The organism is Sphaerisporangium sp. NPDC051011, from assembly GCF_040653595.1.
Lineage (GTDB): Bacteria > Actinomycetota > Actinomycetes > Streptosporangiales > Streptosporangiaceae > Sphaerisporangium.
This window is the reverse complement of the sequence record NZ_JBFAGG010000021.1, coordinates 1-109,783: the sequence shown is the minus strand read 5'-3', so window position 1 is coordinate 109,783 and position 109,783 is coordinate 1. Positions and strand designations below refer to the sequence as shown.

The 109,783-nt window shown below is 69.8% G+C and carries 112 protein-coding genes, 1 tRNA gene and 4 pseudogenes (1 of these 117 cut by a window edge); 77 read left to right on the top strand and 40 right to left on the bottom strand.

Annotated features, from left to right (window positions below; all coding sequences use genetic code 11):
- From AB0H21_RS35785 to AB0H21_RS35770, 4 genes are all read left to right on the top strand, one after another.
- Window positions 1-464, top strand: partial view of a hypothetical protein gene (locus AB0H21_RS35785; protein ID WP_358525767.1) — the final stretch only. 1,471 nt of this gene lie to the left of the window's left edge; only the last 464 of its 1,935 coding nucleotides appear in the window; its start codon lies off the left edge, out of view; the stop codon is at window positions 462-464.
- A 62-nt stretch (window positions 465-526) separates the two neighbouring features.
- Window positions 527-3,613: an ATP-binding protein gene (locus tag AB0H21_RS35780; protein WP_358525766.1), complete on the top strand. Its 3,087-nt coding sequence runs from the start codon at window positions 527-529 to the stop codon at window positions 3,611-3,613.
- Window positions 3,614-3,754: 141 nt separating this feature from the next.
- On the top strand, window positions 3,755-4,984 hold the full coding sequence (locus tag AB0H21_RS35775; RefSeq protein ID WP_358525765.1) for a MurT ligase domain-containing protein: 1,230 nt from the start codon (window positions 3,755-3,757) through the stop codon (window positions 4,982-4,984).
- A complete protein-coding gene (locus AB0H21_RS35770; RefSeq protein WP_358525763.1) occupies window positions 4,974-5,687 on the top strand; it encodes a glutamine amidotransferase in 714 nt (237 codons plus the stop codon). Before AB0H21_RS35775 ends, AB0H21_RS35770 begins: the two co-directional genes overlap by 11 nt.
- Before the next feature lie 135 nt (window positions 5,688-5,822).
- On the opposite strand, the gene AB0H21_RS35765 is transcribed toward AB0H21_RS35770, so the two are convergent.
- Window positions 5,823-6,185: a DsrE family protein gene (locus AB0H21_RS35765; protein WP_358525761.1), complete on the bottom strand. Its 363-nt coding sequence runs from the start codon at window positions 6,183-6,185 to the stop codon at window positions 5,823-5,825.
- A 99-nt stretch (window positions 6,186-6,284) separates the two neighbouring features.
- On the opposite strand from AB0H21_RS35765, the gene AB0H21_RS35760 reads away from it, so the two are divergent.
- The 4 genes from AB0H21_RS35760 to AB0H21_RS35745 all read left to right on the top strand — a co-directional run bounded on the left by AB0H21_RS35760 (window position 6,285) and on the right by AB0H21_RS35745 (window position 9,024).
- Complete coding sequence (locus AB0H21_RS35760; protein ID WP_358525759.1) at window positions 6,285-6,785, top strand: FABP family protein; 501 nt, start codon at window positions 6,285-6,287, stop codon at window positions 6,783-6,785.
- A gap of 409 nt (window positions 6,786-7,194) precedes the next feature.
- Window positions 7,195-7,686, top strand: a complete 492-nt coding sequence (locus AB0H21_RS35755; RefSeq protein WP_358525757.1) for a Fur family transcriptional regulator — start codon at window positions 7,195-7,197, stop codon at window positions 7,684-7,686.
- Between the two features lie 51 nt (window positions 7,687-7,737).
- Entirely contained in the window at window positions 7,738-7,884 is a 147-nt protein-coding gene (locus tag AB0H21_RS35750) for a hypothetical protein (protein WP_358525755.1), read from the top strand.
- Between the two features lie 78 nt (window positions 7,885-7,962).
- Window positions 7,963-9,024: a folate-binding protein gene (locus tag AB0H21_RS35745; protein ID WP_358525754.1), complete on the top strand. Its 1,062-nt coding sequence runs from the start codon at window positions 7,963-7,965 to the stop codon at window positions 9,022-9,024.
- Window positions 9,025-9,127: 103 nt separating this feature from the next.
- On the opposite strand, the gene dtd is transcribed toward AB0H21_RS35745, so the two are convergent.
- On the bottom strand, window positions 9,128-9,553 hold the full coding sequence (dtd, locus tag AB0H21_RS35740; protein ID WP_358525752.1) for a D-aminoacyl-tRNA deacylase: 426 nt from the start codon (window positions 9,551-9,553) through the stop codon (window positions 9,128-9,130).
- A gap of 80 nt (window positions 9,554-9,633) precedes the next feature.
- Between dtd and AB0H21_RS35735 the strand changes: the two genes are divergently transcribed.
- Window positions 9,634-10,608, top strand: coding sequence for an asparaginase (locus AB0H21_RS35735; protein ID WP_358525750.1), 975 nt, complete (start codon window positions 9,634-9,636; stop codon window positions 10,606-10,608).
- Between the two features lie 33 nt (window positions 10,609-10,641).
- Here AB0H21_RS35735 and AB0H21_RS35730 read toward each other — a convergent pair whose 3' ends face one another.
- The 9 genes from AB0H21_RS35730 to AB0H21_RS35690 all read right to left on the bottom strand — a co-directional run bounded on the left by AB0H21_RS35730 (window position 10,642) and on the right by AB0H21_RS35690 (window position 17,855).
- On the bottom strand, window positions 10,642-12,282 hold the full coding sequence (locus AB0H21_RS35730) for a DUF2207 domain-containing protein (RefSeq protein WP_358525748.1): 1,641 nt from the start codon (window positions 12,280-12,282) through the stop codon (window positions 10,642-10,644).
- A 92-nt stretch (window positions 12,283-12,374) separates the two neighbouring features.
- Entirely contained in the window at window positions 12,375-12,701 is a 327-nt protein-coding gene (locus AB0H21_RS35725) for a DUF2516 family protein (RefSeq protein WP_358525746.1), read from the bottom strand.
- Between the two features lie 211 nt (window positions 12,702-12,912).
- A complete protein-coding gene (locus AB0H21_RS35720) occupies window positions 12,913-13,353 on the bottom strand; it encodes a hypothetical protein (protein WP_358525745.1) in 441 nt (146 codons plus the stop codon).
- Window positions 13,354-13,356: 3 nt separating this feature from the next.
- On the bottom strand, window positions 13,357-13,839 hold the full coding sequence (locus AB0H21_RS35715) for a helix-turn-helix transcriptional regulator (protein ID WP_358525743.1): 483 nt from the start codon (window positions 13,837-13,839) through the stop codon (window positions 13,357-13,359).
- 93 nt (window positions 13,840-13,932) lie between these two features.
- Window positions 13,933-14,859, bottom strand: a complete 927-nt coding sequence (locus AB0H21_RS35710; RefSeq protein ID WP_358525741.1) for a M56 family metallopeptidase — start codon at window positions 14,857-14,859, stop codon at window positions 13,933-13,935.
- A complete protein-coding gene (locus AB0H21_RS35705) occupies window positions 14,856-15,212 on the bottom strand; it encodes a BlaI/MecI/CopY family transcriptional regulator (RefSeq protein ID WP_358525740.1) in 357 nt (118 codons plus the stop codon). The genes AB0H21_RS35710 and AB0H21_RS35705 overlap by 4 nt, the downstream gene beginning before the upstream one ends.
- A 25-nt stretch (window positions 15,213-15,237) precedes the next feature.
- Complete coding sequence (locus AB0H21_RS35700; RefSeq protein ID WP_358525738.1) at window positions 15,238-16,086, bottom strand: class II fructose-bisphosphate aldolase; 849 nt, start codon at window positions 16,084-16,086, stop codon at window positions 15,238-15,240.
- The gene (locus AB0H21_RS35695) at window positions 16,074-16,955 is read right to left on the bottom strand and encodes a PfkB family carbohydrate kinase (RefSeq protein WP_358525736.1); all 882 of its coding nucleotides are present in this window, start codon (window positions 16,953-16,955) and stop codon (window positions 16,074-16,076) included. The genes AB0H21_RS35700 and AB0H21_RS35695 overlap by 13 nt, the downstream gene beginning before the upstream one ends.
- A gap of 15 nt (window positions 16,956-16,970) precedes the next feature.
- Window positions 16,971-17,855, bottom strand: a complete 885-nt coding sequence (locus AB0H21_RS35690; RefSeq protein ID WP_358525734.1) for a sugar isomerase — start codon at window positions 17,853-17,855, stop codon at window positions 16,971-16,973.
- Window positions 17,856-18,268: 413 nt separating this feature from the next.
- Here AB0H21_RS35690 and AB0H21_RS35685 point away from each other — a divergent pair, with 413 nt between their 5' ends.
- From AB0H21_RS35685 to AB0H21_RS35655, 7 genes are all read left to right on the top strand, one after another.
- Window positions 18,269-19,084, top strand: a complete 816-nt coding sequence (locus tag AB0H21_RS35685; protein WP_358525732.1) for an endo alpha-1,4 polygalactosaminidase — start codon at window positions 18,269-18,271, stop codon at window positions 19,082-19,084.
- 142 nt (window positions 19,085-19,226) lie between these two features.
- Entirely contained in the window at window positions 19,227-20,549 is a 1,323-nt protein-coding gene (locus AB0H21_RS35680; protein ID WP_358525731.1) for an ABC transporter substrate-binding protein, read from the top strand.
- Window positions 20,550-20,567: 18 nt separating this feature from the next.
- Window positions 20,568-21,539, top strand: coding sequence for a sugar ABC transporter permease (locus AB0H21_RS35675; protein WP_358525729.1), 972 nt, complete (start codon window positions 20,568-20,570; stop codon window positions 21,537-21,539).
- On the top strand, window positions 21,536-22,429 hold the full coding sequence (locus tag AB0H21_RS35670; protein ID WP_358525727.1) for a carbohydrate ABC transporter permease: 894 nt from the start codon (window positions 21,536-21,538) through the stop codon (window positions 22,427-22,429). Before AB0H21_RS35675 ends, AB0H21_RS35670 begins: the two co-directional genes overlap by 4 nt.
- Window positions 22,430-22,470: 41 nt before the next feature.
- The gene (locus AB0H21_RS35665) at window positions 22,471-23,457 is read left to right on the top strand and encodes a carbohydrate kinase family protein (protein ID WP_358525726.1); all 987 of its coding nucleotides are present in this window, start codon (window positions 22,471-22,473) and stop codon (window positions 23,455-23,457) included.
- Window positions 23,454-24,764 carry an alpha-glucosidase/alpha-galactosidase gene (locus tag AB0H21_RS35660; protein WP_358525724.1) on the top strand — a complete coding sequence of 437 codons (1,311 nt, stop codon included), beginning with the start codon at window positions 23,454-23,456 and terminating at the stop codon, window positions 24,762-24,764. The genes AB0H21_RS35665 and AB0H21_RS35660 overlap by 4 nt, the downstream gene beginning before the upstream one ends.
- A 102-nt stretch (window positions 24,765-24,866) precedes the next feature.
- On the top strand, window positions 24,867-24,998 hold the full coding sequence (locus AB0H21_RS35655) for a hypothetical protein (protein WP_358525722.1): 132 nt from the start codon (window positions 24,867-24,869) through the stop codon (window positions 24,996-24,998).
- Here AB0H21_RS35655 and AB0H21_RS35650 read toward each other — a convergent pair.
- Together AB0H21_RS35650 and AB0H21_RS35645 are read right to left on the bottom strand one after the other, a co-directional pair.
- The gene (locus AB0H21_RS35650) at window positions 24,995-25,816 is read right to left on the bottom strand and encodes a class I SAM-dependent methyltransferase (RefSeq protein WP_358525721.1); all 822 of its coding nucleotides are present in this window, start codon (window positions 25,814-25,816) and stop codon (window positions 24,995-24,997) included. The genes AB0H21_RS35655 and AB0H21_RS35650 overlap by 4 nt on opposite strands.
- 10 nt (window positions 25,817-25,826) lie before the next feature.
- The gene (locus AB0H21_RS35645) at window positions 25,827-26,567 is read right to left on the bottom strand and encodes an SDR family NAD(P)-dependent oxidoreductase (protein ID WP_358525719.1); all 741 of its coding nucleotides are present in this window, start codon (window positions 26,565-26,567) and stop codon (window positions 25,827-25,829) included.
- A 280-nt stretch (window positions 26,568-26,847) separates the two neighbouring features.
- Between AB0H21_RS35645 and mshA the strand changes: the two genes are divergently transcribed.
- The 3 genes from mshA (at window position 26,848) to AB0H21_RS35630 (ending at window position 29,580) form a co-directional block, all read left to right on the top strand.
- On the top strand, window positions 26,848-28,143 hold the full coding sequence (gene mshA / locus AB0H21_RS35640; protein ID WP_358525717.1) for a D-inositol-3-phosphate glycosyltransferase: 1,296 nt from the start codon (window positions 26,848-26,850) through the stop codon (window positions 28,141-28,143).
- A gap of 90 nt (window positions 28,144-28,233) precedes the next feature.
- Entirely contained in the window at window positions 28,234-28,764 is a 531-nt protein-coding gene (locus tag AB0H21_RS35635) for a YbjN domain-containing protein (protein ID WP_358525716.1), read from the top strand.
- Between the two features lie 72 nt (window positions 28,765-28,836).
- Window positions 28,837-29,580, top strand: coding sequence for a phosphoglyceromutase (locus AB0H21_RS35630; RefSeq protein WP_358525714.1), 744 nt, complete (start codon window positions 28,837-28,839; stop codon window positions 29,578-29,580).
- Window positions 29,581-29,667: 87 nt separating this feature from the next.
- Here the strand turns inward: AB0H21_RS35630 and phoU are convergent, their stop codons facing one another.
- Complete coding sequence (gene phoU / locus AB0H21_RS35625) at window positions 29,668-30,327, bottom strand: phosphate signaling complex protein PhoU (protein ID WP_358525712.1); 660 nt, start codon at window positions 30,325-30,327, stop codon at window positions 29,668-29,670.
- A 175-nt stretch (window positions 30,328-30,502) separates the two neighbouring features.
- Here phoU and AB0H21_RS35620 point away from each other — a divergent pair, with 175 nt between their 5' ends.
- Window positions 30,503-31,618 (top strand): ATP-binding protein, encoded by a 1,116-nt coding sequence (locus AB0H21_RS35620; RefSeq protein WP_358525834.1) that lies wholly within the window; start codon window positions 30,503-30,505, stop codon window positions 31,616-31,618.
- On the top strand, window positions 31,615-32,304 hold the full coding sequence (locus AB0H21_RS35615) for a response regulator transcription factor (protein ID WP_358525710.1): 690 nt from the start codon (window positions 31,615-31,617) through the stop codon (window positions 32,302-32,304). The genes AB0H21_RS35620 and AB0H21_RS35615 overlap by 4 nt, the downstream gene beginning before the upstream one ends.
- Before the next feature lie 105 nt (window positions 32,305-32,409).
- On the opposite strand, the gene AB0H21_RS35610 is transcribed toward AB0H21_RS35615, so the two are convergent.
- Window positions 32,410-33,051 carry a copper chaperone PCu(A)C gene (locus AB0H21_RS35610; RefSeq protein WP_358525708.1) on the bottom strand — a complete coding sequence of 214 codons (642 nt, stop codon included), beginning with the start codon at window positions 33,049-33,051 and terminating at the stop codon, window positions 32,410-32,412.
- Between the two features lie 263 nt (window positions 33,052-33,314).
- Between AB0H21_RS35610 and AB0H21_RS35605 the strand changes: the two genes are divergently transcribed.
- The 3 genes from AB0H21_RS35605 (at window position 33,315) to AB0H21_RS35595 (ending at window position 34,776) form a co-directional block, all read left to right on the top strand.
- A complete protein-coding gene (locus tag AB0H21_RS35605; protein WP_114028347.1) occupies window positions 33,315-33,797 on the top strand; it encodes a CarD family transcriptional regulator in 483 nt (160 codons plus the stop codon).
- Window positions 33,798-33,814: 17 nt separating this feature from the next.
- Window positions 33,815-34,315: a 2-C-methyl-D-erythritol 2,4-cyclodiphosphate synthase gene (ispF, locus tag AB0H21_RS35600; protein WP_358525706.1), complete on the top strand. Its 501-nt coding sequence runs from the start codon at window positions 33,815-33,817 to the stop codon at window positions 34,313-34,315.
- A 191-nt stretch (window positions 34,316-34,506) separates the two neighbouring features.
- Window positions 34,507-34,776: a GlsB/YeaQ/YmgE family stress response membrane protein gene (locus AB0H21_RS35595; protein WP_358525704.1), complete on the top strand. Its 270-nt coding sequence runs from the start codon at window positions 34,507-34,509 to the stop codon at window positions 34,774-34,776.
- Window positions 34,777-35,111: 335 nt separating this feature from the next.
- On the opposite strand, the gene AB0H21_RS35590 is transcribed toward AB0H21_RS35595, so the two are convergent.
- Complete coding sequence (locus tag AB0H21_RS35590) at window positions 35,112-36,476, bottom strand: DUF2637 domain-containing protein (protein WP_358525702.1); 1,365 nt, start codon at window positions 36,474-36,476, stop codon at window positions 35,112-35,114.
- A 427-nt stretch (window positions 36,477-36,903) separates the two neighbouring features.
- On the opposite strand from AB0H21_RS35590, the gene cysS reads away from it, so the two are divergent.
- From cysS to AB0H21_RS35575, 3 genes are all read left to right on the top strand, one after another.
- Window positions 36,904-38,298, top strand: coding sequence for a cysteine--tRNA ligase (gene cysS, locus AB0H21_RS35585; RefSeq protein WP_358525701.1), 1,395 nt, complete (start codon window positions 36,904-36,906; stop codon window positions 38,296-38,298).
- Between the two features lie 22 nt (window positions 38,299-38,320).
- A complete protein-coding gene (rlmB, locus tag AB0H21_RS35580) occupies window positions 38,321-39,280 on the top strand; it encodes a 23S rRNA (guanosine(2251)-2'-O)-methyltransferase RlmB (protein ID WP_358525699.1) in 960 nt (319 codons plus the stop codon).
- A gap of 174 nt (window positions 39,281-39,454) precedes the next feature.
- Window positions 39,455-39,527 (top strand) — tRNA-Thr (locus AB0H21_RS35575).
- A gap of 6 nt (window positions 39,528-39,533) precedes the next feature.
- Here the strand turns inward: AB0H21_RS35575 and AB0H21_RS35570 are convergent.
- Window positions 39,534-39,812, bottom strand: coding sequence for a hypothetical protein (locus AB0H21_RS35570; RefSeq protein WP_358525697.1), 279 nt, complete (start codon window positions 39,810-39,812; stop codon window positions 39,534-39,536).
- A 319-nt stretch (window positions 39,813-40,131) separates the two neighbouring features.
- Between AB0H21_RS35570 and AB0H21_RS35565 the strand changes: the two genes are divergently transcribed.
- On the top strand, window positions 40,132-40,839 hold the full coding sequence (locus tag AB0H21_RS35565) for a hypothetical protein (protein WP_358525695.1): 708 nt from the start codon (window positions 40,132-40,134) through the stop codon (window positions 40,837-40,839).
- Between the two features lie 192 nt (window positions 40,840-41,031).
- Here the strand turns inward: AB0H21_RS35565 and AB0H21_RS35560 are convergent, their stop codons facing one another.
- Window positions 41,032-41,433 carry a hypothetical protein gene (locus AB0H21_RS35560; protein WP_358525693.1) on the bottom strand — a complete coding sequence of 134 codons (402 nt, stop codon included), beginning with the start codon at window positions 41,431-41,433 and terminating at the stop codon, window positions 41,032-41,034.
- Window positions 41,434-41,767: 334 nt separating this feature from the next.
- Here AB0H21_RS35560 and AB0H21_RS35555 point away from each other — a divergent pair.
- The 7 genes and pseudogenes from AB0H21_RS35555 to AB0H21_RS35525 form a co-directional block, all read left to right on the top strand.
- Window positions 41,768-42,352, top strand: a pseudogene (locus AB0H21_RS35555) (ISKra4 family transposase); the annotation flags it as partial.
- Window positions 42,353-42,437: 85 nt separating this feature from the next.
- The gene (locus tag AB0H21_RS35550) at window positions 42,438-42,797 is read left to right on the top strand and encodes a DUF1801 domain-containing protein (RefSeq protein WP_358525691.1); all 360 of its coding nucleotides are present in this window, start codon (window positions 42,438-42,440) and stop codon (window positions 42,795-42,797) included.
- 394 nt (window positions 42,798-43,191) lie between these two features.
- A pseudogene (locus AB0H21_RS35545) lies at window positions 43,192-43,491 on the top strand (transposase); the annotation flags it as partial.
- 58 nt (window positions 43,492-43,549) lie between these two features.
- Entirely contained in the window at window positions 43,550-44,347 is a 798-nt protein-coding gene (locus tag AB0H21_RS35540; RefSeq protein WP_358525689.1) for a phosphatase PAP2 family protein, read from the top strand.
- Between the two features lie 135 nt (window positions 44,348-44,482).
- Entirely contained in the window at window positions 44,483-44,671 is a 189-nt protein-coding gene (locus AB0H21_RS35535) for a hypothetical protein (RefSeq protein WP_358525688.1), read from the top strand.
- Entirely contained in the window at window positions 44,658-45,266 is a 609-nt protein-coding gene (locus AB0H21_RS35530; protein WP_358525686.1) for a DUF6461 domain-containing protein, read from the top strand. Before AB0H21_RS35535 ends, AB0H21_RS35530 begins: the two co-directional genes overlap by 14 nt.
- A gap of 306 nt (window positions 45,267-45,572) precedes the next feature.
- Entirely contained in the window at window positions 45,573-46,133 is a 561-nt protein-coding gene (locus AB0H21_RS35525; RefSeq protein ID WP_358525684.1) for a DinB family protein, read from the top strand.
- Between the two features lie 171 nt (window positions 46,134-46,304).
- Here AB0H21_RS35525 and AB0H21_RS35520 read toward each other — a convergent pair whose 3' ends face one another.
- A complete protein-coding gene (locus tag AB0H21_RS35520; protein WP_358525682.1) occupies window positions 46,305-47,039 on the bottom strand; it encodes a class I SAM-dependent methyltransferase in 735 nt (244 codons plus the stop codon).
- 159 nt (window positions 47,040-47,198) lie between these two features.
- Entirely contained in the window at window positions 47,199-48,914 is a 1,716-nt protein-coding gene (locus tag AB0H21_RS35515) for an ABC-F family ATP-binding cassette domain-containing protein (protein WP_358525681.1), read from the bottom strand.
- 582 nt (window positions 48,915-49,496) lie between these two features.
- On the opposite strand from AB0H21_RS35515, the pseudogene AB0H21_RS35510 reads away from it, so the two are divergent.
- From AB0H21_RS35510 to AB0H21_RS35500, 3 genes and pseudogenes are all read left to right on the top strand, one after another.
- Window positions 49,497-50,033: pseudogene (locus AB0H21_RS35510) on the top strand (LLM class flavin-dependent oxidoreductase); the annotation flags it as partial.
- A gap of 85 nt (window positions 50,034-50,118) precedes the next feature.
- Complete coding sequence (locus AB0H21_RS35505; protein ID WP_358525843.1) at window positions 50,119-50,340, top strand: hypothetical protein; 222 nt, start codon at window positions 50,119-50,121, stop codon at window positions 50,338-50,340.
- A gap of 131 nt (window positions 50,341-50,471) precedes the next feature.
- On the top strand, window positions 50,472-51,584 hold the full coding sequence (locus AB0H21_RS35500; protein WP_358525679.1) for a winged helix DNA-binding domain-containing protein: 1,113 nt from the start codon (window positions 50,472-50,474) through the stop codon (window positions 51,582-51,584).
- Between the two features lie 135 nt (window positions 51,585-51,719).
- Here AB0H21_RS35500 and AB0H21_RS35495 read toward each other — a convergent pair whose 3' ends face one another.
- From AB0H21_RS35495 to AB0H21_RS35480, 4 genes are all read right to left on the bottom strand, one after another.
- Window positions 51,720-52,577 carry a hypothetical protein gene (locus tag AB0H21_RS35495; RefSeq protein ID WP_358525677.1) on the bottom strand — a complete coding sequence of 286 codons (858 nt, stop codon included), beginning with the start codon at window positions 52,575-52,577 and terminating at the stop codon, window positions 51,720-51,722.
- A gap of 858 nt (window positions 52,578-53,435) precedes the next feature.
- Entirely contained in the window at window positions 53,436-54,119 is a 684-nt protein-coding gene (locus AB0H21_RS35490; protein WP_358525675.1) for a M15 family metallopeptidase, read from the bottom strand.
- A 241-nt stretch (window positions 54,120-54,360) separates the two neighbouring features.
- Entirely contained in the window at window positions 54,361-56,628 is a 2,268-nt protein-coding gene (locus AB0H21_RS35485; RefSeq protein WP_358525673.1) for a glycoside hydrolase domain-containing protein, read from the bottom strand.
- A 70-nt stretch (window positions 56,629-56,698) separates the two neighbouring features.
- Window positions 56,699-57,214: a DUF2690 domain-containing protein gene (locus AB0H21_RS35480; protein WP_358525672.1), complete on the bottom strand. Its 516-nt coding sequence runs from the start codon at window positions 57,212-57,214 to the stop codon at window positions 56,699-56,701.
- Between the two features lie 878 nt (window positions 57,215-58,092).
- On the opposite strand from AB0H21_RS35480, the gene AB0H21_RS35475 reads away from it, so the two are divergent.
- The 3 genes from AB0H21_RS35475 to AB0H21_RS35465 all read left to right on the top strand — a co-directional run bounded on the left by AB0H21_RS35475 (window position 58,093) and on the right by AB0H21_RS35465 (window position 60,919).
- On the top strand, window positions 58,093-59,211 hold the full coding sequence (locus AB0H21_RS35475; RefSeq protein WP_358525832.1) for a helix-turn-helix domain-containing protein: 1,119 nt from the start codon (window positions 58,093-58,095) through the stop codon (window positions 59,209-59,211).
- A gap of 40 nt (window positions 59,212-59,251) precedes the next feature.
- Entirely contained in the window at window positions 59,252-59,530 is a 279-nt protein-coding gene (locus tag AB0H21_RS35470) for a hypothetical protein (RefSeq protein ID WP_358525670.1), read from the top strand.
- Between the two features lie 243 nt (window positions 59,531-59,773).
- Window positions 59,774-60,919 carry a Fic family protein gene (locus tag AB0H21_RS35465; RefSeq protein ID WP_358525668.1) on the top strand — a complete coding sequence of 382 codons (1,146 nt, stop codon included), beginning with the start codon at window positions 59,774-59,776 and terminating at the stop codon, window positions 60,917-60,919.
- Window positions 60,920-61,086: 167 nt separating this feature from the next.
- On the opposite strand, the gene AB0H21_RS35460 is transcribed toward AB0H21_RS35465, so the two are convergent.
- From AB0H21_RS35460 to AB0H21_RS35445, 4 genes are all read right to left on the bottom strand, one after another.
- Window positions 61,087-61,884 carry an alpha/beta hydrolase gene (locus AB0H21_RS35460; protein WP_358525666.1) on the bottom strand — a complete coding sequence of 266 codons (798 nt, stop codon included), beginning with the start codon at window positions 61,882-61,884 and terminating at the stop codon, window positions 61,087-61,089.
- A 127-nt stretch (window positions 61,885-62,011) separates the two neighbouring features.
- Entirely contained in the window at window positions 62,012-63,253 is a 1,242-nt protein-coding gene (locus AB0H21_RS35455; protein ID WP_358525664.1) for a monooxygenase, read from the bottom strand.
- A gap of 221 nt (window positions 63,254-63,474) precedes the next feature.
- A complete protein-coding gene (locus AB0H21_RS35450) occupies window positions 63,475-65,802 on the bottom strand; it encodes an ATP-binding domain-containing protein (protein ID WP_358525662.1) in 2,328 nt (775 codons plus the stop codon).
- A 240-nt stretch (window positions 65,803-66,042) separates the two neighbouring features.
- Window positions 66,043-66,252, bottom strand: a complete 210-nt coding sequence (locus AB0H21_RS35445) for a hypothetical protein (RefSeq protein ID WP_358525660.1) — start codon at window positions 66,250-66,252, stop codon at window positions 66,043-66,045.
- 197 nt (window positions 66,253-66,449) lie between these two features.
- On the opposite strand from AB0H21_RS35445, the gene AB0H21_RS35440 reads away from it, so the two are divergent.
- The 9 genes from AB0H21_RS35440 to AB0H21_RS35400 all read left to right on the top strand — a co-directional run bounded on the left by AB0H21_RS35440 (window position 66,450) and on the right by AB0H21_RS35400 (window position 74,417).
- On the top strand, window positions 66,450-68,282 hold the full coding sequence (locus AB0H21_RS35440; RefSeq protein ID WP_358525659.1) for a glycosyltransferase: 1,833 nt from the start codon (window positions 66,450-66,452) through the stop codon (window positions 68,280-68,282).
- Window positions 68,283-68,385: 103 nt separating this feature from the next.
- Window positions 68,386-69,417 carry an energy-coupling factor ABC transporter permease gene (locus tag AB0H21_RS35435; protein ID WP_358525657.1) on the top strand — a complete coding sequence of 344 codons (1,032 nt, stop codon included), beginning with the start codon at window positions 68,386-68,388 and terminating at the stop codon, window positions 69,415-69,417.
- Between the two features lie 22 nt (window positions 69,418-69,439).
- Window positions 69,440-70,204, top strand: coding sequence for a cobalt ECF transporter T component CbiQ (gene cbiQ / locus AB0H21_RS35430; RefSeq protein WP_358525655.1), 765 nt, complete (start codon window positions 69,440-69,442; stop codon window positions 70,202-70,204).
- Window positions 70,201-70,950 (top strand): ABC transporter ATP-binding protein, encoded by a 750-nt coding sequence (locus tag AB0H21_RS35425; RefSeq protein ID WP_358525654.1) that lies wholly within the window; start codon window positions 70,201-70,203, stop codon window positions 70,948-70,950. The genes cbiQ and AB0H21_RS35425 overlap by 4 nt, the downstream gene beginning before the upstream one ends.
- Window positions 70,951-71,103: 153 nt before the next feature.
- The gene (locus tag AB0H21_RS35420) at window positions 71,104-71,445 is read left to right on the top strand and encodes an STAS domain-containing protein (RefSeq protein ID WP_358525653.1); all 342 of its coding nucleotides are present in this window, start codon (window positions 71,104-71,106) and stop codon (window positions 71,443-71,445) included.
- A gap of 48 nt (window positions 71,446-71,493) precedes the next feature.
- Window positions 71,494-72,267 carry an SDR family NAD(P)-dependent oxidoreductase gene (locus tag AB0H21_RS35415; protein WP_358525651.1) on the top strand — a complete coding sequence of 258 codons (774 nt, stop codon included), beginning with the start codon at window positions 71,494-71,496 and terminating at the stop codon, window positions 72,265-72,267.
- An 18-nt stretch (window positions 72,268-72,285) separates the two neighbouring features.
- Window positions 72,286-73,050, top strand: coding sequence for a crotonase/enoyl-CoA hydratase family protein (locus AB0H21_RS35410; protein WP_358525649.1), 765 nt, complete (start codon window positions 72,286-72,288; stop codon window positions 73,048-73,050).
- 181 nt (window positions 73,051-73,231) lie between these two features.
- Entirely contained in the window at window positions 73,232-73,867 is a 636-nt protein-coding gene (locus tag AB0H21_RS35405) for a rhomboid family intramembrane serine protease (RefSeq protein WP_358525647.1), read from the top strand.
- Window positions 73,868-74,006: 139 nt separating this feature from the next.
- The gene (locus AB0H21_RS35400) at window positions 74,007-74,417 is read left to right on the top strand and encodes a BlaI/MecI/CopY family transcriptional regulator (RefSeq protein WP_358525645.1); all 411 of its coding nucleotides are present in this window, start codon (window positions 74,007-74,009) and stop codon (window positions 74,415-74,417) included.
- Between the two features lie 37 nt (window positions 74,418-74,454).
- Here AB0H21_RS35400 and serC read toward each other — a convergent pair whose 3' ends face one another.
- A complete protein-coding gene (gene serC, locus AB0H21_RS35395) occupies window positions 74,455-75,567 on the bottom strand; it encodes a phosphoserine transaminase (RefSeq protein WP_358525644.1) in 1,113 nt (370 codons plus the stop codon).
- 369 nt (window positions 75,568-75,936) lie between these two features.
- Window positions 75,937-77,043 (bottom strand): citrate synthase 2, encoded by a 1,107-nt coding sequence (locus AB0H21_RS35390; RefSeq protein ID WP_358525643.1) that lies wholly within the window; start codon window positions 77,041-77,043, stop codon window positions 75,937-75,939.
- A 168-nt stretch (window positions 77,044-77,211) separates the two neighbouring features.
- Between AB0H21_RS35390 and pdxH the strand changes: the two genes are divergently transcribed.
- The 4 genes from pdxH to AB0H21_RS35370 all read left to right on the top strand — a co-directional run bounded on the left by pdxH (window position 77,212) and on the right by AB0H21_RS35370 (window position 82,521).
- Entirely contained in the window at window positions 77,212-77,865 is a 654-nt protein-coding gene (gene pdxH, locus AB0H21_RS35385; RefSeq protein ID WP_358525641.1) for a pyridoxamine 5'-phosphate oxidase, read from the top strand.
- A 70-nt stretch (window positions 77,866-77,935) separates the two neighbouring features.
- Window positions 77,936-79,225 (top strand): MFS transporter, encoded by a 1,290-nt coding sequence (locus tag AB0H21_RS35380; RefSeq protein ID WP_358525640.1) that lies wholly within the window; start codon window positions 77,936-77,938, stop codon window positions 79,223-79,225.
- 200 nt (window positions 79,226-79,425) lie between these two features.
- On the top strand, window positions 79,426-80,130 hold the full coding sequence (locus AB0H21_RS35375; RefSeq protein WP_358525638.1) for a metal-dependent transcriptional regulator: 705 nt from the start codon (window positions 79,426-79,428) through the stop codon (window positions 80,128-80,130).
- A 168-nt stretch (window positions 80,131-80,298) separates the two neighbouring features.
- Complete coding sequence (locus AB0H21_RS35370) at window positions 80,299-82,521, top strand: SpoIIE family protein phosphatase (protein WP_358525636.1); 2,223 nt, start codon at window positions 80,299-80,301, stop codon at window positions 82,519-82,521.
- Window positions 82,522-82,687: 166 nt separating this feature from the next.
- On the opposite strand, the gene AB0H21_RS35365 is transcribed toward AB0H21_RS35370, so the two are convergent.
- Complete coding sequence (locus AB0H21_RS35365; RefSeq protein WP_358525635.1) at window positions 82,688-82,852, bottom strand: hypothetical protein; 165 nt, start codon at window positions 82,850-82,852, stop codon at window positions 82,688-82,690.
- 353 nt (window positions 82,853-83,205) lie between these two features.
- On the opposite strand from AB0H21_RS35365, the gene AB0H21_RS35360 reads away from it, so the two are divergent.
- A complete protein-coding gene (locus tag AB0H21_RS35360) occupies window positions 83,206-83,364 on the top strand; it encodes a hypothetical protein (RefSeq protein WP_358525633.1) in 159 nt (52 codons plus the stop codon).
- Between the two features lie 78 nt (window positions 83,365-83,442).
- Here AB0H21_RS35360 and AB0H21_RS35355 read toward each other — a convergent pair whose 3' ends face one another.
- Window positions 83,443-84,048, bottom strand: a complete 606-nt coding sequence (locus tag AB0H21_RS35355; RefSeq protein WP_358525631.1) for a hypothetical protein — start codon at window positions 84,046-84,048, stop codon at window positions 83,443-83,445.
- A 493-nt stretch (window positions 84,049-84,541) separates the two neighbouring features.
- On the opposite strand from AB0H21_RS35355, the gene AB0H21_RS35350 reads away from it, so the two are divergent.
- From AB0H21_RS35350 to AB0H21_RS35330, 5 genes are all read left to right on the top strand, one after another.
- A complete protein-coding gene (locus AB0H21_RS35350) occupies window positions 84,542-84,706 on the top strand; it encodes a hypothetical protein (RefSeq protein WP_181871120.1) in 165 nt (54 codons plus the stop codon).
- Window positions 84,707-84,787: 81 nt separating this feature from the next.
- The gene (locus AB0H21_RS35345; protein WP_358525629.1) at window positions 84,788-85,009 is read left to right on the top strand and encodes a hypothetical protein; all 222 of its coding nucleotides are present in this window, start codon (window positions 84,788-84,790) and stop codon (window positions 85,007-85,009) included.
- On the top strand, window positions 84,984-85,709 hold the full coding sequence (locus AB0H21_RS35340) for an ATP-binding cassette domain-containing protein (RefSeq protein WP_358525628.1): 726 nt from the start codon (window positions 84,984-84,986) through the stop codon (window positions 85,707-85,709). Before AB0H21_RS35345 ends, AB0H21_RS35340 begins: the two co-directional genes overlap by 26 nt.
- Window positions 85,709-86,965: a hypothetical protein gene (locus tag AB0H21_RS35335; RefSeq protein WP_358525626.1), complete on the top strand. Its 1,257-nt coding sequence runs from the start codon at window positions 85,709-85,711 to the stop codon at window positions 86,963-86,965. Before AB0H21_RS35340 ends, AB0H21_RS35335 begins: the two co-directional genes overlap by 1 nt.
- Entirely contained in the window at window positions 86,962-87,567 is a 606-nt protein-coding gene (locus AB0H21_RS35330; RefSeq protein WP_358525625.1) for a hypothetical protein, read from the top strand. Before AB0H21_RS35335 ends, AB0H21_RS35330 begins: the two co-directional genes overlap by 4 nt.
- 143 nt (window positions 87,568-87,710) lie before the next feature.
- Here AB0H21_RS35330 and AB0H21_RS35325 read toward each other — a convergent pair whose 3' ends face one another.
- The gene (locus AB0H21_RS35325; RefSeq protein WP_358525623.1) at window positions 87,711-88,856 is read right to left on the bottom strand and encodes an acyl-CoA dehydrogenase family protein; all 1,146 of its coding nucleotides are present in this window, start codon (window positions 88,854-88,856) and stop codon (window positions 87,711-87,713) included.
- A gap of 107 nt (window positions 88,857-88,963) precedes the next feature.
- On the opposite strand from AB0H21_RS35325, the gene AB0H21_RS35320 reads away from it, so the two are divergent.
- On the top strand, window positions 88,964-89,110 hold the full coding sequence (locus AB0H21_RS35320) for a hypothetical protein (protein WP_358525622.1): 147 nt from the start codon (window positions 88,964-88,966) through the stop codon (window positions 89,108-89,110).
- 316 nt (window positions 89,111-89,426) lie between these two features.
- Here AB0H21_RS35320 and AB0H21_RS35315 read toward each other — a convergent pair whose 3' ends face one another.
- Both AB0H21_RS35315 and AB0H21_RS35310 read right to left on the bottom strand, forming a co-directional pair.
- The gene (locus AB0H21_RS35315) at window positions 89,427-90,113 is read right to left on the bottom strand and encodes a class I SAM-dependent methyltransferase (protein ID WP_358525620.1); all 687 of its coding nucleotides are present in this window, start codon (window positions 90,111-90,113) and stop codon (window positions 89,427-89,429) included.
- A gap of 128 nt (window positions 90,114-90,241) precedes the next feature.
- Complete coding sequence (locus tag AB0H21_RS35310; protein ID WP_358525618.1) at window positions 90,242-90,718, bottom strand: ATP-binding protein; 477 nt, start codon at window positions 90,716-90,718, stop codon at window positions 90,242-90,244.
- Window positions 90,719-90,872: 154 nt separating this feature from the next.
- On the opposite strand from AB0H21_RS35310, the gene AB0H21_RS35305 reads away from it, so the two are divergent.
- The 5 genes from AB0H21_RS35305 to AB0H21_RS35285 all read left to right on the top strand — a co-directional run bounded on the left by AB0H21_RS35305 (window position 90,873) and on the right by AB0H21_RS35285 (window position 96,030).
- The gene (locus tag AB0H21_RS35305) at window positions 90,873-91,655 is read left to right on the top strand and encodes a helix-turn-helix transcriptional regulator (protein ID WP_358525617.1); all 783 of its coding nucleotides are present in this window, start codon (window positions 90,873-90,875) and stop codon (window positions 91,653-91,655) included.
- Window positions 91,646-91,963 carry a DUF397 domain-containing protein gene (locus AB0H21_RS35300; protein ID WP_358525615.1) on the top strand — a complete coding sequence of 106 codons (318 nt, stop codon included), beginning with the start codon at window positions 91,646-91,648 and terminating at the stop codon, window positions 91,961-91,963. Before AB0H21_RS35305 ends, AB0H21_RS35300 begins: the two co-directional genes overlap by 10 nt.
- Before the next feature lie 745 nt (window positions 91,964-92,708).
- Window positions 92,709-93,620, top strand: a complete 912-nt coding sequence (locus AB0H21_RS35295) for a hypothetical protein (RefSeq protein WP_358525613.1) — start codon at window positions 92,709-92,711, stop codon at window positions 93,618-93,620.
- A gap of 12 nt (window positions 93,621-93,632) precedes the next feature.
- Window positions 93,633-94,616 carry a class F sortase gene (locus tag AB0H21_RS35290; RefSeq protein WP_358525611.1) on the top strand — a complete coding sequence of 328 codons (984 nt, stop codon included), beginning with the start codon at window positions 93,633-93,635 and terminating at the stop codon, window positions 94,614-94,616.
- Between the two features lie 268 nt (window positions 94,617-94,884).
- Window positions 94,885-96,030: an acetyl-CoA C-acetyltransferase gene (locus AB0H21_RS35285; RefSeq protein WP_358525609.1), complete on the top strand. Its 1,146-nt coding sequence runs from the start codon at window positions 94,885-94,887 to the stop codon at window positions 96,028-96,030.
- 82 nt (window positions 96,031-96,112) lie between these two features.
- Here the strand turns inward: AB0H21_RS35285 and AB0H21_RS35280 are convergent, their stop codons facing one another.
- Complete coding sequence (locus AB0H21_RS35280) at window positions 96,113-96,979, bottom strand: LLM class flavin-dependent oxidoreductase (RefSeq protein WP_358525607.1); 867 nt, start codon at window positions 96,977-96,979, stop codon at window positions 96,113-96,115.
- Between the two features lie 106 nt (window positions 96,980-97,085).
- Between AB0H21_RS35280 and AB0H21_RS35275 the strand changes: the two genes are divergently transcribed.
- The 7 genes from AB0H21_RS35275 (at window position 97,086) to AB0H21_RS35245 (ending at window position 101,522) form a co-directional block, all read left to right on the top strand.
- Window positions 97,086-97,586, top strand: coding sequence for a MarR family transcriptional regulator (locus AB0H21_RS35275; RefSeq protein WP_358525605.1), 501 nt, complete (start codon window positions 97,086-97,088; stop codon window positions 97,584-97,586).
- A gap of 553 nt (window positions 97,587-98,139) precedes the next feature.
- Window positions 98,140-99,372 carry a methyltransferase, FxLD system gene (fxlM, locus tag AB0H21_RS35270; protein ID WP_358525604.1) on the top strand — a complete coding sequence of 411 codons (1,233 nt, stop codon included), beginning with the start codon at window positions 98,140-98,142 and terminating at the stop codon, window positions 99,370-99,372.
- Window positions 99,369-99,728 carry a lanthionine synthetase LanC family protein gene (locus tag AB0H21_RS35265; RefSeq protein WP_358525601.1) on the top strand — a complete coding sequence of 120 codons (360 nt, stop codon included), beginning with the start codon at window positions 99,369-99,371 and terminating at the stop codon, window positions 99,726-99,728. The genes fxlM and AB0H21_RS35265 overlap by 4 nt, the downstream gene beginning before the upstream one ends.
- On the top strand, window positions 99,725-99,856 hold the full coding sequence (locus AB0H21_RS35260; protein WP_358525600.1) for a hypothetical protein: 132 nt from the start codon (window positions 99,725-99,727) through the stop codon (window positions 99,854-99,856). The genes AB0H21_RS35265 and AB0H21_RS35260 overlap by 4 nt, the downstream gene beginning before the upstream one ends.
- Before the next feature lie 42 nt (window positions 99,857-99,898).
- Window positions 99,899-100,327 (top strand): hypothetical protein, encoded by a 429-nt coding sequence (locus AB0H21_RS35255; protein ID WP_358525598.1) that lies wholly within the window; start codon window positions 99,899-99,901, stop codon window positions 100,325-100,327.
- On the top strand, window positions 100,321-100,554 hold the full coding sequence (locus tag AB0H21_RS35250) for a helix-turn-helix transcriptional regulator (protein ID WP_358525596.1): 234 nt from the start codon (window positions 100,321-100,323) through the stop codon (window positions 100,552-100,554). Before AB0H21_RS35255 ends, AB0H21_RS35250 begins: the two co-directional genes overlap by 7 nt.
- On the top strand, window positions 100,551-101,522 hold the full coding sequence (locus AB0H21_RS35245) for an NAD(P)-dependent alcohol dehydrogenase (RefSeq protein ID WP_358525595.1): 972 nt from the start codon (window positions 100,551-100,553) through the stop codon (window positions 101,520-101,522). Before AB0H21_RS35250 ends, AB0H21_RS35245 begins: the two co-directional genes overlap by 4 nt.
- Before the next feature lie 12 nt (window positions 101,523-101,534).
- Here the strand turns inward: AB0H21_RS35245 and AB0H21_RS35240 are convergent, their stop codons facing one another.
- The 3 genes from AB0H21_RS35240 to AB0H21_RS35230 form a co-directional block, all read right to left on the bottom strand.
- A complete protein-coding gene (locus AB0H21_RS35240; protein ID WP_358525831.1) occupies window positions 101,535-102,890 on the bottom strand; it encodes a HAMP domain-containing sensor histidine kinase in 1,356 nt (451 codons plus the stop codon).
- Window positions 102,891-102,958: 68 nt separating this feature from the next.
- Entirely contained in the window at window positions 102,959-103,678 is a 720-nt protein-coding gene (locus tag AB0H21_RS35235) for a response regulator transcription factor (protein ID WP_358525593.1), read from the bottom strand.
- 207 nt (window positions 103,679-103,885) lie between these two features.
- Window positions 103,886-104,617, bottom strand: a complete 732-nt coding sequence (locus AB0H21_RS35230) for a class I SAM-dependent methyltransferase (protein ID WP_358525591.1) — start codon at window positions 104,615-104,617, stop codon at window positions 103,886-103,888.
- A 272-nt stretch (window positions 104,618-104,889) separates the two neighbouring features.
- Between AB0H21_RS35230 and AB0H21_RS35225 the strand changes: the two genes are divergently transcribed.
- Together AB0H21_RS35225 and AB0H21_RS35220 are read left to right on the top strand one after the other, a co-directional pair.
- The gene (locus AB0H21_RS35225) at window positions 104,890-105,372 is read left to right on the top strand and encodes an RNA polymerase sigma factor (protein ID WP_358525589.1); all 483 of its coding nucleotides are present in this window, start codon (window positions 104,890-104,892) and stop codon (window positions 105,370-105,372) included.
- Entirely contained in the window at window positions 105,359-106,183 is an 825-nt protein-coding gene (locus AB0H21_RS35220; RefSeq protein ID WP_358525587.1) for a hypothetical protein, read from the top strand. The genes AB0H21_RS35225 and AB0H21_RS35220 overlap by 14 nt, the downstream gene beginning before the upstream one ends.
- 28 nt (window positions 106,184-106,211) lie before the next feature.
- Here AB0H21_RS35220 and AB0H21_RS35215 read toward each other — a convergent pair whose 3' ends face one another.
- Window positions 106,212-106,952, bottom strand: a complete 741-nt coding sequence (locus AB0H21_RS35215) for a hypothetical protein (RefSeq protein WP_358525585.1) — start codon at window positions 106,950-106,952, stop codon at window positions 106,212-106,214.
- Window positions 106,953-107,107: 155 nt separating this feature from the next.
- Here AB0H21_RS35215 and AB0H21_RS35210 point away from each other — a divergent pair, with 155 nt between their 5' ends.
- Window positions 107,108-108,859: a sigma-70 family RNA polymerase sigma factor gene (locus tag AB0H21_RS35210; protein WP_358525583.1), complete on the top strand. Its 1,752-nt coding sequence runs from the start codon at window positions 107,108-107,110 to the stop codon at window positions 108,857-108,859.
- Between the two features lie 20 nt (window positions 108,860-108,879).
- A pseudogene (locus AB0H21_RS35205) lies at window positions 108,880-109,783 on the top strand (hypothetical protein); the annotation flags it as partial.

Below are 109,783 nucleotides of genomic sequence, written 5' to 3'. Positions count from 1 at the left end.
CCGAGACCATCAGCCCGGCCGTGGACGGTCTCAACGGCTCCTACACCTCCACCGTCGGCGACGGCGCGGGCCGAGGCGGCGCCGAGGACCACGAGAAGGCCGAGGGCGATCTCAAGGAGAGCATCACCGAGTCCACCGAGTGGGGGCGCAGCGCCAGGAAGGCCCTCGGCGAGGAGCGCGTGATGCACCGCAGCCGCGAGTTCCTGGTCGAGCCGCACCAACTGCAGCAGCTCCCCACCACATCGGTGATCGTCACCCACGCCACGGCCGAGGGACGCCAGGTACGGCTCGCCGACGCCAACCCTGCCATCCTCACCTTCCCCAAGACCACATTGGGGGAGTTCGAGGAGGTACGCCGGGTCCTGATGCCGCCCGAGCGGCCCGAGCCGGACTCCGAGGAGGACCTGTTCGCCCCCAATCTGGGCCCGCCGCCCGAGCGCCTGGACTGGAGGAGAACGCATTGAACAGGTAATCCCCTGGCAAACGTCGGTGGCATAAGGGATTTGGGCTTGATATGCAGGCAAGCGTGTCCTCCGCAGCGCCCAGCGCGCCGTTCCCGCTGAGCGGTCCGTGGTACCGCATCCAAGCGATCACCGCGCCCTCGCGCAGTTCGTCCGCCGAGTGGGACTTCGTCACCGTCCTGCCCGCCGTGCTCTCCGCCGCCCAGCGCAACCGGCCCTTCGTCATCGGCTGGTTGTCCCGGGGATCCGGCGCGCCGCTCGAGCTGATCACCAACGCCGGTCCGCTCACGCCGCCGCGCCCGCCTCGCCGCGCCTCCACCGCCACCGTCGAGGGGCCGCCGCAGGGGCCGCAGCCGTTGCTGTTCCCCGGCGGCGCGCGCGGCGTCGAGATCGGCGACGACTGGCTGGCCGACCTCGCCGACCTGACCTGGACGCCCTGCCCCGGCCGTCAGGCGCCGCCGCTCAGCGGGCGCAGGGAGCCCGGCCCCGACGACCTGCTGCGGCCCACCCTGTTCGAGTCGACGCTGGTCACGCTGATGTCCCGCCCGTTCGCCTGGCTGGTCGTGGCCGAGCCCACCGACCTGCTCGACGCCGAGGTCGCCCACCTGCGCACCCAGCTCAACGTGCTGCGCCAGTACGGCGACGCCTCCGAGCGCAGCCGGTACGACGCCGAGCGGGCCGAGCGGCGCATGCAGGAGCTCGACGCCTTCCGCGAGGCGGGGCTGTGGAACGTCCGCGTCCTGGCCGGCGCGGCGGGCCCCGACGAGCTGCGGCAGATCGCGCCCGTGCTGGTCGGCTCGGTCGAGATGAGCCATCACCCCTACCGGCTGCGCAGCGCCCTGTCGCTGCCGATCCTCGCCGGGTTCGGGCGCTCCACCACCGTCGAGCCGGTGTACGGCTTCGCCGAGGTGCTCGGCGTCACCCTGCAGGACCCCTCCGACGGCGCCGCCGCTCCCTTCGCCGCGACCGCGGGAGCGCTCGCCGCCCTCGCCGGGCTGCCCCGCCGCGAGGTACCGGGCGTCCGCGTCCTCGACGCCGGGTTCTTCGACGTGACCAGCGAGGCCGACGTCCGCAGCACCGGCGAGCCCGTCCTCGACCTCGGCGCGATCATCGACGGGCAGGACCGCGCGGTCGGCTCGTTCCGCGTGCCGCTGGCCACGCTCAACCGGCACGCCTTCGTCACCGGCGCCACCGGCTCGGGCAAGTCGCAGACCGTCCGCCACCTGCTGGAACAGCTCACCGAGGCCGGCATCCCGTGGCTCGCGATCGAGCCCGCCAAGTCGGAGTACGCCGCGATGGCCGGGCGCGTCGGCCACCTCGCGCCGCTGACGGTGATCAACCCGTCCGCGCCGGACAACGTGCCGTTCAGCGTCAACCCCCTGGCCCCCGAGCCCGGCTACCCGGTGCAGGCGCACATCGACATGGTCAGGGCCCTGTTCATGGCGGCCTTCGACGCCGAGGAACCGTTCCCGCAGATCATGTCGCTGGCGCTCCAGCGGGTGTACGAGGCCAACGGGTGGGACGTCGTCACCGGCGGCGGCATCCCCGGCGCGGCCGTCCAGCCGGCCGTGCCCACGCTGGCCCAGTTACAGACCCACGCCCTGGAGGTGATCCAGGAGATCGGGTACGGCAACGAGGTGCAGGCCGACGTCGAGGGCTTCATCAGCCTGCGGCTGCGAAGCCTGCGGGTCGGCTCGGCGGGGCGGTTCTTCGAGGGCGGCCACCCCGCCGACATCGGGGGCCTGTTACAACGCAACGTCGTCTTCGCCATCGAGGACGTCGCCAACGACGAGGACAAGGCGTTCCTCATGGGCACGCTGATCATCCGCATCGTCGAGCACCTGCGGATGCGCGCCCGCCAAGAGAAGGCCAAGGGACTCCAGCATGTCATCGTGATCGAGGAGGCCCACCGGCTGCTGCGCGACCGCGGCTCCCAGCGGGCCGCCACCCACGCCGTCGAGCTGCTCGCCGGGATGCTCGCCGAGATCCGCGCCTACGGCGAGGGCATCGTCGTCGCCGAGCAGATCCCCACCAAGCTCATCGCCGACGTCGTGAAGAACACCGCGCTCAAGGTCGTCCACCGCCTGCCCGCCGAGGACGACCGCAGGCTCGTCGGAGCCGCCATCAACCTGAGCGAGGAACAGTCCCGCCAGGTCGTCTCCCTGCAGCCCGGCATCGCCGCCGTCTTCGCCGACGGCATGGACCGCCCGCTGCGCATCCAGGTGCCCCTCGGCGAGGACCGCGAGCACACCCTGCTCAGCCCCACCCCGCCGATCCGCGGACGCCGCTCGGCCGCGTGCGGGCACGAGTGCGTCGAGGGCAAGGCGTGCACGCTGTTCGAGCTGCGCGAGGCCGACCTGCTCGCCGACGCCCCCGAGTGGGCGTGGCTGCGCATCTGGACCGACACCGTGGTGCTCGCCTTCTGCGCCAACCGGTCCCTGCCCGGCGTGCCGCGCGTGCTCGCCGACACCTGGGCCGAGCTGCCGCCGCGCCGCCGCGAATGCCTGCTCGCCACGCTCGTCGAACGCGCCGTGGCCGCCCGGGCGTGGTCGCTGCGCACCTTCTACGACCCCGCGCTGCTCACGGTGAAGGCCGCCGAGGTCGCCGCGGCGCTGCTCACCCCCTCGCCGGGCACGCGGCCGCCCACAGGGGAGCGCATGGGCGCCGCGTGGGTGATCCCGCAGGTCCGCTGGCTGCACGAGGTCGACCGGCTGTTCCCGTACGGGCACCAGGCGCCGAACCCGGGCAGCCCGGCCCCGGCCATGGAGTACGCCCTGTTCGGCGCCGACCCCGCCGGTCGTCCGTCCCCGCGTCCCGCCGGAAACGGCCAGACCTCCCCGGACGGCGCCCCGGCCCGCACCGAGCTGCTCGGCCACCGCGCCAAGGCACTGCGCCACCACCCGCTGTCGATGGAGATCGAACGCAACCGCACGCTCGCCTGGCGGGTGCTGCTCGGCGACGACGAGCACGAGGGCATCGAGAAGGACTACGGCACCGTCGCCCTCGGTGTCGAGCCCCGCGACCGGATGCGCCACATCGCCCAGACGATGGGCGCGGCCTGGCTGGAGACCGTCCTGTCCTGGCCCGACCGGTTCGTCATGACGTTCGAGGAAGGCGCGGACAAGGACGCGAAGCTCTCCTTCACCGACTGACCCGAACCCACCGAGCGGAGCGAGGCCATAGGCTCGTTCGGGGCCGCCTAAAGCGCGCCCCGAACCGCCGTGCCGGAGGCGCGGCCATGAACACGGCTTGGGTTGAGTGTTCATCGGGCGGGCCGCACTAGGATCTCGGGCATGACCCAGCTACCGCTGCGGGCTCAGCTCGCGACCGCCCTCGGGCGTACGGCTGCCACCCTGTCCCGGGTGACCGGGCGTGGCGACGGATCGGTGATCGGTGGGCGCGTCGGGCTGATGCTTGAGCCGGACCTGCTGCGCAAGCTGGCCGCCGACCGTAAGCTCGTGCTGGTCAGCGCCACCAACGGCAAGACGACGACCACCCGGTTGATCACCTCGGCCCTGCAGGAGATCGGGGAGGTCGCCACCAACGCGTTCGGCGCCAACATGCCCGCCGGCCACGTCTCCGCGCTCTCCCAGGCCAAGCAGGCGCCGCTGGCGGTCCTGGAGGTCGACGAGAAGTACCTCCCCGAGGTCCTCGACACGACCGGCGCCTCCGTCGTCTGCCTGATGAACCTCAGCCGCGACCAGATGGACCGCGCGGCCGAGATCTGGCTGCTGGCCCAGAAATGGCAGCGCGCGCTCACCGGCACCGACACGCACGTCATCGCCAACTGCGACGACCCGCTGGTCGCCTGGGGCGCCTCGACCGCCGCCCGGGTGACGTGGGTGTCGTGCGGGCAGCCCTGGAAGGAAGACTCCTGGTGCTGCCCCCGCTGCGGCGGCCCGCTCGACCGCAAGGGCGACGACTGGGCGTGCCGCGAGTGCTCCTTCCGCCGCCCCGAGCCCGCGTGGGTGCTGGACGAGGACGCGGTGATCGACCCCCGGCGGCAGCGCTGGGTGCTCGACCTGCAACTGCCCGGCCGGGCCAACCGCGCCAACGCCGCCATCGCCCTGGCCACCGCCGAGGCCTTCGGCCTGCCCGTCGAGCGGGCGCTGCCCCGGTTGCGCGAGGTCCGTTCGGTGGCCGGCCGCTACACCACCGTCGAGCGGGACGGGCGGTCGCTGCGGCTGCTGCTCGCCAAGAACCCCGCCGGGTGGCTGGAGGCGTTCGAGGTCTCCGATCCCGGGCTGCCCATCATCCTGTCGGTGAACGCCCAGGGGCCCGACGGCCGTGACACCTCGTGGCTGTGGGACGTCGACTACCGCATCCTGCGCGGCCGCCCGGTGTACGTCACCGGCGAGCGGCGGCTCGACCTGGCGCTGCGGCTGCACGTCGCCGAGGTGCCCTTCCAGCTCTGCGAGACGTTCGACGACGCCGTGGTCCGCCAGGCGCCCGGCAACATCGACGTGATCGCCAACTACACAGCGTTCCAGCAGATTCGAGCGGAGTTCGGCCGTGCCGTCTGACAGCGCCCTGCGCCTCGTGTGGATCTACCCCGACCTGCTCAGCACGTACGGCGACCAGGGTAACGTCCTGATCCTCGAACAGCGTGCCCGCAAGCGGGGCATCCCGGTCGAGACGATCTACGTCCGCTCGGCCGACCCGGTGCCCGACTCGGGGGACATCTACCTCATCGGCGGCGGTGAGGACCGCCCGCAGATCCTCGCCGCCGAGCGCCTGCGCCGCGACGGCGGGCTCGCCCGGGCCATCGACCGCGGGGCGTCCCTGCTGGCCGTCTGCGCGGGCTACCAGATCATGGGCTCGGTGTTCGGCGGGGAGGAAGGCCAGCCGGTGGCGGGCATCGGCCTGCTCGACATCCAGAGCTCCCGTGGCCCCGCCCGCGCCGTGGGCGAGCTGGCCGCCGAGGTCGACACCGGCCTCGGCGGGCACATGCTCACCGGCTTCGAGAATCACATGGGCGTGACGCGGCTCGGGCCCGGCGTGCGTCCCCTGTCACGCACCGTGGTCGGCACGGGCAATGGCGACGGCACCGAGGGCTGCCACGCCGGCAAGATCGTCGGCACCTACCTGCACGGGCCGGCGCTGGCCCGTAACCCCTGGCTCGCCGACGTGTTCCTGGGCTGGACGGTGGGGCGTCTCGCGCCGATCGAGGACGCCTGGTACGACCGGCTCCGTGACGAGCGCCTGAAGGCCGTCCTGCCCCACTGACGTCCGTCCGGGCCGCCTAGGCCGTCCGGGCCGCCGGGCCGCCGGGCCGTCCGTGTCGCCGTGTCGCGGGGATGGCCCGGGTTCGGGCGGCGTTCACGGCCCGGCTCGGCCGGTCGTCTGGGTGGAGCCGGCCGGTCAGTAGACCAGGGCCTGGACGCCCTCGCCGAGCGCCTCCTCCACGAACGTCGGGGCGCCGGCGATGCGCACGCCCTCGATCAGGTCCTCCTGTTTGATGCCGCGTCGGGCCGCGCACTGCGTGCACACCGTCACCGTGCCCCCGGCGAGCACCGCGTCCAGCAGGTCGGTCAGGGGGACGGCCTCCGGAAGGGTGAACTCCTTCGCCCGCCCGGGGAGGCCGTACCACGCCGACTCGCCGGTGAGCCACAGGGAGACGGGCACGCCGCTCGCGAGCGCGGCGGCGGCCACCGTGAAAGCCTGGTTGCAACGCTCGGGGGCATCAGAACCGGCCGTCACTTTTATCACCATTGATCGTGCCATGATCTGAGCCTATGCGGCGCGGACGGCGATCCACCAGGCTCAATGCCGTGCCGGTGTCGGCGGCACGGGTTTCGTCCCAGGCATTTAGGCTCATGTGCCATGGAGTCCCAGTCACTGCAACCCGACCTGCATCCGGACCTTGAGCCGATCGCCTTCCTCCTCGGCAGGTGGGAGGGCGCCGGCGTCGGCGGCTACCCGACGATCGAAAGCTTCCGGTTCGGGCAGGAGATCACGTTCGAGCACAACGGCAAGCCGTTCCTGAGCTACGTCAGCAAGACGTGGCTGCTCGACGACGAGGGCACGATGGTGCGCCCGCTCGCCACCGAGTCGGGGTTCTGGCGGGCGCGGCCGGAACGCCAGCTCGAAGTGCTGCTGTCCCACCCGACCGGCATCGTCGAGATCTACATCGGCGAGGTCGTGTTCCACAAGATCGAGCTGCGTACGGACGTCGTCGCCCGCGTCGAGAGCGCCAAGGAGTACACGGCGGGCCACCGGCTCTACGGCCTGGTCAGCGGCAACCTGATGTACGCCTACGACATGGCCGCCGAAGGCCACCCGCTGACGTCACACCTGTCCGCGGAACTCAAAAAGGTCGGCTGACCTGGAAGCCGACCCGGAAACAGAAAGAACCCCGGGCGTGCTCCGTCTCATGGAGAGACGGGCCGGCTGGACCAAGGGGGAAGGGGAAATCCTCTGCCCCCGCCGGCTGCCCGGGGTTCCGGTGTCTGCGTTGAATTCGCCGGACGCCGCCAGTGCCCCGAGGGGGGCACGACGTCTGGACGGAAGGTCCGGACTCGGCGATGTCCTAGCGGACAGCCACCTCGCTAGCCCAATAATGATCAACCATTGTTTGGACCACCTCCCTTCTGCGTGCTTGGAAGGCTATGCGAGCCCTCTCGCGCAGGCAAGCGATTAATCCCGCCCCCACCTACACTCCCGCCACTCCGTCCCACCCCTGAGATCTCGCGAGGGATCTCGCCGCGAGGCCGATGCTCGTAGACTCGGACCCATGACCGGGAGCCGGCAGCCATCACGAACCTCGACGTCATCGACGCCCTCCGCGCCGGAGGCGGCGTCGACGTCGCCAGGGCCGTCCACGTGGCACGAGGAGCTCCGCGCCCGCGGTTACCGGGTCACCCCGCAGCGGCAGCTCGTGCTGGAGGCGGTGACCAAGCTCGGCCACGCCACCCCTGAGGACATCTGCGCCGAGGTCCAGGAGACCGCCAGGGGCGTCAACATCTCGACCGTCTACCGCACGCTCGAACTGCTCGAACAGCTCGGCATGGTCACCCACACCCACCTCGGCCACGGCGCCCCCACCTACCACCTCGCCAGCGAGGCCGACCACGTCCACCTGGTCTGCCGCGGCTGCGGCGAGATCACCGAGGTCAGCCCCGACCTGGTAGGCGGCCTGGTCTCGACCCTGGACGAAGAACTCGGCTTCGAAACCGACGTCCAACACCTGACCATCTTCGGCCGCTGCCAAAACTGCCGCCCCTGACCGCCTCGTCTGTACGCGTGCCGGGATGCATTGGAAGGGACCCTCTGGCTGATGGAGGCCGATGAAAGCCTGGATCAACCGGATACTGAGGGAAGCGGCCGGCGGTTGTCGTTCATCGGCACCCTGAACTCCGGGGCCGGCGATCTGGCGGAACGCCATGAAGAAATCCTTCGCGAGGGGTTGAATCGTCCAGTGTGACGCTCCTCCTTGATATGGGCCCCTTGGTTGGGCCCCTCTGGGGAGTGGGAACCGGGGTGGGGGCAATAGCCTTGAGGCATGCGAAGTCCTCTGCTGGACAGGTCGGGTGCGGTGGCCGCCGAGGCGCCCGACGAGACCGTGGCCGCGCACTACGGGGAGCCGTACGCCGAGCAGCGTGCGCTGGCGGCCGGGCGGGCCGTGGTCGATCGGAGCGACCGTGAGGTCATCAGGATCACGGGGGCCGATCGGCTGAAATGGCTGAACGACCTCAGCTCGCAGAAGCTCGACACGCTCGCGCCCGGGGTTCCCGCGCAGACGTTGTTCCTGGACGCGCAGGGCCGGGTTGAGCATCATCTGACGCTCGTGGACGATGGCACGTCCGTGTGGGGGCATGTCGAGCCGGGGGCGTCCGCCGCGCTGATCGCCTACCTGGAGAAGATGCGCTTCATGCTGCGCGTCGAGGTCGGTGACGAGACCTCCGCGTACGCCGTGGTGACCGTCGCGCCCCCGCGCCCCGCCGGCTCCGCGGACGAGCCCGCGACGGTCCCGGTTCCGGAGGGGGCCATCGCGATCGGCGGAGATCTGCTGGTGCCGCGGGAGCGGCTGGCGGGCCTTCCCGAGGAACTCGGGCTGCGGCCGGCCGGGTTGTGGGCGTACGAGGCGCTGCGGGTGGAGGCTCACCTGCCGCGGGCCGGGTTCGAGACCGATCACAAGGCCATCCCGCACGAGGTCGGCTGGATCGGCGCGGCCGTCCACCTCACCAAGGGCTGCTACCGGGGGCAGGAGACGGTCGCCCGGGTGCACAATCTCGGTCACCCGCCGCGTCGCCTGGTGTTCCTGCACCTGGACGGCAGCGTCGACATCCTGCCGCCGCACGGCGCGCCCGTCACGCTCGGCGCGGGGACGACGGCGGAGGGGGACGTGGAGGACGGCGCGCGGCCGGGACAGATCGGCTTCGTCGGCACCTCGGCCCGCCACCACGAGCTCGGCCCGATCGCCCTCGCCGTGGTGAAGCGGACCGTCCCGGTGGACGCCGTGCTGCTGGCGGGCGGGGTCACGGCGTCGCAGGAGGTCATCGTGCCGCCGGACGCCGGCCGTAACGTGACGATCGACCCGGCCCTGCGCCGTCGAATCCGCTGACCCACCGCCCGGCGACACTCGGCGAACACCCGTCCGGCCGTCCGCGCCTGGTCGGCCGATCGATGACCGGGGGCGGAAGGCCGTCGGAGGCCGCCGGGCACTGTCAGATGTCGATGACCAAGGTGATCGGGCCGTCGTTGACGAGGTGGACCTTCATGTCCGCGCCGAAGACGCCGGTCTCGACGCGCGCGCCGAGCTTCCGCAACTCGTCGATCACGGCGTCGACCAGCGGCTCGGCCACGGGGCCCGGCGCCGCCGCCTGCCAGGTGGGGCGCCGGCCCTTCCTGGCGTCGCCGTAGAGCGTGAACTGGCTGACGACCAGCAGCGGCGCGCCGATGTCCGAGCACGACTTCTCGCCGGACAGGATGCGCAGCCCCCACAGCTTGGCGGCCAGGCGCGCGGCCTCGCCGGGGCCGTCGTCGTGGGTCACGCCCACCAGGACGAGCAGACCGGGCTCGTCGATCGCCCCCACCGTCCGCCCGTCGACCACCACCGACGCGGACGTCACCCGCTGAACCACCGCACGCATGGTCCTTGATTCTCCCATCCCTGGAGAGTCCCGGCGGCCCGGCGGGCGTCCGTAAACTCGGGGGCGAAAGGAGAGAAAACTTGTCCTTCGAGCCTTTGGTCGTTGAAGTCGTCCGTTCTGGATTTGTGGAGTCCGTCCACCATGCGTGGGTGTTCGCGGTGGACGCCGAGGGATCGCCGGTCGCCGTTCACGGCGACGTCGCCGCGGCCGCCTCGCCCCGGTCCTCGATGAAGCCCCTGCAGGTGCTCGGCATGCTCCGCGCGGGCCTCGGTCTCGAGGACGAGCTGCTGGCCCTGGCCTGCGCCAGCCACTCGGGCGAGGACTTCCACGTCGCGGGGGTCTCCAAGATCCTCCTGGGCGCCGGGCTCGACAAGAGCGCGCTGCTGTGCCCCGAAGACCTTCCTGGCGACACCGTGACCGCGCACCGGGTGCTCCGCGCGGGCGGCGGACCCGCCCGCGTCACCATGAACTGCTCCGGCAAGCACGCCGCCATGCTCGCCACGTGCGTGATCAACGAGTGGCCGACCGGCGACTACCTCCACCCCGCCCATCCCCTCCAGCGGAGGATCCGCGCCACCGTCGAGGAGCTGACCGGCGAGCGCGTCGCCGCGACCGGCGTGGACGGTTGCGGCGCGCCGCTGTTCTTCGCGTCCATGGCCGGGGTCGCCCGCGCGTTCCGCGCGTTCACCCTCGCCGCGCCCGGCACCCACGAGCGGCGCGTCGCGGACGCCATGCGCGCCCACCCGGTGTGGACGTCCGGGACGTCCCGGCCCGAGGCCGCGCTGATGCGGGCGGTCCCCGGGCTGATGCTCAAGGCGGGCGCCGAGGCGTTCGACGCCTTCGCCTACGAGGACGGCCGCGCGGCCACCGTCAAGATCGTGGACGGTGGCCAGCGGGCGCGCGTCCCGGTGACGGTCGCCGCGCTGCGGGCGCTCGGCCTCGGGGTGGACTCCGCCGAGCTGGACGCCCTCGCCAGCCCGCCGCAGTACGGCGGCGGCCGCCCGGTCGGCGAGGTCCGCGTCCGCGGGGAGGTCCGCCTGCGCGGCGAAGTCTGAGGCCGCGGGACGTCCGGCGTGAGCGGCCGGTGATCAGATCGAGCGGCGGAACGGGCGGGAGGCCGAGATCGCGCCCGAGGTGGTCAGGGTGAAGGTGCGCATCGAGTCGGCGAACTTGGACAGGTCCCACTCGGCGGGGCCCTGGTACCAGTACAGGTGGTCGACGCGCCGCCCGTCGCCGTCGATCGAGGAGACCACACGCGCCCACCGGTCCACGTTGTCGAAGACCACGGCGTAGGGCAGGTAGCGCGAGAACAGCTCGATCCGCTGCGCGGGGGGAACGTCGCCGATCTCGCCCGCCGCGAGGTAGTCGCGGAAGCCGAGCGTGTGGGCCAGGGCCGTGGAGCCGCGTACGGTCTTGGCCGGCATGTACTGCCCGCCCACCGACAGCGCCGCACCGGCGATGATCACGGCCAGCCCGAGCAGGCCGTACGTCGTGAACCAGGCGAGCAGGACGGTGGCCAGCACCCCCACGCCGACGACGATCACTCCGAGCGTGGTCCAGCGGGTGCGGACGGAGTCGGGGCGCCGCGCGAACCAGCCCTGGGCGACGACGTCGCGGTACAGCGCGTCGCGCACCTTGCCGAGCCCCGAGGCGAACGAGCCGTGCAGGTGCGACAGCAGGATGGCGTCGCGCCCGTCGAAGATCGCCTGGTGCAGCGCCCGCTCGTAGTCGAGCAGCTCGCCCAGGGGGGCCTCCGGCACCTTGACCAGCAGCCAGTCGGGGGCGTCGTACGCGCCGCGCGGTTGCTCGTCGATGCGGATGTACCCGCGCACGGCCAGGTCGACGATGCTGGCGGTCACGTCCACCACGTCGGCCTGCTCGTCGATCAGCGTGCCGATCTGCCCCGGGCGGACGCCGTCGGGCGGGGCGAACCGGCCGTCGCGCAGCGGGGTGACCACGCCGCCGGACTCGCTGTCGATGATGCGCGCGTCCCTGCCCCGCGTGCGGTACAGCAGCGCGAGGCCGCCGAGCAGCAGCACCAGCAGCCCGGCGAGGGCGCCGCCGGTGACGGGGCTGAGCGTGAACGCCCCGGCGAGCTCGAAGCGCCGTTCCAGGATGGGCGCGCCGCGGCTCGTCCCCTTGGGGAAGCCGGCGACGATGGTGAAGGCCTGTCCGGCGCCGAGGTTCTGCTGCTGGAACTCGGCGCTGCCGCCGGTCTCGTCGAGCATGGCGGCCGAGGTGCAGCCGGTGGCCGAGGTGATGTCCCCGGCGAAGCAGGAGAGGTTCGTCATGGGGGCCGGGCCGGACAGCGTGACGACGGCGTCCTTGACGGGGGCCGACCAGCCGTTGACGACGTACCAGCGCAGTTCCTCGGTGCCGTCGCTGAGCGGGGTGACGGCGCCCGCCACGTCGTACTCGATCGTGGCCTTGCCGGAGCCCTTCAATGTGATGGTGTCGCCGGACAGGGCGCCGTCGCCCGTGAAGCCGGTGACGCGGTAGATCCGGTCGTTGGCGTCGTCGTGGCGGGTGCGGGTGAGCAGCGTGCGCCGGACCTGTCCCGTATAGGAGATCTGCTCCTTGACGTGCAGCGCGCCGTCGGGGCGCAGCTCCACGGTGACGTCCGTTCTGTTCACGCTGTCCGCCTCGGCGTGGGCCGGGGCGGCGGCGAGGACGCTCAGCGCGATCAGGATCGCGGGCGCGAGCGTCAGCCGACGGGCGAGATCAACCATGGCGTGTGAGCCTAGCGGTCCCCGCCGTCCCAGGAGGGGCGCATCACCGGTCGAATGCCCACGAACGGGACAGTCCGGACGGGGTCAGCGGCTCACCAAGGCCCGTACGGGCCGCTGTTGCCGCCCTTGCCGATGTCCTTGACGGCGGGCTTCACGTCGGCCAGGTAGATGCCCGAGCCGATGACCGAGGCGATCGTGAAGATGCTCAGCACCGAGAGGTACTGCACGGCCGCGGCGAACGAGAACAGGGTGGCGAAGCCGAGGATCAGCAGCCAGAGCTGCTTGCTGAGCTTGCCCGCGACCGCGAACGCGCGGGCGGGCGTCCTGATCGCGTGCACCATGGCCCAAACGCACATGACGAACGCCGCGATGGCGAGCAGCCAGAATATGAGATTCAGGACGCCGTGTACTCCGAACATCGCCTCTCCCAGGTGTCATGCGTTCGGCCAGGTTCAGCCTAGCCCCGGACAGGAAGGCGCTCGAACGGGCCTCGACGATCATCGTGACCTCATCTGAACGCGGCGGCGCGGGGGTTCGACGCCGAGCCGTCCCCTGGGACAACGCACGCGGCCCGCCCCGGGTTCCGGGACGGGCCGCGCCCGCATCGTCACGACCGCTCCCGCGACGGTGTCAGCGCTTGGCGGCGGTGGCGCGGGCGCCGGTCTTGCGGGCCTGCGGACGGCCGGCGGCCGTGGGCTGGGCGCTGGAGGCGACCTCTTCGAGCTCCAGCGCGGCCTCGCCGGTCACCCGGCTGACGACCTTACGGCCGCGGTTGGCGAACTCGTCGTACAGCTCGGCGGCCTTGGCGCCGAGGGTGTCGGCGTACTCGCGGGCCTTGCCGGGGAGGTCGCGGGCCACGGCCTCGGCCTTGACCTGGACGTTCCCGGCGTACCTGCGCGCCATGGTCGGCAGATCGCGAGCGACCTCGCCGACCTCGGCCCGGCGGGACTGCAGGCGCTGGAACTGCCCGGGCAGCTCGCGCAGCTTCTCCATCGCGAAGTCGCCCGCGCCGGCGACGGCGTAGAACGGCTTGGACTCGGCGAGCTTCTTGACCTCGTCGTTAATAGGCATGGGTTAACCTTCCTTGGGTTCCGGTTGAATGCGGCCGTTCGGCGAGGAGGTCGCACCCTCCTGCGTGGGAACCGCGTCGACCACATGAGGCTCCGACCCTGCCCGAGTGTCTTCGTCGGGCTGCTCGGCCTGGGTCGGGGCCTCGGCGCGGTTCTCCTTGCGGAACGACTCGTAGATGTCGATCAGCACCTGACGTTGCCGTTCGGTGAGGCCGCGGTCGGCCCGGATCGCGGCGAGCACGTCGCTGTCGGGCTCGCGGTCTTCGATGAGCCCCGCCTGCACGTACAGCGCCTGCGACGAGATGCGCAGGCCCTTGGCGATCTGGTTGAGGATCTCCGCGCTCGGCTTGCGCAGCCCCCGCTCGATCTGGCTCAGGTACGGGTTCGAGACCCCCGCCTGAGTGGCGAGCTGGCGCAGGGAGATCTTCGCCTGCTTCCGCTGATCGCGGATGTACTCGCCGATCGAGCCGACCTTCGGTAGTTCCATGACTTCAGTCTGCATCATGCTGCTTGCAGTTGCAAACTCATCGGCTAACACCAGCAAGCGCCGTGTCGGCGGGCCGAACGGAAGGCGGGCGGGTCAGCCCGGGTAGATCCAGAGGAGCGGGGCGGAGGCCGACAGCAGGACCGAGAACGCGATCAGGCTGTACCGGAAGCGCCTCGGCAGCTCGGCACCCGGCTTGATCAGGCGGTTCACCCGGGCCATCACCTGCTCGCCCCCCGCCCCGAGCGCGCCGTCCGGCGCGGGGACGGACCCCGCCGTGCCGAACCGCAGCAGCGCGGTCGCCAGGCGGCGCGGCGAGCAGTAGCGGCGGGCGCGGTCGTCGGCGGCCATCTCGACCAGCAGGGCGACCGCGGAGTGCGCGTCGCGCACGACGCGCAGCCAGGGGAGCATCGAGTTGAGCGCGGTGAACGGCAGCAGCACCAGGTCGTGCCGCTCGCGCGCGTGGGCCACCTCGTGGGCCAGCACGGCGGTCAGCTCGTCCGGGTGCAGCAGCGACAGCGTGCCCACGCTCACCACGACCTCCGAGCGCAGGCCGGGCAGGCAGTACGCCGCCGCGCGCGGGTGGTCGACCACGCGCACGCCGGGCACGCCCGGGTCGTCACGGGCGATCAGGGACAGCAGCACGCGGTGGCGCCTGCGGGCGCGCAGCGTCAGCGCCCCGGCCGTGAGCAGCACCGAGATCAGCACCGCCAGCAGCGTCAGGCCGGCCACGAGGGCGGCGACGCGGGGAAGGTCGTACGGCTGGAGCAGGCCGAACCCCATGCCGAACGAGATCGCCGAGTCGGCGAAGGCGTGCAGGCCGTACACGACGCCGGCGCCGTACGGCTCCAGCGCGTACGCGAGCATCGCGCCGACGGTGGCCAGGCCCCAGGTGACGCCGAGGGACTGCCACAGCAGGATGGCGGCGCGCGGAGCCCGCCACGGCCACCGCGCCGACGTGAGTCGCCACGCACCGACAACGCACGCGATGGCGAGCGCGGTCAGGACAGCGGCTGTGATCACTCTTCTTCCAGCTCCGTGAGTGCTTTACGCAGGATTTCGGCCTCGGAGCCAGAGACCGTCTGGGCGAAGCGCGTGAGCGCGGCCGAGCGGTCCCCGGTCATGTCGAGAGCTTCCAGCATAAGCTCCGCGACGTACGCGTCACGGCTTGCGGCCGGTTCGTAACGCCAGGCGCGGCCGTCACGGGTGCGGGTCAGGAAGTTTTTCCGGGTCAATCGGTCGAGAACGGTCATCACCGTGGTCGGGGCGAGATCCCGATCGGCGATGAGACGGCCGACCTCTCTGGCGGTCAGAGGGCCTTCGTGGGCCCAGAGGATGTCCATGATGCTGCGTTCAAGCTCGCCGAGACCCTTCACGCAGTTCAGCCTACCTTGAGTAGTACTACGTCGCGTAGAGGCTACGTGTGTCGTCCGTACCGGCCGCGATGACCTTGAGCAGGTGGGCCACCACGGCGGACATCGCGTCGCGGGCCGGGGCGAGGTACTTGCGCGGGTCCACGTGGGCCTGGAGGGATTCGCGGACGGCGCCGGTGAAGGCGACGTTGAGCGCCGTGCCGATGTTGATCTTCACCATGCCGCTGAGGACGGCCTGGCGGAGCTCGTCGTCGGGGACGCCGGAGGAGCCGTGCAGGACCAGAGGGACGGGAAGGGCGGCGCGCAGTTCCCAGATGAGCGCGTGGTCGAGGGTGGCGGTCCTGTCGGTCATGGCGTGGGAACTGCCGACGGCGACGGCCAGGGCGTCCACGCCGGTGGCGGCCACGAAGGCCGTGGCCTCACCGGGGTCGGTCCGCGCGCCGTGGGCGTGAGCGCCGTCCTTGCCGCCGACCTCGCCGAGCTCGGCCTCCAGCCAGAGGCCGTGCGCGTGCGCCCAGGCGGCGGCCTCGGCGGTGCGGGCCACGTTCTCCGCGTAGTCGTGGTGGGAGCCGTCGTACATGACCGAGCCGAAGCCGTGGTCGGCCGCCTGGTGGAGCAGGCCGACGTCGGTGACGTGGTCCAGGTGGAGGCCGACCGGGGCGGAGGAGTTCTCGGCGAGCGCGGCGGTGGCGGCGGCGATGGGACCGAGGCGGCCATGGTGGAACTTGACCGCGTTCTCGCTGATCTGGCAGATGACCGCGGTGTCGGCTGCTTCCGCGCCCGCGATGATGGCCTCGGCGTGTTCCAGGGTGATCACGTTGAAGGCGGCGACGCCGCGGCCGAAGGTCACGAGGTCGGCGGTTCTCACCAGGGGCATGGGACTTCCTTCACGATCACGTGCTGCTTGAGTCGGTGGTAGGTGGCCAGGTCGACCTCGCCGGCGACGGGCGTGACGACCGCCGAGGCCGAAAGGGCCACGGCGTCGGCCAGGGCGGCGGGCCATGGGACGTCGTCGCGGAGCGCCACGGCCAGGGCGGCCGCCGCCGCGTCGCCGGCGCCGGTCGGGTTGCCGCGCAGGACCTCCGGCGGCGCGGCCTCCCAGCACCCCGCGGGGGTGCGGGCGAGCATGCCCGCAGGCCCGCGTGAGACGACCAGGGTCACGGCGCGGGGGTCGAGCGCCGCCTCCGCGAGCTCGCCGGCGTTCGGTTTGACGAGGTCGGGACGGGCCGCCGAGCCCAAGCGCAGAGCCGGTCCGCTGCTGTCCAGGAGCACCTTCGCCCCTGCCTCGCGGGCCAGCCGGGTGAGTACGGCGTAGGCATCGTCCGGCAGCCCTCGGGGAAGGCTGCCCGACAGGACGACGACCCTGGCCCGGGATGCGTGGGCGGCGAAACGCGCCTGGAAGTCGTGCCACTCGCCGGGGGTCACGGCCGGCCCGGGCTCGGAGAAGACCGTGGCGTCGGTGTCGGTGACCGTCACCACCCGGCGGGTGTCGCCGTCGATCGGGACGAAGTCGTGGGGCACGGCGGCGCCCGCCAGCTCCCGCGAGACCATCGCGCCGGTCGGCCCCCCGCACAACCCGGTGGCGAGCGCCCGCCGGCCGAGCGTCGTGAGGACGCGGGCCACGTTGACGCCCTTGCCGCCGCCCCGGGAGCGCACGGCCCGGATCCGGTGAGTTGTGTGGCGGGTGAGGGCCGGGACCTCGTAGGTGACGTCGAGGGCGAGGTTGAGCGTGACGGTGAGGATCATCCCGGCCGGTGCCGATCAGGCCAGGATGACCGAGCGGGTCAGGTTGCGAGGCTCGTCCGGATTGAGCCCCTTGCGCTCGGCCAGCGCGACCGCCAGCCGCTGCGCCCGGATCAGGTCCGCGACGGGGTCGAGGGCCGATACGGAGACGACTGCTCCGGTCCGCTCCACGTCGGCGGCCAGCCCGGCGGGCGGCTCTCCGAAGAACCAGGTGACGCTGTTCTCGTCCGTCACGCTGATCGGCCCGTGCCGGTACTCCATCGCCGGGTACGACTCGGTCCACGATCCGGACGCCTCGCGCACCTTCAGCGCCGCCTCGTTCGCGAGCCCGTTGGTCCACCCCGCGCCGAGGAACGTGAACTGCGCGCGCTCGGCGGCGCCGGACGGCAGCGGCGCGTCCAGGGCCGCGGCGGCCTGGGCGACCAGATCGGCGGGCAGCAGCGACGGCTCGTCGAGCGCCAGATGGGCGCGCAGCAGGGTCAGGGCGGTGGTCGCGAACCGCGTCTGCACGACCGACACCTCGTCGGCGAACTCCAGGCCGACGAGCACGTCCGTCACCTGCGAGATCGGCGTGGACGGATCGCCGGTCAGTGCGACGGTCGGCGCCGAGCAAGCCTTCAGCAGCGACAGGACCTCGGTCGTGGTGCCGGAGCGGCAGATCGCCACCACCCGGTCGTACGCGCGCCGGTGCGGAAACTCGGAGGCCGCGAACGCGTCGGTCTCGCCCAGCCCGGCGGACTCGCGCAACCCCGCGTAGGCCTGGGCGATGAACAGGGACGTCCCGCAGCCGACGACCGCGACCCGCTCTCCCGCCGAGGGCAGCCCCGAGACGTCACCCGCCAGCTCGATCGCCCGCTCCCAGCAGGACGGCTGGCTGGCGATCTCGTCCGATACGAACGTCATCTCACGCTCCTTGTGCACAAACATGCTCGATCTGTGCCCTGAACGTACAAGAATGCTCAGTCGTCGGCAAGGATCGCGCACGTGATCCTTCTGGTCGGAGGTCGGCGCTGGTCAGCGCCCTCCACCCCCGCGTCGCCCGCACGATCAGGCGGCGCGCGGGTCTCACCTCGGGCTGCCGCCGATGATTTTTTCAGCCCGCAAAGCCGTGAATACGAGCGTTAATGTGCAATCTCGGGCTCTTGACATGACCACTTCTGCTCGATTTACTCCGGGGAACGCCGACTACGAGCTTCGGTGTCAGAGGTACGCCTAGCCGGTAAGTGGCCCCGCCATCAGCCCGGCCTGAGTCGCCAGGACCGCACGTCAGCGCGCTCCGAGGCGGGGACGTACCCATTACCGTCTGGAGCGCGAGAATGATCGCCAGTCGTATCCGCATCCGCACATGTCTCAACGCGGCCGCCGTCCTCGCGGCGGCGCTCCTCGCCCCCCTGCTCGCGACCCCCGCCGCCTCGGCGGCCACCGTCACCCTGCCCCCGGCGCACGCCGGGTTCGACTACCAGATCGGCGGCGCCTACACCCCGCCCGCCGGAGTCACGGTCGTCAGCCGCGACCGCACGGCCAGTCCCGCCGCCGGGCTGTACAACATCTGCTACGTCAACGCCTTCCAGGTTCAGCCGGGCGAGCAGGGGACGTGGGACTCCGACCTGCTCCTGCGCGACGCCAACGGCAACGTCGTCATCGACCCGGGATGGGGGGAGGCGCTGCTGGACCTGCGTACCGACGCCAAGCGGCAGCGGATCGCCGCCAAGGTGAACGGCTGGATCGACGGCTGCAAGAGCAAGGGGTTCCAGGCGGTGGAGCCCGACAACTACGACAGCTACAGCCGTTCCAAGAATCTGCTGACGACGGCGAACGCCCAGGCGTACATCAAACTGCTCTCCGCGCACGCACATGGCCAGGGCCTGGCGATAGCCCAGAAGAACACCGTGGAACTGGCCGGCTCACGCGTGGCGAACGGCCTCGACTTCGCGGTCGCCGAGGAGTGCGGCTACTACAAGGAGTGCGGTGACTACACCTCGGCGTTCGGCAACAACGTCATCGTGATCGAGTACAACGCGACGGGCCTGTCGAGGGCCTGCTCCGGGTGGGGCTCCACGCTGAGCATCGTCCGCCGCGACTTGGACGTCTCTCCCATCGGCAGTGGCGGTTACGTCCGCCGTACCTGCTGAGCACCTGCCGGTCAGGGCCGCCCTCCGGACGGCCCTGACCGCGCCGGCGATGGCGGGTGGCGTGCCACACTCACCGGCCACGGCATCGCCACCCGCCGAGCCGGAACCGGCTCTCCGTGTCTTATCTGTTCTTGGAGTAAAGATGGGTGCAGTCCATCCCAACGCCTCACTTCCTTCGCGGCGCGGCGTCCTGCGCGGCGGAGCACTCGCGCTCGCCGCGCTCGCCGGCGCGTCGCTGTCCGGGTGCGCCTCCGACGCCGGCGTCGACGCGGGCGGACCGGTCACGATCGAGCTCTGGCACGGGCAGGCCGATACCGGCCGCAAGGCCATCGAACGGCTGGTGAAGGACTTCGAGCGCACCCATCCCGGCATCCGGATCGACACGAGCGGGGGAGTGATCGCCGACGCGATGCTGCAGAAGGTCACGGCCGCGCTCGCCGCCGGCTCCTACCCCGACATCGCCTACATCTTCGGGTCGGACCTCGCCAATGTGGCACGCAGTCCCCAGGTGGTGGACCTGACCGACCTGGTGAACTCCGGTCCCACGCCATGGACGGACTACTGGGCGCCCGCGCGGGAGGCCGTCACCGTCAAGGGCCGGGTCAAGGCGGTTCCCGCCCTGCTCGACTCGCTCGCCGTGGTATGCAACAAGAAGCTGTTCCGCGCGGCCGGAGTCCCGCTGCCCAAGGCGGGCTGGACGTGGCAGGAGTTCACGGACACGGCCAAGCGGCTGACTAACGCGGGCGGCGGCATCTTCGGCACCGGCTGGCCGGGGGCGGGCGACGAGGACACGGTGTGGCGGCTGTGGCCGCTGATCTGGGACCTCGGCGGCGACGTGGTCACCGCGGACGGACGCGAGGTCGGGTTCGCGGCCACGGGTGAGCGGGCACTGGGAGTGGTGCAGACGCTCGCCCACGACAAGAGCGTCTACATCGACCCCAAGCCGGCCGGCGAGCAGATGTACCAGGTGTTCCTCTCCGGCCGGATGGCGATGGTCGTCACCGGTCCCTGGGAGCTCCCGGACATCGCCGACGCCAAGATCGACTATCACGTGGTGCCGCTGCCGAGCTTCAGCGGTCGGCCGATCACGATCTCGGGGCCCGACACCTGGACGGTGTTCGACAACGGCGAGGCGCGGGTACGCGCGGCCGGCACCTTCCTGACCTGGCTGACGCAGCCCGAGCAGGACGTGCGGTGGGACGTGGACGCGGGCAGCCTGCCGCTGAGCAAGCGGACCGAGAACCTGCCCGCCTGGCGCGAGAAGACCGCAGGCACCGAAGGGCTGGCGGTGTTCACCAAGACACTGGAGACGGCGCGCGTGCGGCCCAACCACCCCGGCTACCCGCAGATCTCCAGCGCGCTCGCCCAGGCCATCGTCGCCGTGCTCCTCGGCAAGAGCACCCCCGCGGAGGCTCTGCGTGACTGCGTGGGCAAGGCCAACACCGCCCTGCGCATCCCGCGCTGAGCATGCCGAGGAGCCCCCATGCCTAGTCTGCCCACGCCGATCACCATCGCCGACGGTGCCAAGGAACGGTCCATCCCGCGCCGGTCGACCGGGCCCTGGTACACCCGGCGCCGCCAGGAGGCCACGACCGCCTGGGCGTTCATCTCTCCCGCCGTCCTGATCATCATCGGGCTCAGCGTCGTGCCCGTGGTGTGGTCGCTGCTGCTGTCCTTCCAGGCCGACGACCTGGTCACGCCGAGCGTCTGGGTCGGGCTGGACAACTACCGGGCCCTGGCCGAGGATCCGAACTTCGGCCAGGCCGTGCGCAACACCCTGCTGTACACCGCGATGTACGTCCCGCTCAGCATGGGCCTCGGGCTGGCGCTCGCCCTCGTGCTGAACCGGCCTGTCAAGCTGGTCGGGTTGTACCGGACATTGATCTTCGTGCCGTTCGTCATCTCGCCGACGGCTCAGGGCACGTTGTTCTCGTTCATCCTCGACCCGGAGTTCGGCGCGGCCAACTCGGTGCTGCACGCCCTCGGCGTCTCCCCCCAGGGGTTTCTCACCGACCCAGCCCAGGCCCTGCTCGTCCTGGTGGGAATCACTTTGTGGAGCGGCACGGGTTTCTGCGTGGTCGTGTACCTCGCGGCCCTGCAGGACGTGTCGCCGTCCCTGATCGAGGCGGCGCGGCTCGACGGGGCCGGCCGGGTGCGCCTGCTGCGCCACATCACCCTGCCCACACTCGCGCCGGTCAGCGTGTTCCTGGTGCTGTGGCAGACCATCAACGCCCTGCAGGTCTTCGATCTGGTGTACGTGACGACCAAGGGAGGGCCGCTCGGCGCCACCACCGTGATCGTCTACTTCATCTGGGAGCAGGCGTTCAAGAACTTCTCCGCCGGATACGGTGCCGCGGCGGCCTACGTGCTGGCGCTGGCCCTGCTCGTGATCGGCGTCGGCCTGCGGGTGGTCCGCGGCCGTGAGCGCCGCCGCATCGAAGGAGCGACATCTTGATCACGACGGCAGGCGTGTCCGAGCGCCGCACTCACCGCCGGACGGCGCCGGCCCCCGGGCCCCGGCGGGGCGGCGTCAGGCTGCCGTTCAGCGCCTGGCACCTCCTTCTCGCCCCGCTCGCGCTGGCATTCGCGATTCCGCTGATCTGGTTGCTGCTCAGCTCCGTCATGAGCGACGCGGAGATCAACCGTTTCCCTCCCGCGCTCTGGCCTTCCGGCATCGACCTCGGCGGATACCAGTACGTGCTGAGCAACGCGGGGTTCCCCCGATGGTTCGCCAACTCGCTGATCGTCTCGGTCACCGCCGTCGTGGCCAACCTGGTGTTCGGCGCGCTCGGAGGCTACGCGTTCGCCCGTATGCGGTTCGCTGGCTCTCGTGTGCTCCTGGTGCTGATCCTGGCCACGATGGTGATCCCCTTCCAGCTCACCATGATTCCGACGTTCCTGGTCATGAAGCGCCTCGGGCTGATCGACACGCTGGGCGCGCTGATCATCCCCTCGCTGGTCACGCCGTTCGCCGTCTTCCTGTTGCGGCAGTTCTTCCTCTCCCTGCCGAGGGAGCTGGAGGAGGCCGCCTGGATCGACGGCTGCTCGCGGCTGCGGGTGCTGGTCCGCGTGGTGTTGCCGCTGTCACGCCCCGCGCTGAGCACGGTCGCGGTCCTGACGTTCCTGGCCACCTGGAACGACCTGACCTGGCCGCTGATCGCCATCAACCACGACACCCAGTACACCCTCCAGCTGGGACTGGCGACCTTCCAGGGCAGGCACCACACGAAGTGGGCCGCCGTCATGGCGGGCAATGTGATCACGGTGGTGCCGGTGCTGCTCGCCTTCCTCGGCGCGCAGAAGTCGTTCATCCAGTCCATCACCTCCAGCGGCCTCAAGGGCTGACCCCGGCCCGGCCCCTTACACGACGATCCAGAGGAAACGGGATGCCGCCCACCTTCGACCTGCTTGTCATCGGGGATGCCAACCCCGACGTGATCCTCGGCCCGCTGGATGCTCCCCTCGCCTTCGACCAGCGCGAACAGCTCGTCGGCACCGGCGTGCTCACCCTCGGCGGATCCGGGGCGATCATGGCCTGCGGCGCGGCGCGCCTCGGCCTCCGGGTCGCCTTCGCCGGGCTGGTGGGCGACGACGACGCCGGCCGCTACGTACGCGACACCCTGGCCGCGCGCGGTGTCGACACCGCCGCCCTGCGCATGGACCCGGGACTGCCGACCCCGCTCACCGTGGTGATCACGCGCGAGGGCGACCGCGCGATCCTGACCGCCCCCGGCACGCTCGCGGCCACCACCGCCGAGGACGTCCCCGAGCGGCTGCTCACCGGCAGCCGGCACGTACACGCCGCCTCGTACTTCCTGATGCCCGAGCTCGCCGGCGCCCTGCCCGGCCTCTTCCGCACCGCGCGCGCCCACGGCGCCACGACCTCCCTCGACACCAACGACGATCCCACCGGCCGATGGGACCCCGCCGGTCTCGCCGCGGTCTTCGCGGAAACCGGCATCCTGCTGCCGAACGCCCACGAGGCGCGCCACCTCGCCGCAGGTGCCGCCCTTTCCCCGCGGGCGGGCGCCGAGCCGGCCGGGTCGCTGGAGACGGCCGCGGCCGCCCTGGCCGCGCGCGGGCCGCTGGTGGCCGTCAAGAACGGCGCCGACGGCGCTCTCTGCCACGACGGCCGCACTCTCGTCACCACCGCCGGCATCGTCGTGACACCCGCCGACACCGTCGGCGCCGGCGACAGCTTCGACGCCGGCTTCGTCGCCGCGACCCTCAACGGGATGCCGGTCGAAGGCGCCCTGGAGTTCGCCGCCGTCTGCGGTGCCCTGTCGACCCGCGCCCACGGCGGCACAACGGCCCAGCCCACCTGGGACGAGGCCGCCGCCCACATCACCCGCAACGGAGAGAACCGCAGATGACCACCCCAAAGATCACGTTCATCGGCGCCGGGAGCGTCGTCTTCACCCAAGGTCTGCTCGCGGATCTCTTCGCCTTCCCCGAGTTGAAGAACGCCCACATCTCGCTGCACGACATCGACCCCGAACGGCTCGCCACGGCCGAGGCCGCCGCCCGCCACATCGCCGCCCGCCTCGGGGCGAGCCCGCGCGTCACCGCCCATACCGACAGGCGTGAATCGCTCGCCGACGCCGACTTCGTGATCAACATCGTGCAGGTCGGCATGGTGGAGGCGACCCGTGTGGACTTCGACGTCCCCGCCCGCCACGGCCTGCGCCAGACGATCGGCGACACCCTCGGCATCGGAGGCATCTTCCGCGCGCTGCGCACCTTCCCGCTGCTCAAGGCGCTGGGAGAGGACATCGCCGCCGTCTGCCCCGAGGCGTGGCTGCTCAACTACACCAACCCCATGGCGATGAACGTCCAGTACCTCACGCAGGCCACCGGCCTGACGCGCGTCGTGGGCCTGTGCCACTCGGTGTACTGGACCATGCGCGGTCTCTCCGACCTTCTCCAGGTGCCGTACGAGGAGGTCACCTACCGCGCGGCGGGGGTCAACCACCAGGCATGGGTGCTGCGCTTCGAGCACGACGGCGCCGACATGTACCCGCGTCTCGACGCCCTGATCGCCGAGGACGAGCAGCTGCGCCGCCGGGTCCGCGTGGACATGTACCGCCGCCTGGGCTACTACCCGACCGAGACCAGCGAGCACTCCTCCGAGTACGTGCCCTGGTACCTGCACCACGATGGCGAGGTCGAGCGGCTGCGCCTGCCCGTCGGGGCCTATCTCGACATCGTCGAGGAGAACGTGCGCGAGTACGAGAAGACCCGCGACGCCCTCGCCGCCGGAGCCCCGCTCGACGTCGAGGGCACCCTGGAGTACGCCCCGCAGATCATCCACAGCGTCGTCACCGGCACCCCGCGCACCGTCTATGGCAACGTCCCCAACCACGGCCTGATCGACAACCTGCCCGCGCACGGCGTGGTCGAGGTGCCCTGCCTCGTCGACGCCCTCGGCGTCCAGCCCACCCACGTCGGCGCGCTGCCCCCGCAACTGGCCGCGCTCAACCGCGCCTACCTCAGCATGAACGACCTCGTCGTACGCGCCGCGCTCGAAGACGATCCCCGCCACATCCGCCACGCCGCCATGGCCGACCCCGCGACCGCCGCGACCCTGCCGGTCGAACGCATCTGGGCCCTGTGCGACGACATGGTCCGCGCCCACGCCGACCGCCTCCAACCCTCCCTGCGCGCCCTCCTCGGCACCTGAGGGTTTCGGGGCCGCCGTTCCACCACCCCGCCAGTCGCCGACGAGCTCGGCGCGGAGACCGCCGCCTTTCCGGCGGTCTCCACGGGCGTCTACCGCCGGCCAATGGTCGACGCCGCCCGTATCGCCCTGTCGGCGGTGCGCGGTGCCTCCACCCGCGTGGTCGAGGCCCGGTTCGTCCTGTTCGGCGCGTCGGCGTACGCCGTCTTCGACGAGGAACTCAGGGCCACCGCCTAGGGCCGGTCCGGCGCCAGCGCCTGCCACGGGATCGTCAGCTCGCCGAGCCGCCAGCGCCGCCGGCCGCCGAGCGGGGGAGCCGTCGCCACGGGCCAGCGCACGGCCAGCCGCTCCACCGACGCGATCCACCGCGGACGCAGGCCGTACGCCCCGTAGGGCGCCGCCACGCTCCAGGCGTGGTCGAAGTCGCGCAGGAAGGCGTGCACCCGCTCGCCGGGCACGTTGCGGTGGATCAGCGTCTTCGGCAGCCGCTCGGCGAGGTCGGACGGCCGCTCGAACCCCGAAAGGCGCGTGGACAGCGTGAGCGTGCGCGGCCCCCGCGCGTCCAGGGCGACCCAGGCCGCGCGGTGGCCTATCTCCGAGCATGTGCCCTCGACGACCACCCCGCCGGGGGCCAGGCGTGAGCGCAGCAGGTCCCACGCCTCCCACGCCTGCGCCTCGCCGTACTGCCGCAGCACGTTGAAGGCACGCACGATCAGCGGCCGCCCGCCCACCGGCAGCTCGAAACCGCCCCGGACGAACGTCAGCCCCCGCCGCTCGTGCGGCTTGGCCGCCGCGACGCGCACCGGGTCGATCTCGACGCCCACCACCTCGACGTCCGGGCGGACGCGGCGCAGCCGGGCGAACATCTCGGACGTGGTCACCGGCGAGGCCCCGTACCCGAGGTCCACCACCAGCGGCCGGTCGGCGGACACCAGCAGCGGGCGGTAGACCTCGGCGACCCAGCGGTCGGACCGCCGCAGCCGGTTGTGGCCGGTCGTGCCCCGGGTGATCTCGCCGACAGGCCGCCGCGCCCGCGTCTCACCGCCCCCGCTCATCGGGCGCGGGTCACGAGACCCGGTGCACCTTGTGCTGCGCCGCCTGGGCACGCGGGCGGATCACCAGCCGGTCGACGTTGACGTGCGCGGGCCGGGTGACGCACCAGGCGATGGCGTCGGCGACGTCGTCGGCGGTCAGCGGGTCCGGCACGCCCTCGTACACCTTCTCGGCGCGCTCGGCGTCGCCCCGGAAGCGGGTGAGCGAGAACTCCTCCGTGTACACCATGCCGGGGGCGACCTCGATGATCCGCACCGGCTCGCCGACCAGCTCCAGGCGCAGCGTCTCGGTCATGGACGTCTGGGCGTGCTTGGCCGCGCAGTAGCCGCCGCCGCCCTCGTAGGAGACCAGCCCGGCCACCGAGGTCAGCATCAGCAGTACGCCGTCGCCGGACTCGATCAGCTTCGGCAGCAGCGCCTGGGTCATCCGCAGCGAGCCGAGCACGTTGACCTCGTACATGCGCTGCCAGTCGTCCGCAAGGCCCTCGGCCACGGTCTCCAGGCCGATCGCGCCGCCCGCGTTGTTGATCAGCACGTCGCACCGGTCCAGTGAGGCCGCGAGCTCCGCCACGGACTCGTCGGAGGTGACGTCCAGTGTGACCGGGCGGATCGAGGGCACCTCCGTGGCGAGCTTGTCCAGGCGGTCGCGGCGCCGGGCGGCGGCCACGACGTCGTAACCCTCCGCCGCGAGCCTGCGCGCCGTCGCCTCGCCGATGCCGCTACTCGCCCCCGTCACCACCGCTGTCTTGCTCATTCGCCGTCCTTATGTTGGCCTTTTAGTGCTCTGTTCTTGCTTTCGACCGTTACGCCCCGGCCAGTGCCGCCCAGGGCTTGGTCATCCGTTCGGTACGCAAGTGTCCGCTACTGTTCCTGGGCGTGCGACGCGTCCCGGAGTCCCGCGCGTGGGCGCCCGCCCGTCATCCTGCCAGCGTGCGCGGGCGACGGTCGCGGGGACCCCATGGCACGGGCAGCCGGGAATCTTGTGTGGTTTCCGGCGGTTATATCCCCTCTGGAGGTGGTGTCAGGTGCCGGGAATGCCGGTCGCACGCCGGATCAACCGGATCGCGACGATCAGCATGCACACGTCCCCGCTGGACCAGCCGGGCACCGGCGACGCCGGCGGCATGAACGTGTACATCGTCGAGGTCGCCAAACGGCTCGCCGCCCTCGGCGTCGAGGTCGAGATCTTCACCCGCCAGACCGCCCGGGACCTTCCCCCGGCCGTCGAGCTGACGCCCGGCGTGACCGTGCGCCACGTCACCGCCGGGCCGTACGAGGAACTGGACAAGGGCGACCTTCCCGGCCAGTTGTGCGCGTTCCTCCACGGCGTGCTGCGCACCGAGGCGACGTACGACCCGGGGCACTACGACCTGATCCACTCGCACTACTGGCTGTCGGGCCAGGTCGGATGGCTCGCCAAGGAGCGCTGGGGCGTCCCGCTGGTGCACACCATGCACACCATGGCGAAGGTCAAGAACTATCTGCTCGCCGAGGGCGACCGGCCCGAACCCGTGGCCCGCGTGGTCGGCGAGGAGCACGTCGTCGAGGTCGCCGACCGCCTGGTCGCCAACACCGACGCCGAGGCCCGCGAACTGATCGACCTCTACGGCGCCCCCGCCGGGCGCGTCGCCGTGGTGAACCCCGGGGTCAACCTCCAGGTGTTCCGGCCCGCCTCCACGGGCGCCGCCCGTCACCGGCTCGGCCTCCCGCAGGACGCCCACGTCATGCTCTTCGTCGGGCGCATCCAGCCGCTCAAGGCCCCGGACGTCCTGCTCAGGGCCGCCGCCCGGATGATCGAGGAGGACCCCTCGCTGCGGTCCCGGCTCGTCATCGCCTGCGTGGGCGGCCCGAGCGGCAACGGCCTGGCCCGTCCGTCCTTCCTCACCGACCTCGCCGCCGAGCTCGGCATCTCCGACGTCGTCCGCCTCGCCCCGCCCGCCCCGCAGGACGAGCTCGCCGACTGGTACCGCGCGGCCGACGTCACCGTCGTCCCGTCCTACAACGAGTCGTTCGGCCTGGTCGCCCTGGAGTCCCAGGCCTGCGGCACGCCGGTGGCCGCGGCCGCCGTGGGCGGGCTGCTCACGGCCGTCCGGAACGGCGTGTCCGGCCTGCTCGTGGACGGGCACGAGCCGCACGCCTGGGCCGCCGCCCTGCGCCGCTTCGTCGACCGGCCCACCTGGCGCGACGCGATGGCCGCGGGGGCCCGCGAGCACGCCACCGGCTTCGGCTGGTCGGCCACCGCCGCGCGGCTGATGGAGGTGTACGCGGCGGCCCTCGCCCGCGGGCGCACCGGAGGCCATCACGGAGGTCTGCTGATCACCGCCCGATAGACCTGGTACACAAGAACTCGTCAGGTATCGCCGGGTGTCGCCGGGTACGGAGCGGAGTGAGCCGGGAGTGAACGGGAAGTGAGCACTGCCATGGATCACGAGGCGGTCGTCGAGGCGGCCCTGAAGGCCTCCGAGGTCACCTACGAACGGCCCCGGCCGGGAGCCTTCCTGGTCAAACTGCCCGGCCACCACAAGCTGGCCACCATGACCTGGCTCACCCTGACCGACCAGGCCCTGCACGTCGAGGCGTTCTTCTGCCGCAAACCCGACGAGAACCACCTGGAGTTCTACCGGTGGCTCCTGTCCAAGAACGGGTCGATGTACGGCGTCCACTTCGCCCTGGACGGCGTCGGGGACGTCCACCTCGTCGGGCACGTGCCCCTGTCGTCGGTGCGCGAGGACGAGATCGACCGCCTGCTCGGCTGCGTCCTCACCTACGCCGACGAGTGGTTCGACCGCGCCCTGGAACTGGGCTTCGCCTCCTCGATCCGCCGCGAGTGGGACTGGCGGGTCAAACGCGGGGAGTCGCTGGCCAACCTGCGGGCCTTCCAGGGCATCGTCGAGCGCGGCAGGCGCGAGGACACGGCCTCGCCGGAGGCTCCGTCCCCCCGCGAAGGCTGAGGTCCGCGGGCGCCGTCTCACCTGGTGTCCGCGCGCTGCGGGCCCCGCGCCGCAGACCCTAAGCTTGGGCGCATGGCTACTTTGGTGCTATTGCGGCACGGCGAGAGTGAGTGGAACGCGAAGGGCCTGTTCACCGGATGGGTCGACGTCACCCTCTCGCCCACGGGCGAGGAGGAGGCCCGGCGCGGCGGCAGGCTCCTGACGGAGGCCGGCGTGCGGCCCGACGTGGTGCACACCTCCGTCCTCACCCGCGCGATCCAGACCGCCAACCACGCCCTGGGCGCGGCCGGCCTGTTGTGGCTCCCCGTCTTCCGGTCCTGGAGGCTCAACGAGCGCCACTACGGCGCCCTCCAGGGCAAGAACAAGGCGCAGACCCGCGAGGAGTTCGGCGACGAGCAGTTCACGCTGTGGCGCCGCTCGTACGACGTGCCGCCGCCCCCGCTGGCGGACGACGACGAGTTCTCCCAGGCGGGCGACCCCCGGTACGACCTGCTGCCGCCCGAACTGCTGCCCCGGACCGAATGCCTCAAGGACGTCGTCCAGCGCATGCTGCCGTACTGGTACGACTCGATCGTCCCCGACCTCGCCGCCGGCCGCACCGTCCTGGTGGTGGCCCACGGCAACTCGCTGCGCGCGCTGGTCAAGCACCTGGACGGCATCGGCGACGCCGAGATCGCCAAGCTGAACATCCCGACCGGCATCCCCCTGCGCTACGAGCTCGACTCCGCCTTCAAGCCGGTGAAGGCCGGCGGCGAGTACCTCGACCCGGAGGCCGCCGAGGCCGCGATCGAGGCCGTCGCCAACCAGGGCAGGTAACCCACGGGTTCATGGACATGAGGAAGCCCCGGACTCCCGGTCCGGGGCTTCCTCGATTCCGGATCTTTCCGGATGTTTCCTGAAGGCTCAGGACGCCGAGTCGTCCGGCTCGCGGCTGCCGGTCACCAGGTAGACCACGTCGCGGGCGACCCGGACGGCGTGGTCGGCGTACCGCTCGTAATAGCGGCCGATGAGCGTGATGTCCACGGCGGGCTCGATGCCGTGCGGCCAGTCCTTCGACAGCAACACGCGGAACAGCCGGCGGTGCAGCCGGTCCATCGCGTCGTCGTCGTCCTCCAGCTCCTTGGCGAGGTCGACGTCCCGCGTGGCGATGCAGCTTCCGGTCTTGGTGACCAGGCGCTCGGCGATCTGACCCATCTCCACGATCGTGTCGCGGACCTCGACCGGGATGGCCGAGACGGGGTGGCGCATCCGCGCGATCTTGGCCACGTGCTCGGCGAGGTCGCCCATGCGTTCCAGGTCGGCGCCCATGCGCAGCGCGGTGATCGCCGTGCGCAGGTCCACGGCTACGGGCTGCTGCGTCGCCATCAGCTCGTAGATGGACGTCTCGATCTCCGCGTACAGCCGGTTGACCTCGGCGTCCTGGGAGATCACGCTCTCGGCGAGCTGAAGGTCGGCGTCCAGCAGCGCGGTCGTCGCCCGGGAAATGGCGGAGCGGACCAGGTTGGTCATCTGCATCAACCGGTCGTTCAGGGCGTTGAGTTCATCGTGGAAGGCATCGCGCATGCGGATCACGCTACGCGCGCGTTCGTGAACGAACCACGTCCGTCAGGTGAACTCTGCCGGAAACAGGCACCTCGGGGGGACTGACCGGCGGAGAGAGCCGCCTACTCTGGGAGGCGTGAGTGAGATCGTGACGAGCCTGGCCGCACTGGCGGGGTTTGTTGTCGGGGCGATCGTAATGGTGGCGGTGCGCCCTCGGGACAGACGTCGCACCGACATCCCTGAGAATTCTGACTCCACCTTGCCGCAGGGGGTGGCGTCCGTTCTCGCCGTGCTCCCCTCCTCCGCCGTCGTCCTCGACCGCGACGACCGCGTGCTGCGCGCCAGCTCGGCCGCCCGCGCGTTCGGCCTGGTCAAAGGCGACCACCTCATGGCAGCCGAGCTGCTCGCCCTGGCCCGCCAGGTGCGCAGGGACGGCGAGATCCGCGAGAGCGAGTTCGAGGTCGCGGGCCACAAGTTCGGCATGGAGGCGACCACCTTCGCCGTCCGCGTCGCCCCCCTCGGCAGCCACGGCCAGGTCCTCGTCCTCGCCGAGGACCAGACCGAGCGCCGCCGCGTCGAGGCCGTGCGCCGCGACTTCGTCGCCAACGTCAGCCACGAGCTCAAGACGCCCGTCGGGGCGCTCAGCCTGCTCGCCGAGACCATCCAGGACGCCGCCGAGGACCCCGTCGCGGTCACCCGCTTCGCCGGTCGCATGCAGCACGAGGCCGCGCGCCTCACCTACCTCGTCCAGGACCTGATCACCCTGTCGCGCATCCAGGGCGGGGAGCCGATCCCCACGCCCGGCTGCGTGCCCGTCGACGAGGTCGTCCACGAGGCCATCGACCGCTGCAACACCAAGGCCGCCGCCAAGGAGATCGTCCTGGTCGCGGGCGGCACCGAGGGCCTGCGCGTGTGGGGCGACGACGAGTTGCTCGTCACCGCGCTGCGCAACCTGATCGACAACGCCGTCGCCTACAGCCCCGAGAGCACGCGCGTCGTGGTCAGCGCCCGGCCGGCCGGCGAGGTCGTCGAGGTCAGCGTCAGCGACCAGGGCATCGGCATCCCCGAAAGCTCCCTGGAGCGCATCTTCGAGAGGTTCTTCCGCGTCGACGCCGCCCGCTCGCGGGCCACCGGCGGCACCGGCTTGGGCCTCGCGATCGTCAAGCACGTCGCCGTCGCCCACGGCGGCGAGGTGACGGTCTGGAGCAAGGAAGGCTCCGGCTCCACCTTCACCCTTCGTCTGCCGGCCTTCGGCGGCACGGCGATAGCCGTACCCAGCACCACATCAACCCCTCTGGAGGCCGCGAAGTGACCCGCGTGCTCGTCGTCGAGGACGAGGAGTCGTTCTCCGACGCTCTGTCCTACATGCTTCGCAAGGAAGGCTTCGAGGTCGCGGTCGCGGCCACCGGCCCCGAGGCGCTCGACACCTTCGACCGCAACGGAGCCGATCTCGTCCTGCTCGACCTGATGCTTCCCGGTCTGCCCGGCACGGAGGTCTGCCGGTCGCTGCGCCAGCGGTCCAAGGTGCCGGTGATCATGCTGACCGCCAAGGACAGCGAGATCGACAAGGTCGTCGGCCTCGAACTCGGCGCCGACGACTACGTCACCAAGCCGTTCTCGTCGCGCGAGCTGGTGGCCCGTATCCGCGCGGTGCTGCGCCGGCAGGGCGACGTCGAGGAGATCGAGCCGGCCGTCCTCACCGCCGGGCCGGTGCGCATGGACGTCGACAGGCACATCGTCGCGGTCCGCGGGCGGCAGGTGCAGCTTCCGCTGAAGGAGTTCGAGCTGCTGGAGGTCCTGCTGCGCAACGCGGGCCGTGTGCTCACGCGGGGGCAGCTCATCGACCGCGTGTGGGGCGCCGACTACGTGGGCGACACCAAGACGCTGGACGTCCACGTCAAGCGGCTGCGCGCCAAGATCGAGGCGGACCCGTCCAACCCCCGGTGCATCCTCACCGTCCGCGGGCTCGGCTACAAGTTCGACCCCGCCGAGGCCTGAGCGCCCCTTCGAGCCGTTCCTTCGAGCCGACTGTCCGAGCCGACTCTCCGAAGCCGACGAGGCCCGGTGCGCGCCTGTGGCGCCCCGGGCCTATTCGTGTGCGGTCTAGCCGTTCGCGGCGGGGCTCGCGTCCGGGGTGGCGCTTTCGGACGTCGACGGGACGCCCGACGGGACGGCCGAGGCGGTGGGCGACGGCGACGGGCTGGGCGCGGGGGAGAGGCTCGCGAACTCGCGGCTGCGGGTGATCACGGGGATCGTCATGGCGATGTCTCCGGCGTTGGTGAACCGGAGGGTCAGGGAGAGGCTCTCGCCGCCGCGCAGGGGCTTCTGAGTGCCTTCCAGGACCACCTGGGAGGCCGGCCTGCCGGTGTTGACGAGCTGCCCCGGGGGCAGCGTGATCGGGCCGCCCGACTTGACCGAGGTGGCGCTGCGGTCGTTGACGGCCACGCCCTCCAGGGTGTCGGAGTAGGTGCCGTAGTTCACCATCGAGAGGTACAGCGGGACGGAGCCGCCCGGCGCGATCTGCTGCCCGGAGTCGGGGCCGAGGGCGAACGCCTGGGCGACCTTGATGCCGTTGCGGCCATAGGTCTTGGCCGATTCGGTGCCGTCGATCAGCACGTTGGCCTCGGTCGGCGCGTACGCGTTGCTGGTGTTGGCGTCGCTTCCCGCTCCGCACGCGGCCAGCGCCGGGCCGGCTGCGAGCAGCGCGGAGGCGATGATCACCCTGCGGCGGCTGGTGCTGGTCACAGTTCGAGCTCTCCTTGATACACATGAGTAGGGCCAACGGCAACCTTATCCGTGCCCTGCACCCCTTACGGAGCCGGGCCGGTGATCGCCGGAGCGCCCCCTCAGCCGCAGGTCATTGCGCATGTAAGAGTTCGGGATTCATGGAGTCCACCACTTGTCAAGTCCCAAATCGAGGCTTTGACCTGCAGTTATGTTGATTTCACTGTTCCGGGAGGGGACTGGCGCGTGGTATCCTGGAGGACAGCGGAAGGGGTACTTGTCACATGACTTTCCAGGTCGGCGACACTGTCGTCTACCCCCACCACGGGGCTGCTCGAATCGAAGCCATCACAACCCGCACGATTAAGGGCGAGGACAGAACCTATCTGGTGCTGAAGGTCGACAAGGGCGACCTTACCGTTCAGGTGCCGGCGGAAAACGCCGAACTCGTTGGTGTGCGTGACGTTGTAGGCCAGGAAGGCCTAGAGCGTGTCTTCGATGTTCTGCGCATGCCGCACACGGAAGAGCCCACCAACTGGTCCCGCCGCTACAAGGCCAACCTCGAAAAGCTGGCGTCCGGCGACGTCAACAAGGTGGCCGAAGTGGTGCGCGATCTCTGGCGGCGCGACAAGGAGCGCGGCTTGTCCGCGGGTGAGAAGCGCATGCTCGCCAAGGCCAGGCAGATTCTGGTCAGCGAGCTCGCTCTGGCCGAGAAGACCAACGAGGACAAGGCCGAGGCTCTACTCGACGAGGTTCTCAACTCCTGAAAACCACACATCCACGGGTGGGCGTCGGGGTCGACGTCCACCCGTTCGCATCGGGCCGTGATCTCCACCTGGCCGGTCTCCACTGGCCAGGCGAGACCGGGCTCGCGGGCCACTCCGACGGCGACGCCGCCGCGCACGCGTGCTGCGACGCCCTGCTGTCGGCCGCGGGCCTCGGCGACATCGGAGGGCTTTTCGGCACGTCCGACCCCCGATGGGCCGGCGCCTCGGGCGTCACTCTCCTCGAAGAGGCCGCGCGGCACGTCCGTGCGGCCGGTTTCGAGGTCGGCAACATCGCCGTGCAGATCATCGGCAACCGTCCCAAGCTCGCGCCGCGCCGCGCCGAGGCCGAGAAGGTCCTCGGTACGGCCGTCGCCGCGCCGGTGAGCGTCAGCGCCACCACGACCGACGGGCTCGGCCTCACCGGGCGGGGCGAGGGCGTGGCGGCCATCGCCACCGCGCTCGTCTTCCCGGCCGACCCGCCGTCCGCGCCAACCGATCGGGCCTCGCGCACGTCTTAGTAGCGGGATCCCAAGTGGGTCCCACTGCTCGCGAAACCGGAGGACGGCGTCCCGCTGACCGGCGCGGCGCGGGGCGTCGTCCTCCCTTTCATGCCCGTGACCAGGCACTTTTCCCTCTTTATGATTAGTCGTCCGCCTGAGGGTAGCCGTCCTGTCAGCGTGAAGGCGTGACCCTCAAATGGAGGCCCAATATGACCATCCAGACCATTCTCGGCGCGATCGTCATCGGCGCGATCATCGGTGCCCTCGGCCGTCTCGTCCTGCCGGGCCGTCAGCCCATCGGGTGGCTTCTCACGATCATCGTCGGCATCGTCGCCGCCCTGGTCGGTACGGCCATCGCCCAGGTTCTCGGCGTCGCCACGACCCCGGGCATCGACTGGATCGAACTCGTCCTGCAGGTGGTCCTCGCCGTCATCGGTGTCGGCTTGGTCGCCGGAATCCGCGGTCGCACGAGGGCCTGACCTCGGCGGAGCCCACCGTGACCCTTCGACGCCCCCATGATGGCGGCGGCGACCCGGTAGCGGCAGCGGCCTGAACCAGGTCGGCCCGCGGGCACGGCGGTCACGCGCAGGGAGCGGTGACTGCGCCCGGATACGCGAAGACCCGCCCGATCCTCCTGGACCAGGCGGGTCTTCGCGTATGTCGTTTTCTCGTCCCTTTTCTCGACTTTTCGGGACCGAGCTCTTCGCGCCAGGGCGCGGGACGTCCGAGCGTTCAGGGACCTCCTCATCGCGAGGTGACCGCCTCCGGAGGCCGGTCCTCGGGCGGTCATCTCCGTGTGGTCATCCCAGGGCGGTCACCCTTCCGGGGGGAGCGGGGTGCTGCGCATGCGCCCCGACGGCGGGGCCGCGACCTCTCCGCCACCGGGCCGCCGACTTTCACCCTCGGGGACCTCGTCCTCGCGCCCGGAAGCGTCCTGGGGCGCGTCCGAGGGGGTCTGCGCGGACGTCGCCCTCGTCTCCGCCAGCGCGGCGACGTCCTCGCGCAGGTGCGGGTACGGCTGGGTGTCCTTGTTCACCGACGACGCCTCGCCGGGCTCGTCCGCGCGGTCATGCGCCTCGGCGGGCTCGTCCCGATCGGATACGGGGTCGGTGATGTGCGGGTAAGGCTGCGTGTCGCCCAGCTCGCGTTCGGCGGGCTTGGGCAGCGGGTGGACCAGCACGTCGCCGCTGGAGGGCCGCACGAGATCGCCCCAGCGCAGCGGACGGTCGGGGTCGCGGTGGGGCGAGCCTGACGCCGTCCCGGGACGCGGCTGGGGCACGAGACGCTGCTCGGGCTCCGGCTCGGGAACGGTGTGCTCCTGGGCCACACCCGTCAGCCCGGCCGCGGCGGGCGGTTCCTCGTCCTCCTGGCCGCCGGGCTCGGCCGGGGTCGTGGCGGGCGGCTCCTCCGGGACGTCCCGCTCCGCGGGCCGCTTGTCGGCCGTCTCCAGAGGCGGAAGCTCGTCCACGGTGGGAGTCTCGGGCGCGGGCGTCGGAGGCACCACAGGCGTGATCTCGGGCTCGGACGGGTCCTCCACCGGCGCGTCCGGCTCGCGGTGACGCACGGCGACGCTGTGCGCGTGGTGGGGCAGGGCTTCGAGCGGAGGCGCCAGCTCCGGGTCGCGCTCCTCGCCGCCGAAGGGGACGATGTCGCGTTCGGCCGGCCTGTCCGCGTTCGTCGTCGTCGCGTACGCGGGGAAGCGCCGCGCGGGGAGCAGGAAGAGCCAGAGCCCGATGACCAGCATCACCCAGGGCGCCACGGCGATGCCCACGGTCGCCTGATCCGCCGAGACGGAGGTGCCCGTGGCGACGACGACGTTCGCCGCGGCGGCCGCCACGATCAGCATCGCCAGGACGATCACGGCCTGGAGGCGGATGAGGAGCCGCGCGGGGCGCAGGAGCAGCACGCTGATCAGCGCGATGGCCAGCAGCGCGTCGAACCCGGCGGGGTACAGGTAGGCGAAGTCGGCGCGGGCGCCTCCCGCCAGGGCGAGGAAGCGCAGGCCGTCGAACGACAGCACGCAGGCGGCGGCGGCCAGCCCGGTGACCGCGACGGCCGCTACGGCGGTGCCCAGGCGGCGCAGCACCAGCGCCGCTCCGGTCGGCTGGGCGGCTGGGGGTGGTGGGAGCTCGAACCGGCGGGCGGAGCGGCCTGCCGGCAGCGGGGGAGTGACGTCCATGGCGGTTCGAGCCTACAGAATCGGCGTTCCGATAACCGGTCAGCGCGCCCGCGCCACGCCACGCGACCCCGTGCACCCGCGGTCACGGGGCGGGACGGGAGGGGCGTCTCGCGGCGAATGTGACGACCGAAAACAGGGGTGCGCCGGTCGCGTGAAGTGACCGCCGTCCGACTCCGGCGGCTTACCGGAGCCTTACCGGCCCTCAATGCCGGATACGGGCAAGCCGCATGGATTCCGATTTACGTCCCCATGAAGGTGTCATGCCTCGTACCTGTACAAATCATTGCGGACAAGGGGTCTCATAAGGGATGACTTGGCTGCTCGCCCCGGAGGCCCGGAAAGGCCGCCGCGTTCACTTTCGCATTGGCGGCGAGTGAGGTCGGGCAACCAGTCCTGTCAGGCCCTGCGAGGCATTAGCCTTGCGTTCGTGAGTCTGCGCCTATACGACACCAGCACCCGTGCGGTCCGCGACTTCGTCCCCGTCCAGCCCGGGCGGGTCTCGATATACCTGTGCGGGGCTACTGTGCAGGCTCCGCCACATATCGGGCACATCCGGTCCGGCGTCAACTTCGACGTGATGCGCCGCTGGCTGACACGCTCGGGCTACGACGTGTCCTTCTGCCGCAACGTCACCGACCTCGACGACAAGATCCTCCGCGTTGCCGCCGAGGAGGGCGTGCCCTGGTTCGTCGTCTCCGAGCGCAACCAGCGCGCCTTCACGTGGGCGTACGAAGCCCTCGGGTGCCTGCCGCCCACGGTGGAGCCCCGGGCGATGGGCCACATCCCCGAGATGGTCGAGCTGATCCACCGGCTGATCGACAAGGGCCACGCCTACGCCGCGGGCGGCGACGTGTACTTCGACGTCATGTCCTACGCCGAGCGCTACGGCAGGCTCTCCAACCAGCGCCCCGAGAACATGCGCGCCGCCGCCGACACCGACGCCGACTGCAAGCGCGACCCCCGCGACTTCGCCCTGTGGAAGGGCGCCAAGCCCGGCGAGCCCACCTGGCCCACCCCGTGGGGCTCCGGCCGTCCCGGCTGGCACATCGAATGCTCCGCCATGGCCACCAAGTACCTCGGCGAGACCTTCGACATCCACGGCGGCGGCGTCGACCTGATCTTCCCGCACCACGAGAACGAGGTCGCCCAGTCCCAGGCCGCCGGCGACGGCTTCGCCCGCTACTGGCTGCACAACGGCATGCTCAAGGTCGGCGCCGAGAAGATGAGCAAGTCGCTCGGCAACTCGCTGCTCGTCCCCGCGATGCTCACCAAGGTGCGCGCGGTCGAACTGCGCTACTACCTCGTCGCCGCCCACTACCGCTCCTCGATCGACTACTCCGAGGAGGCCCTGGCCGAGGCCGCCGCCGGTTACCAGCGCATCGAGGGCTTCGTCACCCGCGCCGCCGAGGTCATCCACGACGTCGACGCCGCCGCCCCCCTTCCGCAGGCGTTCGCCGACGCGCTGGACGACGACCTCGGGGTGCCCCAGGCGCTCGCCGTCGTCCACGAGGTCGTCCGCGAGGGCAACGTCGCCCTCGCCCACGGCAACAAGGAGCAGGTCGCCCGCCTTCTCGCCGAGACCCAGAACATGCTCGACGTCCTCGGCCTCGACCCGCGCTCGCCGCAGTGGCGGGGCTCCGCCGCCGACGCCGGGCTGCACGAGACGGTGGACGCGCTGGTCAAGGTCGCCCTGGAACAGCGCCAGGCCGCCCGCGCCCGCAAGGACTACGCCGCCGCCGACGCCATCCGTGACCAGCTCGCGGCCGCCGGCGTGATCGTCGAGGACACCCCCCAGGGTCCTCGATGGGAACTGGCGCGCTGATCGCCCCGGTAGGCTTGCAGGCATGGCAGGTGCGGGTAAAGGGTCCGGCAGATCCGGCGGTAAGCGGCAAGGCGCCACACGAGGCACGGGCGGGCAGGGCCGCAAGACGCTCGCGGGCCGGGGGGCGACACCCCCGGCGAGTGAGCGGCACTGGTTCAAGGACCGCCAGCGCGCCGCCGCCGCGTCGGGGGCCCGTCCCAAGGAGCAACCCGCCCGCGCGCGCAGCGCTCGGCGTGAGGACGCCCCCGAGGTCATCGGCGGGCGCAACCCCGTCGTCGAGGCCCTGCGCGCCGAGGTCCCGGCCACCACGCTGTACGTCGCGCAGCGCATCGACCACGACGACCGTGTGCGCGAAGCGATCAAGATAGCGTCCAACCGCGGCATCGCCCTGCTCGAGGTCAGCCGCGACAAGCTCGACCGGCTCACCGAGGGCACCGTCCACCAGGGCCTGGGCCTCCAACTCCCGCCCTACGACTACGCCCACCCCGACGACCTGGTCGAGCAGGCCCAGGACGCCGCGGAGGTCCCGCTCATCGTCGCCCTCGACGGCGTCACCGACCCGCGCAACCTCGGCGCCATCGCCCGCTCCGCCACCGCCTTCGGCGCCCACGGCATCCTCGTCCCCACCCGCCGCTCGGCCGGCGTCACCGCCGGGGCCTGGAAGACCTCCGCGGGCACTCTGGCCCACATGCCCGTGGCCCGGGCCGCCAACCTGACGAACACCCTGCGCGAGTACCGCGAGCGCGGCCTGTTCGTCGTCGGCCTAGACGGCGAGGGGCCCGTCGACATCGGCGACGTCGACCTCGCCACCGAGCCGCTCGTCATCGTCATCGGCTCCGAGGGCAAGGGCCTGTCCCGTCTCGTCCGCGAGTCGTGCGACGTGGTGGCCCGCATCCCCATGCGCGCCGCCGCCGAGTCCCTGAACGCCGGCGTGGCCACAGGCATAGCCCTCTACGAAGTGGCCCGCCTCCGCCGCCGCTGACCTCCGCCCCTGACGAGCACAGGCACCCGTGAACGAACGATCACGGGCACCCGTGAACGAAGGGGCACGGGCACCCGTGAACGAACGCCGCCGGACGAACCTCAACGGGCCTGACACCCACAACGCCGGTGCCAGGCCCCACCCCATGCCACTAAACTCTTAGAGCACCACCCGGCCGACGTAGCTCAATCGGCAGAGCAACGGTCTTGTAAACCGTAGGTCAGGGGTTCGATTCCCCTCGTCGGCTCCCAGTTCAGAGGCCCTGTCCTGCCGCCAGCGGGGTGGGGTCTTCTGATCGTTTGGGAGACCACTGGGAGATCACCTTCAGACGGCCGCCCCGGAACGGCTCCAGCAGCCCATCCAGGATCGGCACCGGCGACCGCAACCCCAGCGCCGCGCGCTGCGCCAGCGCCGACTCCCACCGCTCCTGCAGCGCGCCCAGCAACTGCTCGCGCAGCAACGACGTGAACGGGCACGCCCGCGAGAAGCAACGTGGTCGCGTGGATGTGTCGATGGTCGTGAAGCCGAGCATGGGGAGCGGCTTCTAGGGAGCGCAGCCTCCTCACCCCTGCGTGCTCGACGTGCTCGGCGCGGAATGTCCTTCCGGCGCACGTATCCGGTCGTGAGTTGCCTTTCTCCTCCGCCCGGCGTTCCTTCCCGCGCCCAAGGAGATCTGCCGTAGAACTCTGCCGCGCGTCGGGCTATCGCAACATCACGCAATAGCCCTGGCGGCCCCGGAGAACTGACGTAATGATCTTTATTCTCGATTATTTGATATTGACTCGATTATTGATATTGATCTGGGTGATTATCCGGCCTAATATGTGTGTCTGATCCGAAGGAGCCGGGCGATGGTCTTCGACAGCGGTGTGGTCACCTCGTACGTCGCTGCCGCGCAAACGCGCCCGGTGGCCGATTTGACGATCAGGGCACTGCTGGACGGCCTCGCCGCGCGAGTGGCGCAACAGCTCGGCGAGCTTCCTCTCCACGACCTGCGCCAGTGGCCGAACGATCCCAACGTCCGGGCCCATGTCGCGCAGGCGATCGATCTCGCCGCGGCCACTGACACCACCTTCGCCGACGATCTTGCTCGGGCCCAGGTGCAACTCGACGGTCTCGGCGCGTCGGCGCTGACTCGAATCGCCTACATGCCGTACCAAGCCGCCGCCACAAGCACCGGCCCGGCCTTTCGACGCGCGCCGATCATTCGGATCGGAGGTGGGCGATCATCGTCGTTCATTCTGACCCCGGCGTCACTCAACATCGTGCGGCGTGGACCTGGATGGGCCAAGCGCACCTACGTCACCGGCCTCATTATTTTCGTACTCGGTTTTGCAACCTTCGTGATCGGCGGCTTTACCGGCATACAGTCTGGGGACACCCACGGACCGAACGGACTTTTCGTGTTCGGATTCGTCACCGCCTTCATCGGCGTCGTCGTGACAGGAACCGGCATCGTCGGTGCTGGCCTTAGCCGATCCGCTGTGTCACCAGCGGAACAGGCGACCCCGGACAGGCCAGATGCGTCCTCGGATGGCGAGACGCCGGGCAACGGGTAACGGGCGGATACGATGTCCTGCCGGGCACGTAGCTGTCCGGCCACCGGCCACAAAGCCGAGGCCCTCGAGCCTGGTGCCGGGGGCCGGAGGGTTGCTGCTGGTGATGGGCCCGCCCACTCCCGAGCCGATTGCCGAAAGCTCTTGCACAGGCCCTCGGCTCGGGTGGTGTGCTGTGGCAGTTGCCGACAGGTGTCAGGGCACGATGACGTTGAAGGGGATGTCGGCAGCGGCGCCGTTGTTGCCGGCGCCGACGAAGATGTGGCGGGCTGAGTCGCCACACTGGGTGGCTTGCTGGTCGACGAACACGGTGGAGTTCCAGGGAGCGCCCCACCGCTTGGTCGCGACCGGGACGGCCTTCGTTGCGTCGATGTCGGGGTCGACCTCAATGCAGTACTGGCCGGTGTTGATCTTTCGGACTGCGGTAACGCCCTTCGAACGCACGACGCTGCCATTGGCATCGACGACGGCGGCGGCACGGGCGTAGGGGGCTTGGGCACCGCCGATGGCGGCGTAGGCGACGCCTGCGGCAACGGCGGCAACGCCGCCGATGGTCAGGGCGGAGGTCAGGACGATGGCGGGGAGTTTGGCTCGCATGCTTGCTCCTTCGCTGGGGATGTGGCGATCCCTACACAGGATCGTCGCAGAGTAGTTGATCAGTAGCTAACTGTAACTGAAGGTGAGGTCGCTATTGCCCGAACCGCCCGACGGCGCCATCGTGTGAGTGCTCCGACTGAGTAACGGGACAGAATGGTAATTCCGTCCCCCAGCTTCAGTGCACTGACCTGCGGAAACGCCGTGCTGGGTTCCCGGTCGCCCGAACGGCGCGCTGGTTTATCTCCCAGTGTCCGATCATTCAGGCCGTCTGTGCATGGCTATTCAGGGCCGATCATGCGGGTGCACGCCGCCACGCCGGGCCTGGGCGGGCGCGCGGACCTGGGTGGTGCTGGTCGACGGAGCCCGCCATCAGCTCGACCTCATCCGCGCCGAAGCCGAACGCCGCACCATACGGGTTCACATCGTCATCGATCTGATCCACGTGCTGGAATACCTATGGAAAGCGGCGTGGTGCCCGCACGCCACCGACGATCCGGCGGCCGAGGACTGGGTCGCCACCCATGCGCTCGCCCTGCCGGCCGGTCACCTCGACCACGTCGTGGCCACCCTCGATGCCCAGGCCACCGCAGCCGGCCTGACCCCTGATCACCGCGACGGGGTGGACACCTGCATCCGCTACCTGACCGGCCACGCCGAGTTCTTGCACTACGACCACGCCCTGGAGCACGGCTGGCCGATCGCCACCGGCGTCATCGAAGGAGCCTGCCGCCACCTGATCGGCGACCGCCTCGACATCACCGGCGCCCGCTGGGGGCTACCAGGTGCCGAAGCCATCCTGAAACTCCGCGCTCTGATCTCCTGCGGAGACTTCCCGGCCTACTGGCGCTATCACCTCGACCGCGAACACCAACGCATCCATCAAGCCCCTCACCAGGACCAATACACACAAACCGCCTGATCGACCAGCTCACTGCGGAAGAGCTACACCCTACGACTATTCCCACCGAGATGCGGTTGTCGGGTCGCGCTGCTAGTTTGGGGGAATGTCCAATTCAAAAAAGGTCGACGATTTCCTCGCCAAGCTGGACCATCCGCTGAAGGAGGAGATGAAAGCCATCAGGGCTATCATCACCGCCAATCCCAAAATCGAGGAAGACGTTAAATGGGGTGGCCCCAGCTTCGCCTACAAGGAGGAACTGGCCACCTTCAGCCCGCGGGTCAAGGACGCCGCCGCTCTGGTCTTCCACCAGGGCGCCCTGCTCAAGGACGAGGGCGGCCTGCTGGAGCCCGGCCCCAAGGGCAAGGCGTACGCCAAGATCCGCAACATGGGCGAGGTCGAGGCCAACAAGGAGGCGCTGGAGCAGCTCGTCAACGAGTGGATCGAACTGATGGACAAGAAGTAGCGACCGCCGGTCAGCCGGTCGATTCGCGGCAGGTCACGCGGGGCCCGCACGATGTCCGGTCACGTGCCGGCCGCCGACCCGTTCACGTCCAGGGAGATGGTGTGCGGGTGATCAAGCCCTGCGGCTGGTGCAGGTGAGATCCACGTGACAAAAGACGGCCACTTCGTAATCCTTCGATTCGCTCACATCAATACGAAGGGGACGAAGTGGCCGTCAATGACATTGTGCTGTCTACCGGGGAGTACTTCGAGGAGACCCTCGCCGCGGCGAGCCCGGACCTGCTGCGCACGATGATCCGCGAGTTCGCGCAGCGGATGATGGACGCCGAGGTCGAGCAGATCTGCGGCGCCGGCTACGGCGAGATCACCGCCGGGCTCAGCCGTGGGTGGCGACCATGCTGCGCACCGTCTTCGAGCAGCCCGACGCCGAGTCCGTCTACGCCCGGCACCGCCATGTCGTGGAGGTGCTGGAGGCCAAATACCCCAGGGCCGCCGCGCATCTGGACGAGGCACGTGAGGACATCTTGGCGTTCACCGGCTTCCCCAAGGCCGTGTGGCGGCAGGTGTGGAGCCACAACCCTCAGGAGCGGTTGAACAAGGAAATCCGCAGGCGGACCGACGTGGTGGGCATCTTCCCCAACCGGGAGGCGATCATCCGGCTGGTCGGTGCCGTGCCGGCCGAGCAGAACGACGAGACATTCATCGGCCGTGACATGATCCATGCCGAAGACGGGGGGCGTTAGTGTGACCCGCGTGAACCTGCGTGAGGTGGCCGACGGTCGATTATCGCGCCTGGTGGCGCGTGCTCGCTCAGCCCCACTTGTCGGGAGGATGGGTGGGCGGCGCCCCGCACCACTCGTCGAAGTGGCCGGTCTGCTGCTGGTGATCCTGCTCTTCTCACGGCTTCATGCCGCCGCCGGGAAAGACGTCGCAGCCGCCACCGCCAACGCTTTGGCCCTGCAATCCATTGAACGGGCCGTTCACCTGGACATCGCACTGAGGGCGAACCAGTGGCTGACCGAGCATCCGGCCCTCATCCAGCCGGCGGTGTATTACTACCGCCTGTACTACCTCGCGATCATCGGTGTGCTGGTGTGGGTCTTCGTTCGGCATGCCGATGTATATGTCAAGGTCCGCCGGACCCTCATCGCGATGGTCGTTCTCGTGCTGCCCGTTTTCTGGGCACTGCCCATGTCGCCCCCACGGTTCGCCTTACCGGGTGTCGTCGACATCATTGCCGAGCACGACATCCTGGGCGGACATGCCTCACGAGAGATCGAGAACGGCCAGAACCTGTATTCGGCGATGCCCAGTATGCACGTGGGGTGGTCGTTGTGGTGCGCGTATTCCGTGTGGTATGCGCTGCGGTCCTCCCATCCGCGATTGGCGTTGCTCTCGTGGACTTTTCCGCTGGGGATGGCGGCAGTCGTGCTCATCACGGGGAACCACTATGTGCTCGACATCGCCGGAAGCGCCGCCTTGCTGGTCGTCTCCATCGCTGTCGTATCAGCGTGGGGTCACCTGGCCGAGCGTCGGCGTGCCGGCGATTGAGCGCCTGCGGACAGCCGCAGGGAAAACCGGTGCCGCCCGGTTGCTTGCTCACAATCGCCGTTTCAACAACAAGCTCTCCGGCGACGAGCCTGTGCGTGGCCTTCCGCCATCTGCACCAAGCCTCGTAGCAGAACTTTGATCAATGACGAGAAGCGAAAGCCCAAAGCGATCTTCATGTGCTTTCTGGCCGTAGCACCGTTTGCGCTGGACGATGATGACATCAAGGGCATAGTCGTAGAAGCAGGCATACCCCGCTCCCGCTCGACCGCGCGTCGCCGGGAAGCGATGCTTGTGCTGGAAGGACACTTCGATGAAATCCGCTGAGCGGCTCCACGACCTGCTTCACTCCTACGCGCGGTTCTACGGTGACGAGGAGGAGCCCCTCGCGGAATTCTGTGCCGCCTGGTGTGAAGGAATCGGGGTCGAGGAGGCCGCGCGGCGACTCGGGGCGGATCTGGATTCCCGCACCGACGGCGACCTCAGGAACATCGCGAACGCGAAGGGCGACAACCTCGTCCTGGTGGGACCTTTCGGGGCGTGGACGTTGATCTTCCAGATCGGCGGGTGGGACTGCGCCTCGCTGCTAGGAATGTCCGCCCTGTCGCGTGACTCGGGCCGGGCGCTTAGCCTGGAATGGGGCTACGACGGCGACGAAACCCTCCATTACGCGATGGACGGGCAGATGATCACGAGTCTCAGCGTCACCTACCCGCCGCTCCGCGACGGAGCCGACCCTCATGCGCTGGACCCCTACGTGGAAGGGCTGCGTTTCGAACTGGGCAGCGGTCCAGAGGGACCTTCACTCGCGGAGTGCGTCACCTCAGCGCTGACCGTGATCGCCCGGGTCACCGGCCGGGAGATCGACCAGGAGTGGCTGGACGGCACGCACGCGCTGTACGTGATGCCATCTCGGGACTGACGGGCGCGCTCGGGTTCGGGTGGCGGTTCTCAGGGTGGGGCCAGGTGGAGGATCTGGTCGCGGATGTGGTCGTTCAGGTCGGCCTGGAGCAGGCCGTTGTTGATCGCGGGGGCGCAGCCTATCGAGATCGTCACCGCGGCGGCTGGTCCTTCTAGGTAGTTGAAGACCTTCACCTGTTCATAGACGTCGATTCTCGTTCCTCGGTTCGGCTTTGCTCGTATCGCTGCTATTCAGGTCAGGAAGTGGCCGCTATGAGGCCTAGCGTGGGACACGAAGGCGATCCACGACCGACGAGGGGCGGAGACCATGGCCATCAACGAGCAGTTCACCGAGCGCGGGCAGGCCGATTCGAGCGGCCTCAGCGATGAGCGTGCCGATTTGCTGGAGACGCTGGCCAAGCACCGGCACTTCCTGCGGTTCACCACGCGCGGGCTCACCGACGAGCAGGCCGGGCAGCGGACCACCGCGAGCGAGCTCTGCCTGGGCGGGCTCATCAAGCATGTCGCGGCCGTCGAACGGGGGTGGGCCGACTTCATCCTGGAAGGGCCATCGACGATGGCCGACTTCTCGGCCATGACCGAGGAGGACTTCGCTCGCTGGGCCGACGAGTTCCGGATGCTGCCCGGCGAGACGCTGGCCGGCGTACTGGACGACTACGCCGAGGCGGCGCGCCGGACCGACGAAGTGGTCGTCACCCTGCCCGATCTGAATGTCGCGCATCCGCTGCCGAGCGCCCCCTGGTTCGAGCCGGGCGCGAAGTGGTCGGCCCGCCGGGTGCTGTTGCACATCATCGCCGAGACCGCGCAGCACGCCGGCCACGCCGACATCATTCGCGAGTCGCTGGACGGCGCCAAGTCCATGGGCTGATTCCCGAATTCTCGAAGCCCATCGTCACGAGACCTTCTCAAAGGCCGTCATCATGCCGTCGACGATGACGCCGTACCCGTTGTGAGCACAGACGGAGTGCTCCACCACGCCGGAGTAGGCGCGGCCGACGAGGCGACTGAGCCGGATGCGGATGTCGTGGGGCGGACGAGGCTAGTGCGGGGTCCGGTAGACGGAGACGTGGGAGCGGGAGTCTTCGGTGAAGTCGGATCCGGTCCAGTCCGCGTGTCTGGTCTCCAGTTCGAGGCCGGCGAGCTGGGCCATGAGGTCGAGTTCGGCGGGCCAGATGTAGCGGTGCGGGCTGCGGGACAGCTGAGCCTGCCTGGTCTCGTCGAACGTGAAGTGGTGCGACACGACGTGTTGGTTCAGGACGTCGTAGGTGTCCAGGCCGATGTACCCAGGCTCGCAGTGCCACACCGTGGCCTGCTGGCCCGGGGGGAGCTTGCGCAACTCGGGTACCCAGAGCTCGATCACGAACCGGCCGCCGGGCGTGAGGTGGCGGGCGGCGTTGCGGAAACACGCGACCTGCTCGGCTTGGGTGAGCAGGTTCGAAATCGTGTTGAAGACGAGGTAGACCAGCGTGTACTTCCCGGGCGCGACGGCCGTGGCCATGTCGCCGACGACCACCGGGATCGTCGTTTCGTCCGCCTTAGTACGCAGGCGGTCGATCATCCACGGTGACGTATCGATGCCGGTGACGGGAACCCCTCGCTCGGCGAGAGGGACGGCTACGCGGCCGGTTCCGATGGCGAACTCGAGCGCCCGCCCGTCGCCCGCGAGTTCGGCGAGGCGGTCGACGGTCGGCCCCACGACCTCGGGCGCGAACATGCCGACGCCCGGCGTGTCGTAGCGCTGGGCGGTATACGCATCCCAGATCTCTTGCGGCATGCATTCAACGATCACCATGGGCGTCCGCGTTGTCCAACGATTTTGTGACCGGCAAGGGGCGCGAACCGGCCCATCAGCTGAGCGCGGGGAACGGTCTGAGGCGCTCAGGCGCGAAGGCGCGAAGGCGAGCGGGACCGTACGGGAAGCCGCCGCGTCTCCTCAGGCGGGCTGTTCCTCGTCGTCGGGCGCCGAGGTCTCGCGCAGCGTGCCCGAGTCCAGTTCCAGCCAGCGGGTGACGCCGATCGCCCGCAGGAACGGGAGGTCGTGGCTGACGACCAGGAACGCGCCCTCGTACGCGTTCAGGGCGTTCTCGAGCCGGCCCGCGCTGGTCAGGTCGAGGTTGTTCGTCGGCTCGTCCAGCAGGAGGAGCCGCGGAGCGGGGTCGGTCGACAGGACGCAGGCCAGCGTGGCGCGCAGGCGTTCGCCGCCGGAGAGGGCCGAGGCGGGCAGGTTCGTGCGGTCGCCGCGGAAGAGGAACTGCGCCAGCCGGTGGTGGAGCTCGTTGTCACGCATGTGCGGCGCGAAGCGGCGCAGGTTGTCCACCACGCTCGCGTCCAGGTCGAGCAGGTCCAGCCGCTGGGACAGGTAGGCCGCCCTGGCCGTCGAATGGCTCGGCCCTGAATGGCTCGGCCCTGAACGGTCCGGACCGCTCGCGGCCGGCTGCGGCTCGGCCGCGCGGTGCAGCGTGCCGGTGGCCGGCTCCAGTTCCCCGGTGATCAGCTTCAGCAGGGTGGACTTGCCCGAGCCGTTGGGGCCGAGCAGGGCGATCCGTTCGGGGCCGCGCACGCTCAGCGTGAGACCCGGAGGCGCGAACAGCGGGCCGCCGCCGTAGCTCACGTTGACGTTTTCGCAGGTCAGCATCGTACGACCGGCGGGCACCCGTGTCTCAGGGAGGGTGATCGCGATGCGCGCCTCCTCGCGCAACTCCCGGGTCGCCTCCTCCAGCCTGGCCTTGGCGTCCGCGGCGCGCTGCTGGTGCACCTCGGCCGACCGGCCCGCCGACTCCTGGGCCTGGCGCTGCAACCCGCCCGCGATGATGCGCGGCAGGCCCAGCGAGCTCTTGTTGCGTTTGGCGTTGCTCGCCCGGCGCTGGGCCCGCTCCCGCGCCTCCTGCGCCTCGCGTTTCTGGCGGCGCAGGTCCTGTTCGGCGCCGCGTACCGCGCGCTGCGCCGCCTCCTGCTCACGGTCCACGGCCTCGGTGTAGGCCATGAAGCCGCCGCCGTACAGGCGCAGCTCCGTGGAGTGCAATTCGGCGATGGCGTCCATCCGCTCCAGCAGGGCGCGGTCGTGGCTGATCACCAGCAGGCAGCCCTTCCATTCCTCGACCACGCGGTAGAGCCGCTCGCGCGCGGCGCGGTCGAGGTTGTTGGTGGGCTCGTCCAGCAGCAGGACGTCGGGCCGCTTCAGCAACTGGGCGGCCAGCCCGATGGAGAGCACCTGACCGCCGCTGAGCGTGCGCAGCGGACGGTCCGGCGTCACGTCGCCCAGGCCGAGGCGGTCGAGGACGGCGGCGGTGCGCTCTTCGATGTCCCAGTTGTCGCCGACGACGGTGAAATGCTCCTCGCGGACGTCGCCGGACTCGATGGCGTTCAGCGCGGCGCGGATCGGGGCGATCTCCAGTGCCTGGTCGACCGTGCCGTCCAGCAGCGGCAGGGACTGTGGCAGGTACCCGGTCTCGCCCTGCACGGACACCGAGCCCGCGCGGGGCCGGAGCTCCCCGGTGATCAGGCGGAAGAGGGTGCTCTTCCCGGCGCCATTGGGGCCGACGAGGCCGGTCCGGCCGCTGCCGAGGGAGAACGAAAGGCCGTCGAAGACAGGGGTGTCGTCCGGCCAGGAGAACGACAGGTCGGTGCACACGATGGTCGCGTCAGGCATGAAAGATCCCGGGGACGAGAAGCCCGGCCCGGAGGCGCGTCACAGGGTGCGGGGCCGTACGGCCGCGCGGCACGGTTCAGGACGCGCCGGACCGGCGCATGATGGGTGGTGGACGGATCCCGCGGGCCCGGGGGCGCTCTGAACGCGCGCCGGGCCGCTGCGTCACGCCGTGGGGAAACGGCGATGACGGACGGCGGGCATCACTCGGAGTCGTCGTCCTCGCTGACGAGCATGACTCGCATCCTCCGTACCTCGGCATCGTCCCGCAAAGAAAGGGGACATCGCATCCTACCACCGACCTCGCGAGCCACCCGGTGATGAGGTCGGCCAGATGGTGAAGAACGGCAAGGAACCGCGCATGACCAGGCTGTTGCCGGTGCATGTCGCATGAGGACCGCGAACGCGAGGACCATGAAACGGTTTGCCGTAAGAACAGTGCTCACCTTACGCTGGGCTCACTCTGAAACGGGCACTCCCCAGAAGTAAGCCGCAAACGGGAGTCCCACCTCTGGGCCACGATGAGCGCCCGAGGTCTGGAGGGGCGGCGCGGTCTTCTGCCGTCTCTTCCTTCGGAGGAATCTCGTGAACGTTGGTCTCGGCCTGCCCATCTCCGACCCGCCGCTGCTGCTCGACTGGGCCCGGCGCGCCGACGCCGGTCCCTTCACCACCCTCGGTCTGCTCGACCGTCTCGCGTACCACAACCCCGAGCCCATGGTCACGCTCGCCACCCTCGCGGGAGCCACCACGCGGATCCGCGTGCAGACCGAGGTGCTCATCGCGCCCCTGCGCGACGCGGCGCTGCTCGCCAAGCAGGCCGTGACGCTCGACCGTCTCTCCGGCGGCCGCCTGGTCCTCGGCATCGGGGTCGGCCCGCGCGAGGACGACTTCCTGGCGGCGGGCGTCGACTTCCGCACCCGCGGGCGCCGTCTGGACGAGCAGATGGCCGTGATGCGCCGCCTGTGGTCGGGCGAGCCGTACGGCGACGGCGTCGGCCCGATCGGGCCCGCGCCCGCGCGTCCCGGCGGTCCCGAGGTGCTGTTCGGCGGCTTCCTACCCGTCGCGCTCGAACGTGTGGCCCGCTGGGGGGACGGCTTCCTCGCCGCCGCCCCGCCCTCCTGGCTCGGACGGCTCATCGAGGTCGTCCACAGGTCCTGGAGGGAGCACGGGCGCGCTGGCGCTCCCCGTCGTCGCCCAGGCCAACGCCGTGCTCGGCCCGCGCGAGGTGGTCGAGGACGCCCGTGCGGCCATGGGCGCCTACTACGGCTGGACCGGTCAGGCCGAGCAGATGGTCGCCGGTATGCTCACCACGCCCGGCGAGATCCGCGACGCGATCGCTCGCTTCGCGGACCTCGGCGCCGACGAGGTGATGCTGTACTGCTATGGCCGCGACCCCAAGCAGGTCGACCGCTTCGCCGACGTCGTCTGAGCGCGGCGCGCGTTCGGCCCTTTTGGGCCCGTTCGGAGCTGCAGGGTCCGGGGGTATAGGGCTATCCTCGGCCCCGAGCACGGCCGGACCGTCGCTGGGCAGGTTCTCACCACAGACCTGAGGGGCTGACGATGATGCTGACCTGGGACTCCGTTCTCGCGTGGCGTATGCGCCGGCAATTCCTCGACCGGCCGAAATCGCCGTCCACCGAGGAGATCGTCCGCCGGTTGTGCGGAATCCAGAGCCAGGTGAAATCGAATGCCGAACTCACGGTCGCGGTCCGCTCGCCCGACCCGGTGAAGGACGCCGTCCAGCGCGGCGTCGCCGGCAAGGAGCTCGTGCGCACCTGGGCCATGCGCGGCACCCTGCACACCCTGTCCACGCGCGACGCGCCCGCGTACCTGTCCCTGCTGGCCTCGACCCGCACCTGGGAGAAGGGCGCCTGGCAGAAGTCCTTCCTGGACGCCCCGCGCATGGCCGAACTCGCCGAAGCCGTCCAGGCCGAACTCGACGGGGCCGTCCTCACCCGCGAGGACCTCGTCGCGGCCGTCGAGCGGCGGACCAAGGACTCCACGATCTCCGAGGCGGTGAAGTCCGGCTGGGGCGCGGTGCTGAAGCCCCTCGCCTGGCAGGGCTACCTGTGCAACGGCAACGGCGACGACGGCCGCGTCACCTTCACCAGCCCCGCGACGTACCTCCCCGGCTGGCCGGGCCTCCCCGAGCCCGAGGAGGCCGCCCGCGTCGTCATCCCCGCCTACCTCTCCGCGTACGGGCCGGCCGGGCCCGACGTCTTCAACCGCTGGATCTCACGCGGCGCGCTGAAGAAGACCACGCTGCGCCAGTGGTTCGCCGACCTCGGCGACACCCTCACCGAGGTCGACGTCGAGGGCGAGACCCTGTGGATCCGCACCGAGGACGCCGAGTCCCTCGCCGCGACGCCGCCCACCGACATGTTCCGGTTGCTGCCCGCCTTCGACCAGTACGTCCTCGGCATGGGCACCGACGACACCCGCGTCATCCCAGCCCATCACCGCAAGGACGTCAGCAAGACCGCCGGCTGGATCGCCCCGGTGGTCGTGGACGCCGGCCGCGTGACGGGTGTCTGGGAATCCACCGAAACTTCCCTATCCATAACCCTTTTCCCGGATTCTCCGAAGCCCGCCGAAGAGGCGGTCAATATCGAGACCGCCCACCTCAATCTCCTCCTCAGCGGCCCAAACGAGAGATCCGTCACCATTTCCTGAAATTGGCACACCGACTGCAGGCTCGTGTCGGCGATGGCGCGCAGGCCCAGTACGGCCGGGCTCCCGCGGTCGGGGTCGGGCGCGCTTGGCCGGAAGACCTGGCCGTCAGCAGGGAGCGTCTCGCCGACGGGCGGGTCACCCCGACTTGAGCGCGACCAGCTTCTCCGCCGAGATGGGGCGGAAGGTCGGCAGGACGGACAGGAGGAGCTCCTCGGTCACGTCGTGCCCGCCCACCTGCACCAGGGCGTCGCCGTGCCGGGCGTACACGGGTGTGTAGCCGTTCTCCAGCCGTGTCGTCCACACGCCGGGGGATATCTGCCGGCACGGCGCCACCGCCTTCCAGCCCGAGTTCGGGTACGGATCGGCGCACGCGGCCTCTGGAGTGCCGGCCGCGCCGGGCATGACGTAGACGTCGATCGCCGGATCGAGGTGGTGGGTCTCGGTGGGGAAGTACGTGAGGCCGATCATGCCCGCAGGAAGGAGATCGTCCATGCCGGCGAGCGTGTAGTCCGCGATGACCGGTGCGATCAGCGGCACTCCGGCGTTCTTCAGGTCGTCCACCCGTCGCGCGTCGAGGATCCGCCCCGAGACAATCGGCGTCGCGATCGCGGCGAGAAGGACCGTCCCGGCCACGGAACCGCGCACGACCCGGTTCCCGGGGGCGCATATCCACGTGGCGAGGACAAACGCCCCCACGATGTAGAACAGGTTGAAAAACCATGGCAGCTCCCCATTAGGCGTAAACGGGGAGAGCGAGAGGTCGATCACCAACAGCGCGACCGTGGCGAACGGTGCGAGCAATCCGATGAGCTGCCAGCGCGGCAGCCTGCCAACCCAACTCGACAGAAACGAGAGCGGGAAGAACGCGATCATCATCACCGCGCTCGACGTGAAGTCGTCCTCTTCGGGCCCCTGCGGCCAGTAGTTCCCGAGAAGAAAAAGTGACACCGCGACCGCGATGCCCGCCAGAAGCGCCCTTAATAAAACCGGCATGTCATGATTATTACGCCAAAGCCCTGGAGGTGGCGCGCACCGACGCGTTCGGGTGCGGTTCAGGCCGGGGCCGTTGAGCGTACATGTGGTCCGGGGCGGTGGTCTCCTCGCCGACGCGGCCCAGCCCCTCAAGCCCGGCCGCTACATGATCCGCCTCCTCCCCCGACGAGACGGCCCAGTCGTCGATCTTCACCGTGACCGGGTGACTCTCGCGACCTCAGCGGGCGGATTGGAAGGCGCGGCCGGCCTTTGCCGGAGTGCTGTTTGTGTGGAAGAGGCCGCTGTTGGGTTTATCGGATGGGCTCAAATCGATTTCGGCTCGGCAGGAATCGATGCACCGAGTCTTCTTCCCAACGGATTCTTGCGAGCGAATGGTCAGGGGTTCTTGATCAAGGTACTCGCCGCCGGCCGGATGGCAGCACGAACTGCTGATCGCTGACTACTGATAGGTACACGTCGGTTCGCAGGGCTACTTGCCTGGAGTGGCGACGCGTGCTCGTCTCGAAGCGCACTTACCACCCTGGCTACCTCCACGGCCCTACCGCTTGAGCTGCATGGATGTAGTTTTCGGCAGGAGCAGGGTTGACCGGGAGGTTGGAGAACCGGACGAAGCCGCCGCGCTGCACCGGCTGAGTGGTGGCCCGACCCCAGTTGTCGGCCATCGGCCGTCCGCCAAGCTGATCAAGTGAAAATTGATCATCTAGGTGCGTGCTCGCGTTCGGGAGCCGAGGCGATGCCGTGGACCTTCAGGATCCCCCAGACCGCGGAGGCGGCGACCTTGATGCCGAGCGCGACCAACCCCCCGTGGAGATGTCGACAGCCCACGACGCATTTCCGCCGTACCTGCCTGGCCGCTACTCAGCCGGGCATCTTGAGATCTCGCAGGACTCCGGCGCCTGCGCCGGGCGTGATGTTCCAACCACGGATCTTCTGTGCGACTTTCCTGACCCGCTTGTCGGTCGGCGGGACGCCGATCTCGAAATGTGCCTCGTCTGGAGACGAGAAATCGCCACCCCATTTCACGGCACCCTCACACTGGGTAAGGATATCGCGGATGACGGCGAGTTCGTGTGGATAGAACCCGTTTCTGACGTCAGGTGGATAATGGCCGGGGCGAATGTCTATCGCGGTACCGGAGGCGTGATTGAGTTCACGTCTTTTGACTGTGGCAGGACTTTTGAATCCAATGACCTCACCCGGGCGCAGGGTATCGATCTCGTAGTGGAACCTCCGGACGATATGGACCAGGATTACTTCGACATCCCCTATGGCAACGTCGATTTCGAATCCCGTACCAGGCACGGGGCGCGTCCACACGCTGCCTCCAGAATTAGCAGCAGTGTTGATCAGCCAGCCGTTCGGGGACGTCCCGCCGGGCACGATCTCGGCGAAGGCGCGCTGTGCCTTGGAGACGCTGTCTTTGCTGGGGCTGGCTGGATCGCCAGAGTTTGCGATAGAAGGCTGCGCGAAGATCGCGCCTGTGCCTGAAACGATAGCTAGGCCGGCCGCAGATCGCAGGAATACGCGCCGTGACGAAATCATTCAACACTCCCATCTGAGCGTCGCAGGAACTCATGAGAGTCCGTGCGGCGCGTTTTCCGCGGTTTCCATGTCGAGTCGCCCTGCATCGGGTGACACCGGTCGTGGGGCCGCCGTCCAGGCCGATGGCCGCGTCACGCCGTGGCCAGGTGATCTTCTTCTGGTGCACGGCCGCGCCGCCTCGGTATGGACGGCCCGCCTGCTCGCCGTCCCGGCACTGAGGCGAGCCTCGGCGGCGGAGGTGTCAGCGCAACTGCGCGAAGTACTTCTCGAACACCCGGTACACCCCGAGCTTGATGTAGCTGTGCTCCTCGGGGGCGTCGCCGAACCCCTGGTAGCGCCGCAGCAGCAGGCGCGTGTACTCGTCGCTGTAGTCGAGCGACGGCCGGGGGATCTGGATCGGCGTGTCGCCTTCGTTCCGGCGGATGTCGGTCGCAGCGTGGATCAGCACATGCGCCGCCGTGCTGATGTTGAAGTACACGTCGTTGTGCAGCTTCTGCCAGACCTCCCAGACGTCCGCGTCGCGGTCCCGGTCCTTGACCGCACCGGTGATGATCCCCTGCTGAATGCAGTAGTTCCGTGCTTCGATCGCAGTGACTGCCCAGATTTGACCGAGACCCGTGCTGCAGTCACGCTTGATCCAGTAGTCCGTGGGATCCCAGTCGTGGCCCGTGTGGTACAGAACGACGCCGTCGTCGGCCAGCCCGTCGAGGACCGTGAGCTTGCGGATCTCCCAGAAGATCGGCACGGTGATGAGTGCCTTGCGTATCCGTAGTGCCCGGGCGAGGCCGGTCGTGAGCGCGTCGTAGCTCATCGCCAGGTTGAGCGCCTCGGTCGTCGAGTAGATCTGCCCGACGTTCTCGCCAGTATTGCCGCCGCGCTCGGGAATCCCTTGGGACTCCAGGTAATGCTGCATATCCGCCAGCAGCGCGGGCTTGAGCGAGTAGTCGAAGCCGTAGTCCTGCCCGTCGGTCCACTCGCCCTGGTCGAAGGTGTTCTGCCCCCAGTCGCGACCCGACACGATGTCGTTGTCGATCTCGATGCGCCCGTCCCCTGACCCGATCGTGATCGTGGCGATCTGGTCGAACGCCCAGTCCTGGGGCAGCGGATACCCGAGATTGCCGGAGTAACCGGTGGACATGTCCGAGACGAAGCTCGCCGAGCTCAGCCCTGCGGCGGCCACGCGCGAGCAGATGTTGCGCGGACCGTAGACGCCGATGCGGTAGACGCTGCCGTACTGCTCCATCGTGTCCTTGACCCCGCGGAAGTACGGGATGACCCGCTCGGTCACCTGGTAGTCCATGGCGTCGAAGTCCACTGCGAAGTAGATGCGCGTGCCCGCTTTGAAGCCGTAGAAGCGTGCGCGGTCGATCGCCGCCAGCGCATCGGACGCCCCCTGATCGGAGCTGAAGTAGCCTGCCGAGTCACCGTAGGTCTGGTAGATCGGGAAGCAGCGCAGCCCGTTCTCGGCGATCGTGCTGAGCTCGCCTAACTTGATCTTCTTGTCCAGGGACGTGTTGGGGACGTTGGACAGGTACCGGCCGACCACCTGGTAACCGGCCGCGCGCAGGCTCTGCGCGCGTGCCGCGGTGATCTCGGTGACGCAGTCGACCGCCTGTCCCCGCCGGGTCGCGTCGCCGGTGGAGACGAGCAGGGACGCCCACGTCTGGAAGTCCCCTTGCCCGGTGACGGGGAGCTTCGCGAAGTCCTGGAAATCCCTGACGAGCCCGGATAGGTACGGTGTGAAGGCGTCGGTGAACGTGATACCGGCGCGCTGGTTGAAGACCATCGCGGCGGAGAACAGTTGGACCCAGCGCCCGGCCGACCCGATCGACAGCGTGTTGGCGCGGAGCCCGGCTTGCGTGCCCGGCCCGAAGACGCCGGTAGCCTGCGCGTCGCTCATGCCGATCTGGAACTGCACCGCCAGCATGAGCGCTTTTTGTACGTCGCGTGAGAAGTGCCCGTCGCAGGGAATGATGAAGAAGTTGACGCGCTGGACATAGCTGGCGTTCATCCACTGCTGGATGGTCCGGACGGTTTCGTTTCCGTTCCCTACGACGACGTAGGCATCCATCGTCAGCAGCGCCTTGAACAGCTTCGGGACCATCGCGGAGCCCGAGAAGGTATCGGCGACGCCCGCGTTCGACTTCAGCCGCTGCACCGCCGTCGCGACGCGGTCGCTGTAGATCCCGGAGGGCAGGTTGAAGGTGTCCACACCCCCGCCGTCGTAACCCTTGCAGTACAGGCCCGCCTGGATGATTCGGATGATGCGGCTGGCGCCGCTGGTGGAGCCATCGATCGACGGGTACCGGGCCGTGAGCGTCGCGAGCGTGGTGGGCCCGAAGTTGTCGGACAGGGATGTGATGCCGAGCTCGTATTGGAGACATCGGGTCAGGGCGTACATGGTGGCCCAGCCCGTCTCCCCGTCCTCCGCGACATGGGGTATCCCGATAAGCGAGCCGTAGACCTTGTTAATGAATTGCTGCGCCATCAAGACCATCTGGTCCGCCATGTGACTCACTCCCTCAGGACGCGTTCCGGGGCCGCGCAGGGCGGTCCCGGAACGGTGTCGATGTGATCCGTCAGTAATTGCCGGTGCACGCCCAGTCGTGGCCCGAACCCGCGAGTATGCGGTCGAAGCAGGCCTTGTACGTCAGCGATCCGTAGTCGTAGAGCATCGCCGTCCAGATGGGACTACCGGAGTAGACGCCTTGGCCGTTGTAAACCGAGTTCCGCTGGGTGCCGTTGGCCGCGTAGCCGAACCCGCCGGCCCGTACGTAGCAGCACGTCCGGGTCCACGCCGTCGCACAGCGACTGCTGAACCGCAGTTCCGCGTAAGCCCCGCCTTCGTCGTGCCGGTAGATGGTCACGGCGTCGTTGCACGTCGAGCCGTTCCATACATAGCTGTTGGGATCCTTGCCGTCACAGGCGTAGCCGCAGCCGCCATCGGCCAACGCGGCCTCACGCAGCGACGCCACGGCCTTGGGGTCGGCAATGGTGTCGATGCTGCCGTCCTCGCGTACATAGGTGTGGTGCGGCAGTGTGAACGCTGTACGTCCCGACGCGTCCCCGGCCGTAGCCTCGGGACCGTCACTCACGCCGCTCACTGCAGCGGCGGCCGCACCCGTGGCCGTTGCCGACACCCCAAGCAGCATGGCCGCCAGACCCACCGCGACAGCGACCCAGGCACGACGCGCAAGTCTTTTCAGCATGTGTCATCCTTCCTTCTCGTGTGTGTTGGCATGCTCTAGTCACAGCTGATCGGCAGGTATCAGGGAGATCACGCACATATCCGATTTCCCAGCCGAGTTGTGTCGCTCGCCGCACTTCCGGTCCCGGCGGCCCCGCTGAGTCGAACGTTCCGAAGACGAACCGCTTCCGACATCGGTCGGCTCGTATCAACAGCCCCGGGCTTACGCCACCCCGGGGGCGGCCCCCGTTCTCGAACTCCGAATTCGCGCAAATCAGATCATTCCGGAGGCGAGGCTGCATGTCGTTGACAACCAGCGCCTTGTGCTTGACTTTGCCTGCCACGTGCTACTGACCCGTGCGAACGCTGATGGTTTGATCGGCTGCCAGGCCTGGGCTGTCTGACCAGCACACGGAGCACAGCAGCTCACGCACCAGGCCGGCCACAACCGGAACGAGGGCCTACTGCTCCCGCACGACCCGCGCCAACGACGGACTCGCCCCCGCACGGGCCCGCAGCCCAGGCGGGGGAGGCGGGTCCCAAAAGCTCACCCCGAACTCATGCCGCGTTCGCCGAGCCGGGCTCTACGACGCGCGCCATAAGACCGTCCAGCAGATCAACGACTGTGGAGGGCCCTGGTCGAGGGTGGGTCAGAGAAGGACTCAGGAGGGCCATGCCAGCCGCAGTGTGAACCTTGACAAGGACCTCGATCCTTGAAATAAGCATTACGTAAAGGCGTTTCATCCCACTACGTTGTGGTTCGGGGGAGGATCCACCTTGTACACGGTGGTGACGACGGAGGATATCGCGCCTTCCGATGGGCTGGCCTACTTCCGGGAGGCAGCACTACGTGATGTCGCGCCGACGGAAATGTACGGCGACAGGAACGCCAGTTTCTGGGGACGGATAGCCGTAGGAGACCTAGGTGTGGTGACCATGGAGCGGACGGCCACTCGCAGTACGGCTCGTCGGGGGATGTATCGCGGTGCCGATCTGATCCGCCGTTCGGATCCGGAGCTCTACCACGTGGTGTTCCACGAGCAGGCACCCGCCATACTGACGTGCGATCACCGTCAGACCGAACTCCATCCTGGGGACATCTGCGTGGGCGACAGCTCCCGTCCCTATAAGGCGTGGTATGAATCAGGCGTTGGCTGTTATCTGGCGCTCCATATTCCGCGAAAGCTGCTCCCCGTCCCACCGGCCGCCACCGGCGACCTCATCGGAGCCCGCTTATCCGGGCGCCGCGGGGTCGGCGCGCTGCTGCGCACCTTCGCGGCTCAGGCCGCCCGCGATCTGAGCAGCTATACGCCGTCGGATGCCATCCGCGTGTCGACCACCCTGCTCGACCTGACGGCGGCTCTCATCGCCCATGAGATGGAAAACACGGACGCGCTGCCGACCGAGTCCGGCAGGCAGGTTCTGTACCTGCAGATCCAGAGATTCATTCAGCAGCGGCTCGGGGACCCCGACCTGGCACTGGCGACGATCGCCGAAGCCCATCACATCTCCGTACGCACCTTGCACAGGCTCTTCGAAACCAGTGGTTGCACCGTCGCGGAGTGGATTCGCACGCGCCGCTTGGATCGCTGTCGACACGACCTGACCGACCCGGCCCTAGCTGATTGGCCCATCCGCGCCATCGCTGCCCGTTGGGGCTTCGCCGTCCAGTCGCATTTTTCTCGTGCCTTCCAGTCCGCCTACGGTATGTCCCCCTCCGAATACCGACGCTCGTTTCTCACCGCTTCACCGGCGGATGCGGGACAGCTCGGTCAGGATCACCCCTTGATTGAGATGTCCGGCCAGGTAGCGGGCGCATACTCCGGCGATCAGCTCCGGGGATCGGAACGCGTTTCGGGCCAGCCCCACGATGCCGGGGCGGCCCGGCGTCAAGTGGGCGCGTAGCATCGTCGGGAAACCACGCCGCCGCGAGGGCGGCCTTGCCGTGCGCCGCAGCCACTCGGCCAGCGGCTGGTCCATCAACTGGATCTCCAGCGTCTGGCCCCTGTTGTTGCTGAAGACGAGCAACTCCACGCCCGCCGTCAACCGGTCCTCGTGGTCGCGTAGCGCCTGCAGCGCCACGACCTCCTTCGAGAGGATCGCGCGGGAGTCCGGCCGGCCGAGCGCGATCAGCTGGCGGTTGTGCTCCACCCACCGTGACACGGTCCGTGCCATGAACCGCTCGTCCCAACTGTGCCATGGCCCCGGCATCTCGAGGATTTGACCGGGTTTGATTCTGTGTGAGCGGTCGACGCCAGCCTTCACCGCTGGTAATAACTACCATCCTGGATGAGCTGATGGGCCGGATCGCGGGCCGGGCGATCATGTGACGGTACGGCGTCACCGCCTTCCAGCCCCGGTTCGGCTCCGGTTCCCGCACACAGCTTCCGGTCGCGCAGCCCCATGACCAGACGGCCTTACCGTATGCGTGTTTGACTTGATGACATGATGATGGTGTCATCAAGTCATGCTGTATAGGACGCCTCTTCTGGACGATGCGGACCAGTGGGTGCTTGAGGATGTCGAGCGGATGCGCCACGACCTGCGCACGCACATTCGTCCGCAAGAGCGATGGACCAAGCAACTGCGCAGGAGCCTCACCGCCAGGGCGATCGTGGGTTCGAACACGATCGAGGGGTATGCGGCGTCGATAGAGGACGTGGAGGCGCTCATGGCGGGTGAGGCGCCCCTCGATGCGAGCGATGCGACGCGAAGGGAGTTGGAGGGCTATCAACGGGCGATGACCTATATTCAGGCGCTCTCAGATGCGGGTGGCGAGTTCCGCTATGATTTGGGTCTGATAAATGGTCTGCACTTTATGATTCAGGAGCATCACGGGAACAAGCGTCCGGGTCGGCTGCGACAGGGGCCAGTGTATGTGACCAGCCCCGATGATCCCGCCGTTGCCGCGTATACAGGCCCTGAGTACGAGATGGTGCCTGAACTCATGCGCGAGCTGGTCCACTGGCTCAACGAGGGGGATTTGGATTCTCCCGTCCACGTTAGAGCATCGATGGCGCATCTGAACCTCGTGAAAATTCATCCATGGGCGGACGGAAATGGGCGGATGTCACGGGCCCTGTCCACTCTCGTCTTCTCCAGGGAGGCTTTGCTCCCACCGGAGTTCTCATCTATCGAAGAGTGGCTCGGCAGGGGGCAGAACACTTATGGCTATTACAAGGTCCTTGAGGAGGTGGGGGGCCCTGTCTGGAGCCCGGACCGCGATACGCGCCCGTGGATGAAATTCTGTTTGCGCGCTCACCACCTCCAGGCCCAGCAGGCCAAACGTAGGGTTGATCTTCTGAGTCGGGCATGGATCGCTCTCTCAGAGGCTGCGGCGGCCGATCGTCTCGACGAGCGGACCGTTTTCGCGCTGTTGCCCGCCTTCTGGGAATCGCGTGTCCGGCGCACCGTCTACCAGCAGGACGCGGAACTAAGTAACCAACAGGCCACTCGAGATATCCGTGAGATGTGCCGTCTAGGCTGGTTGGCGCCTCAGGGACAGGCGAGGGGCCGGTATTACGTGGCGGGTCCGGCCATGCAACCAATTCTTGAAGCCGTCAAGCAGTCCACGAACCGATACGTCGATCCTTATGGGACCTCCGGCCCGTGATCGGGCGCTGACAAGGGCCGCTTTCGCTCGGAACGCAACCGTGGTCGGCCCCTGCGGGACCTCTGTGGCTTTGCAGGATGACGACGACGGCTCGGCACGCGCTGCGTCGCGCGGGCGTGCCGAGCCGTCGCATCCACGAACGCTTCGACTTCTGAGCCGCGGGCCCGTCAGTCGCCGAGGATCTCGACGAGGGCCTTGGCGAACTCGGCCGGATGGGTCAGGAACCCGACGTGGCCGCCCGGGAACTCGACGAGCCCGGTGCCGAGGCGCTCCGCCAAGGTGGCGGCCGTCCGGTGGGTGAGGGCGTCGCCGGAGTCGGCGCCGCCGACGACGACGAGCGGGGCGTCGCGCAGCGCGTCCAGGTCGGGGACGAACCGGGTGAACGACCGCAACTCATGCGCCAGGACGGTCTCGCTGTTGGCGCGGACGCGGGTCAGCATCTCCACGATGGGTGCGGGCAGCCCGGGCGGCGGCTCCGGCGGGGGCGTCAGGCCGACCTCCTCGCCGAACCTGCGCATCGCGGCGTCCACGCCGTCCTTCAGGTAGATCTCGTGCAGTTCCTCGAACAGCGCGTGCCAGCGCGCGGCGTGCGGCAGCAGCTCGATGACGAACGGCTCGTGCGCGACCACGGCCCGCACCCGCCCGGGGTGGCGCGCGAGCAGGTCCATGCCGACCATGCCGCCGTAGCTGGTCCCGAAGACGTACGGGGGGTCGCCGCCGACCGCCTCCAGCAGCAGCCGCGCGTCCTCGGCGTGCTCACCGATGCGCTGCTCGTACGGCGGGACGGTGAGGGGACTGCGCGAGTTTCCCCGGGGGTCGTAGGTGACGACGGTGTACCGCTCGGCGAGCACGGTGGCCAGCGGCGCGAACATCGCCGCGTCCCCGTCGCCGCCGTTGACGAGCAGGAGCACGGGCCCCGAGCCGCGCACCTCGTAGTAAATCTCGGCGCCTGGCACGGTCAGCATGCCGGTGTCCATGAATCCCCTCGGAGAGGTCGGGCCGCCCGGCGGGCGGCGGGTTTCCGTGAACGGGTTCACCGGGGCCACCGCCCCATGGCGGCGACCCCGGTGCTCGGTGCGGCCCGGCCTGTGATCAGGCGCGGGGTGTCTCTTCGGGAGACATGACCAGGAGGCCGAGGCACATTTCGTCGCTGGTGCCCTCGCCCCACACGACGTACCTCGGCGGCAGGCCCTGCAGCGCGGGGAGTTGCCTGCGCAGGCCCGCGTCGTGGGTGCAGGTGACGCGGAAGACGTCGCCGGGCTTGACGTCGACGGGCTTGGGCAGCGGGCGGATCGCCTGGTCGTCGAAGTCGTAGGACGGGAGGTCGAGCAGCGTCCGGGCCTTCGGTGTGCCGGGGTTCATCTCGATCTTGATCGAACGGCCGAGCAGGTGCATGTGCCCGGCGGTGGCGTAGATGGTGGCCTTGGCGGGGAACTTGGTGTCGCAGTGCTGGGTGGTCCCGGCTACCGGCGGCTTGCCCTTGTTGCAGAACTCGTTCAGCCCCGTCACCGTCTCACCCGCTTGCGCCCCGAAGCGCTGGACGACGTCCTTGACGGCGGCGTCGCGGTCGCACAGCGGGCCGGATTCCTGGGCGGTGCAGGGCAGCTCGATCGGCGCGGGAAGCTGGCCGGTCTGCAGCGGCTTGAGGTCGGTCTTGCCGTCGGTGAGCCGCAACCGCATGCTCGACTGGTCGCTCTCGGCCGGCTTGCCGCGCGACGCCAGCAGGTTGTAGTGGATCTGCATGACGAGCCGGCTGCCGGGCGGCATCGGGTAGCCGACCTTCTCGGTGAGCAGCGTCTCGTTCGCCCCGGGCGCCCAGTGGCCGACCCAGCCGCTGCCCTCCAGACCCGCGTCGCCGAAGCACGTCCACCCCTCGCCGGGCGTCTTGGCGTCGAGGTCGCGGGCGGCCTGCACCTTGTCGGGGTCCAGGCGGAAGATGATCGCGTGGTGGACGATCGCGCTGTTCTGCGGCAGGAACTGGCTGCCGGTCAGGAACGCCTTCTCGGTGACGCCGGGGTCGACGATGAAGCAGCGATACTCGTCGGTTCCCCCGGCTGGGGCGGCCGGCCGGTAGGGCTCGGCCAGCTTCACGTTGACGAACCGCTCGGACGGCCGCAGCGGGGCCGCGGGCGGGGCGCTGAACGTCCCGCCGTGACCGCCGTGGCCGCCATGGGCGCTGACGGACGGCGTCTGCGTCCCTACGGCGGCCGCGTCGCCCTTGGCCCCGGTGGTGACCGAGTCGTTCCCCTTCGCACATGACGCGACGAGAAGTGTGCCGGCGAGGGCGAGGGCCACCCCGCCGAGCCATCGTGCCGGCCGGACCGCGTCGTTCATTCCGCCTCCTGCTCTTCCCCGTGGAGCTTCGTGGTCTGCGGGCGTGCGCCCGGGATCGGCTCCCGCCGATCCCGCTTCCAGCCTTCTCCCGGACTTGACGTTCGGGCATCCGCCCTTAGGCCGAAGCAGCTCATCCGCTCGGGTGAGGGGTTTCCCCCTGTGGTGGGCCACGGTCGTAGGCGAATCGGTTTATCGACCCCTTTATGTACTGATAGCGGTATTTATCCCCGAAGCCGGGCGAGCATGGGCGGCAGCGCGTTCTCGTGCACGACGGTCAGCCGCCGCGTGGCGCGGGTGATCGCCACGTACAGGTCCTGACCCCCCTTCGGCCCCTGCGCCAGGATCTCGTCGGGCGCCAGGACGATCACCGCGTCGAACTCCAGCCCCTTGGACTGCGTGACGGTCAGCACCGCCGACGGCGAGTCCAGCGCCTCGGCCGTCAGCGCGGACGCCGAGCCGGGCAGCAGCGCGGCGATCTCGCCGTGCCGGGCGTCGGGCGTCAGCACGGCCAGGCGGCCCTCGCCCAGCCCGGTGACCTGCTCCAGCTCCGAGCGCACCAGCTCGGGCAGCACGGTGGCGAGGTCGGCCCGCGCGGCGCGCACCGCGCGTGGCGGTGCCTCCCCGTCGCGCACGGAGATCGGAGGCCGCTGCGCGGGATCGACGGCCTTGAGCACGTCCGCGGCGACCTCCATGATCTCGGCGGGGGTGCGGTAGTTGACGAGCAGCCGCGCCTCGCGCCAGCGGCCCCTCACGTACGGGTCGAGCATCTCGGCCCAGGACCGCGCGCCGGCCGCGGAGCCGGTCTGGGCGACGTCGCCCACCACCGTCAGCGAGCGCGCCGGGATGCGGCGCATGACCGTCCGCCAGGCCATGGCCGACAGCTCCTGCGCCTCGTCCACGATGACGTGCCCGTACACCCACTCGCGGTCGGCCGCGGCCCGCTCGGCGGTGGTCGGGGCGGGCTCGCCGGACGGGGTCCGCTCGGCGAGCGCGCGGGCGTCCATCAACTCGGTCAGCTCGTTGATCTCCAGCACGCCGCGCGCGTACGCGCGCTCCTCGCGCCGCCTGCGCAGGGCCTCCCGCTCGGCGGCCTTCCGGGCGGCGTCGTCCTCGCCGAGCAGTTCGGCGGCCTCGTCCAGCAGCGGGACGTCGCCCGTCGTCCACGGCGAGCCGGGCGCCCGCAGCAGCGCCCGCTGTTGCTCCGGCGTGAGCAGGACCTCGCCGCCGGGGCCGTGCGACGCGGCGCGCAGCCTCTCGGCGTCGGACAGCAGCTCCGAGACCAGCCGTTCCGGCGTGATCGGCGGCCACAGCGTGTCCAGCGCCTCGCGCACCTCGGGTTGCGCCCACAGCGCCGCCCGCGCGTACCGCAGGTCCTCCTCGTCCATCGGGCGGTCGAGCCGCTCGGCCTCGTCGAGCGCGAGCGCGGTCAGCGCCGAGTCGACGAACAGCTTGCGCGCCACGTTGTGCGGGTTGCGGACGGCCCGGGCCCTATCGCGGGCGCGTACGCACGTGGCGTGGTCGACGCGCAGCGTCATGCGCTCCACCACGACCTCGACGCCGCCGCGCACCGAGGTCTTCACCGGGACGCCGACCACCAGGTCGCCCTCGGGGACGCGCTGGCGGTCGCGCACGGCGGCCCTGATCACTTCGGTCATGCGGGTGTCGCCCTTGACGATCGCGGCCTCGGGGGTGTCCTGGGCGGTGGCGCGCACGCCGGGGTACAGCTCGCCGACGGTGGTCAGCACGACGTCCGTCTCGCCGAGCGCGGGCAGCACCTGCCCGATGTAGCGCAGGAACAGGGCGTTCGGGCCGATGACGAGCACGCCCCTGCGCTCCAGCGTGTCGCGGTGCGCGTACAGCAGGTACGCCGCCCGGTGCAGCGCGGCGACGGTCTTGCCCGTGCCCGGCGCGCCCTGGACGACGAGGGCACCGGGCAGCCCCGAGCGGATGACCTGGTCCTGCTCGGCCTGGATGGTCGCCACCACGTCGCCCATGCGCCCGGTGCGCCCGCGCCGCAGCGCCGCCATGAGCGCGGCCTCGCCGACCAGCGTACGGCGGTCGGGCTCGCTCATGCGGCCGAGGTCGAACACCTCGTCATCGAGGTGCACGACCGTCCGGCCGCGGGTGTGCAGGTGGCGGCGGCGCACCAGCGGGCCGGGGTCGCTCGGCGTCGCGGTGTAGAACGGGCGCGCGGCCGGGGCGCGCCAGTCGATCAGCACCAGCGCGTCGTCGGCGTCGCGCAGGCCGGCCCGGCCGAGGTAGTACGTTTCGCCCGCGTCGTCGTCGAGCCTGCCGAAGCACAGCCCGCGCTCGATGGCGGAGAGTCGCGCCACCTGCCGCGCGTGCTCGCCGGCCGAGACGTCCCGTTCGAGCCGGGCCTGGTGCGTGCCTCCCTTCTCGCCGCGCCTGTGGTCGGCGCGCAGGGCCGCTTCGGCCTGCTCGCGCACCGCGTCCAGGCGGTCGTACAGCATGGAGACGTAGGCCTGTTCGGAACGAAGGGCTTCGGCGCGGGGGGAGCCGCGGCCGGGTTCGGATACACATTGCTCCATCGGTGTGGTATACTCCTTACGGGCAGGGAGTATGGATCCTTGCTAAATGTGTGCCTGAACAGGAGAGCGTAACAGCTCCACCCCTTCACGCACAGCCTTCGGCCGTACGCGCCCCGAGCGTCCAGACCGGGTCTTCCGCGCCGCGTCTCTAGGCGGCCTTCGCGGCCGCCACCGCCTCCTCGCATGTCGGGTACCTCTCGACGTAGCGGTCGAGGTCCATGATCGTCAGCAGTCTCGAGATCATGCCCGGCCCCACGGCCGGCGCCGGCCCGCCCCCGCCTCGCGCACCCTGTTCAGCGTGCTCATCGGCAGGCCGAGGGTCAGGGAGTCGCAGAACGTCGCGCCGTCGAGGTCGAGCACGAGGCGGGGCGGACGCCGCGCCCTCATCGCCAGGTCCACGGCGGCGCGCGGCCGCAGGACCGCGTACATGTCGAGTTCGTCGGCGTGCACGACCCCTCGTGCCTCTGCTGGGTCTCCGGTCCTGTCTCGCGCGCCGGATGCGCCATCTCGTCGCCTCCGTTGCGGACTCGTTACCCTGAGGAAAAGGCAATAAGCCCCGCAAAGCCCAATAAGCGGGCGGTCCAGGTGATGCCATCGCGGATGATTGCCTTTCATCGTGCGGGTCGGCGGTTACATAATGAATCGCAATGAAGACGGAAAGTAACCGGCCTGTCGACGTGAGCATCGTCGTGCCCGTCCACAACTGCCGCCCCTATCTCGACCGGTGCCTCACCTCGCTCCTGGGGCAGTCGGTCAGCAAGGAGATCGTCGTCGTGGACGACGGCTCCACCGACGGCAGCCGCGACCTTCTGGCCGACTATGCGACGAAATATCCGGAAATACAGCTGTACTTCCAGCCCCCTTCCGGAGGGGCCGCCCGCCCGAGGAACCGGGCCATCGCCCACTCCAGAGGGCGCTACGTCTTCTTCTGCGACGCCGACGACCACCTCGGCCCCGAGGCGCTGCCCCGCATGCTCGCCATGGCCGACCGCAACGGCTCCGACATCGTCCTCGGCAAGATGGTCGGCCACGGCCGCAAGGTGCCCACCGCGATCTTCCGCGAGAACCGCGACCGCGCCCCGCTCGGCGAGACCGCCGTCTACAACGTCCTGACCTGCTTCAAGCTCTTCCGCCGCGAGCTGCTGATCCGCCACGAGATCCGCTTCGACGAGTCGCTGCGCGTCGGGGAGGACATCGTCTTCTCGGTCCACGCCTACTGCCACGCCCGGACGATCTCGGTGGTCGCCGACCACGACTGCTACCACCTGGTCGCCCGCCCGGACGGCACCAGCATCATGCAGGAGCCGGGCAGCCGCGACCCGCTGGCCTGGCTGCGCATGATCCGCACGCCGATCGAGCTGATGACCCGCCACATCCCCGCCGGGTCGCTGCGCGACCACCTGCTGCGGCGGCACTTTCGCTTCGACATCCTCGCCCAGCTCGGCGCCCCCCTGCTGTCCCTGGACTCCCGCGGGCGCCGCGCGACCATCGGCGAGGTCGCCGAGATGTGCGCCACCTGGCTCACCGACGGCGTCGTCGAGCGGCTGCGGCCGATCGACCGCCTGCGCGTCGCCACGCTCGGGGACGCCGACCGCCTCGTCCGCATCGCCCGTGTCGAGACGGCGGAGCTGCGCCACCACCTGACCGGCCTGACCTGGGAGGGCGACCGGCTGGAGGTCACCGGCCGCGCCTTCCTCACCGACTCCTGGAACGGCGTCGCGGTCGGCCTGCTGCTGCGCGAGCGGTCCACCTCGGCCGAGCGCCGCGTCCCGGTGACCTCCGCGGCCGACGTCTTCGCCGGAGGCGTCGAGGTCTCGCGCCTGCCACCCGGCGTCTGGGACGTGTACGTCGTGGTCGCATGCGAGGGCGTGCGCCGCGTGGCGCGGTTCGGCGCCCTGCGCGACCCCGGCGTCGACCGTCCCGCGGCGCGCCTGGTGAACGCCGTCGCCGCGCCCTACTTCACCCGCCCGCACGGCAACCTCAGCATCGACGTCGGCGGCCACGTGGTGACCGTTCCCGCGTCGGTGCGGCTCGCGCGCCTGACGTGGGGGGCCAAGGGCGTGCTGACCGTCGAGGGGACGGTCAGCGTGGGCGGCGGGTGCCCGGCGGCGCGGTGCGTGCGGCATGTGGTGTGGCGCGAGCGGGCGTCCGGCAACGAGCGCAGGGCCCCGGCGTCGGCCGTGGGCGAGGCCGCGTTCACCGCGACGGCCATGCTGGACGCGCCGGGCGTCTGGGAGGCCGACCTGGAGCTGAACATCGGTGGCCCCCCGGTGCGGTACCCGGTGCAGGTCGGCGAGGGCGAGCCTGGCAGTCTGGGCTCGGGCGCGGTGTGGTGGCGCGGCCGGCGGCGCTGGACGGCGCGGCCGCGCGCCTCCAAGGTGCGGCGCAGGCTCGTCGTGACCGTCCTCGCCACGGGCCCGAGGGCGGTGGTGCGCCGGTCCATGCGCATGGGCCGCCGCGCGTCGCGCAAGGACCGCTGACGTCACACGATGTTCACGCCGAATCCTTAATTGCCACTCTTTTGCATCTACAATTCACAGGCATAGAGTTGAGGACGATCCACACCATCGTCGGAGGCTCGACGTGCACGTTCCGGACGGTTTCTTCAACGCCACGGTGTCCATCGCCGCGGGCGCCTTCGCCGCGGCGGGCCTCGCCGTCTGCCTGCGCGGCGCGCGCCGCGAGCTGGACGACCGCACCGCCCCCATGGCGGGCCTGGTGGCGGCGTTCATCTTCGCGGTCCAGATGCTCAACTTCCCCGTCGCCGCGGGCACCAGCGGCCACCTGCTCGGGGGCACGCTGGCCGCGGTCCTCGTCGGGCCGTACACCGCCGTGTTATGCGTGGCCGTGGTGCTGCTGGTCCAGGGCTTCTTCTTCGCCGACGGCGGCCTGACGGCCCTGGGCGTCAACATCACGCTGATGGCCATCGTGACCGCGGCCGTGGGCTGGTTCGTGTTCCGGCTCGTCGTCCGCCTGGCCCCGCGCGCCCGCGCCGCGATCCCGGTGGCCGCGTTCCTCGGCGCCGTCGTCTCCGTCCCGGCCGCAGCGCTGGTCTTCACCGTGCTGTTCTGGATCGGCGGCACCGCGCCCATCGACGTGTCCTCGGTCGCGCTGACCATGGGCGGCGTGCACGTCCTGATCGGCCTCGGCGAGGGCCTGATCACCGCGCTGACGGTGAGCAGCGTGCTGGCCGTGCGCCCCGACCTGGTGTACGGCGCCCGGGGCCTGTCCGCCCCGCTGGTGCTGCGCACGGCGGACGGCGACACGACCGTCGCCCCCGAGCCCGCGCCGGCGCCCGCCCGCAACGCCCGGCCGCTGCTGATCGGCGGCGCGGTGGTCGCCGTCCTGCTCGCCGGGGTGGTCTCGTTCTACGCCTCCAGCAGCCCGGACGGGCTGGAGAAGGTCGCCGGTGACAAGGGCCTGAACGCCCAGGAGCGCGACCACCCGCTCGGCGGCTCGCCCCTGGCCGACTACGGCGTCAAGGGCGTGGGGAACGAGCGTCTGGCGGTCGGCGTCGCGGGCGTGGTCGGCGTCGGCATCACCGTTCTCGCCGGGGGAGCGGTCTTCTACGCCGTGCGCCGCCGGGCGCGCCACACCGAGAGGGCGGGCGTGTGATGACGCGAGGCGGCCCGCTGTAGTGGGCGCGGGGCATCACCACCAGCTCTACCGGCCGGGGGACACCGTGGTCCACCGGCTGCCCCCGCAGTGCAAGCTGCCCGCGGTGGCGGCCTTCGCCGTCGTCGTGGTCGCCACCCCGAGGGACGCCTTCTGGGCCTTCGGGGTGCATGCCCTGCTGCTGGCGGGGGTGGCCGCGGCGGCGCGCGTCCCGGCGGGGTTCGTCCTGCGGCGCATGGTCGTCGAGGTGCCGTTCGTGATCTTCGCGCTCGCGCTGCCGGTGATCGGGCTGGGCGCGCGGGTGGAGGTCCTCGGGGTCTCGCTCAGCGCCGAGGGGCTGTGGGCGGCGTGGAACATCCTCGCCAAGGCCACCCTCGGCGTCGTGGCGAGCATCCTGCTGGCCGCGACGACCGAGCCGCGCATGATGCTGCTCGGCGCGCGGCGGCTCCGGCTGCCGCAGACCCTCGTGCAGATCGCGATGTTCATGCTGCGCTACATGGACGTGATCCTGGACGAGATGCGCCGGATGCGGGTGGCCCGCGAGTCGCGCGGCTTCGCGGCCCGCGACGTCCGGCAGGTTCCGGTGCTGGCCAAGTCGGCGGGCGCGCTGTTCATCCGCTCCTACGAGCGCGGCGAGCGCGTGCACCTGGCGATGCTCAGCAGGGGATACAACGGTTCCATGCCCATCATCGACGACGTGCGGGCCTCGGCGGCGAGCTGGGCCGTCGCCGCCGTCCTCCCCGTGGCCGCGCTGGTGACGGCCGCGCTCTCCTGGAGCCTGTCATGACCCCGTCCCCCTCCCTGCGCGTCCAGCGGCTCGCGTACGCCTACCCCGACGGCACGCAGGCGCTGTTCGGCGTCGACCTGACCATCGGGCGCGGCGAGCGCGTCGCGCTGCTCGGCCCCAACGGTGCGGGCAAGACCACGCTGGTCATGCACCTGAACGGCATCCTGACCGCCGGGCACGGCACGGTCGAGGTCGCCGGGCTGCCGGTGCGCAAGAACACGCTGGGCGAAATCCGCCGCCGTGTCGGGCTGGTGTTCCAGGACCCGGACGACCAGCTCTTCATGCCGACGGTCCGCGAGGACGTGGCGTTCGGCCCGGCCAACCTCGGCGTGCGCGGCGCCGAGCTGGAGCACCGGGTCAAGGAGGCCCTGGAGCGGGTGGGCCTGCCCGACGTCGCCGACCGGCCGCCGCACCACCTGTCGTTCGGGCAGCGCCGCCGGGTGGCCGTGGCGACGGTGCTCGCCATGCGGCCGGAGATCCTGGTGCTGGACGAGCCGTCATCCAACCTCGACCCGGCCTCCCGGCGCGAGCTGGCCGAGATCCTGCGCTCCCTGGACGTCACCGTGCTGATGGTCACCCACGACCTGCCGTATGCCCTTGAGCTGTGCGAACGCTCGCTCATCCTGTCCGGCGGCGTGATCGCGGCGGACGGCCCGACGCGCGAGATCCTGGCCGACGACGCCCTGCTCGCCGCCCACCGCCTGGAGCTCCCGTACGGCTTCGCGGTCGCCGACCGGCCCTCCTGAGCGGCCTCGCGCGGGGACTGCCGGGCGGGGGCGCCAAATGGCAAGGTCAGCGATACTGCGCTACGGTGTCCCACGATTCCGGCGATCTTACGCGGCGCGACTTCGGCAAGGGTCACGGCGAAGTAAAGTGGGCCCCGCGAGGGAGGTTTCCACATGAAATTGCGGCTCGCGCGGCGCGCGTTCCCCGACGCCGTCGTGGTCGCGGTCGAGGGCGAGCTGGACCTTTTCACGGCGCCGTTCCTGCGCGACGAGATCCGCGAGGCGATCAAGCAGGACAGCAACCGCCTCGTGCTCGATCTCGCCGGGCTCTCCTTCATGGACTCGAGCGGCCTGTCGGTGCTCATCGAGGCCTGGCGCCTGGCGACCGGCGAGGGCGGCGGCGTCTCGCTCGCGGCTCCGCAGGCCCCCGTCGCGCGCATCTTACGGACGACCGGCCTGGATCGCCGCATAAAGGTCTACTCCGATGTGGACTCCGCGATCTCCGCTGAGATTTGAGTCACCCCCAGGAGAACTTCGTTCGGTACCCGCGTTAGTGTCCGGGATATGGACCTGAACGGATCAGCAGCAATCATCTCGGGCGGTGCCAGCGGCCTCGGTGAGGCCACGGCACGCGAACTGGCCCGCACCCGCGCCACGGTCGTCATCGCGGACGTCAACGCCGAGCGCGGCAAGGCGATCGCCGACGAGCTCGGCGGCGTCTTCGCGCAGACCGATGTCTCCGACGAGGCTTCGGTCCAGGCGGCCGTGGACGCGGCGGTGGCGACCGGCAAGCCCCTGCGCGCCGTGATCAACAGCGCGGGCATCGGCTGGGCGGCCCGCACGGTGGCCCGCGACGGCTCGCCGCACGACCTCGCCAGTTACCGCAGGGTCATCGACATCAACCTGATCGGCACCTTCAACCTCATGCGCATCGGCGCCGCCGCGATGGCGAAGACCGAGCCCGCCGACGAGGACGGCGCCCGCGGCGTGGTCATCAACACCGCCTCGGTGGCCGGCATCGAGGGGCAGACCGGGCAGGTCGCCTACTCCGCCTCCAAGGGCGGCATCATCGGCATGACGCTGCCGGCCGCTCGCGACCTCGCCGCGATCGGCGTCCGGGTCCTGACGATCTGCCCCGGCATCATCGACACCCCGATCTACGGCTCTGGCCCCGAGGCCGAGGCGTTCAAGGCCAAGCTGTCCGCGCCGGTGCCCTTCCCCAAGCGCATGGGGCGGGCGTCGGAGTTCGCCCAGCTCGTCCGCTCGCTGGTCGAGAACGACTACATGAACGGCGAGGTCATCCGCTTCGACGGCGGAATCCGCTTCCAGCCCAAGTGAGCCCCGCGGAGGTAGCAGGTGTCTGACGAGGTTCTCGTCGAGGTCGACGGCGGTATCGCCGTCATCACCATCAACCGGCCGCAGGCCAGGAACGCCGTCAACGGGGCCGTCGCGCGCGGCGTCGCCGCGGCCCTCGACGAGTTGGAGGAGCGCAAGGACGTCTCGGCGTACGTCCTGACCGGGGCGGGCGGCACGTTCTCCGCGGGCATGGACCTGAAGGGGTTCCTGACCGGTGACGTGCCCGTCGTCGAGGGGCGAGGGTTCGGCGGCATCACCGAGCAGCCCCCGAGGAAGCCGATCGTCGCGGCCGTGGAGGGGTACGCCCTGGCCGGCGGGTTCGAGCTGGTGCTGTCCTGCGACATCGTCGTGGCCGCGCAGGACGCGAAGTTCGGGCTGCCGGAGCCGAAGCGCGGCCTGGTGGCGGGCGCGGGCGGGGTCATGCGGCTGCCGCGCCGCGTCCCGTACCACATCGCCATGGAGATCGCACTGACCGGCGACTTCTACTCGGCGGAGCGGCTGCGCGAGCTGGGGCTGGTCAACCGGGTCACCCCGCCGGGCGAGGCGCTGGCGGGCGCCAGGGAGCTGGCGGCCAAGATCGCCGCGAACGCGCCGCTGTCGCTGCTGGCGACCAAGCGCATCGTGGTGGAGTCGGCCGACTGGCCGCGCGAGGAGATGTTCGCCCGGCAGGGGGAGATCATCGACCCGGTGTTCGGCTCCAAGGACGCGCGGGAGGGCGCGGCGGCGTTCGCCGAGAAGCGCGAGCCGCGGTGGTCAGGAGAATGATCTTTCTCGTGAGTGATCATTCCGCATAAATGATCACCGCAGGTAGGGAGGCGCATGTTGCCCGTCAATGCGGGCAACATGCGCCTTTTCCGTGTCTTACGCGAAATCGCGTGTTAAACGCTGTTTGCGTACGGTAAAGGGAGATACGTAGCGCGTTCCAAGGTGGTACAAGAGGAGAGCGATGAACGACTACGCGACCGGGGTGGCATCGAGCCGCACTTCGAGCGGGATGGTCAAGCGGCGCGTGGGCGGCCTGGTCACGGGGGCGGCCGCGGCCGCCTTCGTCGTCGTCCTGCTGGTCGCCGTCGAATGGGCCGTCGAGATCGCGGACTACGTCCTGCCGCAGGACCTGGACCGGTACGGCATCATGTCCCACCAGGTCGACGGGCTGGGCGGGATCTTCATGGCCCCCTTCCTGCACGCCGGGTTCGGCCACCTCATGGCCAACACCGTCCCCCTGGCCATCCTCGGCTTCCTCGCGGCCCTGCGCGGCCTCGGGCGGTTCTTCCTGGCCAGCCTGATCATCATCGTGGTCAGCGGGCTCGGCGTCTGGTTCCTCAGCCCCCCTGGCCTGACCGTCGGGGCCAGCGGCCTGGTGTTCGGCTATTTCGGGTACGTCGTGACAAGGGGCCTGTTCGACCGGCACATGCTGGACATCGCCCTCGGCGTCGGCGTTGCCGTGCTGTACTACTCGCTGATCTGGGGCGTCCTGCCGGGCCAGCCCGGCATTTCCTGGCAGGGTCACCTGTTCGGCCTCGTCGGCGGGGTGCTGGCCGCCTGGACGCTCCGCAGGAGGAGGCGCCCCGCGCTCGCCTGACCTGCGGTCCGGGCCTCCTGACCGCCCGCACGGCCGACGACGCACCCGCCGTCAGCGCCGCGAGAGTGGCCAAGAAGAGTGGCAGAGAGGTTCCGGCACCAGGCTCGCCTGGACGCGGACGATTGGAGAGAGTGCCCGCGTGAACAATCTGGGGTCTTTAGAGCGCGCCCTCATGGAGGTGCTCTGGGATTCCCCTCATCCCCTGCTCGTCCGCGAGGTGCTGGCGGCACTCAACGCGGACGCCGAGAAGCCGCTTGCCTACACCACGGTGCAGACCGTCGCCGAGCGGCTGGCCAGGAAGGGCCTGGTGCGGCGCACGGCCGAGCGCAAGGCCTTCCGGTACTCCGCGAGCCGCTCGCGGGACGAGCACGTCACGGCGGTGATGCTGGAGGCGCTGGCCGAGAGCCACGACCGGGCCCCCGTGCTGTCCTGCTTCGCGCGCAGCGTCGACCTGGACGACGCGCTGCGCCTGCTGGAGGAGCTGGCCCGCCGCACGGGCGGGCACAGCCACGTCGCCGGCCCCGGCTGGGTGCCGCCGCCGTCCGGCTGAGGGCCCCCGGACGAGCCGAGGGGCCCTCGGGCGGGCGCTAGAGGCGCTCGACCACGTGGTCGACGCAGGCCGTCAGCGCCTCGACGTCGTCGGGGTCGATGGCCGGGAACATCGCGATGCGCAGCTGGTTGCGCCCGAGCTTGCGGTAGGGCTCGGTGTCGACGATGCCGTTGGCGCGCAGGACCTTGGCGACCTCGGCGGCGTCGACCTCGTCGGAGAAGTCGATCGTGCCGACGACGTTGGAGCGCTGCGCCGGGTCGGCCACGAACGGCGTGGTGTAGGCGGTCTTCTCGGCCCAGGTGTAGAGCCGGGAGGCCGACTCGGCGGTGCGCGCGGTCGTCCAGGCCAGGCCGCCGTTGCCGTTCATCCAGTCGAGCTGGTCGGCCAGCAGGAACAGCGTGGCCACGGCCGGGGTGTTGTACGTCTGGTCCTTCACCGAGTTGTCGATGGCCGTCGGCAGGCTGAAGAACTCGGGGACGAACCGCCCGCTCGCGGCGATCTCATCCACCCGGGCCAGCGCGCGGGGCGAGAACAGGCCGATCCACAGGCCGCCGTCGGAGGCGAAGCTCTTCTGCGGGGCGAAGTAGTAGACGTCGAACTCGCTCGCCTCGACGGGCAGGCCGCCCGCCCCGGACGTCGCGTCCACCAGCACCAGCGCGTCGTCGCCGCCGACCCGCTTGATCGGCATGGCGACGCCGGTCGAGGTCTCGTTGTGGGTGAGCGCGTAGACGTCCACGCCCTCCTCGGCGGAGGGGAGCGGGTGGCTGCCGACCTCGGACTTGATCACGGTCGGCTCGCCGAGCCACGGCGCCTTGGCCGCCACGGACGCGAACTTCGACGAGAACTCACCGAAGTGGAGGTGCTGGGACTTCTGCCTGATCAGCCCGAACGCCGCGATGTCCCAGAACGCGGTGGTGCCGCCGTTGCCGAGCACGACCTCGTACCCCTCCGGGAGCGAGAACAGGTCGGTCAGGCCCTCGCGCACCCGGCGTACCAGGTTCTTCACCGGCTTCTGGCGGTGGGACGTGCCCATCACGCTCGCGCCGGCGGAGGCCAGGGCGGCGAGCTGCTCGGGGCGTACTTTCGAAGGCCCGCAGCCGAAACGGCCGTCCGCGGGTTTGAGGTCAGCGGGAATCTCGATGTCAGCCACCCCACCAAGGGTAGTGAGCTCCACCAGTGGGTCACGTCGTGGGTCCGGATCGCGAGATACGCGCGAACATCGGTCAGATGTCCAGGTACGCGAGCCGGGCGCCCCCCGCGCGGCCCTGGCGGCGTCGGCGGGTCGATCGCGAGTCAAGGGGTGCCCGGACACGCGAAAGGCCCGCAACTGGGGGCTGCGGGCCCTGTACGGGGTTCTGTGCCCGGCTCCGGCGAGGGCCGGCCGAAGCGGGGGAGACGCCGGAGTGCGCCACGGGGCGCCTGAGGGACGCGGAGACACGGGGAGGCGCAGGGGGCGCTGTCGCTCCGCGAGCCGCGGGGGCGGGTCTCCTTGCGGGAGTCCTAGGGGAGTCCTGGGGAGTCAGCCCTTGCCGACGACCTCGTCCGCTCCGGGGACGTCGTTGATCGACCGCTGGGGAGGGCCGACGTAACGGGCGCTTGGACGGACGAGCCTGCCCGTGCGCTTCTGCTCCAGGATGTGCGCCGCCCAGCCGGCCGTCCGCGCGCAGGTGAACATCGAGGTGAACATGTGCGGGGGGACCTCGGCGAAGTCCAGCATGATCGCGGCCCAGAACTCCACGTTGGTGGCGAGCACGCGGTCGGGCTTGCGGGCGTGCAGCTCGGCCAGCGCGGCCTTCTCCAGCGCGACGGCGACCTCGTACCGCGGCGCGTTGAGCTCCTGCGCGGTGCGGCGCAGCACGCGGGCGCGCGGGTCCTCGGCGCGGTAGACGCGGTGGCCGAAGCCCATCAGGCGTTCGCCGTCGTCGAGCGCGCGCTTGACGTAGGTCTCGGCGTTGCCGATGCGCTCGACCTCCTCGATCATGTGCAGCACGCGGGCCGGGGCCCCGCCGTGCAGCGGACCGGACATCGCGCCCACCGCGCCCGACAGTGCCGCGGCGACGTCGGCGCCGGTGGAGGCGATGACGCGGGCGGTGAACGTGGAGGCGTTCATGCCGTGCTCGGCGGCGGAGGTCCAGTAGGCGTCGATGGCCTTGACGTGCCTGGGGTCGGGCTCGCCGCGCCAGCGGACCATGAAGCGCTCGACGATCGTGGACGCCTCGTCGACGCGCGACTGCGGCACCATCGGCAGGCCGAGCCCGCGCGCGGACTGGGCGACGAACGACAGCGCGGTGACCGAGGCGCGCGCGAGATCGTCGCGGGCCTGGTCCTCGTCGATGTCGAGGAGCTGGCGGAAGCCGTACGCGGGCGCCAGCATGGCGAGCGCGCTCTGGACGTCGACGCGGATGTCACCGGAGTGGACGGGGATGGGGTACGGCTCGGCCGGGGGGAGGCCCGGCTTGAACTTGTTGTCGACCAGCAGGCCCCACACGTGCCCGTAGGACACGCGCCCGACCAGCTCTTCGATGTCGACGCCCCGGTAGCGAAGAGCGCCCCCTTCCTTGTCCGGTTCCGCGATCTCGGTCTCGAACGCTACGACGCCTTCCAGCCCGGGTTTGAAGTCGGACATTCTCGGCCGCCTCCCTTTCTTGAAGTCAAAGCCTTGATGTCGAGATACCGGCGGTCATATTCAACCCCCTTCGGTGGTGGTGAGCCGCCGCGGGGCCCCGCGAAACGCGATCCCCCTGGTAGGGGGTGCCGCCTCGGCCGCGCCGCCGGACGCGGAAGAATACCGGTCGTGGATGCCGCTTCGAGCCCGCCGTCCTTCGCCGGGCTTCGCCGTACATACGAGGGTCGTCCTCTGAAAGAGGAGGACCTCGCCGCCGATCCGGTCACGCAGTTCGCGTCGTGGTTCGCCGACGCCGTCGAGGCCGGACTTCCCGAGCCCAACGCCATGGTGCTGGCCACAGCCTCCGCCGGGGGCCTGCCCACCGCCCGCACGGTCCTGCTCAAGGGGTACGACCAGCGGGGTTTCGTCTTCTACACCAACTACGAGTCGCGCAAGGGCCGAGACCTCGCCGAGAACCCCCGTGCCTGCCTGCTGTTCCCCTGGCATCCGCTGCGCCGCCAGGTTCGCGTTGAGGGAAAAGTCACACGTCTTTCTCGCGAGGACTCCGCCGCCTACTACCACTCCCGGCCGTACGGCTCGCGCATCGGAGCCTGGGCCTCGCGCCAGTCGGCGGTCGTGCGCTCGCGGGAGGAACTGGACGCGCGCTTCGCCGAGCTTGCCGAGCGCTGGCCGGAGGACCCGCCCATGCCGGACTTCTGGGGCGGTTTCCGCGTGGTGCCCTCGGAGGTCGAGTTCTGGCAGGGGCAGGTCGACCGCATGCACGACCGGCTGCGCTACCGCTGGACCGGCACGGCGTGGATGGTGGAACGCCTCGCCCCCTGAGTCCTTGATCGGACCCCATGGGTAAAGTGCCCGGAGATGTTTAGAGTCTCCGGGGTCGGCGGGGTGGGGAATGGCGGGGGTCGTCCAGTCTGGGCTCAAACGGATCGCCGTCGACACCAGGCCGCTGCGCGTCCCCGCGTACCGGCGGCTGCTGATCGGGCAGGGCGTCTCGTTCGTCGGCTTCCAGCTGACCTCGGTTGCGGTCAGCGCCCAGGTGTACGACATCACCCAGTCCTCCCTGTGGGTTGGACTGCTCGGCCCCGCCAACCTCATCCCGCTCGTGGTGTTCGGGCTGTGGGGCGGTGCCGTCGCCGACGCGGTGGACCGCCGTAAGCTGCTGCTCACCGGTTCGGTCGTCGCCTGGCTAGCTACCCTCGCTCTGCTGCTCCATGCCTTGTCGGGCGCGGAAAACGTTTACTTCATGCTGGTCGCGGTGGCGCTGCAGTCCACCGGATTCGCGGTCAGCTCGTCGACCCGGGGCGCGATCATCCCCCGGCTCGTGCCCCTCGACAACGTCGCCGCCGCCAACACCCTCAACTTCCTCGTCAGCAGCGCCGGCTCGGTGCTCGGCCCGCTGCTCGCCGGCCTCGTCCTCGCCCGCGGCGGGTACGGGACGGCGTACCTCATCGACGCCGTCCTGTTCGGCGCGGGCTTCTACGCGGCCGTCCGGCTGCCGCGCCTGAAGCCCCTGGGCGCGGTGTCCCGGCCGGGGCTGCGCTCGGTCGTGGACGGGCTGCGGTACATCGCCGGGCAGCCGGTCGTGATGATGTCCTTCGTCGTCGACATCATCGCCATGGCCTTCGCGCTGCCGAGGGCCCTGTTCCCCGAGATCACGGCCGAGCGTTTCGGCGGCTCGCCCGTCGCGTTCGGGTGGCTCTCGGCCAGCCTCGCCATCGGCGCGGTCGCCGCGGGCCTGATGTCCGGGTGGGTCGGCCGCGTGCGCCGCCAGGGCGTCGCGCTGACGGTGGCGATCGCGCTGTGGGGCCTCACGGTGGCCGCCTCCGCCTTCGCGGGGCCGTTGTGGCTGGTCGTGGCCCTGCTCGCCGTCGGCGGCGGCATCGACATGATCTCGTCGGTGTGGCGGCAGACGATCCTGCAGACGTACGCCCCGGACGAGATGCGCGGGCGGATGCAGGGCGTGTTCATGGTCGTGGTCGCCGGAGGGCCCCGCCTCGGGGACCTGCGGGCGGGCTCGACGGCGAGCGCGTTCGGGCTCGGACCGGCCTGGGTGGGCGGCGGGCTGCTGTGCGCCGTGATCGTCGTGATCGCCGGCCTCGCCGTCCCGGCCTTCTGGAAGTACGACACTCTGAAAGATCGTCCGGTCGAGGCGCGGCCTCCTCAGTCGTCTCCTCAGTTGTAGGTGTGACATGGGTTGTCCAGGGGCTTGAGATAATGAGGAACGATCACGTTCCCCATCTCGGACCGTTCTGTCAGTCGGTCTGCGTAAGCTCTGTTCCGACACCGAATCTCTGCTTCCGAAAGCCGGTCCCACAGCCCCGTCACACATGGCTGTAACCCCTGGAAGCGGGACGTAGCATCGATATTGGGAGGGGAGGAGCCTTGACCGCACACGGCCTCATCGACACCACCGAGATGTACCTCCGCACGATCTACGAGCTGGAGGAAGAGGGGATCACCCCTCTTCGCGCCCGCATCGCCGAACGGTTGCAGCAAAGTGGCCCGACGGTGAGCCAGACGGTGGCCCGCATGGAACGCGACGGGCTGGTCAAGGTCGAGGGCGACCGCCACCTCGCCATGACGGATCTCGGCCGTGCCCTCGCCACCCGGGTCATGCGCAAGCATCGCCTGGCCGAGTGCCTCCTCACACAGGTCATCGGCCTGCCGTGGGAAGAGGTCCACATCGAGGCGTGCCGCTGGGAGCATGTCATGTCGGAGTCCGTCGAGACCCGCCTCGTGACCCTGCTCGACAACCCGGTGGTGTGCCCGCACGGCAACCCCATCCCCGGCCTGGACGAACTGGGCGTCGAGGAGCCGGGCGCCACCGCCGCCGAGATGATGTCGGCGATGGCCGACCTCGCGGGGCCGGGGGACATCCCGGTAGTAGTGCGACGGATCAGCGAACAAGTGCAAAGTGATCCTGTCGTGATGCTTAAACTCAAGCAAGTTGGGATACAACCCGGACGCGAGGTGACGCTCGCGGCGAGCGACGACGGTGTACGGGTGACAGGTGACGATGAAGCGGACAACACTCCCGCGGACCTCCCGCGCGATGTCGCCGCGCACGTCTTCGTATCCAGGCGCTGACCGTCCAGGGCCTGCTTGGTTGGCTCCCGGTAGAAAGTCCCCCCTTTCCATGTCCGACAACCCGGCTTTCCCGGGTCCGCTGGGAAGCCCACGGCAGGCCGCCGAGGCTGCTCCAGGAGCGCATGTGGTCCTCTACGGGATTTACCCCCTTCAGGGGGTGGCCGCAAGATGAAGCGATGGGGGGACCTTTCGCAGGACGCGGCCGACCACCTCACACCCGACTCGGTCCTCAGCAACGCCGAGATGGCCGTGGTGGTGACCGACCGTTTCAGCAACGTCCTTTACTGGAACCCGTTCGCGGAGCGCCTGTTCGGCCGCCCTGACCGCACGCCGGACGGCGAGCAGGCCGTCCTGTCCTTAGGGATCATGGAGAAGGACCACCCGCTGGCCGTCGAACTGGCCAAGCACGTCCTCAAGGGCGGCGTCTGGGAGGGCACCTTCGACGTACTGCGCGCGGACGGCACGATCATCTACGTCCGTGCCCAGGCCGTCCCCCTCCGCCACCCCTCCGGCTCCGTCACCGGCGTCGTCATCACCGCCCGCGAGGCGATGCGCAGCAACGAGCGCGAGAAAGACCGCTTCGGCCTGCTGGAACGCATCGGCGAGCGCCTCGCCAGCTCGCTGTACGTCGAAGAGACGCTCAACCGGGTCGCCGAGATGCTGGTCCCCCAGTTCGCCGACCACTGCTTCATCGAGCTCACCGAGGGCGACCGGCTCGTCCGCAAGGTCTCCACGCACGTCAAGGGCTGGACTCCTCCGCCCGGCACCTGGCGGCCCGTCGGCTCCGAGATCCGGTACCCGGCGGGCCACTACGCCGAGATCGCCATGCGCCGCCAAGAGACGATCATCGTCGAGGACTTCGCGCAGATGAGCTACCCTTCGCCCAGCGAAGAGAGCGCCAAGCTCTGCGGCGAGATCGGCATGACCTCCGCCATCGTCGCGCCGCTGTGCGCGCGCGGAGAGACGCTCGGCCTGATGTACCTCGGCCTGTCCAACCTCACCGACCGCCGCTCGCCCCACTACGACGCGTTCGACCGAGACTTCGTCGGCGCCATCGCCACCCGCGTGGCCATCGCCGTCGACAACGCGCTGCTCTTCGAAGAGGAGCGCCACACCGCCGAGTCCTTCCAGAAGTACCTGCTGCCCCGCGAGCTGCCCCAGCTCGACGGCCTGGAGATCGCCGTCCGCTACTACCCGGCGGCCCCGCTCGCCTCGCACGGCCAGGGCATCCAGACCCAGGTCGGCGGCGACTGGTACGACGTGATCCCGCTGTCCGCCGGCCGCGTCGGCATCGTCATCGGCGACGTCGAGGGCCGGGGGGCCAAGGCCGCCGCCGTCATGGGCCAGCTCAGGGCCGCGCTGCGCGCCTTCGCCCAGGACGACAAGTCCCCGGCCGACATCCTCGCCCGGCTCGACGAGTGGACGCGCATCATCGGCCCGCCCGAGCGCGACGACTACGGCGCCGACGTCAGCACCCCGCCCATCGTCACCTGCCAGTACCTCGTCTACGACGCGTGGTCGCGGCAGCTCTCGTTCGCCAACGCCGGCCACTCCCCGCCGCTGCTGATCGTCGACGGCATGGTGCGCGAGCTGGACATCTCCGAGGTCGGCCAGCCGCTCGGCGTCAGCGCCAAGGGCATGCACGCCGACCTGGTCTACAAGGAGGAAAGCCGCACGCTGCCGCCCGGCGCCGCGCTCCTGCTCTACACCGACGGCCTGGTCGACCGGCGCCCACCCAAGGGCGAGGCCCCGCTCACCGACGAGCAGACCCTGCGCGTCCTGTGCGAGAAGGTTGCCGACGCCTCGGCCGACTCGGTCGAGCGCATCGCCGAGGCCGCCACGCGGGCGGTGCCCGGCGAGATCGACGACGACATGGCGATCCTCGTCATCCGGTCCGCCGGCAAGGAGCTCAAGTACGAGGAGCGCACGTTCCCCGCCCAGCCGATCATGGTGGGGGAGGCTCGGCGCATGGCCCGGGAGGCCTTCGCGAGCTGGGGCGTCCCCGACGAGCGCGCCGACATGGCCTGCCTGCTGGTGTCGGAGGTCGTCACCAACGTCGTCCTGCACGCCGCCAGCGCCAGCGTCCCGCGCAGAGAGCTCGTCCTGGACGGCCCGCCGCTGCCCTTCGACGAGTCGTGGGACGTCCCCGGGTTCGACTCCGACATCGTCAACGAGAAGGAGTTCACCCTCCGCCTGCGCCGGGGTGAGGAGTCGATCTGGGTCGAGGTCTTCGACCAGGACCTGCGCCTGCCCCGCATCCGCAGCGCCGGCGAGAACGACGAGGGCGGCCGCGGCCTCTACCTGGTGGACCAGCTCGCCAGACGCTGGGGCTCCCGCCCCACGAAGGAAGGCAAGGCCGTCTGGTTCGAAATCCCCACCAGAGGCCGCTGACCACCACAGAACACGCAGGCCTGCGGCCGACCACTCACCGCCCACCCCAAGGCGCCCTACGCGGCGAGTAGGGACGTCGGTGAAGCCGGCGCCGTAATACGGCGGGTCCTCGGTGAAGCGGGATGCGCCCAGGCTGCCGCTCTACGAACAGGTGCGGCGCGGCTCGTCAGCGTTGGGTCTGGGTGTAGACGGCGAGTATGACGATCACGAAGGTGATCATGACGCCGGTGTAGGCGATCGGGCCGAAGCGCAGCATCTTGCGGACGCGGTTCAGGCCCCACGCGAACAGGAACGCCAGGAAGATCAGCAGGATCAGTCCGCCGTTGTCCATCGCCACCGCCTCCGGAGCTCGCTAGCTGAGGCCCGCGTCCCCGCCGGCCCGTCGTGGGAGCCCGAGATCAGAGCCTCCGCTCACCAGTATGAGGCCGATCTCCATCCGGCGCGGGCATCCGAAGCATGGCCTCCACGGTTTTGCGGAGGCCCACCGATGGCAACCGCACGGGCGAGCGCGTCCGCATCGGCGCTGTTCTCGCGCGAGCGCTCCCGCGATCCCCGAAGGTCTCGTCACGATCGTGATCAACGTGTGCGCTGTGGATCGGATGCGGTTTCGTCATGACGGCGGCTTCGCCGTCGCCGCCCCCGATCGAATGGCGAACGTACTTCCTTCAAGGCTCGCGCTGTCGCATGAGGGAGTTCATCGTTCGTGACAAGGTCGAGTTCGATCTGCGCGCCGAAGGCGGGAACTACGTCATCCGGCGCACGGACCCCGCAGAGGCGCACTTCTCCCGCCTGAGGGTGGCCACTGAAGGGTTTTTCGCGGGCGACCAGGGTGTGCGGTCCTGATCGCCCGCGGGTGTCATTTTCGACTCTCATCGCGTGTCGCGCGCGATGAACAGCGTTCCGCCATTTCCGAACTTACGGCTAGCGGGCCGCCATCGTCCGCATCGGCAGGGTGAAATTGGTGAACGGGGCGCAGTTGCCCGGCCAGGCCGGATTCTGGCCCGTTCCCGGAGTAGGGTTCACGGTGCACTGCGTCTGCGCGATGGAGCCTGACTTGTTCACGACGGTCACGCGCAGAGTGCGTCCCATCACCGACAGGGAGACGCCGGTCACATTCCCTGGATAGCCCGAAACAGAGCTCAGGTTGTGCCACGGCGGGGTGGTCCGCGGGTCACGCACGAGCGTGCTGCCGTCGCCCGGTGCGTAGCCGATGAACTGGTTGTTGCCTTGGAAGGCGGTGGAAATCGACGTACCGGACTGTCCTTGAGGCCCTTGAGATCCCTGAGTTCCGCGCGGTCCTTCTGGTCCGGGTGGTCCTTGCGGCCTGACGCATCCCTTGCAGTGATTCTTCTTCCGAGGCTTGCAATCGTCGTCCGTGGACACCGTGGCGGCCTCGGGGCACCGGTGGCTCTCGTGACGAACCAGCGTCGTCAGAACGTCGGGCGCCATCGTGTACCCGGCGACGTGTCGCACGTCGACGGCGGCTTCGGCCGCCGGAGAGACCACGGCGAAGAGCGCACCGGTCATCAGCGTCGCCGCCGTGACGGTCCAGACGGGTATGCGGGAGACCCGTGCTTTGTCCCGAGAAATCACTTGATTTCTCCCATTTCTCTGTTCCCGTGAATTAGACCTTCTTGGCGCCCGCTACTGTGACGCCGTGGTCACAAATACCCGCTGCAGGGCCGCGAATTGTACGGCGATTTTCCCTGGAAAGGTAAAATCGCCGAGGGCTGGAAAATCGACTGCTGCATTCGGCTGTTTTCGTCGAATTGCGGACACTCGCAGTGGTTCGCCGTCGTGGCGTCAATTAACCGGATGTGCGCTGATCGGAAAACGCACCCGAATGCCCCGCCTAGCGCGCCCATCTCCGCATTGGGGGTGGGAAAACCGGAGGCGTGTCGTCGAGAACGACGCGCCCGGCGCGGATCGGCCGCATACTGGTCAGCGGAGGCTCCGTAGGCAGGCTCCACGGCGGTCCCGCGCGGGGCGGGACTCAAGCGAGCGAGTTCCGGAGGCAGCGGTGGACAACGGCGGGCTGATCCTGCTGATCTTCCTGGCGTTCCTGTTCGCGTGGGGCCTGAACCGCGTCCGCAAGATGCTGCGCTTCGGCCCGATGGCCTACACCGGAGTCATGATCACCTTCGTGATCGTCATGCTCGCCGTCTACACCCAGACCCAGCGCTGACGTTCCCGTCGCGGGCGAACCGGCTCGCGCGGCCCATTGGTCGCGGTAGGACGCACGAGCCAGGGGCGAGCGGCCCGGCGCATGGCCCTGGAGGCCTTCGCGAGCTGGAGCGTCCCCGACGAGCGCGCCGGCATGGCCTGCCTGCTGGTGTCGGAGGTCGCCACCAACGTCGTCCTGCACGCCGCCGGCGTCCCGCGCTCAACCCGGCGAGTTCGTAATCGCTTGCCGCAGCCGGTGCAGCCATTTCGGGTGGCACCGGTTCCCCATCATTTCGAGGATGATTTTGTCACTGGCCCTTCATGATTGTTCATACGGTTACCGGCGGAACGACCTCGTTCTGGACAGATTGAGCCTTCGGTTTCCTGCTGGAATCACACTGCTACTCGGTCCGAACGGAGCAGGGAAGTCCACGCTGCTCGGCATCTCGGCGTCGGCGCTGTCTCCGAGCCGCGGTTCTGTGAACTACAACGGACTCGACCCGGCCGTCAGGCGAGACAGGGCGGCATTCCGGCAGGCTGTGGCATGGATGCCGCAGCAGATCAATCCGATACCGGGCTTGACGGTACAGGAGCAGGTCACGTACATGGGCTGGCTGAAAGGACTCACTCGCGAGGACGCTCGGAGAAAATCGGCGAACGCCTTGGAGGCGGTTGATCTCACACCTCTCGCCGGGCGACGGTCACACGAGCTCTCAGGAGGACAGCTCCGGCGCATGGGTCTCGCCCAGGCGCTCGTCCACGCGGCGCAGGTCGTGCTGATGGACGAGCCGACGGCGGGGCTGGATCCGACACAGAGAGAGACTTTCCGTGAACTCGTCAGGCGCATCTCCGTGAACACGCAGGTCGTGATCTCGACCCATCAGATCGAGGACATCAACGAACTGTACGAATCCGTCATCGTGCTGGACAGAGGCCAGGTCAGATTCCACGGAACGACGAACGAATTTCTCCGCGCGGACGATGCCGTGAGCGCGTACCGGCGACTCGTGAGCGGAGATGTGTGATGTCCTGGCGTAGCCGGCTGCGTTCGGCGGGGGTCTACGTCTTACCGCTCGCCGTGATCGTGGCCGTGATGCAGGCCAGGCGAGAGCTCGGATCCATGGATCTGTGCTGGCCGGGCGCTTCAGCCATGGCGAACTCCGCGGTGGCAGTGATCGCACCGATATACGCGGCCACGGCCGCATGGGAGGCCGGTCGCCTTCGGCGTGGCGGGGTCGATAGATGGACCTTCGCGCGCCCCTGGTACGTGGTTGTTCTGGACGCGCTCACCGTCCCCCTGGCCGGGGCGGTTCTGGCGCTCACCGCGGCGTCGCTGTCGCTCCTGCCGGCCATGGCCGGTGTTCCGGGCGCCCCTGACCTGAGATTTCTCGGCGTGGCCGTTCTCGTCTGCGCGGGCTTCATATTCCTGGGATTCGGTCTCGGTCGCCTGCTGATGCCTGTCTACGCGGTACCGATTTCTCTCATCGGCACCTATCTCTGGCTGGCATATCCCATCTCCATGGAACCGCTCTGGCTGCGCCACCTCACGGGGAACTACGACGTGGCGTGCTGTCGGTTCGACCAGGTTCCGGACGTTCGCGCCCTGGTCGCGGGCGCCCTGGTCGCGACCGCCGTCATTGTCACCGGACTTGGGCTGTCGCTGGCCCGGCGCAACGTGAACGCGAAACGCCTGACGGCCGGACTCGTCTCGGTCGCTCTCGTCGTGGGCGGAGTCTCGGTCGTGCGCGGGCTGAGCTGGGAGGTCGCCGTTCCGCGCCCGCGAGCGGATCTGGTCTGCGAACCGGCCGGGACGAGCGGGGCCGTCCCGAGGATCTGCTTGTGGCCGGAGCACGTCGCCGGCGCGGACCGGCTGGCGAAGGCGGTCGGCCCTGCGGTCGATCGACTGGCCGCAGCCGGTTTGCCTCGCCCCGAGACGCTGACGGAGGGACAACCCACGAGACAGGAGTGGACCTTCTCCTATCCACCGGAACCGGACGAGGTGGCCTGGGCCATAGCCATTGGTCTTGTCCCTCAAGATGTCCCGGAGTGCCAGGCGAAGGGGGGACAGTGGTTCACCGGCGACATGATCATGGTGCTGGTCTCCTGGCTCGGCCTTACGGGCGGGGAGTCGGTTCAGTTCATCGAGGAGAGAGTGGGCCCTGAGATCGCCGCCAAGGCACGAGAGGTGATGCGACGACCGGCTTCCGCGCAGTTGCGGTGGTTCAGAGAGAACATGAAGATCCTCGACGTGTGTGACGTCAAGCCGGTGGACGTGAAGTGAGCATCTTCCTCAAAGCGCGTAGAACGAAAGCCGTGACGGGGGTGCTGGTGTTGACCGTCGCCCTCGTGGCCGTACTGTCAGGGATGCAGATCCCCGCGCTCAACATTCTTGGGGGCGGCAAGTCGTACGTCCCCGTAGGAGTGCTCCTTCCTCTGCTCGGCGTGGCCGGCCTCGTCTCGTTCATGACCAACGTGCCGGGGGAACTGGAGATCACCGCCGTTCGCCCGGTGCAGTGGTACAACGCCATCGCGATTTCGGTCGCGGCCCTGTCCGTGCTCGTCATAGGCGCGTTGCTGGGGGTCTCGGGGTTGCAGGCGCATGCTTTCGCCGCCGCGAGGAACCTCGTCGGGTACATGGGTTTGGCCATGCTGGGACAGAAGTTGGTGGGAAGGCACGCCGCGATCCTGTTTCCGGTCGTCTTCGCGTTCGGCACCATGACCGCCGGGCGTCGGCCGGGTGGTCATCCCTGGCCCTGGGCGTGGCCTCTGTTCGAGTCGGAACACGTTCCCGCCGCGCTGGTTGCTGTCGCGGTCTTCCTCGTGGGACTCCTGGTCACCCTCTCCCGGGCGCGACCGGTACGACGGCCGAGGGACGTTTCATGACCGTCCAGGTCCGTATCCCTGGGAGGACGCCGACCCGTCGGGGGTCGTAAGCGGAATCCCCTGTGGCCGGAGGCAGGCGCTCGGGAGGGACGGCGCGCACGCCTGCTGCACTCGGCGGGCGTGCGAGCCGTGTGTGCCGGTGGTCAGAAGCCGAAAGAGCGGCCGATGATCTCCTTCATGATCTCAGTGGTGCCGCCGTAGATCGTCTGGACGCGCGCGTCCATCCAGGCCTTCGCGACCGGGTACTCGGTCATGTAGCCGTAGCCGCCGTGCAGTTGCAGGCAGCGGTCGATCACCTTGTTCTGCAGTTCGGTCGTCCACCACTTCGCCTTGGCGGCGTCCACGACCGTCAGTTCCTTGGCGTTCAGCGCGCGGATGCACTTGTCCACGTAGTGCCGCGCGATCTCCACCTCGGTCGACATCTCGGCGACGACGAACCGCGTGTTCTGGAACTTGCCGATGTTCCGGCCGAACGCCTGGCGCGTCTTGCAGTACTCGATCGTCGTCTCAAGCACCGACTCGGCCGCCGCCACGGCCGCCACGGCGATGGACAGCCGCTCCTGCGGAAGGTTGGCCATGAGCTGGAAGAAGCCGTGACCTTCCTCCTCGCCCAGCCGGTTGGCCACCGGGACGCGGACGTTCTCGAAGAACAGCTCGGCCGTGTCCTGGGCGTGCATGCCGATCTTCTCCAGGTTGCGGCCCCGGATGAACCCGTCCATGCCACGCTCGACCACGAGCAGCGTCGTGCCGCGCGCCCCCTCGTTCGGGTCGGTCTTGGCGACGACCACGACCAGGTCGGCGTTGATGCCGTTGGTGATGAACGTCTTCTGCCCGTTCACGACGTAGTGGTCGCCGTCGCGGAGGGCCGTCGTCCGGAGGCTCTGCAGGTCGCTGCCCGCCCCCGGCTCTGTCATGCCGATGGCCGTGATCAGCTCACCGGACACGAAGCCCGGCAGCCAGCGCTGCTTCTGCTCGTCGTTGGTCATGTCGACCAGGTAGGGCGCCATGATGTCGTTGTGCAGCCCGAACCCGAGGCCCGTCGCACCGAACCTGATGATCTCTTCGACGATGATGGCGTTGAACCGGAAGTCGCTGATGCCGGATCCGCCGTACTCCTCGGGCACCGAGAAGCCGAACATGCCGAGCTCTCCGGCTTTCTTCCAGACCTCGCGCGGGACGATGCCGTCCTTCTCCCACTGCTCGTGGTGGGGTGCGACCTCGCGCGTCATGAACTCGCGCACGGTGTCACGGAAGAGCAGATGCTCCTCCTCGAAGAGGTCTCTCTGCATTCACATCCTCCTAGGGGGTCACCCACTAGAATACAATTCTGTTCACGATGCGGACATCACCGCCCTCCTCAGGTGTGCGGGTGACGCCGAAAGCGGCGCGCACACGGGTGAGACGCCCCAGATGGGACTTCTCCACCGCGGCGCTGCTGATGGGGTACGGCACCCGCGGCGGCCTGGGTGGTCTCGGCGGCGACTTGATGCTGAGGCGCAGGCGTGCCGCGCAGCGTTCCGCCGCCCGGGGAAGCCTCGGGTGAGCGCCCCGGCGCCGGCAGGCGGCAGCAGCCGTGGCAGCGACGGTAACCGTGGTGGCGATGGCATGCCTGGCAACCATGGCATTTCCGGCAGCAGCGGTGGCGGTGGCCGCGCCCACGGCCACTCCGCCCGTGCCGGTCGCCGTCACGGTCAAGCCCTCCGCCAATCCACCCCTACCAGGGCGAAGATCCCAAGATCGGCGTACGCGACCCTCTCCGCCTCTAGCCGAGGCTGACCGGCCGCTAGGAGGGCTACCGCGACCTTCCGCCACATGGTCGCTGATCACGATCGCGTCTCGGGGCCGCGTATTGAACGAAGTCAGCGCGGGACGGCGCGGACCCAGCCGCGGTCGCCGTCGACGAAGCCGGCCATCGTCAGGCCCGCCTTATTGAGCTGGGCCTCGAAGTAGTCGTCGTCCTGGCGCTTGCTGAGGAAGGTCTGCGTCCACCTCCGGTCGCCGAGGTTGTACTCCGTGGTGGCGAGCAGCAGTCCGGGGCCGGGGCGGCTGATGTTCGTCATGCGGATGTAGTTGCCCTCCTCGGTGACCCGCTCGGCCTCCTGGACCGTGTCGTACCACTCGGGCGGCTGGCGCTGGAAGATCACGCAGCCGTCGGGGGCGACGTGCCGACGGCAGGTGTGCATGAAGCCCCGGCGCAGCTCGTCGTCGGCCGTCTCGATGACGAAAGACATGAGCAGGACGACGTCGAACGTCCGGTCGAGCGCGAGGGACTCGATGGGGGAGCGGACCGTCTCGGCGCCCTGGATGTGCGCGAGCATCTCAGGCGATTCGTCCACGGCGACCACCTCGTGCCCGAGAGCGACGAGGCTGTGGGTGATCCGGCCCGCGCCCGCGCCGAGTTCCAGGATGGACGCGCCCTCCGGGATCGCCGCGTGGATACGCTCCGGCTCGCCTCTGGGCTTGAGCGTGGCGTAGTAGTCGACCGAGCAGCCGTCGGGGGTGAGCGATCCTGGTCCGGTCCCGTGAGCCATCCTTTGTGAGGTCATGCCCACATCCTGCATGGCGAGAAGTCCGGAATGGCGTGTTCGTGTCTTGTCGTGGGACGACTCACACGGCCGCCGAAGCCGGGTCGGCCGGCATGAAGGATAGAAGGCCGGAGTACGCCTGGACGTCATTACACCAGGAGTTTCAGGTTCCCGGCCGGACGGCTGGTCGGAGGCCACGCGGCGAGCTGGAACCAGACCGATTTTCCCTGGCGGTGCAGATTCCAGCCCCATTTGCAGGCCAGGGTCTCCACGATGGCGAGACCTCTGCCGGACGTTTCCATCGAGTCGGCCGTTCTCATGTGCGGGACGGCGATACAGGAGTCGTACACGTCCACCGTCATCAATGGCCCGTCGCGGCCGACGGAGATTCGCACGGAGCCGCGTCCGGGGACATTCAGTGCCCCGTGGACGAGCGCGTTCGTGGCGATTTCCGAAGTGAGCAGTTCGGCGACGTCCGGTACGTCGTCGGCCGCGCTCCAGTCGAGGGCGATGTCCCGGACGAAGCGGCGGGCCGAGGCGATGCATTTCTCGTCTTCCGGTATCCACTTCTGCCCCAGGAGAGCTATGTCGCCGTCCTGTCCGATGCGGTGGTCGGCCGCTGCCATCTGAATCGTCATCGCCCCTCTGATCTTGACTAGCTGTGTGGAATTCGCATGCCAAGAGTGCCGGGTGAGGGCTACTCTCCGTAGGTGAACGATTACTAGTTCATGGCGTTGAACGTCAGGATCGGTTCCTTGAACTCCGGCGAACGGGGGCACGATGGCGGACAAGTACACACCTCAGGCCATCTGGGGCAGGGAGCTTCGTCACTACCGGCAGGTGGCCGGGCTCACCCAGGCGCAGCTCGCCCAGAAGATCCACTTCAGCGAATCCCTGATCAGCGGCATAGAGACCGGCCAGCTACCGGCCAGCCCCGAGTTCGCCCAGGCCTGCGACACCACCCTCAGCACCGGCGGAGCCCTCCACCGCCTCCTCGACTGGAGACGCGCGCAGGCTCTTCCGGCCTGGTTCGGCAAGTGGAGGGACAAGGAGCAGGTCGCCGTCACTCTGCGGACGTACGAGCCCCTGGTTATCCCAGGTCTGCTCCAGACAGAGCCTTATGCTCGGGCGCTCCTCAGCGACAGCGAGGAAAGTGTTGTGTCTCGCCTGGAGCGTCAAGCGATTCTCACGCGTAGCGACCCGAAACCGCCTAGGCTCCGAGCGGTCATCGATGAATTGGTGCTCCATCGACTGGTCGGTAGCGCGGATGTCATGCGTCAGCAGCTCGAACATCTTGCGGAGATTGCAGGGCCGGAGGTCAGCGTGCAGGTGGTTCCCCAAGGTTGTGTTCGCGCTGGTCTTCTGGCGGGGTTCGTCATCGCCACTATGGACGGCGGTGGCGAGGTAGCGTATCTAGAAACGGCTATTCGTGGTCTGACTACTTCTGATCAAGATGACGTGAGAGCCGCTCTGGAACTGTTCGAGGCCATACGCATAGATGCTCTGCCACTAGGCATGTCAGTAGAGCTAATCAAGAGAACAGCAGAGGAACGATGGACTTGAGTAAGGCGCAGTGGCGTAAGTCAAGTTACACAGGCAGCAACGGTGGTAACTGCGTGGAGATCGCGGAGCTGTGGCGTAGGTCAAGTCACAGTGGAAACAACGGTGGAAACTGTGTAGAGGTCGCCGAGATGTGGCACAAGTCCAGCCACAGTGGCAACAACGGTGGGGACTGCGTCGAGGTTTCGGCTCTCGATCGTGTGGCGGTTCGCGACTCCAAGAACCCGGACGGGCCGAAGCTGATCTTCGACCGGGCCGAGTGGGGCGCGTTCGTCCACGGCCTCAAGGCCGACGACTTCGGCGGCAGGTAGAAGGTCAGGGCGACATAGCGGGCGGGCGTGGCTCTCCACCCGCTAGCTCCGTCGTGCAGGCCCCTTCCTCAAGGGCCTACGGCCCACGTCTATCTCGTGGTGACGTGTGCCCGGGTTTGGCGGGCTTCCGTGACCGTGGGCAGTGCTAGGCCGTTGCTGTGGCGCGGCGCTGTCGTGTTGTTCTGAGGCGTGGCGGCGTTGTGTCGTTTCGTCGCTGACTTGGCGCCGCGCGTTGACGTCGTACGCGCTGCTGATCGCCTGCCCGGCGGTGGGATGCCCAGCCGGCCGAGGTTCACATAGGTGTAGGTGGTGGCCGTCGAGCGTGCCTGGGCGGCCACGGGCGGGGCGGTGAGCGTGGCGGCCGTCAGGCCCGGAAGCCGCCAGGAGCGTCAAGGTGGTTCGTCTTCGCATCATCTCTGCCCTTTCGGGGAGAGGAGGGGGCGAAGACGATGTTCGCCCGATTGCGGGACGAAGATTCTTACGGAACGATTATGTCCGATCCGGCATCATCAGTCACAGGAGTAACGTCGTCGATCACGCACGGTGATTATTCTTGGGGCGTCGGCGGATCTTACAAATTCACGTTGATGTGCTGGGGCCTCGTGACCTGCGGTTATCTGAGAACAGCATGAGAATACCCGTCAAAGCACAGCGAGGCGGGACGAACCCTCCGTAGGATCTCTATTGAACTGTGACCTGAGACTGGGATCCTGTTACGCCTAGCAAACCGGTCAACGCCGCTGAAATGGAGAGATACGTGCTGAAGTCGCAGGCACGCCGTCGCATCGCCACCAGAGCAGCAATAGCCGGAGTGCTAGGTACAGGGGTCGTCTTCGGCGCCGGCCCTGCGTTCAGCGCCTTTGTCGGCCCCAGTCCCGTCACGTACAGCTGTAGCACGGGCACTGGCGCGAGCGCCGCCACGGCCACCTACAACTTCCAGGTATCGCTGGACGGCCCGCTGACGACTCCGTCCCCCAGTTCGACGGTGACGTTGACGTGGGTTATCGCTCAGCCGACTGCGACCCCGAGCTTCACGGCCACGGCGGCCATTCCGAACAACGAGGCAATCGTCATCGATGGTGAACTGCTCGCCAGCGGTCCTCCGCTTGGGGCCGCCACGACGGTAACCCCGAAGCCGACGACGACTTATACACCGCTTACTACGGTTTCTCCTGGCTCCCCCATCCCGCTCCCGACGATGACCGCCACGTTGGTACCGACAGCGGTGGGGACGTTTACGGTCAAGCCCGGAGACTTCAACTTGAAGGTCGGCTCTGGGGCCTCGGCTACTTCGTATGAGTGCACCGTCGCGTCACCAGCCGTGCCTCCTAGCGCGACGGCACTTCCGTTGACCGTGGTCGTGGCTTCTCCCAGCGCGTCCGCTTCCAACACGCCGTCGACCACTCCCTCGGACACGCCGACGCCGACTCCCACGCCTACGACGACCACGCCGAAGCCGACCCACACCGTCTACGAGACCGTCACCAAGAAGCCGACCGACCAGGTCACCAAGAAGCCTGCCGGTGGTGCGGCGACCGGTGGTGGTGGGGACGCGGGGCCGGACGGCCGGGTGCTCGTCGCCGTCGGTATGGTGCTCGTCGTCGGGGCCGGGATGGGCGGTCTGGTGATCCGCCGTCGGCGTCCGAACCGGGGCTGATCGGGGTCCTGCGTGACGACGCCTCCCGAATACCCCACTCCTGACGAGAGTGGTGCGTACCCGCACGCCTACCCCGGCGACGCGGGCGCCCAGGGCGTACCGGGATATCCACAGCCTGTGCAGGGCCCGGCGTACATGCCGCAGGTTTACTACCAGTACCCTGGCCAGCCCGCGCCGGGGGACCCGTGGGGACACCACGGTCAGCCGGAGCGGCGGAGCGACCGCAGCCAGGTCATGCGCGGCGTGCTCATCCTCGCCGCCGTGGCGGGTGTGGTGACGGTGGTGGTCGGGCTGCTGTTCATGGTCAACGCGCCTGACGAGTACGGGCTGGCCAACAGCCGTACACCGCTGAAGTTGCCGGCGCAGCCGCCCGCCGAGCTGGCCCCGTCGGTCGGTCCGGGCGGTCTGGGTCAGCCGCTGACGCAGGCCGTGCCCTCGGCCCCGCCGCCCGTGCCGTCGCTGCCGCCCGCGCCGGCGATGCAGCCGTCCAGCCCGAAGCGGCTGGTCATCAAGAAGCTGGGCATCAACGCGCCGATCAAGCCGGTGGGGACGGACAAGCAAGGGGCGATCGAGACTCCGCCCATCAACAACCCCAACCTGGTCGGCTGGTACCGGTACGGGCCGACGCCGGGCCAGGCCGGGCCGGCGGTGATGCTCGGCCACAAGGACACCACTTCGCGCACGGCCGTGTTCAGCCGTCTTCACGAGATGCAGTACGGCGACACGATCGAGGTCACGCGGATGGACGGGACGGTGGCCATCTTCACCGTCGGCGGCATCGAGCAGGCGGACAAGCAGACGTTCCCGACGAACCGGGTGTACGGCAACGCCGACGCGGCGGAGCTGCGGCTGATCACGTGCGGCGGTACGTACAACCGCGTGACCGGCCACTACGTGGACAACGTGATCGTGTACGCGCGGATGACCAGCACGAGGAAGGCGTCCGCGTCGACGTCCGCTCGTTCGCTGGGTTCGTCCACGGCGACCGGGCGCTGACGCCGACCATCCCAAACCCATTAAGCCCGATCGCCGCGGTTGTCGGGCTCAAGGCCTGGATGCTCTGGCAGGTCCTCACCTTCCCCCTCGCGCGCATCCTGATCCTCCGGCCCGGCGGCGTGAGGCGGTATGAGCGGGCGCGGGCGTGAGCAGGCGCGAGGGGCGTGAGCGGGCGGGCGCGGGCGGTCGTGGAGGATTATTCTGTTATACGCTCGACAGTACCGAACAATGCTCGGTTTCTAGGTGGGACGGAACCCAGGAGGGCACTGTGGCAGAGGCGTACATCGTCGGGGCGGTCCGTACCCCGGTAGGCAAGAAGAAGGGCGGCCTGTCCACCGTTCACCCCACCGACCTGGCCGCGCGGACGCTGAAGGCCCTGGTCGAGCGCACCGGCATCGACCCGGCCGCGGTGGACGACGTGATCATGGGCTGTGTCATGCAGTTCGGCCCGCAGACGATGGACATCGCCCGCAACGCGTGGCTTTCGGCGGGCCTGCCGGAGAGCGTGCCCGGCGTCACCATCGACCGGCAGTGCGGCTCGTCCCAGCAGTCGATCCACTTCGCCGCCCAGGGCGTCCTGTCCGGTACGCAGGACCTGGTGGTCGCCGCCGGCGTCGAGTCGATGAGCATCGTCCCCATGGGGTCGACCGTCACCGCCGCGCTGGAGAAGGGCATGCCGTTCCCGTTCGGGGACATGTGGGTCGATCGGTACGGCAAGCAGGAGATCTCGCAGTTCCGCGGCGCGGAGCTGATGTGCGAGAAGTGGGGCTTCACGCGCGACGAGCTTGAGCGGTACGCGTACGAGAGTCACCAGCGGGCCGCCAAGGCGGTCGCCAACGGGTACTTCAAGGAGCAGATCGTCCCGGTCAACGGGGTCGAGGACGACGAGGGGCCTCGAGCGGACACCACGCTGGAGAAGATGGCCGGGCTGAAGACGCTGCGCGAGGGCGGTGTGATCACCGCCGCCACATCCTCGCAGATCTCCGACGGTTCGGGCGCCGTGCTGGTCGCCTCGGAGCAGGCCGTCCGCGACCACGGGCTCACGCCCCGGGCGCGCATCGTCACCCTCGCGCTCACCGGCGACGACCCGGTCTACATGCTGACCGCGCCGATCCCGGCCACGCGGCGGGCGTTGCAGCGGGCCGGGCTGTCGATCGACGACATCGACGTCATCGAGATCAACGAGGCGTTCGCGCCGGTCCCGCTGGCGTGGCTCGAGGAGATCGGCGCCGACCCGGCCAGGACGAACCCGAACGGCGGCGCCATCGCGCTCGGCCATCCGCTCGGCGGCACCGGCGCGATCCTGATGACCAAGCTGCTGCACGAACTGGAGCGGACGGGCGGCCGGTACGGGCTGCAGACCATGTGCGAGGGCGGCGGCCAGGCGAACGTCACCATCATCGAACGCCTCTGATCCGGCGGCGGGCGGCCGTCTCTCGTGCACGGCGGCCACGGGCACGCTGAGGTCGTCCCGGGGCGCGGAGGCCGCGCGTCCGTCACCGGGACGCGGTGCGCAGGGCGGGGAGGACCTGCTCGGCCAGCAACTCGGCCTGACGCCGATGGTCCGGGCCGGAGGGCGTGAAGTTGAACGACGTGAAGCCCGTCCCGGCGAGGCGCTCGGCGACCTCCTGTGCCGGGCCCGCGACGACGCCCGGATCGTCGCTCGCGGGCCCGCCGATCCGGAACGACACGTTGTAGACGCAGGTGACATCGGCCGGATCGCGTCCGACGCCGGCCGCGGCTCTCACGATGCGCTCGCGCATGGCCTTGGCCTGTTCGGGCGGGGCGAAGCCCAGTGAGGGGATCCAGCCGTCGGCGAGCCGTCCCGTCGCGTCCAGGGCCCGGGGGCCGTACGTGCCGAGCCAGATGGGGATCGGGGTCCGCGGCTTGGGCTCCAGGTCCGCGGCCTCGACGTGGTAGCGCGGGCCCGCGTACGTGAAGCCGGGGCGCGACCACAGGCCGTGCAGGATGGTGATCGCGTCCACCATGCCATCGACCTTCTCGCGCGGGGACGGCACGCCGAGGCCGAAGGCGCGGAACTCCTCGTCGGAGTAGCCGCCGCCGAGGCCGAGGATCAACCGGTCGCCGGAGAGGCGGTGCAGCGTCTCGGCCATCTTGGCGATCATCGCGGGCGGCCGGTAGGGGACGCCGAGCACGCGAGTGGCGACGCGGACGCGGGAGGTCGCCGCGGCGATCCACGTCAGCATGGTCCACACCTCGTTGGTCGGGGCGGTGCCGCAGGGGTGGTCGGAGGTCGACACAAAGTCGAAGCCGAGGTCCTCGGCGTGCCGGGCGTCCCCGATCGGGTCGGCTCCGGGGGCCGCCGAGGGGCTGACGCTCAGCCCGAACAGTGGTGTGCTCATCGGTTCCCGTCCTGGTCCGCGCGGAGACTCCCGCGCTTGTTTACATGTAACCGAAAAGCTAGGCGGCCGATTGGTTACATGTCAACCAAAGCCCTATGCTGGGAGGATGGACGCCGAGCCGCGCTGGCTGACCGACGCCGAGCAACGGGCCTGGATGGGCTACCGCCGTATGCGTCTGCTGCTGGACGCCGAGGTCACGCGCGACCTGCTGCGCGACTCCGAGCTGTCCGCGCCCGACTACGACGTGCTGTCCACGCTGTCGTCCAAAGAGGGGCGGCGCTGGCGGCTGAGCCGGCTCGCCGAGCGGATGCTGTGGTCCAAGAGCCGCCTGTCGCGGCACATCGCCCGCATGGAGCAGCGCGGGCTGGTCACCCGTGAGGAATGCGCCACGGACGCGCGCGGCGCCATGATCGTCCTCACCAAGGCCGGGGTGCGGGCCATCGAGGACGCCGCGCCCGACCACGTCGAGTCTGTACGACGGCATTTCGTCGACCTGCTCACCCCGGAGCAGCTCGACCAGTTCGCGGCGATCGCCGAGACCGTCCTCGCCCACCTGTCCGACCGGGCCGGCGAGCCCTCACCCGAGGACCGGGACGAACCCCGATGAACGAGAAGGGCGGCGCTCCGCCCTCGCCCGACCGCGGTAGGGGGCCGCGTTCGAGGGCGAGGGCGGGGCACCGCCGTCACAGGGCCGCCCCGGGGGTGGGGTGGTCCTGTCCTGAGCCGGTCAGCGACCCTTCGGCTGGCGGCGGGGCGGCACGCGCCGTACGGGCACGCGCGGCACCGGAACGCGCCGCGGGGCCGGGGGCTGGCGTCGGCCGGGCTGTGGAGTAGGGCCCGGCTGGGCGCCGCGCTGGGATACCGGCTGGGGGAAAGATCGGGCACGCATGGGCGTCTCCTTACAGATGACTCGACGCGGCAGGGATGTTCACGCCGCTCGGAGCTGACTCAGCCACCGCGTCTGGACGGACGGGGATCAGAAAGCCGAGTGCCTGCGGACCGGTCGTCTAGGGGACCGGCCGCCGCCATCAGTAAGTGAAGATGCGCATGCCATGACGGTACGAGGGCGGACGGATCGGTCGCAACTGATTTATCGGGCGCCCGATCCGGCCCGGTCGGATGTTCCGCTTGGCCGCGTCCGGGAGCAATACGCTGGCGGCATGGGAATCGACACGGCCCCGAGCACGCTTCCTTCCGCCGACGGCCTGCGGGAGGCGATGGTGGACACGCTGCGTGGTTGGGGAGGGGTACGGACAGCGTCGGTGGAGGCCGCGATGCGTGCCGTGCCGAGACATCTGTTCGTGCCCGAGGTGTCGCTGGAGCGGGCCTACGGGCCGGAATCGGTGGTCACGTTTCGGGATGAGGACGGCATCGCGATCAGCTCGGCGTCCGGGCCCGGTGTGGTCGCGGCGATGCTGGAGCAGCTGGAGGTCCGGCCCGGGCATCGGGTGCTGGAGATCGGCGCGGGGACCGGCTACAACGCCGCCTGCCTGGCCGAGCTCACCGGTCCGTCCGGCCGGGTGACCACGGTCGACATCGGAGAGGAGATCGTGGCCGGCGCCCGGCGCGGCCTGGCGGTGGCGGGTTACGAAGATGTCCGGGTCGTGCACGGCGACGGCACCGACGGAGTCCATGAGGACGCGCCCTATGACCGGATCATTGTGACCGCGGGGGCGTGGGACGTGCCGCCGTCGTGGCGGGAGCAGTTGGCGCCGGGCGGCCGTCTGGTCGTCCCGCTACGGATGCGCGGTGTGACCCGCGCGGTGGCGTTGGAACTCGACGGCGACGTGTGGCGAAGCGTGTCGATCGAGGAATGCGGGTTCATGCCGATGCGGGGGCCGGATGCCGTTGAGGAGCTGAACCTGGAGTTGCCCCCCGAAAGCGGGGTGCGGATCCGCGTCGATGACGGCAGGCCGGTCGATGTGACCGCGCTCGGGGCCGCGCTCGCGATGCCGCCGGTCCTGGCCTGGTCGGGGGCGGTGGTGCCGTGGAAGCCGCTGGTGCACCTGGATTTCTGGCTGGCAGGCGCGTCCGCGGAGGTCTGCCGAATCATCGTGCTCAGCCGTGCGCGGGAGGCGGGACTGGTCGAACCCCTCTACTCCTGGGGCAGCATGGGCTGCTACACCCCCGACACATTCTCCTACCTGATCCGGCGCCCCGCCCCGGGCGAAGGCGGTCAGGAGATGGTCGAGCTGGGAGCGTGCGCCTACGGGCCCGACGGGGATCGGCTTGCCGCCCGGGTAGCAGACCGGATCCGGGCATGGGACCACGTCGGCGACGCACGGGTCGGGCTACGGGTCGAGATCCACCCCGAGGGCAGCGCCGACCTCCGGGCGATGATCACGGCGGACAAGCGGCACAGCAGGGTCTTCGTCATCACCGAGCCCGCTTGACTCGACGACCCACACCCACCGCCATCGGCGACGCGGCAATCACATCCCTGGCCGGCCGCCCGGCCCACCGCTGGGACACCGAAGGCCCCTCCCTCTGCCACGGCAACTCCGGTGTACTGCAATCCATAGCGGTCGGCCGCCCGGCCACCGCCGACCTCGCGGCCTCGGCCGTCACTGCGATGTTCGACCCCCAACACGCCTTCGGCGTCCGACACCTCCACCACGGCACCGCATCCGATGACCCCGGACTGCTGACCGGAGCAGCGGGCATAGCCCTCGCGCTCGCCGATCATGGCGGTCTACCCGAGGCCTCAGCGATCCCCGCGCGATGGGACGCCGTTCTCCTTCTCTCGTGAACTCCGCAGATGCGTTGCACGCGAGCAACTCGGCCGCGCTCATCAACGCCGGCGTCTCCATCGAGGCCGTCCGCCAAAGGCCCGGCCTCCACCGGACCCCGTCCCGCTCTGTTGTGCTGGCGATGTAAAGAAAACTAGACACGGTGTCGGTGTTGCTTTACATTCGAGCTATGGCATCAGAAGAGAAGAGCGCGTGGATCATGGGGTTGGTCGCGATAGCCGCCTATGCGGTCTACCTCGTGATCGTCCTGGGACGGGCGGGTCACACCCCGCTGGCCGAGGTGCCCTACATGGCGCCGATGCTGTGGAGCATCGGGGGTGCCATCCTGGCGAACATCGTGCTGCGCATCGCCGCCGCGGCCGCCTCGCCGAGGGACGCAGGGAAGAAGGACCAGCGCGACCGCGAGATCTACCGGTTCGGCGAGTACATCGGCCAGTCGTTCATCGCCGTCGGCGCGCTCGGGGCGCTGCTCATGGCGATGGCCGACTGGGACCGGTTCTGGATCGCCAATGTGATCTACCTGGCGTTCGTCCTGTCGGCGATCCTCGGGTCCGTGGCCAAGATCGCCGCGTACCGCTGGGGCTTCCAGCCGTGGTGAAGCCGACCAGGGTCACGAACGCGATCAGGGCCCTGCGGTTCGCGCACGGCGAGATGACGCAGGCCGAGTTGGCGGACCGCATCGGCGTGACCCGCCAGACCATCATCGCGATCGAGCAGGGTCGCTACTCGCCCTCGCTGGAGGTGGCGTTCCAGATCGCCAGCGTGTTCAAGGTGCCGCTCGACGAGGTGTTCCAGTATCCGGACAGTGAAGGGGAGGGGCCGTGAAGGCCATCATGCAGGACAGGTACGGAAGCGAAGACGTCCTGAAATTGCAGGACATCGAGAAGCCGGCGGCCGGGGACGACGACGTGCTCGTCCAGGTACGGGCCGCGGGCGTCGACCAGGGGGTGTGGCACCTGATGACGGGCCTGCCCTACCCGGTTCGCCTGGCGGGCTTCGGCGTCCGCAGGCCCAAGTTCCGCGTCCGCGGGCGCGACGTCGCGGGCGTCGTGGAGGCGGTCGGCAAGAACGTGACCGGACTGCGGCCGGGCGACGAGGTGTACGGCACCTGCGAAGGCTCCTTCGCCGAGTACGCGCTCAGCCGCGCCGACAGGCTCGCGCCGAAGCCGGCGAACCTGACCTTCGAGCAGGCGGCGGCCGTACCCACGTCCGCCTGCACCGCCCTCAAGGGGCTTCGCGACGCGGGGCGAGTGAAGGCGGGGCAGAACGTGCTGATCACGGGTGCCGGGGGAGGCGTCGGGACGTACGCCGTGCAGATCGCCAAGGCCTTCGGCGCGCGGGTCACCGGCGTGTGCGGCACGGCGAAGGTCGACCTCGTCCGGTCGCTCGGCGCCGACGACGTCATCGACTACACCCGCGAGGACTTCGCCGCCCGGGCGCGCGGCTTCGATCTCGTCCTCGACATCGCGGGCCTGCGCTCGCTCGCGGTCCTGCGGCGCGCGCTCACGCCCCGGGGGACGCTCGTCGTCGCCGGAGGCGAAGGGGGAGGGCGCTGGCTCGGCGGCACCCAACGGCAGCTCCAGGTCCTCGCGCTGTCGCCGTTCGTCCGGCACGACCTGCGCCCGCTGATGTCGTCCGAGAGCACCGAGGATCTTCAGGTTCTGACGGGCCTCATCGAGTCCGGGAAGGTCACCCCGGTCGTCGACCGGACGTATCCCCTGGACGAGGCCCCCGACGCCATCCGCGATATGCGGGCCGGTCGCGCCCGGGGCAAGTTCGTCGTCACCGTGTGACACCCGGAAGGGTCAGCGGGCCGCGAGGTCCGGGATCTCCACCCGCACGACCGTTCCCTGCCCGGGCAGGGAACGCAGGGTCGCCTGACCGCCGTGGGCGGTCGCGATGGCCTGGACGATCGCCAGGCCGAGGCCGGTGCCATCCCCGTCGCCGTTCGAGGCGTGGTGGAAGCGGTCGAACGCGCGGGCGACGTTCTCGGGCAACATGCCCGGCCCGTCGTCGCCCACCTCCAGCACCACCGGCGGCTCCAGCCGTACGGTCACCGCCGTGCCGGGCGGGGTGTGGGCGCGGACGTTGGCCAGCAGGTTGACCATCACCTGCCGCATCCTGGCCTCGTCCACGACCGCGACCAGCTTGTCCGGCGCCGACAGCGTCACCGGACGCTCGGGGTTCAAAGCGGTGAAATCGTCCACCACGTCCATCGCCACGCCCGTCAGATCGACCGGCTCCACGGTGAGCGGCGCGCCCTTGTCCAGCCGGGCCAGCTCCAGCAGCTCCGAGACCAGGCGGGCCATGCGCGTCGCCTCGTCCTCGATCCGGCGCATGACCTGCCGCACCTCGTCCGTGGGGATCGCGCCCTGGCGGTAGAGCTCCGCGTACCCGGAGATCGTCGTCAGCGGGTTGCGCAGCTCGTGGGAGGCGTCGGCGGCGAACCGGCGGACCCGTTCCTCCGACGCCCAGCGGGCCGCGAACGCGTCCTGGATGCGGGTGAGCATCACGTTGATGACCGAACCGAGGTGCCCGGCCTCGGACTTCCCCTCCGGCATGCGGGCCGACAGGTCGCCCCCCTCGGCCACCAGCCGGGCGGTCGTCGCCATCCGCGACAGCGGGGCGAGCCCCTTGCCGATCAGCGACCTGCCGAGCAGCGCGAGCAGCACCATCAGCACGGCCCCGGTGGCCAACTCGGTCACGACGAGCTGGCTGATCGAGTCCGTGACCTCGTCCAGGGGGACCGCGAAGACGGCCACCCGGTTGCCGGCCGCCACGCGGGACGCCGCCGCGCGTAAGCGCTCGCTGAGTGCGAAGGGCTCGCCGGTGTCCGCCAGCGCGCGCAGCTTCGCCGCGCCGAGCGCCTCCAGCATCGCGGGGACCTGTGAGGCATCCTTGTCGTCGCCCGACACCAGCCGCACGCGGTTCGTCGTGAGGTTCAGCACGGCCACCGCGTACGTCGGGCTGGAGTTGACCAGCGCGACCCCGCTCGCCCGGTTGAGCCGGTCGGCGGACAGTCTGGCGGCGGCGGCCAGCGACGCGTCCGTACGGTCGATCAGGTGGCCGCGCAGCACGAGGACGCTGACGACCGACAGCACGACCAGGCCCACGAGCGTGACCGAGAGCAGGCCGGCGAGGAGGCGTCCTCTGAGCGTCATCACGATGCCATAGTGCCTGGTATCGGGTACTGCGAGGTGAATTGTCCGTACACGTGCGTGGGCGCGGCTCAGGCGTCCTGCGCGGGGCGCAGCGCGTAGCCGACGCCGCGCTGGGTGTGGATCAGCGACGGGCCCAGCGGATCCAGCTTGCGGCGCAGGTAGGAGATATAGGTCTCGACCACCTGGGACTGCGTGCCGAAGCCCCACACGTGCTCCAGAAGCTGTGCCTTGGTGAGCACCTGACCGGGGTGGCGCATGAGGAAGGCCAGCAGCCGGAACTCGGTGGGCGACAGCTCCACGAGCGTGCCGCCGCGCCGTACCTCCCACCGCGCCTCGTCCAGCTCCAGGTCGGCCACGGTCAGCACCGCCTGGTCCGCCGTGGACAGCCCGTGGTCCTCGGACGCGCGTCGCCCGCGCCGCAGCACGGCCCGCGCCCGCGCCACCAGCGCCTCCACCGAGAACGGCTTGGTGACGTAGTCGTCACCGCCGAGCGTCAGGCCGTGCACGGTGTCCGCGGGGGTGTCGCGCGCGGTCAGGAAGATGACCGGGACGTCGTCCCCGCCCGCGCGCAGCCGCCGGCACAGCTCGAAACCATCCAGATCGGGCAGCATGACGTCCAGCACCAGAAGATCGGGGGCGCCGGACGTCGCCAGCTCCAGCGCCTCGTACCCGCGCGAGGCGCTCACCACCTCGAACCCGTGGAAACGCAGCGCCATGCCCACGAGGTCACGGATGTTGCGCTCGTCGTCCACGACGAGGACGCGGGGTTTGCTCGACTGGTCGCTCATGCGGGCTCGGGTCACTCCTTGGGGCGTTCGGGAGCCGCTACTCCCTGCGCGGTCAGGCCGTCCCAGGACGAAGACGGCGTCACCGGCCGTCACGGCCCCGGTGATGAGCACCTTCGATGCCATTCTCATGCGGACAGGTCACAGGACCGGGCTAGGAGAAGCGCGAGGAAACCCTGTGATATCGCCGAGAGGCCGGGCGAGGCTTCGTCAGCGCGGGACGCGGGCCACGCAGAAGACGGTCTGGCCGAACGGCGGGCGGATGAACCGCTCGATGAAGCGGGTCGTCGGGACGACCGTGCGGTCGTAGATCTTGACCAGCCGAGGGTCCGGGTAGCCGACGCCGCCGCGGCGGACGGCCGCCCACCAGGCGATGCCGCCGAGGAAGTTGATGGGCTTGAGGACCTCGGCCTTCAGCCCGGCCTTGGCGACCGTTTGGCCCAGCGTCTTGGGGGTGTAGCGGGTGACGTGGCCCACCTTGCGGTCGAAGTCCCCATAAAGCTGCATGTAGCCGGGCACCCAGATGATGATGCGCCCGCCCGGCTCGGTCACCTTCGCCAGCGACCGCAGCGCCTCGGCGTCCTCCTCGATGTGTTCGAGGACGTTCATCATCACGACCGTGTCCACCGGCTTGGCCAGCGGGATCTCGGTCGGCAGGCCGAACCGCAGCACCTCGATGTCGTCGCGCCCGTCGAACCGCTTCTCGAGCTGCTCGACGCAGTAGGGGTCGAAGTCGCTCACCACGAGCCGGTCCAGGCGCGGAAGGAACTGCTCGGCGAAGTGGCCGAGGCCCGAGCCGATCTCCAGCATGGACCTGCCGACGTGCGGGGCGACCATGTCGAACTCGTACCGCCGGTAGTTCTTGGCCTCGTCGCCACCGAGGTGGTTCTCCAAGGCCTCGTCGCCGGCCGCCGGTTGCACCACGCGGTCATACCCAGACATGCGTCCCGTCCAGCTTCGCTCACTCGAAGACCGCGGCCCCTGCGGGGACCACGGTCACGGATGGCCTCCGAGTCTAGCGGCCCGGCTCCGCGAGGGTTCCCCGTTCCCCGGGAGCCCGGGCGGAAACGGTTCACGACGGAGTACGCCGATCCTTTGCGCGCGCAGGGGAAGGAAACTACCTTTTCTCGCGGAACGATCAGCCGAGGAGCCCCCCGACGGACGACGATGAGGCGATAACCCGGTCACTGGCCGGGGATCTCGCCGCCTACGAGGTGCTGGTCACGCGCTACAGTGCGGTGGCCCACCGTACCGCCGCGCTGCTCGGCGCCGGCGACGAGGCCGAGGACGCCGTCCAGGAGGCCTTCGTCAAGGCGTTCCGGTTCCTGTCGGGCTTCCGGCGGGACGCCGCGTTCAAGCCGTGGCTGCTGCGGATCGTCGCCAACGAGACCCACGACCTGACCCGCTCGCGGGGGCGCCGCGCCGACCTCGTCCTGAAGATCGGCGTCGAGCCGGAGACACGCGTGCCCGACGACCCCGAGGGCGTCGCCATCGCCGGCGACCGGCGCACCCGGCTGCTCGACGCCGTACGGGCCCTGCCCGAACGGGAACGCCAGGCGGTGGTCTGCAGGTATTTCCTACAGCTGTCGGAGGCCGAGACGGCGGAGGTCCTCGGGTGGCCGCTCGGCACGGTCAAGTCCCGGACGTTCCGGGGGCTCGCCAAGCTGCGGAAGGAGGTGGGCCATGAACTCTCCTGACGACCTGGAGTCCGAACTCCGCGCACTCGGCGAGGCGCTCGCCGTCCCCGAGCCGCAGCCGTCCGACGTGGCCCACGCCGTCCGCGCCCGCCTGGAAGCCCTCAGAGGCGGGTCCGGCGTGGCGGAGCCTTCCGGCGATGCGGACCGGCGAGACGGCGCGCGGCCCGATGACGTGCTTCCCGGTGACACGCGGCGGGGGTCGTCCGGGCCGGGCCGGAGATCGCGACGGCGGCCCCGGTGGCGCTGGGTCGGCGCGGGCGTGGCCGTGGTCGTGGCCGTCCTGGCCGGGCTCACCCCGCAGGGGCAGGCCGCCGTGGGGCACATCCTGCGCTTCGCGGGCATCGAGGTGCACATCGGCGAGCAGCCGGGGCCGCTGCCCAGCGGCGTGCCCAGCCCCCTGCCCGGCGAGCGGCGGGTCACCCTGGACGAGGCCCACCGGATGGTGAAATTCCCCTTCTCGGTGCCGACGGCGCTGGGCGAGCCGGACGACGTCCGGGTCGGCGACGGCGGCCGGGTGGTGTCCCTCTTCTGGCCCGGGCTCCGGCTGGACGCCTACCACGGCCTGCTCAGGCCCGCCTGGCGCAAGGACCTCGGCGGCCCGTTCCCGGAACAGGTCGTGGTCGGCACGTCCGAGGGCTGGTGGATCTCCAGCCCCCACCAGGTGACGTACCTGCCCTCGGACGGCGGGGAACGTGTGATGCCCCGCCGCGCCGAGCCCACCCTGATCTGGCAACGCGGCCTGACCGGCTACCGCCTGGAAGGCGCCGCGGACGTCGCCGAAGCCCGGAGGCTCGCCGAATCCGTCCGCTGACGCCCGCCGCCCCGGGGCTCCTGGGTTTCTACCGGCCCGGGGGCGGCGGAGGTTCGGTGGGGCCGGTCTGCGGGGGCTGGGTACCGGGAGGCGGGCGGCTCGAGATCGGGGGCGGCGGAGGCGCGGTCGGGCCGGACTGCGGGGGACGCTTGACCGTCGGCTCGGGGGCCGGTTTCTTCGTGGGCTTCGGCGTCCGCGGGGCGCTCGTGGTGCGAGGGGGCGGCGCGGAGGACGCCGCGGGCGGCGGCGGTGGCAGGGCCGTGCGCCGAGGGGCCGGGGTCTCGCGGGGAGGTTTCGGCGTGACGACCGCGCCGGGCGGGGGTGGCGGTGACTCCACACCCAGGGAGACCCGCGTCGGGGACGCACTCGGGGCGCCGGGCACGTCGCCGGTGTCGTCCGGGGCGCCCGTGCCGCCCGCGAAGCCGTCCGAGGACCGTACCGCGGCGGGGGTGTTCGGGCCGCCCGAGGAGTCCGGCCACGCGAACCAGATGCCCGCGCCGGCCGCCAGCAACAGGACCAGGCCGATGACGATGCCGCCGCGGCGCCGGTCCTGACCCAGACGCCTCCAGACGGGCTCCTCGTCCTCGTCGTCGTCGTCCATATCGAGCGAGGTGTCCCAGGTGCGCCACCGGTCGTCTCCCGAACGTCCGCCCGCTGAATCTTTGGCGTACGGCGGACGACGCCGCGGTGGCTCGTCCCAGTTGTCAGGCACGGTGCTCTCGTCTCCGGGGCGGGGATGGACGTCGTCGCTGGTGCGGGGGGCGGTCATTGGTCGCTACATGAGCATTCATGTGGGGGTTAAGACCGCGGGGCGGTCAACAGAGTATAGAAGTTTGTTATGTAACAAAAGTGATATGAGAAGCTGGCGCGTCCTCCCGTATATTTCTGACTGCTTTGCTAGCGCCAGATTTATCATTTGCAACTATGTCAGGAGAGCTGAGTCCCGTGCCGAGGAGGGATGATCCCGCCGCCCTGGAGCGGCTCTGCCGTGAATACGGAGATCATCTCTACGACTACTGCCAGTCCCTGCTGGATGACGACGACGCTCTTTCGGCGACCGTGGGAGCCCTTCACGGGGCTGTCGCCCACACCGACCGGCTGTACGACGCCACCCGCCTGCGCGCCTGGATGTACGCCCTGGCCAGGGCGGAGTGCCAATCGAGGCTCGCCGGCGTGGCCCACACCGGCTCGTACGCCCGTCAGGGCCGCGGGGGATCGCCCGAGCTCGGGGTCGAGGTGCTCGCCTGCCTCGAACCCCGCGAACGCGAGATCCTCGACCTGACGCTGCGCCACGGGCTCAAGTCCGACGAGGTCGCCAGAGTCCTGGACATCTCGGTCGACGCGGTCGAGTCCGCGGCCCGCCTGGGCAGGAAGCACGCCGAGCAGTGGCTGGCCGCCGTCATGGACGCGCGCGGCGCCACCCCGCGCTGCTCCGTGCTGCCGGGCCTGGTGAAGTCGTGGGCCGAGTCGCCGACGCGCCTGCTGCGCGCCCACATCACCCGGCACGTCCGCTCCTGCAAGGAGTGCGACGGCGCGAAGTCCGGGGTCACGATCACGGCGCTCATGACGCGCATGCCCATCCTGGCGAGCCCGGCGCCGTACGAGCGGCTGTTCTCCGGCGCGGACACGTCCTTCACCGCCGCCGAGACCCGCACCGAGAGCTGGCACCCCGACGGCTTCCCGGTCCAGCCGGACGCCCTGGAGGACCCGCCCCCACCCGAGGCCCCCCTGACGGTCGAGGAGGGCTTCACGCCCGAGCGGACCGACGGCGTCAAGCCCGCCGCCCCCGAGTTCTGGGAACCCGACCCGGACGCCGACGACCCAGAGAGCCGCATCCGCTGGGGTCGCGTGTCCCTCGTGACCCTGGTATCGGTCGCCTCGGCGGGCGCCATCTGGTCGATGGTGTTCGCCCCCAGCGGCGGCGCACCGACGGTCGACGTCAAGGCCGCGGGCGACACGATCGTCGTCCAGCCCGGCGAGTCGTTACCCCCTCTGGTCGACTCGCCGCCGCCCCCGCCTCCGGGCGGCACCATCGGGCCCGTCCACAGGAGCGCTCTGCCGTCCGCCTCCGGCGTTGCCCGCCAACCCGGCGTGGCGCAGCCGACGTCCTCGGTGCCGATGGCGTCGCCCCCGTCGAGCCGCTCCCAGCGGTCGGCGAGCCCCACGGCCAAGCCCCGGCAGTCCGACCCGCCCGCCGGGAACGACGACAACGCGCCCAACGACCCGCCGCCTCCGCCGAAGCAGACCTCCAAGCCGACCGAGAAGCCGACATCGGCCCCGAAGCAGAGCTCGCAGCCGCAGACGAAGCAGACCACCGCTCCTCCGCCCCCGCCGCCGCCTCCTCCGCCCCCGCCGTCCGTCGCGGCGTCGACGACCTCGCTCAACGTGAGCACCGACCGGGGAGGGTCGGTCACCATGCGTTCGCAGCACGGGGCCATCTCCTGGCAGGCGAGTGGTCAGAACCTCAGCATGGCGCAGTCGAGCGGCACGATCTCCGACGGCCAGAGCGACGCCATCCAGTTCACCATCGCCGCGCCGAACGACCCTGACACCTGCGGCAGAGAACAGACCACCACGCTGTCGATCTCGTGGTCCGGAGACAACAAAGGCACCAAAGGCTCCGGCAGCGTCGGGGTGAAGATCACGTACGTGAAGCCCTGCGTCGTAGTGCGCTAGCTAACGAGGAGAGACCGCGAATGCCCCGACTTCGCAGACGCGAATGGATCATCGCGCTCATAGCGGTGCTGTTCACGCTGACCATAGGCATCCCCACGGGCATGGCCCTGGCCGATCCCGCCCAGCCCCAGGGCGTGAACAACCAGTGCGACGACATCCTCGGCAGCGGGACCCCCGAGTTCATGTACTGCTCGTGGATGGCCGAGACGCCCACCGACGCGCTGAGGGTCCTGAACTACTGGAACTTCAACGACGGCCAGCGGCTCAAGGAGGCCGTCCCGTACCCGGGCCCCGTCCTGTTCTGCAAGGACAAGAACAACAAGGGCCCCGGCATGCAGGGCTGCGCCGACAAGGACCAGGTGCTGTGCAAGTACGACCAGAGCGCCGGCAAGTATCTGTGCAAGGACACCGAGGGCAAGCCCACGAACCCGCCCGCCAAGGCCTGCCTGGGCGGTGAGTTCGACTGCACCCGCGGCAACGGCTCCACCTCGTCGGGAGAGGCGAACGGCACCCCCGCGCCGAACGCGTCCGGCCCGGCGCAGACCGGCGTCGACCCGAGTGCGGGACCGCTCGACCCCAGCGCCGACCCCACGGCGCAGCCGGACGGCAACCCCCAGTTCGCCACGCCGGACGCCGGTCGGCCGGACGTCCAGGTCGATCAGCAGGACCAGCAGGCCCCCCAGGACCAGCAGGTCAACAACCAGCAGGTCGACCGGCAGCAGACCGAGCCGCAGGGGCAGCAGCCCGAGCAGACGCAGCCCACCACGCCCGCCGACCCCGAGCCGACCGCCTCGGCGGCCCCGAGGCAGCAGCAGACCACCCCGAACAGGCAGGTGCTGACGCCTCCGGACGACGCGACCGGCCAGGCCGCCGCCGCGGCCGTCAAGCTGGGCATGCGCGTGTGGATCGAGAGCGAGCTGGCCC

What these genes read in the sequence shown, in the direction of transcription:
- AB0H21_RS35775 (WP_358525765.1), top strand. Translation starts at nt 3,755, where the DNA reads ATGACCCAGCTACCGCTGCGGGCTCAGCTCGCGACCGCCCTCGGGCGT.
- AB0H21_RS35765 (WP_358525761.1), bottom strand. Translation starts at nt 6,185, where the DNA reads ATGGCACGATCAATGGTGATAAAAGTGACGGCCGGTTCTGATGCCCCC.
- AB0H21_RS35760 (WP_358525759.1), top strand. Translation starts at nt 6,285, where the DNA reads ATGGAGTCCCAGTCACTGCAACCCGACCTGCATCCGGACCTTGAGCCG.
- AB0H21_RS35755 (WP_358525757.1), top strand. Translation starts at nt 7,195, where the DNA reads ATGACCGGGAGCCGGCAGCCATCACGAACCTCGACGTCATCGACGCCC.
- AB0H21_RS35750 (WP_358525755.1), top strand. Translation starts at nt 7,738, where the DNA reads ATGGAGGCCGATGAAAGCCTGGATCAACCGGATACTGAGGGAAGCGGC.
- AB0H21_RS35745 (WP_358525754.1), top strand. Translation starts at nt 7,963, where the DNA reads ATGCGAAGTCCTCTGCTGGACAGGTCGGGTGCGGTGGCCGCCGAGGCG.
- dtd (WP_358525752.1), bottom strand. Translation starts at nt 9,553, where the DNA reads ATGCGTGCGGTGGTTCAGCGGGTGACGTCCGCGTCGGTGGTGGTCGAC.
- AB0H21_RS35730 (WP_358525748.1), bottom strand. Translation starts at nt 12,282, where the DNA reads ATGGTTGATCTCGCCCGTCGGCTGACGCTCGCGCCCGCGATCCTGATC.
- AB0H21_RS35725 (WP_358525746.1), bottom strand. Translation starts at nt 12,701, where the DNA reads ATGTTCGGAGTACACGGCGTCCTGAATCTCATATTCTGGCTGCTCGCC.
- AB0H21_RS35720 (WP_358525745.1), bottom strand. Translation starts at nt 13,353, where the DNA reads ATGCCTATTAACGACGAGGTCAAGAAGCTCGCCGAGTCCAAGCCGTTC.
- AB0H21_RS35715 (WP_358525743.1), bottom strand. Translation starts at nt 13,839, where the DNA reads ATGGAACTACCGAAGGTCGGCTCGATCGGCGAGTACATCCGCGATCAG.
- AB0H21_RS35700 (WP_358525738.1), bottom strand. Translation starts at nt 16,086, where the DNA reads ATGCCCCTGGTGAGAACCGCCGACCTCGTGACCTTCGGCCGCGGCGTC.
- AB0H21_RS35695 (WP_358525736.1), bottom strand. Translation starts at nt 16,955, where the DNA reads ATGATCCTCACCGTCACGCTCAACCTCGCCCTCGACGTCACCTACGAG.
- AB0H21_RS35690 (WP_358525734.1), bottom strand. Translation starts at nt 17,855, where the DNA reads ATGACGTTCGTATCGGACGAGATCGCCAGCCAGCCGTCCTGCTGGGAG.
- AB0H21_RS35685 (WP_358525732.1), top strand. Translation starts at nt 18,269, where the DNA reads ATGATCGCCAGTCGTATCCGCATCCGCACATGTCTCAACGCGGCCGCC.
- AB0H21_RS35680 (WP_358525731.1), top strand. Translation starts at nt 19,227, where the DNA reads ATGGGTGCAGTCCATCCCAACGCCTCACTTCCTTCGCGGCGCGGCGTC.
- AB0H21_RS35675 (WP_358525729.1), top strand. Translation starts at nt 20,568, where the DNA reads ATGCCTAGTCTGCCCACGCCGATCACCATCGCCGACGGTGCCAAGGAA.
- AB0H21_RS35665 (WP_358525726.1), top strand. Translation starts at nt 22,471, where the DNA reads ATGCCGCCCACCTTCGACCTGCTTGTCATCGGGGATGCCAACCCCGAC.
- AB0H21_RS35660 (WP_358525724.1), top strand. Translation starts at nt 23,454, where the DNA reads ATGACCACCCCAAAGATCACGTTCATCGGCGCCGGGAGCGTCGTCTTC.
- AB0H21_RS35655 (WP_358525722.1), top strand. Translation starts at nt 24,867, where the DNA reads ATGGTCGACGCCGCCCGTATCGCCCTGTCGGCGGTGCGCGGTGCCTCC.
- AB0H21_RS35650 (WP_358525721.1), bottom strand. Translation starts at nt 25,816, where the DNA reads ATGAGCGGGGGCGGTGAGACGCGGGCGCGGCGGCCTGTCGGCGAGATC.
- AB0H21_RS35645 (WP_358525719.1), bottom strand. Translation starts at nt 26,567, where the DNA reads ATGAGCAAGACAGCGGTGGTGACGGGGGCGAGTAGCGGCATCGGCGAG.
- mshA (WP_358525717.1), top strand. Translation starts at nt 26,848, where the DNA reads ATGCCGGTCGCACGCCGGATCAACCGGATCGCGACGATCAGCATGCAC.
- AB0H21_RS35635 (WP_358525716.1), top strand. Translation starts at nt 28,234, where the DNA reads ATGGATCACGAGGCGGTCGTCGAGGCGGCCCTGAAGGCCTCCGAGGTC.
- AB0H21_RS35630 (WP_358525714.1), top strand. Translation starts at nt 28,837, where the DNA reads ATGGCTACTTTGGTGCTATTGCGGCACGGCGAGAGTGAGTGGAACGCG.
- phoU (WP_358525712.1), bottom strand. Translation starts at nt 30,327, where the DNA reads ATGCGCGATGCCTTCCACGATGAACTCAACGCCCTGAACGACCGGTTG.
- AB0H21_RS35620 (WP_358525834.1), top strand. Translation starts at nt 30,503, where the DNA reads ATGGTGGCGGTGCGCCCTCGGGACAGACGTCGCACCGACATCCCTGAG.
- AB0H21_RS35605 (WP_114028347.1), top strand. Translation starts at nt 33,315, where the DNA reads ATGACTTTCCAGGTCGGCGACACTGTCGTCTACCCCCACCACGGGGCT.
- AB0H21_RS35595 (WP_358525704.1), top strand. Translation starts at nt 34,507, where the DNA reads ATGACCATCCAGACCATTCTCGGCGCGATCGTCATCGGCGCGATCATC.
- AB0H21_RS35590 (WP_358525702.1), bottom strand. Translation starts at nt 36,476, where the DNA reads ATGGACGTCACTCCCCCGCTGCCGGCAGGCCGCTCCGCCCGCCGGTTC.
- rlmB (WP_358525699.1), top strand. Translation starts at nt 38,321, where the DNA reads ATGGCAGGTGCGGGTAAAGGGTCCGGCAGATCCGGCGGTAAGCGGCAA.
- AB0H21_RS35570 (WP_358525697.1), bottom strand. Translation starts at nt 39,812, where the DNA reads ATGCTCGGCTTCACGACCATCGACACATCCACGCGACCACGTTGCTTC.
- AB0H21_RS35565 (WP_358525695.1), top strand. Translation starts at nt 40,132, where the DNA reads ATGGTCTTCGACAGCGGTGTGGTCACCTCGTACGTCGCTGCCGCGCAA.
- AB0H21_RS35560 (WP_358525693.1), bottom strand. Translation starts at nt 41,433, where the DNA reads ATGCGAGCCAAACTCCCCGCCATCGTCCTGACCTCCGCCCTGACCATC.
- AB0H21_RS35550 (WP_358525691.1), top strand. Translation starts at nt 42,438, where the DNA reads ATGTCCAATTCAAAAAAGGTCGACGATTTCCTCGCCAAGCTGGACCAT.
- AB0H21_RS35530 (WP_358525686.1), top strand. Translation starts at nt 44,658, where the DNA reads ATGAAATCCGCTGAGCGGCTCCACGACCTGCTTCACTCCTACGCGCGG.
- AB0H21_RS35525 (WP_358525684.1), top strand. Translation starts at nt 45,573, where the DNA reads ATGGCCATCAACGAGCAGTTCACCGAGCGCGGGCAGGCCGATTCGAGC.
- AB0H21_RS35520 (WP_358525682.1), bottom strand. Translation starts at nt 47,039, where the DNA reads ATGCCGCAAGAGATCTGGGATGCGTATACCGCCCAGCGCTACGACACG.
- AB0H21_RS35515 (WP_358525681.1), bottom strand. Translation starts at nt 48,914, where the DNA reads ATGCCTGACGCGACCATCGTGTGCACCGACCTGTCGTTCTCCTGGCCG.
- AB0H21_RS35500 (WP_358525679.1), top strand. Translation starts at nt 50,472, where the DNA reads ATGATGCTGACCTGGGACTCCGTTCTCGCGTGGCGTATGCGCCGGCAA.
- AB0H21_RS35495 (WP_358525677.1), bottom strand. Translation starts at nt 52,577, where the DNA reads ATGCCGGTTTTATTAAGGGCGCTTCTGGCGGGCATCGCGGTCGCGGTG.
- AB0H21_RS35490 (WP_358525675.1), bottom strand. Translation starts at nt 54,119, where the DNA reads ATGATTTCGTCACGGCGCGTATTCCTGCGATCTGCGGCCGGCCTAGCT.
- AB0H21_RS35485 (WP_358525673.1), bottom strand. Translation starts at nt 56,628, where the DNA reads ATGGCGGACCAGATGGTCTTGATGGCGCAGCAATTCATTAACAAGGTC.
- AB0H21_RS35465 (WP_358525668.1), top strand. Translation starts at nt 59,774, where the DNA reads ATGCTGTATAGGACGCCTCTTCTGGACGATGCGGACCAGTGGGTGCTT.
- AB0H21_RS35460 (WP_358525666.1), bottom strand. Translation starts at nt 61,884, where the DNA reads ATGCTGACCGTGCCAGGCGCCGAGATTTACTACGAGGTGCGCGGCTCG.
- AB0H21_RS35455 (WP_358525664.1), bottom strand. Translation starts at nt 63,253, where the DNA reads ATGAACGACGCGGTCCGGCCGGCACGATGGCTCGGCGGGGTGGCCCTC.
- AB0H21_RS35450 (WP_358525662.1), bottom strand. Translation starts at nt 65,802, where the DNA reads ATGGAGCAATGTGTATCCGAACCCGGCCGCGGCTCCCCCCGCGCCGAA.
- AB0H21_RS35440 (WP_358525659.1), top strand. Translation starts at nt 66,450, where the DNA reads ATGAAGACGGAAAGTAACCGGCCTGTCGACGTGAGCATCGTCGTGCCC.
- AB0H21_RS35425 (WP_358525654.1), top strand. Translation starts at nt 70,201, where the DNA reads ATGACCCCGTCCCCCTCCCTGCGCGTCCAGCGGCTCGCGTACGCCTAC.
- AB0H21_RS35420 (WP_358525653.1), top strand. Translation starts at nt 71,104, where the DNA reads ATGAAATTGCGGCTCGCGCGGCGCGCGTTCCCCGACGCCGTCGTGGTC.
- AB0H21_RS35415 (WP_358525651.1), top strand. Translation starts at nt 71,494, where the DNA reads ATGGACCTGAACGGATCAGCAGCAATCATCTCGGGCGGTGCCAGCGGC.
- AB0H21_RS35405 (WP_358525647.1), top strand. Translation starts at nt 73,232, where the DNA reads ATGAACGACTACGCGACCGGGGTGGCATCGAGCCGCACTTCGAGCGGG.
- AB0H21_RS35390 (WP_358525643.1), bottom strand. Translation starts at nt 77,043, where the DNA reads ATGTCCGACTTCAAACCCGGGCTGGAAGGCGTCGTAGCGTTCGAGACC.
- AB0H21_RS35380 (WP_358525640.1), top strand. Translation starts at nt 77,936, where the DNA reads ATGGCGGGGGTCGTCCAGTCTGGGCTCAAACGGATCGCCGTCGACACC.
- AB0H21_RS35370 (WP_358525636.1), top strand. Translation starts at nt 80,299, where the DNA reads ATGAAGCGATGGGGGGACCTTTCGCAGGACGCGGCCGACCACCTCACA.
- AB0H21_RS35365 (WP_358525635.1), bottom strand. Translation starts at nt 82,852, where the DNA reads ATGGACAACGGCGGACTGATCCTGCTGATCTTCCTGGCGTTCCTGTTC.
- AB0H21_RS35360 (WP_358525633.1), top strand. Translation starts at nt 83,206, where the DNA reads ATGAGGGAGTTCATCGTTCGTGACAAGGTCGAGTTCGATCTGCGCGCC.
- AB0H21_RS35355 (WP_358525631.1), bottom strand. Translation starts at nt 84,048, where the DNA reads ATGACCGGTGCGCTCTTCGCCGTGGTCTCTCCGGCGGCCGAAGCCGCC.
- AB0H21_RS35345 (WP_358525629.1), top strand. Translation starts at nt 84,788, where the DNA reads ATGGCCCTGGAGGCCTTCGCGAGCTGGAGCGTCCCCGACGAGCGCGCC.
- AB0H21_RS35340 (WP_358525628.1), top strand. Translation starts at nt 84,984, where the DNA reads ATGATTTTGTCACTGGCCCTTCATGATTGTTCATACGGTTACCGGCGG.
- AB0H21_RS35335 (WP_358525626.1), top strand. Translation starts at nt 85,709, where the DNA reads ATGTCCTGGCGTAGCCGGCTGCGTTCGGCGGGGGTCTACGTCTTACCG.
- AB0H21_RS35325 (WP_358525623.1), bottom strand. Translation starts at nt 88,856, where the DNA reads ATGCAGAGAGACCTCTTCGAGGAGGAGCATCTGCTCTTCCGTGACACC.
- AB0H21_RS35315 (WP_358525620.1), bottom strand. Translation starts at nt 90,113, where the DNA reads ATGACCTCACAAAGGATGGCTCACGGGACCGGACCAGGATCGCTCACC.
- AB0H21_RS35310 (WP_358525618.1), bottom strand. Translation starts at nt 90,718, where the DNA reads ATGGCAGCGGCCGACCACCGCATCGGACAGGACGGCGACATAGCTCTC.
- AB0H21_RS35305 (WP_358525617.1), top strand. Translation starts at nt 90,873, where the DNA reads ATGGCGGACAAGTACACACCTCAGGCCATCTGGGGCAGGGAGCTTCGT.
- AB0H21_RS35300 (WP_358525615.1), top strand. Translation starts at nt 91,646, where the DNA reads ATGGACTTGAGTAAGGCGCAGTGGCGTAAGTCAAGTTACACAGGCAGC.
- AB0H21_RS35295 (WP_358525613.1), top strand. Translation starts at nt 92,709, where the DNA reads ATGGAGAGATACGTGCTGAAGTCGCAGGCACGCCGTCGCATCGCCACC.
- AB0H21_RS35280 (WP_358525607.1), bottom strand. Translation starts at nt 96,979, where the DNA reads ATGAGCACACCACTGTTCGGGCTGAGCGTCAGCCCCTCGGCGGCCCCC.
- AB0H21_RS35275 (WP_358525605.1), top strand. Translation starts at nt 97,086, where the DNA reads ATGGACGCCGAGCCGCGCTGGCTGACCGACGCCGAGCAACGGGCCTGG.
- fxlM (WP_358525604.1), top strand. Translation starts at nt 98,140, where the DNA reads ATGGGAATCGACACGGCCCCGAGCACGCTTCCTTCCGCCGACGGCCTG.
- AB0H21_RS35255 (WP_358525598.1), top strand. Translation starts at nt 99,899, where the DNA reads ATGGCATCAGAAGAGAAGAGCGCGTGGATCATGGGGTTGGTCGCGATA.
- AB0H21_RS35240 (WP_358525831.1), bottom strand. Translation starts at nt 102,890, where the DNA reads ATGACGCTCAGAGGACGCCTCCTCGCCGGCCTGCTCTCGGTCACGCTC.
- AB0H21_RS35235 (WP_358525593.1), bottom strand. Translation starts at nt 103,678, where the DNA reads ATGAGCGACCAGTCGAGCAAACCCCGCGTCCTCGTCGTGGACGACGAG.
- AB0H21_RS35230 (WP_358525591.1), bottom strand. Translation starts at nt 104,617, where the DNA reads ATGTCTGGGTATGACCGCGTGGTGCAACCGGCGGCCGGCGACGAGGCC.
- AB0H21_RS35220 (WP_358525587.1), top strand. Translation starts at nt 105,359, where the DNA reads ATGAACTCTCCTGACGACCTGGAGTCCGAACTCCGCGCACTCGGCGAG.
- AB0H21_RS35215 (WP_358525585.1), bottom strand. Translation starts at nt 106,952, where the DNA reads ATGACCGCCCCCCGCACCAGCGACGACGTCCATCCCCGCCCCGGAGAC.
- AB0H21_RS35210 (WP_358525583.1), top strand. Translation starts at nt 107,108, where the DNA reads ATGTCAGGAGAGCTGAGTCCCGTGCCGAGGAGGGATGATCCCGCCGCC.